This window comes from Ruegeria sp. CI5 (assembly GCF_056536885.1).
The window spans coordinates 1-106,680 of record NZ_JBQFQN010000007.1; the positions used below are offsets into that span (position 1 = coordinate 1).

128 protein-coding genes and 1 tRNA gene (1 of these 129 only partly in view) are annotated in these 106,680 nt (G+C 62.2%); 62 read left to right on the plus strand and 67 right to left on the minus strand.

From position 1 onward, the window contains the following. Positions 1-244: 244 nt before the first annotated feature. The 14 genes from ACR0BA_RS16790 to ACR0BA_RS16855 form a co-directional block, all read right to left on the minus strand. Positions 245-940, minus strand: a complete 696-nt coding sequence (locus ACR0BA_RS16790) for an RraA family protein (RefSeq protein WP_222458545.1) — start codon at positions 938-940, stop codon at positions 245-247. Then, positions 937-1,632 carry an alpha/beta fold hydrolase gene (locus ACR0BA_RS16795; protein WP_222458544.1) on the minus strand — a complete coding sequence of 232 codons (696 nt, stop codon included), beginning with the start codon at positions 1,630-1,632 and terminating at the stop codon, positions 937-939. The genes ACR0BA_RS16790 and ACR0BA_RS16795 overlap by 4 nt, the downstream gene beginning before the upstream one ends. Continuing rightward, the gene (locus ACR0BA_RS16800; protein ID WP_480729092.1) at positions 1,629-2,756 is read right to left on the minus strand and encodes a cobalamin-independent methionine synthase II family protein; all 1,128 of its coding nucleotides are present in this window, start codon (positions 2,754-2,756) and stop codon (positions 1,629-1,631) included. Before ACR0BA_RS16800 ends, ACR0BA_RS16795 begins: the two co-directional genes overlap by 4 nt. 17 nt (positions 2,757-2,773) lie before the next feature. Further along, positions 2,774-3,742: a cupin domain-containing protein gene (locus tag ACR0BA_RS16805; RefSeq protein WP_170439777.1), complete on the minus strand. Its 969-nt coding sequence runs from the start codon at positions 3,740-3,742 to the stop codon at positions 2,774-2,776. 179 nt (positions 3,743-3,921) lie between these two features. Further along, positions 3,922-4,911, minus strand: coding sequence for a nuclear transport factor 2 family protein (locus ACR0BA_RS16810; protein WP_480729094.1), 990 nt, complete (start codon positions 4,909-4,911; stop codon positions 3,922-3,924). Further along, positions 4,908-5,951, minus strand: coding sequence for a LacI family DNA-binding transcriptional regulator (locus ACR0BA_RS16815; protein ID WP_480729096.1), 1,044 nt, complete (start codon positions 5,949-5,951; stop codon positions 4,908-4,910). Before ACR0BA_RS16815 ends, ACR0BA_RS16810 begins: the two co-directional genes overlap by 4 nt. Further along, positions 5,951-6,715, minus strand: a complete 765-nt coding sequence (locus ACR0BA_RS16820; protein WP_480729098.1) for an SDR family NAD(P)-dependent oxidoreductase — start codon at positions 6,713-6,715, stop codon at positions 5,951-5,953. Before ACR0BA_RS16820 ends, ACR0BA_RS16815 begins: the two co-directional genes overlap by 1 nt. Further along, on the minus strand, positions 6,715-7,767 hold the full coding sequence (locus ACR0BA_RS16825; RefSeq protein WP_480729099.1) for an ester cyclase: 1,053 nt from the start codon (positions 7,765-7,767) through the stop codon (positions 6,715-6,717). Before ACR0BA_RS16825 ends, ACR0BA_RS16820 begins: the two co-directional genes overlap by 1 nt. Continuing rightward, entirely contained in the window at positions 7,764-9,092 is a 1,329-nt protein-coding gene (gene hisD / locus ACR0BA_RS16830; RefSeq protein ID WP_480729101.1) for a histidinol dehydrogenase, read from the minus strand. The genes ACR0BA_RS16825 and hisD overlap by 4 nt, the downstream gene beginning before the upstream one ends. An 11-nt stretch (positions 9,093-9,103) precedes the next feature. Continuing rightward, complete coding sequence (locus tag ACR0BA_RS16835) at positions 9,104-9,634, minus strand: ester cyclase (RefSeq protein WP_480729103.1); 531 nt, start codon at positions 9,632-9,634, stop codon at positions 9,104-9,106. Between the two features lie 130 nt (positions 9,635-9,764). Further along, positions 9,765-10,919: a carbohydrate ABC transporter permease gene (locus tag ACR0BA_RS16840; RefSeq protein WP_170361381.1), complete on the minus strand. Its 1,155-nt coding sequence runs from the start codon at positions 10,917-10,919 to the stop codon at positions 9,765-9,767. Between the two features lies 1 nt (position 10,920). Beyond that, positions 10,921-11,943: a carbohydrate ABC transporter permease gene (locus ACR0BA_RS16845; protein WP_170366152.1), complete on the minus strand. Its 1,023-nt coding sequence runs from the start codon at positions 11,941-11,943 to the stop codon at positions 10,921-10,923. A gap of 67 nt (positions 11,944-12,010) precedes the next feature. Further along, positions 12,011-13,222, minus strand: coding sequence for an ABC transporter substrate-binding protein (locus ACR0BA_RS16850; RefSeq protein WP_170361384.1), 1,212 nt, complete (start codon positions 13,220-13,222; stop codon positions 12,011-12,013). A gap of 75 nt (positions 13,223-13,297) precedes the next feature. Further along, the gene (locus tag ACR0BA_RS16855; protein ID WP_170445776.1) at positions 13,298-14,347 is read right to left on the minus strand and encodes an ABC transporter ATP-binding protein; all 1,050 of its coding nucleotides are present in this window, start codon (positions 14,345-14,347) and stop codon (positions 13,298-13,300) included. A 165-nt stretch (positions 14,348-14,512) separates the two neighbouring features. Here ACR0BA_RS16855 and ACR0BA_RS16860 point away from each other — a divergent pair, with 165 nt between their 5' ends. Further along, positions 14,513-15,520 carry an ester cyclase gene (locus ACR0BA_RS16860; protein WP_480729106.1) on the plus strand — a complete coding sequence of 336 codons (1,008 nt, stop codon included), beginning with the start codon at positions 14,513-14,515 and terminating at the stop codon, positions 15,518-15,520. A gap of 36 nt (positions 15,521-15,556) precedes the next feature. On the opposite strand, the gene ACR0BA_RS16865 is transcribed toward ACR0BA_RS16860, so the two are convergent. Together ACR0BA_RS16865 and ACR0BA_RS16870 are read right to left on the minus strand one after the other, a co-directional pair. Beyond that, positions 15,557-15,632: transfer RNA gene (locus tag ACR0BA_RS16865), tRNA-Ala, on the minus strand. 134 nt (positions 15,633-15,766) lie between these two features. Further along, positions 15,767-16,087, minus strand: a complete 321-nt coding sequence (locus tag ACR0BA_RS16870; RefSeq protein WP_170342794.1) for a TIGR02300 family protein — start codon at positions 16,085-16,087, stop codon at positions 15,767-15,769. A 100-nt stretch (positions 16,088-16,187) separates the two neighbouring features. Between ACR0BA_RS16870 and ACR0BA_RS16875 the strand changes: the two genes are divergently transcribed. The 3 genes from ACR0BA_RS16875 to ACR0BA_RS16885 all read left to right on the plus strand — a co-directional run bounded on the left by ACR0BA_RS16875 (position 16,188) and on the right by ACR0BA_RS16885 (position 18,813). Next, entirely contained in the window at positions 16,188-16,883 is a 696-nt protein-coding gene (locus tag ACR0BA_RS16875; protein ID WP_254437155.1) for a M48 family metallopeptidase, read from the plus strand. A gap of 30 nt (positions 16,884-16,913) precedes the next feature. Next, positions 16,914-17,561: a GntR family transcriptional regulator gene (locus ACR0BA_RS16880; protein ID WP_093965127.1), complete on the plus strand. Its 648-nt coding sequence runs from the start codon at positions 16,914-16,916 to the stop codon at positions 17,559-17,561. Between the two features lie 112 nt (positions 17,562-17,673). Then, the gene (locus ACR0BA_RS16885) at positions 17,674-18,813 is read left to right on the plus strand and encodes a lytic murein transglycosylase (RefSeq protein WP_170361404.1); all 1,140 of its coding nucleotides are present in this window, start codon (positions 17,674-17,676) and stop codon (positions 18,811-18,813) included. Positions 18,814-18,817: 4 nt separating this feature from the next. Here ACR0BA_RS16885 and ACR0BA_RS16890 read toward each other — a convergent pair whose 3' ends face one another. Together ACR0BA_RS16890 and ACR0BA_RS16895 are read right to left on the minus strand one after the other, a co-directional pair. Then, positions 18,818-19,780, minus strand: coding sequence for an acetyl-CoA carboxylase carboxyltransferase subunit alpha (locus ACR0BA_RS16890; RefSeq protein ID WP_170361406.1), 963 nt, complete (start codon positions 19,778-19,780; stop codon positions 18,818-18,820). Positions 19,781-19,900: 120 nt separating this feature from the next. Continuing rightward, on the minus strand, positions 19,901-20,497 hold the full coding sequence (locus tag ACR0BA_RS16895; protein ID WP_480729108.1) for a LysE family translocator: 597 nt from the start codon (positions 20,495-20,497) through the stop codon (positions 19,901-19,903). 72 nt (positions 20,498-20,569) lie between these two features. Here ACR0BA_RS16895 and ACR0BA_RS16900 point away from each other — a divergent pair, with 72 nt between their 5' ends. Then, positions 20,570-21,022 carry an Lrp/AsnC family transcriptional regulator gene (locus ACR0BA_RS16900; RefSeq protein WP_480729110.1) on the plus strand — a complete coding sequence of 151 codons (453 nt, stop codon included), beginning with the start codon at positions 20,570-20,572 and terminating at the stop codon, positions 21,020-21,022. A gap of 119 nt (positions 21,023-21,141) precedes the next feature. Then, positions 21,142-21,717, plus strand: a complete 576-nt coding sequence (locus ACR0BA_RS16905) for a PA14 domain-containing protein (protein ID WP_170366169.1) — start codon at positions 21,142-21,144, stop codon at positions 21,715-21,717. A 58-nt stretch (positions 21,718-21,775) separates the two neighbouring features. On the opposite strand, the gene ACR0BA_RS16910 is transcribed toward ACR0BA_RS16905, so the two are convergent. Next, a complete protein-coding gene (locus ACR0BA_RS16910) occupies positions 21,776-22,738 on the minus strand; it encodes an L-malyl-CoA/beta-methylmalyl-CoA lyase (protein ID WP_480729111.1) in 963 nt (320 codons plus the stop codon). Positions 22,739-23,031: 293 nt separating this feature from the next. On the opposite strand from ACR0BA_RS16910, the gene dgcN reads away from it, so the two are divergent. The 3 genes from dgcN to ACR0BA_RS16925 all read left to right on the plus strand — a co-directional run bounded on the left by dgcN (position 23,032) and on the right by ACR0BA_RS16925 (position 25,943). Further along, a complete protein-coding gene (gene dgcN / locus ACR0BA_RS16915; RefSeq protein WP_170366173.1) occupies positions 23,032-24,033 on the plus strand; it encodes an N-acetyltransferase DgcN in 1,002 nt (333 codons plus the stop codon). A gap of 72 nt (positions 24,034-24,105) precedes the next feature. Next, positions 24,106-25,071, plus strand: coding sequence for an N-acetyl-D-Glu racemase DgcA (gene dgcA, locus ACR0BA_RS16920; protein ID WP_480729113.1), 966 nt, complete (start codon positions 24,106-24,108; stop codon positions 25,069-25,071). An 11-nt stretch (positions 25,072-25,082) separates the two neighbouring features. Then, complete coding sequence (locus tag ACR0BA_RS16925; RefSeq protein ID WP_170407872.1) at positions 25,083-25,943, plus strand: D-amino-acid transaminase; 861 nt, start codon at positions 25,083-25,085, stop codon at positions 25,941-25,943. 42 nt (positions 25,944-25,985) lie between these two features. On the opposite strand, the gene ACR0BA_RS16930 is transcribed toward ACR0BA_RS16925, so the two are convergent. The 3 genes from ACR0BA_RS16930 to ACR0BA_RS16940 form a co-directional block, all read right to left on the minus strand. After that, a complete protein-coding gene (locus ACR0BA_RS16930; protein ID WP_480729114.1) occupies positions 25,986-26,300 on the minus strand; it encodes a DUF1244 domain-containing protein in 315 nt (104 codons plus the stop codon). A gap of 71 nt (positions 26,301-26,371) precedes the next feature. Next, on the minus strand, positions 26,372-26,611 hold the full coding sequence (locus ACR0BA_RS16935) for a DUF6868 family protein (protein ID WP_005981131.1): 240 nt from the start codon (positions 26,609-26,611) through the stop codon (positions 26,372-26,374). Between the two features lie 86 nt (positions 26,612-26,697). After that, positions 26,698-27,435, minus strand: a complete 738-nt coding sequence (locus tag ACR0BA_RS16940) for an N-formylglutamate amidohydrolase (RefSeq protein WP_480729116.1) — start codon at positions 27,433-27,435, stop codon at positions 26,698-26,700. A 117-nt stretch (positions 27,436-27,552) separates the two neighbouring features. Here ACR0BA_RS16940 and pyk point away from each other — a divergent pair, with 117 nt between their 5' ends. After that, positions 27,553-28,998 carry a pyruvate kinase gene (gene pyk / locus ACR0BA_RS16945; RefSeq protein WP_170342769.1) on the plus strand — a complete coding sequence of 482 codons (1,446 nt, stop codon included), beginning with the start codon at positions 27,553-27,555 and terminating at the stop codon, positions 28,996-28,998. A gap of 2 nt (positions 28,999-29,000) precedes the next feature. Here the strand turns inward: pyk and ACR0BA_RS16950 are convergent, their stop codons facing one another. After that, complete coding sequence (locus tag ACR0BA_RS16950; RefSeq protein WP_093965149.1) at positions 29,001-29,486, minus strand: Lrp/AsnC family transcriptional regulator; 486 nt, start codon at positions 29,484-29,486, stop codon at positions 29,001-29,003. 189 nt (positions 29,487-29,675) lie between these two features. On the opposite strand from ACR0BA_RS16950, the gene ACR0BA_RS16955 reads away from it, so the two are divergent. The 6 genes from ACR0BA_RS16955 to ACR0BA_RS16980 all read left to right on the plus strand — a co-directional run bounded on the left by ACR0BA_RS16955 (position 29,676) and on the right by ACR0BA_RS16980 (position 34,331). After that, positions 29,676-30,113 (plus strand): universal stress protein, encoded by a 438-nt coding sequence (locus ACR0BA_RS16955; RefSeq protein WP_093965150.1) that lies wholly within the window; start codon positions 29,676-29,678, stop codon positions 30,111-30,113. A 14-nt stretch (positions 30,114-30,127) separates the two neighbouring features. After that, a complete protein-coding gene (locus ACR0BA_RS16960; RefSeq protein ID WP_480729118.1) occupies positions 30,128-31,681 on the plus strand; it encodes an alanine/glycine:cation symporter family protein in 1,554 nt (517 codons plus the stop codon). A gap of 181 nt (positions 31,682-31,862) precedes the next feature. Next, complete coding sequence (gene rpmI / locus ACR0BA_RS16965) at positions 31,863-32,063, plus strand: 50S ribosomal protein L35 (RefSeq protein ID WP_039523697.1); 201 nt, start codon at positions 31,863-31,865, stop codon at positions 32,061-32,063. A 14-nt stretch (positions 32,064-32,077) separates the two neighbouring features. Continuing rightward, positions 32,078-32,443, plus strand: a complete 366-nt coding sequence (gene rplT, locus ACR0BA_RS16970; protein WP_093965154.1) for a 50S ribosomal protein L20 — start codon at positions 32,078-32,080, stop codon at positions 32,441-32,443. A gap of 244 nt (positions 32,444-32,687) precedes the next feature. Next, positions 32,688-33,329 (plus strand): hypothetical protein, encoded by a 642-nt coding sequence (locus tag ACR0BA_RS16975; RefSeq protein WP_480729120.1) that lies wholly within the window; start codon positions 32,688-32,690, stop codon positions 33,327-33,329. A gap of 198 nt (positions 33,330-33,527) precedes the next feature. Next, entirely contained in the window at positions 33,528-34,331 is an 804-nt protein-coding gene (locus tag ACR0BA_RS16980; RefSeq protein WP_480729122.1) for a methyltransferase domain-containing protein, read from the plus strand. 123 nt (positions 34,332-34,454) lie between these two features. On the opposite strand, the gene ACR0BA_RS16985 is transcribed toward ACR0BA_RS16980, so the two are convergent. Further along, the gene (locus tag ACR0BA_RS16985) at positions 34,455-35,846 is read right to left on the minus strand and encodes an aminotransferase family protein (RefSeq protein ID WP_170361432.1); all 1,392 of its coding nucleotides are present in this window, start codon (positions 35,844-35,846) and stop codon (positions 34,455-34,457) included. 222 nt (positions 35,847-36,068) lie between these two features. On the opposite strand from ACR0BA_RS16985, the gene ACR0BA_RS16990 reads away from it, so the two are divergent. After that, the gene (locus ACR0BA_RS16990; protein WP_480729124.1) at positions 36,069-37,697 is read left to right on the plus strand and encodes an acyl-CoA synthetase; all 1,629 of its coding nucleotides are present in this window, start codon (positions 36,069-36,071) and stop codon (positions 37,695-37,697) included. On the opposite strand, the gene ACR0BA_RS16995 is transcribed toward ACR0BA_RS16990, so the two are convergent. The 7 genes from ACR0BA_RS16995 to hmgA all read right to left on the minus strand — a co-directional run bounded on the left by ACR0BA_RS16995 (position 37,694) and on the right by hmgA (position 44,318). Then, complete coding sequence (locus tag ACR0BA_RS16995; protein ID WP_170361437.1) at positions 37,694-38,035, minus strand: DOPA 4,5-dioxygenase family protein; 342 nt, start codon at positions 38,033-38,035, stop codon at positions 37,694-37,696. The two genes, ACR0BA_RS16990 and ACR0BA_RS16995, sit on opposite strands and share 4 nt — an antisense overlap. A gap of 90 nt (positions 38,036-38,125) precedes the next feature. Continuing rightward, positions 38,126-38,764 carry a maleylacetoacetate isomerase gene (maiA, locus tag ACR0BA_RS17000; RefSeq protein WP_480729125.1) on the minus strand — a complete coding sequence of 213 codons (639 nt, stop codon included), beginning with the start codon at positions 38,762-38,764 and terminating at the stop codon, positions 38,126-38,128. Beyond that, positions 38,761-38,952, minus strand: a complete 192-nt coding sequence (locus ACR0BA_RS17005) for a DUF2783 domain-containing protein (protein WP_149776332.1) — start codon at positions 38,950-38,952, stop codon at positions 38,761-38,763. Before ACR0BA_RS17005 ends, maiA begins: the two co-directional genes overlap by 4 nt. Positions 38,953-38,957: 5 nt before the next feature. Then, a complete protein-coding gene (locus ACR0BA_RS17010; RefSeq protein WP_480729127.1) occupies positions 38,958-40,568 on the minus strand; it encodes an FAD-dependent oxidoreductase in 1,611 nt (536 codons plus the stop codon). A gap of 134 nt (positions 40,569-40,702) precedes the next feature. Further along, entirely contained in the window at positions 40,703-41,653 is a 951-nt protein-coding gene (locus ACR0BA_RS17015) for an MBL fold metallo-hydrolase (protein WP_170366199.1), read from the minus strand. A 10-nt stretch (positions 41,654-41,663) separates the two neighbouring features. Beyond that, complete coding sequence (fahA, locus tag ACR0BA_RS17020) at positions 41,664-42,920, minus strand: fumarylacetoacetase (protein ID WP_480729128.1); 1,257 nt, start codon at positions 42,918-42,920, stop codon at positions 41,664-41,666. Between the two features lie 42 nt (positions 42,921-42,962). Next, positions 42,963-44,318 carry a homogentisate 1,2-dioxygenase gene (hmgA, locus tag ACR0BA_RS17025; protein WP_149776335.1) on the minus strand — a complete coding sequence of 452 codons (1,356 nt, stop codon included), beginning with the start codon at positions 44,316-44,318 and terminating at the stop codon, positions 42,963-42,965. A 56-nt stretch (positions 44,319-44,374) separates the two neighbouring features. Here hmgA and ACR0BA_RS17030 point away from each other — a divergent pair, with 56 nt between their 5' ends. Both ACR0BA_RS17030 and ACR0BA_RS17035 read left to right on the plus strand, forming a co-directional pair. Beyond that, positions 44,375-44,827 (plus strand): MarR family winged helix-turn-helix transcriptional regulator, encoded by a 453-nt coding sequence (locus tag ACR0BA_RS17030; protein ID WP_480729130.1) that lies wholly within the window; start codon positions 44,375-44,377, stop codon positions 44,825-44,827. 59 nt (positions 44,828-44,886) lie between these two features. Next, on the plus strand, positions 44,887-46,119 hold the full coding sequence (locus ACR0BA_RS17035; protein WP_480729132.1) for an adenylate/guanylate cyclase domain-containing protein: 1,233 nt from the start codon (positions 44,887-44,889) through the stop codon (positions 46,117-46,119). Here the strand turns inward: ACR0BA_RS17035 and ACR0BA_RS17040 are convergent. Beyond that, positions 46,116-46,925 (minus strand): division plane positioning ATPase MipZ, encoded by an 810-nt coding sequence (locus ACR0BA_RS17040; RefSeq protein ID WP_093965175.1) that lies wholly within the window; start codon positions 46,923-46,925, stop codon positions 46,116-46,118. The genes ACR0BA_RS17035 and ACR0BA_RS17040 overlap by 4 nt on opposite strands. Before the next feature lie 218 nt (positions 46,926-47,143). Here ACR0BA_RS17040 and ACR0BA_RS17045 point away from each other — a divergent pair, with 218 nt between their 5' ends. Together ACR0BA_RS17045 and ACR0BA_RS17050 are read left to right on the plus strand one after the other, a co-directional pair. Beyond that, positions 47,144-48,031 (plus strand): AEC family transporter, encoded by an 888-nt coding sequence (locus tag ACR0BA_RS17045; RefSeq protein WP_475142717.1) that lies wholly within the window; start codon positions 47,144-47,146, stop codon positions 48,029-48,031. 25 nt (positions 48,032-48,056) lie between these two features. Next, positions 48,057-48,377 (plus strand): Dabb family protein, encoded by a 321-nt coding sequence (locus ACR0BA_RS17050; RefSeq protein ID WP_480729133.1) that lies wholly within the window; start codon positions 48,057-48,059, stop codon positions 48,375-48,377. 64 nt (positions 48,378-48,441) lie between these two features. Here ACR0BA_RS17050 and rpmE read toward each other — a convergent pair whose 3' ends face one another. After that, complete coding sequence (gene rpmE, locus ACR0BA_RS17055; protein ID WP_093965180.1) at positions 48,442-48,663, minus strand: 50S ribosomal protein L31; 222 nt, start codon at positions 48,661-48,663, stop codon at positions 48,442-48,444. A gap of 11 nt (positions 48,664-48,674) precedes the next feature. Next, positions 48,675-49,058, minus strand: a complete 384-nt coding sequence (gene rplS, locus ACR0BA_RS17060; RefSeq protein WP_480729134.1) for a 50S ribosomal protein L19 — start codon at positions 49,056-49,058, stop codon at positions 48,675-48,677. Positions 49,059-49,453: 395 nt separating this feature from the next. Here rplS and ACR0BA_RS17065 point away from each other — a divergent pair, with 395 nt between their 5' ends. Beyond that, a complete protein-coding gene (locus ACR0BA_RS17065) occupies positions 49,454-50,257 on the plus strand; it encodes a glycoside hydrolase family 25 protein (RefSeq protein ID WP_170367885.1) in 804 nt (267 codons plus the stop codon). On the opposite strand, the gene trmD is transcribed toward ACR0BA_RS17065, so the two are convergent. From trmD to ffh, 10 genes are read right to left on the minus strand one after another with little or no spacing between them, the layout of a single operon-like run. Then, positions 50,254-51,063 carry a tRNA (guanosine(37)-N1)-methyltransferase TrmD gene (trmD, locus tag ACR0BA_RS17070; RefSeq protein WP_480729135.1) on the minus strand — a complete coding sequence of 270 codons (810 nt, stop codon included), beginning with the start codon at positions 51,061-51,063 and terminating at the stop codon, positions 50,254-50,256. The two genes, ACR0BA_RS17065 and trmD, sit on opposite strands and share 4 nt — an antisense overlap. Further along, positions 51,060-51,878 (minus strand): hypothetical protein, encoded by an 819-nt coding sequence (locus ACR0BA_RS17075; protein WP_170342742.1) that lies wholly within the window; start codon positions 51,876-51,878, stop codon positions 51,060-51,062. The genes trmD and ACR0BA_RS17075 overlap by 4 nt, the downstream gene beginning before the upstream one ends. Continuing rightward, entirely contained in the window at positions 51,875-52,378 is a 504-nt protein-coding gene (gene rimM, locus ACR0BA_RS17080; RefSeq protein ID WP_170583171.1) for a ribosome maturation factor RimM, read from the minus strand. Before rimM ends, ACR0BA_RS17075 begins: the two co-directional genes overlap by 4 nt. Next, positions 52,371-52,520 (minus strand): hypothetical protein, encoded by a 150-nt coding sequence (locus ACR0BA_RS17085; RefSeq protein ID WP_170342739.1) that lies wholly within the window; start codon positions 52,518-52,520, stop codon positions 52,371-52,373. Before ACR0BA_RS17085 ends, rimM begins: the two co-directional genes overlap by 8 nt. Before the next feature lie 6 nt (positions 52,521-52,526). Continuing rightward, positions 52,527-53,162 (minus strand): 5,6-dimethylbenzimidazole synthase, encoded by a 636-nt coding sequence (gene bluB, locus ACR0BA_RS17090; RefSeq protein ID WP_480729137.1) that lies wholly within the window; start codon positions 53,160-53,162, stop codon positions 52,527-52,529. 12 nt (positions 53,163-53,174) lie between these two features. After that, positions 53,175-53,573, minus strand: coding sequence for a 30S ribosomal protein S16 (gene rpsP, locus ACR0BA_RS17095; RefSeq protein WP_480729139.1), 399 nt, complete (start codon positions 53,571-53,573; stop codon positions 53,175-53,177). A gap of 41 nt (positions 53,574-53,614) precedes the next feature. Beyond that, complete coding sequence (locus tag ACR0BA_RS17100; protein ID WP_170342735.1) at positions 53,615-53,911, minus strand: chorismate mutase; 297 nt, start codon at positions 53,909-53,911, stop codon at positions 53,615-53,617. Beyond that, positions 53,908-54,459 (minus strand): GNAT family N-acetyltransferase, encoded by a 552-nt coding sequence (locus tag ACR0BA_RS17105; protein WP_480729141.1) that lies wholly within the window; start codon positions 54,457-54,459, stop codon positions 53,908-53,910. The genes ACR0BA_RS17100 and ACR0BA_RS17105 overlap by 4 nt, the downstream gene beginning before the upstream one ends. Next, on the minus strand, positions 54,456-55,064 hold the full coding sequence (locus ACR0BA_RS17110; protein ID WP_480729142.1) for a GNAT family N-acetyltransferase: 609 nt from the start codon (positions 55,062-55,064) through the stop codon (positions 54,456-54,458). The genes ACR0BA_RS17105 and ACR0BA_RS17110 overlap by 4 nt, the downstream gene beginning before the upstream one ends. Then, entirely contained in the window at positions 55,065-56,573 is a 1,509-nt protein-coding gene (gene ffh, locus ACR0BA_RS17115) for a signal recognition particle protein (RefSeq protein WP_480729144.1), read from the minus strand. A 258-nt stretch (positions 56,574-56,831) separates the two neighbouring features. Between ffh and ACR0BA_RS17120 the strand changes: the two genes are divergently transcribed. Continuing rightward, a complete protein-coding gene (locus tag ACR0BA_RS17120) occupies positions 56,832-57,362 on the plus strand; it encodes a prolyl-tRNA synthetase associated domain-containing protein (RefSeq protein WP_170392258.1) in 531 nt (176 codons plus the stop codon). Here ACR0BA_RS17120 and ACR0BA_RS17125 read toward each other — a convergent pair whose 3' ends face one another. Together ACR0BA_RS17125 and ACR0BA_RS17130 are read right to left on the minus strand one after the other, a co-directional pair. After that, positions 57,363-58,103: an aspartate/glutamate racemase family protein gene (locus ACR0BA_RS17125; protein ID WP_480729146.1), complete on the minus strand. Its 741-nt coding sequence runs from the start codon at positions 58,101-58,103 to the stop codon at positions 57,363-57,365. Positions 58,104-58,176: 73 nt separating this feature from the next. After that, a complete protein-coding gene (locus ACR0BA_RS17130; RefSeq protein ID WP_170530314.1) occupies positions 58,177-58,758 on the minus strand; it encodes an FMN-dependent NADH-azoreductase in 582 nt (193 codons plus the stop codon). Between the two features lie 121 nt (positions 58,759-58,879). Between ACR0BA_RS17130 and ACR0BA_RS17135 the strand changes: the two genes are divergently transcribed. From ACR0BA_RS17135 to ACR0BA_RS17150, 4 genes are all read left to right on the plus strand, one after another. Beyond that, the gene (locus tag ACR0BA_RS17135) at positions 58,880-59,758 is read left to right on the plus strand and encodes a LysR family transcriptional regulator (RefSeq protein ID WP_170367906.1); all 879 of its coding nucleotides are present in this window, start codon (positions 58,880-58,882) and stop codon (positions 59,756-59,758) included. Beyond that, a complete protein-coding gene (locus tag ACR0BA_RS17140) occupies positions 59,755-60,669 on the plus strand; it encodes a DMT family transporter (protein ID WP_480729147.1) in 915 nt (304 codons plus the stop codon). The genes ACR0BA_RS17135 and ACR0BA_RS17140 overlap by 4 nt, the downstream gene beginning before the upstream one ends. Positions 60,670-60,727: 58 nt before the next feature. Then, positions 60,728-60,997 carry a hypothetical protein gene (locus tag ACR0BA_RS17145; protein WP_141138530.1) on the plus strand — a complete coding sequence of 90 codons (270 nt, stop codon included), beginning with the start codon at positions 60,728-60,730 and terminating at the stop codon, positions 60,995-60,997. Positions 60,998-61,071: 74 nt separating this feature from the next. Continuing rightward, positions 61,072-61,485 carry a universal stress protein gene (locus ACR0BA_RS17150; RefSeq protein ID WP_480729148.1) on the plus strand — a complete coding sequence of 138 codons (414 nt, stop codon included), beginning with the start codon at positions 61,072-61,074 and terminating at the stop codon, positions 61,483-61,485. On the opposite strand, the gene ACR0BA_RS17155 is transcribed toward ACR0BA_RS17150, so the two are convergent. Continuing rightward, positions 61,482-61,817 (minus strand): ArsR/SmtB family transcription factor, encoded by a 336-nt coding sequence (locus ACR0BA_RS17155; protein ID WP_170361571.1) that lies wholly within the window; start codon positions 61,815-61,817, stop codon positions 61,482-61,484. The genes ACR0BA_RS17150 and ACR0BA_RS17155 overlap by 4 nt on opposite strands. A gap of 231 nt (positions 61,818-62,048) precedes the next feature. Between ACR0BA_RS17155 and ACR0BA_RS17160 the strand changes: the two genes are divergently transcribed. The 8 genes from ACR0BA_RS17160 (at position 62,049) to ACR0BA_RS17195 (ending at position 67,532) form a co-directional block, all read left to right on the plus strand. Beyond that, the gene (locus ACR0BA_RS17160) at positions 62,049-62,381 is read left to right on the plus strand and encodes an AtpZ/AtpI family protein (protein WP_093965213.1); all 333 of its coding nucleotides are present in this window, start codon (positions 62,049-62,051) and stop codon (positions 62,379-62,381) included. A 2-nt stretch (positions 62,382-62,383) separates the two neighbouring features. Beyond that, the gene (locus ACR0BA_RS17165; RefSeq protein WP_093965215.1) at positions 62,384-63,139 is read left to right on the plus strand and encodes a F0F1 ATP synthase subunit A; all 756 of its coding nucleotides are present in this window, start codon (positions 62,384-62,386) and stop codon (positions 63,137-63,139) included. A 69-nt stretch (positions 63,140-63,208) separates the two neighbouring features. Next, the gene (locus ACR0BA_RS17170; protein WP_005981269.1) at positions 63,209-63,433 is read left to right on the plus strand and encodes a F0F1 ATP synthase subunit C; all 225 of its coding nucleotides are present in this window, start codon (positions 63,209-63,211) and stop codon (positions 63,431-63,433) included. An 86-nt stretch (positions 63,434-63,519) separates the two neighbouring features. Then, positions 63,520-64,071, plus strand: coding sequence for a F0F1 ATP synthase subunit B' (locus ACR0BA_RS17175; protein ID WP_170367912.1), 552 nt, complete (start codon positions 63,520-63,522; stop codon positions 64,069-64,071). Between the two features lie 5 nt (positions 64,072-64,076). After that, the gene (locus tag ACR0BA_RS17180) at positions 64,077-64,637 is read left to right on the plus strand and encodes a F0F1 ATP synthase subunit B (protein WP_093965218.1); all 561 of its coding nucleotides are present in this window, start codon (positions 64,077-64,079) and stop codon (positions 64,635-64,637) included. 255 nt (positions 64,638-64,892) lie between these two features. Then, entirely contained in the window at positions 64,893-65,714 is an 822-nt protein-coding gene (locus ACR0BA_RS17185; protein WP_480729151.1) for a hypothetical protein, read from the plus strand. Continuing rightward, positions 65,711-66,154, plus strand: coding sequence for a hypothetical protein (locus ACR0BA_RS17190; protein ID WP_480729153.1), 444 nt, complete (start codon positions 65,711-65,713; stop codon positions 66,152-66,154). The genes ACR0BA_RS17185 and ACR0BA_RS17190 overlap by 4 nt, the downstream gene beginning before the upstream one ends. Positions 66,155-66,302: 148 nt before the next feature. Next, a complete protein-coding gene (locus ACR0BA_RS17195; RefSeq protein ID WP_480729155.1) occupies positions 66,303-67,532 on the plus strand; it encodes a glycosyltransferase in 1,230 nt (409 codons plus the stop codon). A gap of 18 nt (positions 67,533-67,550) precedes the next feature. Here ACR0BA_RS17195 and ACR0BA_RS17200 read toward each other — a convergent pair whose 3' ends face one another. Then, positions 67,551-68,321, minus strand: coding sequence for a FadR/GntR family transcriptional regulator (locus ACR0BA_RS17200; RefSeq protein WP_480729157.1), 771 nt, complete (start codon positions 68,319-68,321; stop codon positions 67,551-67,553). A 159-nt stretch (positions 68,322-68,480) separates the two neighbouring features. Between ACR0BA_RS17200 and ACR0BA_RS17205 the strand changes: the two genes are divergently transcribed. The 5 genes from ACR0BA_RS17205 to ACR0BA_RS17225 all read left to right on the plus strand — a co-directional run bounded on the left by ACR0BA_RS17205 (position 68,481) and on the right by ACR0BA_RS17225 (position 74,676). Further along, positions 68,481-69,674: an aminotransferase-like domain-containing protein gene (locus ACR0BA_RS17205; protein WP_480729158.1), complete on the plus strand. Its 1,194-nt coding sequence runs from the start codon at positions 68,481-68,483 to the stop codon at positions 69,672-69,674. 44 nt (positions 69,675-69,718) lie between these two features. Next, entirely contained in the window at positions 69,719-70,123 is a 405-nt protein-coding gene (locus ACR0BA_RS17210; protein ID WP_093965228.1) for a hypothetical protein, read from the plus strand. Between the two features lie 137 nt (positions 70,124-70,260). Further along, positions 70,261-73,716: a chromosome segregation SMC family protein gene (locus ACR0BA_RS17215; RefSeq protein WP_480729161.1), complete on the plus strand. Its 3,456-nt coding sequence runs from the start codon at positions 70,261-70,263 to the stop codon at positions 73,714-73,716. 54 nt (positions 73,717-73,770) lie between these two features. Then, on the plus strand, positions 73,771-74,133 hold the full coding sequence (locus ACR0BA_RS17220) for a hypothetical protein (RefSeq protein ID WP_480729162.1): 363 nt from the start codon (positions 73,771-73,773) through the stop codon (positions 74,131-74,133). Positions 74,134-74,178: 45 nt separating this feature from the next. Beyond that, the gene (locus ACR0BA_RS17225) at positions 74,179-74,676 is read left to right on the plus strand and encodes a P-loop nucleotide/nucleoside kinase family protein (RefSeq protein WP_480729164.1); all 498 of its coding nucleotides are present in this window, start codon (positions 74,179-74,181) and stop codon (positions 74,674-74,676) included. A gap of 4 nt (positions 74,677-74,680) precedes the next feature. Here the strand turns inward: ACR0BA_RS17225 and ACR0BA_RS17230 are convergent, their stop codons facing one another. Genes ACR0BA_RS17230 through cobD form a run of 3 tightly spaced genes read right to left on the minus strand, consistent with a single transcriptional unit; the run spans position 74,681 to position 77,741 of the window. Beyond that, positions 74,681-75,844 (minus strand): lytic murein transglycosylase, encoded by a 1,164-nt coding sequence (locus ACR0BA_RS17230; RefSeq protein ID WP_170372704.1) that lies wholly within the window; start codon positions 75,842-75,844, stop codon positions 74,681-74,683. A gap of 14 nt (positions 75,845-75,858) precedes the next feature. Next, complete coding sequence (gene cbiB / locus ACR0BA_RS17235) at positions 75,859-76,779, minus strand: adenosylcobinamide-phosphate synthase CbiB (protein WP_480729167.1); 921 nt, start codon at positions 76,777-76,779, stop codon at positions 75,859-75,861. Continuing rightward, entirely contained in the window at positions 76,776-77,741 is a 966-nt protein-coding gene (gene cobD / locus ACR0BA_RS17240) for a threonine-phosphate decarboxylase CobD (protein ID WP_480729168.1), read from the minus strand. Before cobD ends, cbiB begins: the two co-directional genes overlap by 4 nt. 182 nt (positions 77,742-77,923) lie before the next feature. Here cobD and ACR0BA_RS17245 point away from each other — a divergent pair, with 182 nt between their 5' ends. After that, entirely contained in the window at positions 77,924-78,286 is a 363-nt protein-coding gene (locus ACR0BA_RS17245; RefSeq protein WP_093965237.1) for a response regulator transcription factor, read from the plus strand. Here ACR0BA_RS17245 and ACR0BA_RS17250 read toward each other — a convergent pair. Continuing rightward, the gene (locus tag ACR0BA_RS17250) at positions 78,268-79,257 is read right to left on the minus strand and encodes a glutathione S-transferase family protein (protein ID WP_480729170.1); all 990 of its coding nucleotides are present in this window, start codon (positions 79,255-79,257) and stop codon (positions 78,268-78,270) included. The two genes, ACR0BA_RS17245 and ACR0BA_RS17250, sit on opposite strands and share 19 nt — an antisense overlap. Before the next feature lie 214 nt (positions 79,258-79,471). On the opposite strand from ACR0BA_RS17250, the gene ACR0BA_RS17255 reads away from it, so the two are divergent. Further along, the gene (locus ACR0BA_RS17255) at positions 79,472-79,825 is read left to right on the plus strand and encodes a hypothetical protein (protein ID WP_093965240.1); all 354 of its coding nucleotides are present in this window, start codon (positions 79,472-79,474) and stop codon (positions 79,823-79,825) included. A 20-nt stretch (positions 79,826-79,845) separates the two neighbouring features. On the opposite strand, the gene ACR0BA_RS17260 is transcribed toward ACR0BA_RS17255, so the two are convergent. Then, complete coding sequence (locus tag ACR0BA_RS17260) at positions 79,846-81,018, minus strand: MalY/PatB family protein (protein ID WP_480729172.1); 1,173 nt, start codon at positions 81,016-81,018, stop codon at positions 79,846-79,848. Positions 81,019-81,112: 94 nt separating this feature from the next. Here ACR0BA_RS17260 and def (ACR0BA_RS17265) point away from each other — a divergent pair, with 94 nt between their 5' ends. Genes def (ACR0BA_RS17265) through ACR0BA_RS17290 form a run of 6 tightly spaced genes read left to right on the plus strand, consistent with a single transcriptional unit; the run spans position 81,113 to position 84,141 of the window. Next, entirely contained in the window at positions 81,113-81,631 is a 519-nt protein-coding gene (def, locus tag ACR0BA_RS17265) for a peptide deformylase (protein ID WP_480729173.1), read from the plus strand. Continuing rightward, the gene (gene def / locus ACR0BA_RS17270; protein ID WP_170454026.1) at positions 81,628-82,122 is read left to right on the plus strand and encodes a peptide deformylase; all 495 of its coding nucleotides are present in this window, start codon (positions 81,628-81,630) and stop codon (positions 82,120-82,122) included. Before def (ACR0BA_RS17265) ends, def (ACR0BA_RS17270) begins: the two co-directional genes overlap by 4 nt. Positions 82,123-82,128: 6 nt before the next feature. After that, positions 82,129-83,049, plus strand: a complete 921-nt coding sequence (gene fmt, locus ACR0BA_RS17275) for a methionyl-tRNA formyltransferase (RefSeq protein ID WP_480729175.1) — start codon at positions 82,129-82,131, stop codon at positions 83,047-83,049. Then, positions 83,049-83,285 (plus strand): hypothetical protein, encoded by a 237-nt coding sequence (locus tag ACR0BA_RS17280; RefSeq protein WP_005981317.1) that lies wholly within the window; start codon positions 83,049-83,051, stop codon positions 83,283-83,285. The genes fmt and ACR0BA_RS17280 overlap by 1 nt, the downstream gene beginning before the upstream one ends. A gap of 1 nt (position 83,286) precedes the next feature. Next, entirely contained in the window at positions 83,287-83,523 is a 237-nt protein-coding gene (locus ACR0BA_RS17285) for a GlsB/YeaQ/YmgE family stress response membrane protein (RefSeq protein WP_093965248.1), read from the plus strand. A 57-nt stretch (positions 83,524-83,580) separates the two neighbouring features. After that, positions 83,581-84,141, plus strand: coding sequence for a DinB family protein (locus ACR0BA_RS17290; RefSeq protein ID WP_480729177.1), 561 nt, complete (start codon positions 83,581-83,583; stop codon positions 84,139-84,141). Here the strand turns inward: ACR0BA_RS17290 and ACR0BA_RS17295 are convergent. From ACR0BA_RS17295 to ACR0BA_RS17320, 6 genes are all read right to left on the minus strand, one after another. Beyond that, positions 84,138-84,761, minus strand: a complete 624-nt coding sequence (locus ACR0BA_RS17295; RefSeq protein WP_170370058.1) for a trimeric intracellular cation channel family protein — start codon at positions 84,759-84,761, stop codon at positions 84,138-84,140. The two genes, ACR0BA_RS17290 and ACR0BA_RS17295, sit on opposite strands and share 4 nt — an antisense overlap. Next, entirely contained in the window at positions 84,758-85,225 is a 468-nt protein-coding gene (rnhA, locus tag ACR0BA_RS17300) for a ribonuclease HI (RefSeq protein WP_170373287.1), read from the minus strand. Before rnhA ends, ACR0BA_RS17295 begins: the two co-directional genes overlap by 4 nt. Next, the gene (locus ACR0BA_RS17305) at positions 85,218-85,802 is read right to left on the minus strand and encodes a methyltransferase domain-containing protein (RefSeq protein ID WP_480729179.1); all 585 of its coding nucleotides are present in this window, start codon (positions 85,800-85,802) and stop codon (positions 85,218-85,220) included. The genes rnhA and ACR0BA_RS17305 overlap by 8 nt, the downstream gene beginning before the upstream one ends. Next, positions 85,799-86,251, minus strand: a complete 453-nt coding sequence (locus ACR0BA_RS17310; protein WP_170361528.1) for a DUF3429 domain-containing protein — start codon at positions 86,249-86,251, stop codon at positions 85,799-85,801. The genes ACR0BA_RS17305 and ACR0BA_RS17310 overlap by 4 nt, the downstream gene beginning before the upstream one ends. Further along, positions 86,248-87,198 carry a 4-hydroxy-3-methylbut-2-enyl diphosphate reductase gene (ispH, locus tag ACR0BA_RS17315; protein WP_170434837.1) on the minus strand — a complete coding sequence of 317 codons (951 nt, stop codon included), beginning with the start codon at positions 87,196-87,198 and terminating at the stop codon, positions 86,248-86,250. The genes ACR0BA_RS17310 and ispH overlap by 4 nt, the downstream gene beginning before the upstream one ends. 200 nt (positions 87,199-87,398) lie before the next feature. Further along, positions 87,399-87,971, minus strand: a complete 573-nt coding sequence (locus ACR0BA_RS17320) for a LabA-like NYN domain-containing protein (RefSeq protein WP_093965260.1) — start codon at positions 87,969-87,971, stop codon at positions 87,399-87,401. Positions 87,972-88,107: 136 nt separating this feature from the next. Between ACR0BA_RS17320 and folK the strand changes: the two genes are divergently transcribed. The 9 genes from folK to rnc all read left to right on the plus strand — a co-directional run bounded on the left by folK (position 88,108) and on the right by rnc (position 95,211). Then, positions 88,108-88,677: a 2-amino-4-hydroxy-6-hydroxymethyldihydropteridine diphosphokinase gene (gene folK / locus ACR0BA_RS17325; protein WP_480729180.1), complete on the plus strand. Its 570-nt coding sequence runs from the start codon at positions 88,108-88,110 to the stop codon at positions 88,675-88,677. 94 nt (positions 88,678-88,771) lie between these two features. Next, positions 88,772-89,125, plus strand: coding sequence for a DNA-directed RNA polymerase subunit omega (gene rpoZ, locus ACR0BA_RS17330; protein ID WP_170343419.1), 354 nt, complete (start codon positions 88,772-88,774; stop codon positions 89,123-89,125). Between the two features lie 26 nt (positions 89,126-89,151). After that, positions 89,152-91,284: a RelA/SpoT family protein gene (locus ACR0BA_RS17335; RefSeq protein ID WP_170343420.1), complete on the plus strand. Its 2,133-nt coding sequence runs from the start codon at positions 89,152-89,154 to the stop codon at positions 91,282-91,284. Between the two features lie 16 nt (positions 91,285-91,300). Beyond that, a complete protein-coding gene (locus ACR0BA_RS17340) occupies positions 91,301-91,999 on the plus strand; it encodes a DUF2062 domain-containing protein (RefSeq protein WP_170421750.1) in 699 nt (232 codons plus the stop codon). Next, positions 91,992-92,738, plus strand: a complete 747-nt coding sequence (locus ACR0BA_RS17345) for a pyridoxine 5'-phosphate synthase (RefSeq protein ID WP_170407973.1) — start codon at positions 91,992-91,994, stop codon at positions 92,736-92,738. The genes ACR0BA_RS17340 and ACR0BA_RS17345 overlap by 8 nt, the downstream gene beginning before the upstream one ends. Before the next feature lie 37 nt (positions 92,739-92,775). After that, positions 92,776-93,222, plus strand: a complete 447-nt coding sequence (locus tag ACR0BA_RS17350; protein ID WP_170361536.1) for an ABZJ_00895 family protein — start codon at positions 92,776-92,778, stop codon at positions 93,220-93,222. Continuing rightward, complete coding sequence (gene acpS / locus ACR0BA_RS17355; RefSeq protein ID WP_093965271.1) at positions 93,219-93,665, plus strand: holo-ACP synthase; 447 nt, start codon at positions 93,219-93,221, stop codon at positions 93,663-93,665. The genes ACR0BA_RS17350 and acpS overlap by 4 nt, the downstream gene beginning before the upstream one ends. A gap of 32 nt (positions 93,666-93,697) precedes the next feature. Then, entirely contained in the window at positions 93,698-94,534 is an 837-nt protein-coding gene (lepB, locus tag ACR0BA_RS17360; protein WP_170342658.1) for a signal peptidase I, read from the plus strand. Then, complete coding sequence (gene rnc, locus ACR0BA_RS17365; protein WP_480729182.1) at positions 94,531-95,211, plus strand: ribonuclease III; 681 nt, start codon at positions 94,531-94,533, stop codon at positions 95,209-95,211. The genes lepB and rnc overlap by 4 nt, the downstream gene beginning before the upstream one ends. Before the next feature lie 102 nt (positions 95,212-95,313). Here rnc and ACR0BA_RS17370 read toward each other — a convergent pair whose 3' ends face one another. Continuing rightward, positions 95,314-96,696: a multicopper oxidase family protein gene (locus ACR0BA_RS17370; protein ID WP_480729183.1), complete on the minus strand. Its 1,383-nt coding sequence runs from the start codon at positions 96,694-96,696 to the stop codon at positions 95,314-95,316. Between the two features lie 160 nt (positions 96,697-96,856). On the opposite strand from ACR0BA_RS17370, the gene era reads away from it, so the two are divergent. Further along, entirely contained in the window at positions 96,857-97,765 is a 909-nt protein-coding gene (gene era, locus ACR0BA_RS17375; RefSeq protein WP_170343427.1) for a GTPase Era, read from the plus strand. After that, the gene (locus ACR0BA_RS17380) at positions 97,762-98,091 is read left to right on the plus strand and encodes a DUF1491 family protein (protein ID WP_149776390.1); all 330 of its coding nucleotides are present in this window, start codon (positions 97,762-97,764) and stop codon (positions 98,089-98,091) included. Before era ends, ACR0BA_RS17380 begins: the two co-directional genes overlap by 4 nt. 7 nt (positions 98,092-98,098) lie before the next feature. Here the strand turns inward: ACR0BA_RS17380 and trhA are convergent, their stop codons facing one another. Then, positions 98,099-98,746, minus strand: coding sequence for a PAQR family membrane homeostasis protein TrhA (trhA, locus tag ACR0BA_RS17385; RefSeq protein WP_480729186.1), 648 nt, complete (start codon positions 98,744-98,746; stop codon positions 98,099-98,101). Between the two features lie 159 nt (positions 98,747-98,905). Here trhA and recO point away from each other — a divergent pair, with 159 nt between their 5' ends. Beyond that, positions 98,906-99,631 carry a DNA repair protein RecO gene (gene recO / locus ACR0BA_RS17390; protein ID WP_170367964.1) on the plus strand — a complete coding sequence of 242 codons (726 nt, stop codon included), beginning with the start codon at positions 98,906-98,908 and terminating at the stop codon, positions 99,629-99,631. Here the strand turns inward: recO and ACR0BA_RS17395 are convergent. From ACR0BA_RS17395 to ACR0BA_RS17405, 3 genes are all read right to left on the minus strand, one after another. Further along, positions 99,615-100,007, minus strand: coding sequence for an META domain-containing protein (locus tag ACR0BA_RS17395; protein ID WP_480729188.1), 393 nt, complete (start codon positions 100,005-100,007; stop codon positions 99,615-99,617). The genes recO and ACR0BA_RS17395 overlap by 17 nt on opposite strands. Before the next feature lie 25 nt (positions 100,008-100,032). Further along, positions 100,033-100,560, minus strand: a complete 528-nt coding sequence (locus ACR0BA_RS17400; protein ID WP_480729189.1) for a hypothetical protein — start codon at positions 100,558-100,560, stop codon at positions 100,033-100,035. A gap of 246 nt (positions 100,561-100,806) precedes the next feature. Further along, a complete protein-coding gene (locus tag ACR0BA_RS17405; protein ID WP_480729191.1) occupies positions 100,807-102,498 on the minus strand; it encodes an acyl-CoA dehydrogenase family protein in 1,692 nt (563 codons plus the stop codon). 144 nt (positions 102,499-102,642) lie between these two features. Here ACR0BA_RS17405 and ACR0BA_RS17410 point away from each other — a divergent pair, with 144 nt between their 5' ends. Further along, entirely contained in the window at positions 102,643-103,407 is a 765-nt protein-coding gene (locus ACR0BA_RS17410; protein WP_480632526.1) for a sulfite exporter TauE/SafE family protein, read from the plus strand. A 4-nt stretch (positions 103,408-103,411) separates the two neighbouring features. Here ACR0BA_RS17410 and ACR0BA_RS17415 read toward each other — a convergent pair whose 3' ends face one another. The 3 genes from ACR0BA_RS17415 to ACR0BA_RS17425 all read right to left on the minus strand — a co-directional run bounded on the left by ACR0BA_RS17415 (position 103,412) and on the right by ACR0BA_RS17425 (position 106,251). Next, entirely contained in the window at positions 103,412-103,954 is a 543-nt protein-coding gene (locus ACR0BA_RS17415) for a hypothetical protein (protein WP_254430024.1), read from the minus strand. Positions 103,955-103,986: 32 nt separating this feature from the next. After that, entirely contained in the window at positions 103,987-104,277 is a 291-nt protein-coding gene (locus tag ACR0BA_RS17420) for a hypothetical protein (protein ID WP_093965332.1), read from the minus strand. Positions 104,278-104,652: 375 nt separating this feature from the next. Further along, positions 104,653-106,251: a phosphoenolpyruvate carboxykinase gene (locus ACR0BA_RS17425; RefSeq protein ID WP_480729194.1), complete on the minus strand. Its 1,599-nt coding sequence runs from the start codon at positions 106,249-106,251 to the stop codon at positions 104,653-104,655. Between the two features lie 346 nt (positions 106,252-106,597). On the opposite strand from ACR0BA_RS17425, the gene ACR0BA_RS17430 reads away from it, so the two are divergent. Beyond that, positions 106,598-106,680, plus strand: the 5' portion of a protein-coding gene (locus tag ACR0BA_RS17430) for a response regulator transcription factor (protein WP_170343436.1). 622 nt of this gene lie beyond the right edge of the window; the window shows 83 of its 705 coding nt (coding positions 1-83); the start codon lies at positions 106,598-106,600; its stop codon lies beyond the right edge, outside the window.

Consider the following 106,680-nt stretch of genomic DNA (forward strand, 5'->3'; position numbering starts at 1 on the left):
AATCCTGCTCCCGCAACCAAATCCACAAAATCAAAACACCGAACGAGCCGCCCAAGGGCGGCTTTGCTCGTTCTCCACCGCACACTTGGCACCAACCCAACAATCGCCGACTAACTAAAGAAATGAAACGCGCAATATGCGCAATCGAAGTTCCCAAGACTTAGGCGAAGTTCCCAAGACTTAGGCTACGACCGACCAACCAACCGCTGACCCAGGTCAGCGATCGGTCAGACTAAGTGCACCCTTAAACGCGCGCTTTTTCAAATGCGGCCCAAGCGACTTCAAACTTCTCGTAGCAGAAGCCGGGTTCAGAAGCAGCGCTCAGAATTATTCGTTCGGTTTCAAAGAGTTTCAGAATGGCGTGTTCGAGCTGATCGATCAGATCGGCGGGCACGACAACAGCACCATGCCGGTCCGCATGGATGAGATCCGATGGATTGACTGTCAGGCCGAAGATCGAAACAGGCGTGTCGATTTCTCGGACGTGAACGAAACCATGGCTGGGTCCGATAGAACCGGCGATGACCGGGAATCCTTGCGGCATGTCACCAAGGTCCCGCATGACCCCGTTGGTGAGCGCGCCGGCCATTCCGAACCCTTTGTGCACGGACGTATTGATTTCGCCCCAATAGGCGCCGATGCAGGAGGGAAAATCGACATCCTCAACCACTGCAGCTGAGGGCGTCGGCGCCTCGGCCATATATCTGTAATAGTCCATTCGCCGCTGCCTGATGACTTCCGGCGCTTCGGAGGGCGGTTGCACCGCAGCGATCTTGGCCGTACGGGCAAATCCGACGATTGCGCCCTCGGACGGGGCCGAGCAGAACATCGTGCCACGCGTGAACTGATCAAACCCGCGCTTGCCTTGGGCCATCTCGATGGCGTTGCAGACTGTGGGTGTGTCGACCTTGCGCAGCAAGGCAAGTAGGGACGGTGTCATGGAACCTCCAACCAACGGCGCAACGCCGCTGTGGTTTCCTGGGGTCGCTCGAGGGTGGGTAGGTGCCCCGCACCGATTACGACCTCCAGCGTGCTGTTTCCGAGAAGCTTGTGCATTAGTTCGTGCCGCTCCAACGGACATAGTCTGTCATCCTCGCCGCATAGAACGAGGCTTGGACCTTGATAAGCGGACAAGGTGTCCGTTTGATCCGGGCGGCCCATGAGCGCGATGGACTGGCGAAGAAAAACCTCGGGGCCCAGATCGGTTGCCATGGCCATACACAGGTCCAAAATTGCGCCCTGCCGAGGGCCATCGGCCAGATAGTTCGGCTTCAACTCGTCACGCATGACCTGCCGCAGTCCACCTTGGCGCACGGCCTCCATTTGCGGACCGCGCCGGGTTTTGACCTCGTCTGCTTCGGCCAGCGGGTTCGTGTCCAGGAGTGCCAGCCGTTCAACACGTTCTGGCGCTTGGCGCAGGACCTCCATGGCAACGATCCCGCCCATGGAAAGTCCCGCAAGGGCAAACATCGGCGGCGCGTGGCTCAGTACATCGGCAGCCATTGCCTCGACGCTGTCCTGGGCGCTCAGCGGGTGGGTCATCAACGGCACCCGTCCGGACAGGGCTTCGATTTGCGGCCCGAACAGTCGGGCATCGCACATCATTCCGGGAAGAAGAACCAGGGGCGTCATGCCGATGCCAATCTGGCACCTTCGGCCAGGGAGGCCAGTTTGGCATAGGCGATGTCGGGGTCGACCGCACCGAAGCCGGCAAAAGTGCCAAACCCGCAGTCACTCCCGGCGATGACCCGATCCGGCCCGACGATGTTGGTGAACCGGTCGATGCGTTGCCGCACCAGCTCGGGGTGTTCGATGAAATTCGTTGTCGTGTCTACGACGCCGGGCACAAGGATCTTGTCGTCCGGGATTTCGCTCTTGCGATCCCGGAAGACGGTCCACTCATGGGCGTGGCGCGGGTTCGACGTTTCGAACAGAACATAGCGGGATTTGGTTTCCATCAGGGTCGTGAACACCTGATCCATCGCAATGTCGCAGCAATGCGGGCCTTCGTAGTTCCCCCAGCAGATATGCACCCGGACCCGATCCTGCGGGACATTCTGCAGCGCGTGGTTCAGGGCTTCGACATGCATCTCGGCGATCGCGATGAATTCGGCATCGGAAAGGTCAGCGAACAGCATGTGCCGGGAAAGGGCCAGATCGGGGCAGTCCAACTGAAGATCCAGTCCCGCTGCGACGATCGTTTCATATTCCTGCTTCATCGCATCCGCGAGCGCGGCCAAATAGGCTTCACGGCTGGGGTAGTGGGCGTTCTGCAGAAACAGAGAAATCACCCCGGGCGAGGCGGCGTTCATGAAGCCACGATCGACTCCGTGCTCAGCCATTGCCTGCTTGAGATTGCGGATATCCTTGTTCAGTTCGTCCTGGCCTTTCGAGCGAACGTCGCCCGTGCATTGCGGCCGGGCGTATTGGGGTGTGCCCCCTTCGTTGGCAAGACGTTGCAAAAAACTGGGAAACATCTTCAGGTCCGCGGGGGCATTCCGTGGACTGTCCCCCGAGAAACCTGTGTAGCGGTCCTTTACGTATGTCGCGTACGAGATTTTTGAGGTCTCTCCGTCGCTGACGATGTCCACACCGGCCTCGACCTGACGCCGAACCGTTTCAGACACGGCCTTGGTCATGCAACTGTCGAACGCATCGGCGTCATAGGGCTCGTGCCGCTCGCGCGTAAAGATGAAGTCGACAACTTCCTGGGATCGGGGCAGAGACCCCACATGGGTGGTAAGTATCTTTGTCATGCGGGGTCCTTTCTTGATCAGTTGCCGGTCCAGGTTGCGCCAGCAGGATCGTCGGTCGCGGTGATGCGGTACAACCCGGCCGTTCCGGTCATGGATGGAGTGATGGTATAGGCTTCGCCGGGCAGCACCAGCACAGTATCCCCGCCCGAAATCGTGGTTTCGACATCCTCGACGGTGACCCGCCAATGGCCGCTTGCCGGCATCAGCACGACGGGCTTGGCCGATTTGGTGGGGTCTTGAACACCAGAGCCACGGGTCAGGAAGTCGACCTCAAAGCCGGGCTTGTCCTTGATCAGACCGTTTTCACCGATCACCTTGGCGGGTTTGTCGGCCGCCAGCGCCATCAGGTCCCAGTAGCGGGCCACGTATTTGCCGATCACGGCCTCGACCGGCACTTCGGGATAGGATTTCAGCTGCTCCTCGGTCAGCAGGGGCATGGGCCGGACGTTGTGCGGGAGGTCCTGGCCCTTCTTGCTATCGTAGAGCACGCCGTTGTCACCCAGCATCAACCCATGCGCCCGGGCGTCTTCAATGACCTGAGGTGCCCAGGTTACGCCGCCGCCGGCATCGTCACCGCCCAGAATGGACATGATCATCCCGTAGTCGTCGCCCACGTTCTCGAACCCGCGGAAAATGCCGGTAGGAATGTTGAAGATGTCACCTTCCTCGGCAATGAACTCGCCCGCCGTGCCGTAGCGACCCCAGAAAAACCGCCAGCGGCCCTTGGCGACAAAAAAGACCTCGGCCGTCGTATGGCTGTGCAGCGAGTTGCGGCATTTGGGCGGCTGGCCGGCGGCCCCGATATTGAAGCCGATCTTGTCGGTAATATGAACGTGCTGATCCGGCGACTCCGAAACACCGCCGCCGATGATGGTAAAGTTCTCTTTCTGATCGCTGCCCGGCGTGTGGGCATCAATGAAGGCCGTCTTGCACGGCTTGAGCTCTCCATAACGGACGATGCGTGATGCGATGGTTGATTGTGTCATGGTACTGGTTCCGGATTATGCGTTTGAGGGAATGGTCGGCAGATGCTCGATCACGTTCCCGGAGGCCGCAAATTCAGGCGGCGCGCTCGAAGGCTTTGCCGGAATAGGTGAAAGCGCCGGCTTGCACCGGTCTCGCGCAGGCCACAGGCCAGAACACGATATTCGACCGGAGCGAGCATTCAGACCTCTGTGCCCTGCAGAAGGATCTGCTTCCAGACCGAGGTTTCATCAAACAGGGTGTATTCGCGGCGCAGCTTGGGCTGGCCACTGATCAGTTCACCGAATTCGGCATGGCTGATGCCCAGAACATAGACCTGCGCTCCGGTGGGGGCTCCAAACACCCCCCAGCCGTCATGCTTGCCCCACAGGCTCCAGCGCAGTGCGGCACGGGGTGGCATGTTGGGATCGTCGCGGCCGATCTGGTGCTCGATGCGGAACTCGGCGTTGGGGAAGCTGGCCCGCAATCCCATCCAGAACCGGTCGACCGGGTCCCAACCGTGTCCGGTGACCCCGCCGACATATTCCGACTGCACCGCACGGTCGTATTCAGCCCCGATCGCGCCCATGTCGGCGTTCATGATCCGGGTCAGAATATCGGCATAGCGCTGGCCCCATTCATTGTCGTTGCCTCGACCCTTGTAAGGGCCGGGCTGGTCGATCTCGGGCGCCAGAGGTTTCACGCAGTTTTCCGGCCCGCCCTCGCGAGCGATCAGATCGGCTGCGTATTCCTTGGGGTCCCAGCCCATCTGGCGCACGATAGCCCCCTGATCGCGGATCAGCCATTCATCGTTGATCTGATTGTCGACCGCATGGCAATCGGCCAGAATCCGGTACCGCAGCTTGGTTCCGGTTGGTTTGCCATAGACACCTTCGGCAAGGTGCGTGGCGGTCGAGATAATGCGGTGGGAACTCAGCATCCCCTCTTCGGGCGTGCCCGACCAGATCACGTCTTCGCCCAGAAGCTGCCGGTCGGGAAACTCGGCGAGGGTCGCCATCGTCGCGCCAATGACGTTTTGATTGCCCAGCACGACCGAACCCGGTGAACGGACAACGATGTCGTCGCTGTAATATTCATGCAGCGTGGCGATCCCGCGATCTTCCCAGATTTCCTTGGTGATGCCGATGATATAGTCGGGAAAATCCCGGAATTTGGGGTCAAATCCCTTCATGTGTTAGTCCTTTTCGGGTTCCATCCCTTGGGCAACCGGGCCGAGGTTCGTACGATCAGCGGTCCGTCAATTGCCACCTTGCGGGGTTCAGAAGTCTTGGGCTCTTCGATGTGATCCAGCAGCGCGGCAACCGTTTCCGCGACCATCAGGTTCGCCCGCTGCCGAATCGTCGTCAGATTGTATGCGGGCCATCCGGCAGGGGGCACATCGTCATACCCCACGACCGAGACATCTTCGGGGATGCGCAGGCCCAGCTCAAAGCGTAGAACATCCATGACCGCCAAAGCCATGTGATCGTTGGCGACGAAAACCGCGTCAGGTCGGCGCTCCGGTGCCACGTCGAACATGGTTCGGGCCGCCGCACGGGCATTTTCGGTGTGAAACTCGCCGATCCCATGTGCAAAAAGATCGCTTCCGGCATCGTGCAGTGCGGCAAGGAAACCAGCCTCGCGGTCGCGCTGGGTCGAGGCGCCCTGCCAGCCTGCGATGTAGCCGATGCGCTGGTGCCCGCCCGCCAGCAAAAACTCGGCTACCTTGCGGCCGCCGGCATAGTTGTCCGAGGTTACTGTGGTAATGCCCTCGATATCCTGACTGCGGTTGAACAGCACCACCGGAACGCCCGCCTGCTGGCAGCGCGTGGCGATGTCCGACGACATCGGCACCGAGGCCAGAATGACCCCGTCCACTTGATAGTCGAGGATTTCCTCCATCACGTCGTCGATATTTCCGGCCGAGCGCGAGGCCATGAAGATCAGCACGTGATAGCCATGCTCCTGCAGGCGGTTGGACAGTTTCTCCAACGCCTCGGGATAGAAGTAGTTGTCCAGGTAGCCGACAACCAGGCCGATGATCCGGCTTTTGCCCGACACCATCGCCCGCGCCAGCACGTTGGGACGATAGCCCAGTTCGGCCGCCGCCTTGCGCACCTTTTCCTCGGTCTTCTTGCTGACCGAAGCGCCGGGCGTGAACACCCGGCTGACCGCCGACTGGCTGACGCCGGCCAGTTGCGCAACCTGAAGCGATGTGACCTTGTCCGCCATCAGTCCGCCGTCCATCCGCCGTCGATCAGCATCGACGTGCCGGTGACCAGCCCCGAGGCTTCGGAGGCAAGATAGAGAACCGCGCCCATGATGTCCTCGACCTCGCCCACGCGGTTCAGCTTGATCTTGTCCATGATCCAGGCCGCGCGTTCGGGGTTGTCGAAGGTCGATTGCGTCAGCGGGGTTCGGATGAAGGTCGGGCAGACCGTGTTGATGCGCACGCCCTGCTTGCCCCATTCGATCGCCATCGCCTTGACCATGCCTTCCAGCCCGTGCTTGGTCGCACAATACAGCGCCCTGTCGATGCCGCCGACATGGCCCATCTGGCTGGAAATGTGGATGATCGAACCGGGACGCCCGGCCGCCATCAGCGCCTTGGCCGCGTAGGCCGACAGGAAATAGGCCGAGCGCAGGTTGACACTCGTGACCGCGTCGAAATCCTCGGGCGTGGTTTCGACCGCTGGCCCGTGCCGCGCGGTCCCGGCCGAGTTCACCACCACGTCAAAGGCTTGCGCGTCGAACAGCGCCTGCAAAGCGGTCAGGTCGCCCTGATCCAGCACCCGCCCCTCGGCCGACCAGCCCTGCGCCTGCAGGGCGGACACCGCTTCGTTCAGCCGCTCGGCCCCGCGCGCGGCGCAGACCACATGCGCCCCGGCCTCAGCCAGGGCGACAGCGCAACCCAATCCGATGCCGGAAGATGCGCCGGTGACCAATGCGGTCTTGCCGCTCAGCGAGAACGAAGGGGTGCGGGGCAGTTGGGTCATCAGCTCATTCCATCCGGGGTTCCAATGCGGCCCAGGTTCCGGGCCTTGTTGAATTCCCGCAGGCGGGCAAAAACGTCAACGCCAAGCTGCGCATAGGCGTCCAGAAGATCGACCAGAACCCAGTTTTCGCGGATCCGTCCGTTCTCCAGCCGCCAGAAATCGAGGCTGCGCATGGTGATCCGCTTGCCCGAGGGCGCAATGCCCATCCACCCGTCATGGGTGACGGTCTGGATCATGTTGGGCCAGCCGGTCACTGCCGCGTAATCGCCATCGCCGAAGAAATGATAGGTGATGTCATCGACATATTGCCCGCGATCCGGCATCCCGTTCAGGAACGGGATCTGGTGCCAGTTGCGGAACCCGGCATAGCCGCGCCCGGTGCCGATGCCCGAAGGCCCGTACCAGTTCATGCGCGGATGCCAGAACCGCTCCATCTCCATCACTTCGGGGCCGCCCTGCGAAGGGTGCTTTTTCAGATGTTCCAGCATGTCGATGATGTGCTGGCAGGTGGCGCGGCCCTTGTCGGCGTCATAGGGCCCCGGCACCAGACCGTCCTGCGTGGCCGGGCCGGGCACATGCCATTCGCGGCCCAGGCTAGGCGCCATCGGCCAGGCACGGGCCTGCATCATCACTTCGGGGATGTCCCACAGGGCCTGCATTTCAACGATCCGGCCGTTCTCGAACCGGTAGAACTCGTGAAACCGCATGGTGACCTGATGACCGGTCGGCGGGATGTCCAGCCACGGACCGGTGAAAGTGCCGGTGTAGTAGCCGCCGCAGCCGACCCAGTCGGCGCCGAACTCGTCCGGTCCGGCCATTACGATATAGTCGCGCCGTTCTAGGTCCGGCCAGGCATCCAGCAGGCCCTTGTAGGCCAGATCGTAGAACGCCTCGCTGCCGGTGCTGTCACCGAAGGGATGGCACAGGCGGAACAGGGCGTCGGGCGCGGTCACCTGGGCCAGTGCGTCCCGCACGGCGGATTCGTCGAAATCATACATCGCCGCCCGAAGCGGCGCGATCAGCGCTTTGTGCTGCGTATGCCTGTCACTCATTCGGCGGCATCCCGGTATGGGGCCGGTGCGCCATAGGGCACGTTGATGCCGCCATAGCGGCGCACCCGCACGTTGCATTGTTCGGCATGGCCCACGAACCCTTCCAGCAGACACAGGCGCGAGCCGTACTCGCCGATCAGGGTTGCCGCCTCGTCGGTCAGGATCTTCTGATAGCTGTGGGTCTTCAGGAATTTGCCCACCCACAAACCGCCGGTATAACGCCCGGCCTTCTTGGTGGGCAGCGTGTGGTTGGTGCCGATCACCTTGTCACCGTTCGATACGTTGGTGCGCGGCCCCAGGAACAGCGCGCCATAGCAGGTCATGTTGTCCAGAAACCAATCATCGCGGTCGGTCATGACCTGAACATGCTCCGAGGCGATCTCGTCGGCGACCTGCAGCATCTCGTCATAGCTGTCGCACAGGATCACCTCGCCATAATCCTGCCAGCTGACCCGCGCGGTGTCGGCCGTCGGCAGGATGCCAAGCAGGCGATCAATCTCGGACAGGGTCTCCTCGGCCAGCTTGCGCGAATTGGTGACCAGAACCGCGGGCGAGTTGTAGCCGTGTTCGGCCTGCCCCAGCAGGTCAGTGGCGCAGATCTCGGCGTCGACGGTTTCGTCGGCGATCACCATGGTCTCGGTCGGGCCGGCGAACAGGTCGATGCCGACGCGGCCGAACAGCTGGCGCTTGGCCTCGGCCACGAAGGCATTGCCGGGGCCGACCAGCATGTGCACCGGGTCGATCGTTTCGGTCCCCAGAGCCATGGCGCCGATGGCTTGGATGCCACCCATGACATAGATCTCATGCGCGCCGCCCAGATGCATGGCGGCGATCACCGCCGGATTCGGCTTGCCCTGGAACGGAGGGGTGCAGGCGATGATGCGCGGCACACCCGCAACGCTGGCCGTGGCCACGGACATGTGGGCCGAGGCCACCATCGGGAACTTGCCGCCGGGCACATAGCAGCCCACCGACTGCACGGGGATGTTCTTGTGGCCCAGGATCACGCCCGGCAGGGTCTCGACCTCGATATCGGTCACCGAGGCACGTTGCGCGCGGGCAAAGTTCATCACCTGCTCCTGCGCGAACTTGATGTCGGCCAGTTCGCGGTCTGACATCTGTGCGATCAGGTCGTCGATCTCCTGTTGCGACAGGCGGAACGAGGCGGGCGAATAGTTGTCGAACTTCTCGCTCAGCTCGCGCACCGCGGTGTCGCCACGGGTTTCGATATCCTTCAGGGTCGCCTCGACCACGGCGCGGGTCTTGGCGTCATCCTCGGCCCGGTCTGCGTCGGACTTGCCGCGTTTGAGATACTCGATTGCCATTGTCTTGATCCTCAGTTGTCGGGGCGGGGCGGAGTTTTCTCTCCCCGGTCATATGCTTCCCAGCCGTGGCCCTGGAACAGGTCGACGCCCAGCTGCGCGGCGACATGGGCGAAATCAACGTTCACCCAGTTGTCGACGATCTTGCCGTCGACCACTTTCCAGAAATCCATGTAGCGGATCTCGACCCGCTTGCCGGTGGGCGGGATGCCCAGGAATTCGCCCGAATGGGTCGCCTCCTGCCGGCCGAAGGCCGCGGCCCATTCACCCATGTAAAGCCGCGCCTCGTCGATGCAGACCTTGTCGGAAAACGCGGCCTGGAAGGGGCGCTGCCAGTTGTCCTGAAACTCTTGCAGACCGTTCTTCGTGCCGCATCCCTGGTTGCCCATCCAGCGGAATCCTTCGGCGAAGAACTCGCCGATGTCGTTGATGCGGTGGTCATTCAGGCCGTCGACCATGGATTCGATCACGCGGCGCGTGTCTTCGGTCTTGGTCAGGTCAGTGTCGCGGGTCAGAATCGCTTGTTCAGGTCGGGAACCTTTCATCGTCTTGTCCTTGTCAGGTTGTCAGGGATTGGGGATCGGGGGGACATGCCCCCAAATCCGGGAAAATCCCTGGGCAACCTGTTCAGCGCCGGATGGCGCGTCAGGGCGTTATGGCGGAACCGGCGGCTCATCAGCCTTTGACCGCGCCGGCGGTCAGGCCGCTGACGATCTGGCGCTGGAAGATCATGACCAGGAAGAACAGCGGCGCGGTGATCGACACGGCGGCGGCCACGGCGACGACCTGGTCGGTGGTGGTGGTTTCGCGGTTGAACATGCCGGCGATGGCCGGAACCATGGTCTGGTTCTGCGCGTCCAGCAGCAGCGAGGTCACCAGAAAGTCGTTGTAGGCCAGCAGGAAGCTGAACAGACCGGTGGTGATGACGCCCGGCCACATCACGGGCATGATCACCCGACGGAAGGCCTGGAAGTGGTTGCAGCCATCCACGCGCGCGGCTTCGTCCAGCTCGGCCGGGATGTTTTGGAAGAACGACCGCAGCATCCAGATGGTAAAGGGCTGGTTGATCGCCACCAGAACCGCGATCACGGCAAAGGGCTTGCCGTACAGCGTGGGCGCGTTTTCCCCCAGGATCGGGCGCAGCCATTCGGCCGAGTTGATGAAGACGGGCAGATAGCCCGCCACCAGAACCGAGTGCGGCAGCGCGCGAAACACCAACGCGACAATCAGGATCCAGAACGCTAGCGTCGAGCCCGACCGCGCCAGCCCATAACCCGCCAGCGTGCCCACGGTCAGCGACACGGTCACGACGCCCGCGGTAACGATCAGCGAGTTCTTGAAGTTGTTGGAAAAGCCGCGGTCGATCCAGACGGTCTTGTAGTGCTCGGTCGTCAGACCAACCACGTCCCGCCCCAGCGGGCCGAACAGTGGGTTCAACACGTTCAGAACGGCCGGCAAGATCACGAAAAACACCAACAGAAAACCCATCACCAAGGCCAAACCGCCGATGATCCAGCCGAACCAGGCCTGACCCGGCTTGGTGTAGGTCCTGACCATCGAGGGCAGTGTCTTGGTCGTCGCAATCACTGCGACCCAGATGGTGACGATGCCGAGGATGATGTCGAGGATGGAAAGGCCTTCCCCGGTCGCAAGAGTCGCTGGACCGAAGATCACGTTCAGCGCGTTGCTGTCGAATGCGTCCACGGGTGATTTGAAGCTCATCACCGCGATCCAGAAGATCGGGAAGGCCGCCACCAGGCACCAGAACGCCAGAAACAGGTTCGACGACAGGCGCAGGCCGAGCGGTTGGCGAAGGGCGCGCGAGGACATATCAGTGACCTCCTTTGTGGTCGCGCCATGTCCGGCGCAGCGGTGCGATGAGAAGGATGACGATGCCGACCATGGTCAGCATGGCGCTGGCCGAAGCCCGACTGATCGAACGGTTGCCCGCCTGATCCGGCACGAGGAAGTCATAGGTCAGCCATTGCAGCGAGATGACGTAGCCCTGGCTTGAGAAGCCGACGATTTCTTCGAACACCCGGTAGGAGTCCATCAGATGGATCATCGACACGAAGATGATCAGAGGCATCAGGTGCGGGATGACGATGTATTTCAGGCGCTGCCAGCGGCTTGCGCCGTCGATCACCGCGCTTTCAAGGCTGTCCTGGTTCACGGTCTGAAGACCGGCGTAGAACACGATCGCGGCAAAAGGTGCGACATGCCAGACGCGGTACAGCATCATCAGCAACTCGATCGTCCAGGCCTGCGCGAACAGCGCGATGTCGCGGTTCAGCCACCATTCCAGCAGGGCCGTGAGGATACCGTCGCCGCGAAACAGCCAGTTGATCGAAAGGGCCCCGATGACCGGCGTGATGATGAAGGGCAGGAGCGACACAAAGATCACCGGACCACGTATTGCCGATGCAGCATTGTTGATCACGATGGCGATCAGCAGCCCGGTACCGATCACCAAGGGCAAAGTGATCAAGGTAAAGGTCAACGTAAAGCGCAGCGCCTTCCAGAAATTGATCGTGGACAGCACGCTCCAGCTGCCTTCGCTGATCGCGCGCCAGGCGCGTTCGGGCTCCAGCACGTTGCGATAGCTTTCCAGCCCGACAAACTGGGTCTGCGTGATGATCTCGCCCTCTTCGTCCAGCCTCGGAATGGACTTTTCCTCGGTCACGCAGGTCTGGGTCAGGAAGCCCGGCGTGCAGGTCTCGACCTCGACCGTCTCATAGATGGGCTGGGTGACGTAGAAACTCTGCTTGAACACGCTGACCAGCGGGAAAGCGATAAAGAGAAGCATCATAAAGACAGAGGGGCCGACAAAGGCGGCAAATGTCCGGAAATTCATGGCTCTGCCTTTCTCATGGTTCTCGTTGGATTGGGTGCGGGAGGGTCGAGGCCCTCCCGCGGCAGGATCAGTTGTTGACCAGTCCGGCCTCTTTCGCGGCAGTCAGATAGTCCGCCTCGATGTCTGCCAGCGTGGTCTGTGCGTCCTTGGCGCCAGTCAGGTAATCGGCCAGGCCATTGCCAAGCGCGGTGTGCATGATCCCCATCGGGCCAGATGCGGGATAGGCTTTGGCGCCGGCTTCTGCCGAAGCGGCTGCACCTGCGGCCAGATCACCGGGCTTGTAGGCAGGGTTCAGCCAGACGGCGGCGTTGTTGTTGGCCTCGACCATTTCTGCGTCCATGCCTTCCAGCGCCACGCGGAATGCGGCATCGGCTTCCTCGTCGCTCATGTTTGAGGCAAGAACGATACCGTCCCACCAGATCGTGGTTGCCGGAGCGGCCGAGCCCATCGGAGCGGCCGCCATGACGACCTTGCCGACGACCTGGCTTTCGGCCTCATCGTTCATTGCGGCCGCGCGGCTGGCCCACAGGTTGGCCATGGCGATCTTGCCTTGTTGGAACTGCTGCTGAACGTATGTGGAATCCGACACCAGATACTCGGGGTCCATGTATTCGGTCATGGCCTTGAGCGTCTCCAGAGCCTTCACGCCCTGATCGTTGTTGATCGCAGGCATGTTGCCGTCAGCAAAGAACTCACCGCCTTCGCCCAGATACATGTTCACGAATTCCTGACCCAGGTTCCAGCCGGTCTTGAAGGTGCCGCCGATGGGGTAATCCATGACGCCGGCCTCTTTGATCTTGGCTGCAGCGGCCAGAACATCATCATAGGTCTTGGGCTCGTCGATCCCCAGATCGGCCAGAACGTCGCTGCGGTACATCAGGTGCTGGGCGTTCACCATCATGGCGATGGCCATGGTTTGGCCGTCCACCTTGATCAGCTGGTTCGGCAGCAGGTCCTGGCCATATTTCGCGACCAGATCATCAAGCGGACGAATGGTGCCCGCGTTCAGCAGCGGCACCAGCGTTGCATTCGACACGCCGCCGATCTGGTACAGAGCCGGATCCGCCGCAAAGGCTTCGGGCTGCTTCTCGCGGAACTCCTGGTCCAGCGATGCGCCGAAATTGCCGCACTCGGCCATCGCGTCGGTGACGGCCTTCCAGGCTTCGAACCCGGCGGACAATGATTTGAGCGGAACGGTGTTCTCGAACGAACACGCCGCCCATGCAGTGCTGGTCACCATGGTCATGGCGCCTGCCATCAGAATTGTCTTGAGTTTCATGCGTTTCTCCCTGTCAGGATCGGTCCGTCGTCGACGTCCGGACCGTTGGTTGGCCCTTTCGGGCTTTGGTTGGGGTCAGCCCCCGATCCGCGCACCGCTCTCTGCTTCGAACAGGTGACAGATTTCTTTCGGCACTGAGAACGAGACCATCTCGCCTATTTCGGCGCGGAATGCTTTGTCGGCTTTGACCGAGACCAGTGCACCGCCGACCCGGACCGAAATCATGGTGGCGTCACCCAGCAGCTCGAGCGTGTAGATCGGGGCAGTGATCTGGCCCTGACCTTCGGCCAGTGTCGCATCCTCGGCGCGGAACCCCAAGGTCAGCGGGCCATCAGCAACATCCAGTCCCGGGATTTCGACACCCTTGGTCCGGAAAACGCCGCCCTCGACGTGACCATCCATCAGGTTCATGGCGGGCGAGCCGATGAAGCTGGCGACGAAAGTGTTGGCCGGGCGGTCGTAGATCTCGGTCGGGCTGCCGACCTGTTGCACGATGCCCTTTTTCATCACCACCACGCGGTCGGCCAGCGTCATGGCCTCGATCTGGTCATGGGTGACATAGATCGTGGTGACGGCCAGTTCGTGGCTGAGATTCTTGATCTGCGCGCGGGTGGATACACGCAGCTTGGCATCCAGGTTGGACAGAGGCTCATCCATCAGGAACACGTTCGGTTCGCGCACGATCGCGCGGGCCAGGGCGACCCGCTGGCGCTGACCGCCTGACAGTTCAGCCGGCTTGCGATGCAGAAAATCGTCCAGCTCGACCATGGCGCTGGCGCGGCGCACCTTCTCGTCATGGGTCGCGGGGTCGATCCCGCGGACCTTCAGCGGGAAGCGGATGTTTTCATAGACGTTCATGTTGGGGTAGAGGGCATAGCTCTGGAACACCATCGCCACGTCGCGGTCCTTGGGTTCAAGATCGTTGACCACCTTGCCGTCGATCAGGATGTCGCCCTCGGTCACGTCCTCAAGCCCCGCGATCATGCGCATTGTCGTGGTCTTGCCGCAGCCGGACGGGCCAAGCAGAACCAGAAACTCGCGATCGGCAATCGTCAGATCGAAGTTGTGAACCCCAACAAACGATCCCCATCGCTTGCCGACATTGCGCAGTTGAATTTCCGCCATGAAGCCCCCCGGGAAGGAATCGTTTTGCATACGTTTGCAAAAGGGTATTCTTGGCTTACCAATTCTGGCAAGACATTTTTGCATACGTATGCAAATATGCCGGAAATCAGTGATTCACCCCTAGGCAATAACAGGCGCAAGATGCTGCAAAACAATGAAAAACAGATGAGCTTTCAAAAAGAGAAAGATCTGGTGAAGGCGTTCTATGAGGACCTGCAGTTGGCCACCAACGACAAACTGTCAGATGTCATGGGGCGATTCTGTGCGCCGAATCTGCTGTGGCGCGGCTTTCATCCGTTCGGTCAGATTTCGGGGGTCCACGACGTAGCGGAAAACTTCTGGGGCCCGCTGCGAACCAGCCTCAAACGCATGCAGCGGCGTCAGGACATATTCTTCGCGGGGTGCAACTCGCTGACCGACGAGCGCGAGGTCTGGGTGGTTTCCATGGGCCATCTGATGGGTCTGTTCGACCACTCCTGGTTGGGTATTCGACCGACAGGCAAAATGGCATTCCTGCGCTATTGCGAGTTCAACAAGGTGCAAGACGGCAAGATCGTTGAGACCGCGATGTATTTCGATATCCCGCATCTGATGGTGCAGGCTAGTCAGAACCCGTTTCCGCCCCAAACCGCAGCCCATCTTGTACAGCCCGGGCCCCAGACACACGACGGTATCCTTGGCACGGATCAACCCGCCGAAGAAGGGGAGCAGACTCTGGCGCTGATCAACGCCATGATTTCCGACCTGGGCCAGTGGAAAAGTGGCCTGACCCTGAGCGAAGAGCTAAGCCGCACCTGGCATGACGACATGATCTGGTGGGGGCCCGAGGGAATTGGCGCCACCTACACGATTGAACGGTATGGCAAGCAACACGCCGGTCCCTTCCGCGCGGCATTCGCCGAGCGGTCAAAGACCAAACATGTCTGCCGGCTGGCCGAAGGTCACTACGGCGGGTTTTTCGGCTGGCCGAACTTCACGGCTGTTCCGACCGGAGGGTTCATGGGCATGCCCGCGACCCAAACGCCCGGTGAGTTTCGGGTTATCGACATCTACCGCCGCGCAGGCGAGAAACTGGCCGAGAACTGGATTTTCATCGACCTTTTGCATTTCTGGAAACAGCAGGGCGTGGACATACTGGAAAGAACCACGGGCATCGGAACGGCGCAGATTTAGCCCGGGGGGGCGATCTGGATGCGATTGAAGGGGATTTGGTGGAGCCTAGGGGAGTCGAACCCCTGACCTCTTGCATGCCATGCAAGCGCTCTCCCAACTGAGCTAAGGCCCCTTTCCGGTACCGCCTGTGCGGTGGACGGACGTTTATGAAACGACGTGCGCGAGTGCAAGACCAAAAAATCGGATTCGGTGAAAAAAGATGCGCGGCGCACGGGGCGCGGGGCAGCCTGCGCCGCCCCGGCCGGATCACGAGTCTTCGTCTTCCGACGCGACGTCGGTGATGTCGTCCAACGAGACGTTGTCTTCGTCGTCGTCCTCAAGCAGATCATCGTCCAGATCGACATCGACTGCGTCATCATCGTCCAGCAGTTCGTCATCGGACGAGGCTTCGCGCGCCTTGACCGACGCTGCATCTTCGGCGTCGGCTGCGATCATCCGGCTTTTGCCGGTTTCCAATTCCACGATCTCGCCGGTGTAGGGGCTGATGATCGGGTCCTTGTTCAGGTCGTAAAACCGTTTGCCAGTGGTCGGACAAACGCGCTTTACGCCCCATTCTTCCTTGGGCATGTCAATTCCCCTTGATATCAGGTGAGTCGTATCAACGATTCAGGTCACCTGCCACATGCGGCGGGTACTGTCAAAGCCTTTGCGCCAAGGAGATCGCACCATGGGGCGACATTCATTGCCCGGACAGCCTCCCGTTGCGCTGACCTTGCGCAAATCGGCGCGGGCACGCCGCATAAGCTTGCGGATTTCCCAGTTGGATGGCCGGGTTACGTTGACTTATCCGCAGGCTGTGTCCGAATCCGAGGCGATCGGCTTTGCGCGCTCAAAGGAGGACTGGATCCGCCAGCATCTGGGCGCGCGGCCCGTTCCGGCGTCGGTCGGCTTCGGGGAAACCCTGCCGGTCGAAGGTGTGCCAAGGCGAATCGTGCCGGCGGAGGGGCGCCGGGTCAGTTTGCACGCCGATCAGGTTGCGGTGCCCGAAGGGGCCGAAGCGCGGCGCCTCGCCCGCTTTTTGAAAGAGCTGGCGCGTGATCGCTTGACCGAAGCCTGCGACGACTATGCGGCCATGCTGGGGCGGGGCTACTCCAGTCTGACGATGCGCGATACACGGTCGCGGTGGGGGTCGTGCAGTGTAGCGGGAGGGTTGATGTTTTCGTGGCGGCTGATTCTGGCGCCCCCCGAAATCCTGCACTATGTCGCGGCTCATGAGGTCGCGCATCTGGCCGAGATGAACCATTCGGCGGCGTTCTGGGCGCAGGTCGAGCGGCTTTTTGGGCCGTACAAAGCGGCCCGGCACTGGCTGCGCGACAATGGGGCCGAACTGCACCGTTACAGGTTCGATGCGCCCGCCGGTTGACGTCACGGGGATTTGTGATCACATGAGGGGATGTTGACCACCCGCAGCTCCGACTCTCAGATCGCGACCCATGATCAGGTATACCGCGCCCTGCGGTCTCGAATCATGCATGGAGAAATCCCGCCCGGTCAGGCGCTGACGCTGCGCGGCATCGGCAAGGAGTTCGGCGTGTCCATGACGCCGGCGCGCGAAGCCGTTCGCCGTCTGGCCGCCGAAGGGGCGCTGTTTCTGTCCAACTCGGGTCGGGTTTCCACGCCCGAACTCAGCAACGACCGGATCGAAGAATTGGCCGCGCTGCGGGCCCTGCTGGAGGTCGAGCTGGCCAGCCGTGCGCTGCCTCGGGCGCATATGGCTCTGATCGACCGGTTGCAGAGCATCAACATGACCGTGGCCGAAATGGTGACCAAGCGCGATGCGGTCGGCTACATCCGAACGAACCTCGAGTTTCACCGCACGCTTTATCTGCGGGCGCAGGCTCCGGCCATGCTTGCGATGGCCGAAACAGTCTGGCTGCAGCTTGGTCCGACCATGCGGGCTCTTTATGGCCGCCTGCGACGGACCGAGCCGCCGCATTACCACAAGCTGATCATCGCCGCTCTGAAGGCGGGGGACGAACCGGGTTTGCGGTTGGCGGTGCGATCGGATGTGACCCAGGGTCTGCGCTTGCTGGTCAGCTGAGCGGGCCTTTGCTCAAAGTGTGAAATCCAAACGGGCGGCGGTTGCGAAGCTAGCCTCAAGCCATTTGCTGCGCTACGCTGCTGCCAACAACAAACAAGAGCAGATTTCAGCCATGATCAATCGACGGACATTCTCACTGGGCCTCGGTGCAGGTTTCCTGAGCGCCTGCGCGGGCGGGTCCGCGCCTACCGGAACAACCGCGTCGCGAATGCGGGCAGTGCCCAATGCCGGCTGGGATTCTTGGGTTGCAAGTTTCAAGGCGCGCGCGGCAGGGCAGGGTATTTCGCAAGCGACGATCGACCGGGCATTTCAGGGGGCCGGTTACCTGCCAGATGTGATCGAACGCGACCGCAACCAGGTCGAATTCAAGCGCTCGCTCGAAGACTATCTGGCCATTGCCGCGTCAGACGAGCGGATCAGTACCGGCAAGCAGATGCTGCAACGCCACAACGCCACCCTCACGCAGATTGAGTCGCGCTATGGCGTGGACAAAGAGGTTGTGGTGGCGGTCTGGGGGCTGGAAAGCCGCTATGGGCAGCGGCGGGGCGATGTGCCCGTGATTTCGGCCCTTTCCACGCTGGCCTATGACGGGCGTCGCGGGGCGTTCTTCGAAAGCCAGCTGATTGCGGCGTTGAAGATCCTTCAGAACGGTGACACGTCGCCGGCGAACATGACCGGTAGCTGGGCCGGCGCCATGGGGCATACGCAATTCATCCCGACCTCGTATCTGGCCTACGCAGTGGATTTCACCGGAGACGGCCGACGCGACATCTGGTCCGACGATCCGACAGACTCGTTGGCTTCGACAGCTGCCTACCTGTCACGGGCGGGTTGGGTGCGAGGGCAGCCTTGGGGAGGTGAGGTCGGATCTGCAGCGGCAAATTCGGGCACACCGGTTGCAATTCTGCAGCCGCAGAAACCCGGGCCGCGCATAGCGGTGTTCCGCAATTTTCAGGTGATCAAACGCTACAACAACTCGGACAGCTACGCGATCGGGGTCGGGCACCTGTCCGATCGGATCGCCGGTGGTGCACCCTTTCAGGCGTCATTCGGGCCCGATGAAACCGGCCTGACGCTGGAAGATCGCAAAGAGTTGCAGCGGCGTCTGACTGCTGCCGGGTATGACACGCAAGGGGCTGATGGGGTGATCGGCAAGAACACCACCGCGGCCATCACCGCGTATCAGCAAGCCAAGGGCCTGCCCGTTACGGGCGTACCCTCGGTCAGCTTGTTGCGCTCTTTGGGTGGTTGACGGATCAGGCCGCCAGTCCCTTGGATCCGAGCTCCAGGAACTTCTGACGCCGGTCCTTGATCAGCGCGGCGGCATCCTTGCCGTTCAGATCCTTCAGCATCTTGGCGATCGCCTTGCCTACGGATTCGATCGTGGCCGGGCGGTCGCGATGCGCGCCACCTTTGGGTTCGGGGATGATCAGGTCGCAGACGCCCAGCTTTTGAAGGTCCTGCGCGGTCAGGCGCAGCGCCTCGGCGGCCTCACGCATTTTTTCGGCATCTTTCCACAGGATCGACGCGCAGCCCTCGGGCGAAATAACCGAGTAGATCGAGTGCTCCAGCATCGCTACCCGGTTGGCCGTGGCAAAAGCCACCGCGCCGCCCGAGCCGCCTTCGCCGATGATGACAGACACCAGCGGCACACCGATTTTCAGGCACATCTCGGTTGAACGGGCGATCGCTTCGGATTGCCCGCGTTCTTCGGCGCCCTTGCCCGGATACGCGCCGGCAGTATCCACCAAGGTGATCACCGGCAGACCAAACCGACCAGCCATTTCCATAAGGCGCACGGCTTTGCGATAGCCTTCGGGGCGGGCCATGCCGAAGTTGCGCTCGATCCGCGATTTGGTGTCCGAGCCTTTTTCATGGCCGATCACCATCACCGGCTGATCGTTGAACCGTGCCAGGCCGCCGATGACCGCCAGATCGTCGGCAAAATTGCGGTCACCAGCCAGCGGGGTGAATTCGGTGAACAGGGCCTCGACATAATCCTTGCAGTGCGGACGTTGGGGATGGCGGGCCACCTGGCATTTCCGCCAGGGCGTCAGGTCCTTGTACAACTCGTCCAGCAGCTTGGCCGCCTTGGCGTCCAGCGCGGCGGCTTCGTCCGCTACGTCCATCTCTTCGTTGGCGCGGGCCAGGGCGCGCAGCTCTTCGGCTTTGCCTTCAATCTCGGCCAGCGGTTTTTCGAAATCCAGATACTGGGTCATGACGCCTCTCAACGCGAAAGTTCTCCGCTATATGACCCGAGGTCGCCCCGGATGCAACTCGGCACCGCATGTCGGGGTGCGTTTCCCGCGTGGGACGAAAAGGTACGCGGGCCGGCGACTTCAGCCCGGCCACAGCACCGGGTACAACGAAATCAGCAGAAGAACCGCCATCGACCAGTTGAACACGGTCAGACGTCGCCGGTTTGTCAGCACGCGCGCCATCTGCTCGCCCAGAACCGTCCAGGTGCTGACAGATGGCAGATTCACGCAGCCGAATACAAGGGCAACCAGCGCAATGGCTTGCAGGGTCTGGCCCGGGGCATAGGCCGTCGTTGCCGTCAGCGCCATGGCCCAGGCTTTGGGGTTCACCCACTGAAACGCTGCTGCCTGCAGAAACGTCATGGGTCGGCCGGCGTGCCCCGGGCCCGTGGCAGGAGCCGCATTGGCAATTCGCCACGCGAGGAATAGCAGATAGGCCACCGACGCGATTTTGAGGATCACGTGGCTGACGGGATAGGCTTCGAACACCTGCACCAACCCGGCGCCGACCAACAAAACCATCAGCATGAAACCCAGGCCGATACCCAGCATATGGGGGATTGTCCGCCGGAACCCGAAATTCGCCCCTGAGGCCATGAGCATCAGATTGTTCGGCCCCGGGGTGATGGACGAGACAAAGGCAAAGGCGACCAGCGCGAGTAGAATATCGTAAGTCATGGCGCAAAGATCGCCCAAGTATGGTCAAATGAAATTGCGATTTCGCGCTCGATTACATAAAGCTTGCAACAAATGGCGAATATTGACCTCAAGAATCAGCAAATATTGCAAGAGCTGGCCCGGAATGGCCGGATCAGCAACCTTGAACTGGCGGACCGTGTCGGGCTTTCGCCGTCAGCCTGTCTGCGCCGGGTTCAAGAGCTTGAGCGGTCGGGCGTCATCAGCGGGTATCGCGCCGTTTTGAACCCTGCGGCGATGGGCGTCGGTTTCGTCGCCTATATCGGCGTCGGACTGGGTGAGCATACAAAGGCCGCCCAGGAAGGTTTTGAAAAAGCGGTGCAATTGGCGCCCGAAGTGGTCGAATGCCACAACATCACCGGTACGATCGAATACTTGCTGCGGGTGGAATGCGCCGACCTCTCGGCCTACAAGACCTTCCATACCGACGTATTGGGCACCTTGCCCCATGTCACCTCGATCACGTCCTACGTGGTCATGGGATCCCCGAAAGACCTGAGGGTCTGAGCTTTAGCCCACTGCCGCAAGGACCTTGCAGGCATATGTATCCCGGAATATCGTCAGCCTGAAAGCGCCAGAAACTCGGCATCAGATCGAACAGGGCGCGATGTCAGGGAGACACGATCATGAGTTTTGTTCGGACAGGCGTATTGGCGGCCGTGATGGCGATTGTCGCCGGTGCCGCATTTGCCGCGCCTTTGAAATTGCAGCCCGCCAACCCGCAGCCCAATCCCAAGGCGGGGTTGAACGTGAAATATGTTGGGCAGGGTACTCAGAGAAAGATCCGCGATCTGAGCCAGGCCAAAAGCGTGTTGTCCAAGGCCAAGCCGGGCAAGCCACTGCGCGGGTTGGACTATGCCGACACCAACAAGGGCGAGCCGGTTTTGACATTCACGGACCCCTACAATGTTGCCGCTGAAATCACCGGGTACATGCGCTTTGATTCTCCGGGCATTTACGAGCTTGAAACCTGGTCCAATGACGGGATCGAGGCCTATGTCGGTGGCCAGCAGATCGGCCGGGTCACTGGGATCCAGGGGTGTGAAGCCAACCAGCGCACCGAGGTCGAAGTTCCAAAGGCGGGCTGGTACCCTCTGAAGATCATCTATTTCCAGAAGCTGGGAACGTCCTGCCTGATGATGAAATCCGGCAAGCAGGGTGAAAAGTTTACCTGGACCCCAAACAACGTGTTCGGCCGCTGAGGCCAACCGAAGTCAGGAAAAGGCGCTCGAAACGAGCGCCTTTTTTCTGAAGCCCCCATCAGCCGTTTGCAGCGATCAGTTCGGCTTGCGCCACGATTACCTCGGCCTGCTTGATCGAGGCGATGTCGACCAACCGCCCCTTGTAGACCGTGGCGCCTTCGCCATTGGCCTTGGCCTGCTCCATCGCGGCCAGGATCTCGCGCGCTTCGGCCACCGCCTCGTCCGACGGGGTGAAGACCTGATTGGCCAGCGCGATCTGCTTGGGGTGGATCGCCCATTTGCCGACCATGCCCAGCGTCGCCGAACGGCGCGCCTGCGCGATATAGCCTTCGTCGTCCGAGAAGTCGCCGAACGGACCGTCGACCGGCAGCACCCCATGGGTGCGGCAGGCGGCCACAATGGCAGCCTGTGCCCAGTGCCACGGGTCCGACCAGTATTTCTGGGCCTCGCGCAGCATGTAGTAGTTTTCCTGCGTGCCGCCGATTCCCGTGGTCTGCATCCCCATCGAGGCGGCGAAATCGGCCGCGCCCAGGCTCATAGCCTGCAGGCGTGGAGAGGAGGCCGCGATGTCCTCGACATGGGCGATGCCGGCTGCGGATTCGATGATGACTTCAAAGCTGATGGGCTTGGTGCGGCCCTTCGCGCGTTCGATCGCAGTGACCAGAGCGTCAACCGCATAGACATCCTCGGCGCAGCCCACCTTGGGGATCATGATCTGATCCAGCCGGTCGCTGGCCTGTTCCAGCAGGTCAACGACATCGCGGTACCAATAGGGCGTATCCAACCCGTTGATCCGCACCGACATGTACTTGTTGCCCCAATCCACGGTGTTCAGCGCCTCGATCACGTTGGCGCGGGCGGTGTCCTTGTCGGACGGGGCCACCGAATCTTCGAGGTCGAGGTTGATCACGTCCGCGGCCGAGGCGGCCATCTTGGGGAACAGCTTGGTGTTTGATCCGGGGCCGAACAGCTGACAGCGGTTTGGTCGCGCCGGGGCGGCGGGTTGGATACGAAAGCTCATCGGCACCTCGCTGAGTAATGAAATTGCGATTTCGGTTGGCAATTGGGTATTAAATTGCGCGACCCTGCGCAAGCCTGATTGTGCGGTTGCGGCAATGCTGTTGCAGAAAGCTGTGCGCAACCCCCGGAATGCGGCGGTCAAAGTTTCATCGTTTTGAAAATTTCGAAGCTTTTTGCGCCGCGCGGGGGAATCTTGCAAAATTCTCCGGCCGAGGTGCGGGAGGTCGGAGGAAAACGAGAAACGCTCGTTGACGGCCTTCAATAGGTTGGGGCGGAAGAAAAGGAGAGCGCGCGATGATCGAGACACCGTATCTGCTGTTTTTGGGCGATGCCCCCGACCAACTGGCCGCCAAGGTCGCGATCGGCATTCGGGATTGGCGCCCGGAAAACGCCGTGGGTCAGCTGCGGATGGAGGGCTGCAAGGCCGATCTGGGCCTGACCGACATGACCCTGGCCGAAGGCAAGGCCGCCGGCGCCAAGACGCTGGTGATCGGTGTCGCGAACCGCGGAGGCGTCATCAGCCAGGCCTGGAAAGAGGTCCTGATCGCCGCGCTGGAAATGGGTTATGACCTGGCCTCGGGCCTGCACAACCTGCTGCGCGACGAAGGCGATCTGGTGGCCGCGGCCCAGACCCATGGATGCACCCTGCATGACGTTCGCGTGCCTACGGTGGGCTATCCGATCGCCAACGGGCGCAAGCGCAGCGGCAAGCGCTGTCTGGCGGTGGGCACCGATTGTTCGGCGGGCAAGATGTACACGGCCATGTCGATGGATGCCGAGATGCGCAAGCGCGGCATGAAATCGACCTTCCGCGCAACCGGCCAGACCGGCATTCTGATCACCGGGCAGGGCGTTCCGCTTGACGCCGTGGTGGCCGATTTCATGGCCGGTTCCGTCGAATACCTGACGCCCGAGAACGATCCCGATCACTGGGATCACATCGAGGGGCAGGGATCGCTGTTCCATGTCTCGTATTCCGGCGTGACCATGGCGCTGATCCATGGCGGTCAGCCGGATGCTCTGGTCCTGTGCCACGAGCCGACCCGCACCCACATGCGCGGTCTGCCGGAATACTCCTTGCCGACACTGGAGCAGCTGCGTGACACGGCCCTGCCTTTGGCGCGCGTCGCCAACCCCGCCTGCCAGGTTGCGGGTGTGTCAATCAACACCCAGCATCTGAGCGAGGAGGACGCGAAAGCCTACATCGCCAAGGTCGAGGCCGAGATGGGCCTGCCGACCACGGATCCGTACCGGTTCGGCGCGGGCAAGCTGGTGGACGCGCTGGCCGCGATGTGATCCAACCGGGGCGCCGATGGCGGGGAAACCTGCCTCCGGCGCTGGAAACTGCAAGGACAGAGGAGTGGGCGCGTGCAGATCGACGTCTCTCGTGATGTGTTCCGACTGGCGCAGGTGTTCACCATCTCGCGCGGGTCGCGGACCGAGGCCAAGGTACTGACGGTGCGCCTGACGGATGGGGCGCATCAGGGTTGGGGTGAATGTGTGCCCTATGCCCGGTATGACGAATCGCTGGAATCGGTCGAAGCCGAGATCCGCGGCCTGCCCGACGCGTTCACGCGCCAGTCGCTGATGGACCTGCTGCCCGCCGGTGCCGCGCGCAATGCGGTGGATTGCGCCCTGTGGGACCTTGAGGTCAAGCGGGCGGGCAAGCGCGCCTGGGAACTGGCCGGCCTGCCCGCGCCCAAGCCCGAGATCACCGCCTATACCTTGTCGCTGGACACGCCCGACGCCATGCGGGCGCAGGCGGCGAAGAACGCGCATCGTCCGCTGTTGAAGATCAAGCTGGGCACGCCCGACGACATGCCGCGGCTCGAGGCGGTGCGGGCCGGGGCGCCCGACGCCAGAATCATCGTGGATGCCAACGAGGGCTGGTCGGCCGAGGTCTATGCCGATCTGGCGCCGCATCTGGTGCGGTTGGGCGTCGCGCTGGTCGAACAGCCGCTGCCCGCCGGAGATGACGAGGCGCTGATCGGACTCGATCGTCCGGTGCCGGTCTGCGCCGACGAGAGCTGCCACGATCGCGCCAGCCTGCCCGGTCTGAAGGGCAAATATGACGTGATCAACATCAAGCTGGACAAGACCGGCGGTCTGACCGAGGCGCTGGAGCTGCGCCGCGCGGCGCAGGCCGAGGGCTATGGCATCATGGTGGGCTGCATGGTCGGCAGCTCTTTGGCGATGGCGCCTGCGACACTGGTGGCGCAGGGTGCGCTGGTGACAGACCTTGACGGCCCGCTTCTGTTGGCCGAAGACCGCGACACCCCGCTGATTTTTGACGATGCCGGAGTACACCCGCCCGAGGCGGAACTCTGGGGCTGATGGAGACGAACATGACCCGTACCGTTTACGTGAACGGCGAATACCTGCCCGAGACCGAAGCCAAGGTCTCGATCTTCGATCGAGGCTTTCTGATGGCGGATGCCGTCTATGAGGTGACAAGCGTGCTGGACGGCAAGCTGATTGATTTCGAGGGTCACGCGGTGCGCCTGAAGCGGTCGCTGGACGAATTGCAGATGGCCGAACCCTGCAGCAAGGACGAGCTGCTTGAAATCCACCGCAAGCTGGTCGAGCTGAACGGCATCACCGAGGGGCTGGTCTATCTGCAGGTCACCCGCGGCAGCGACGGCGACCGCGATTTCGTCTTCCCCTCGGCCGACACCAAGCCGACGCTGGTTCTGTTCACTCAGAACAAGCCCGGTCTGGCTGACAATCCGGCGGCGAAGAAAGGGGCCAAGATCATCTCGATCGAGGATATCCGCTGGGGCCGCCGCGACATCAAGACGGTGCAACTTCTGTACCCGTCCATGGGCAAGATGATGGCCAAGGCCGCTGGGTGCGACGATGCTTGGATGATTGAAGACGGGTATGTCACCGAAGGCACCAGCAACAACGCCTATATCGTCAAGAACGGCAAGATCGTTACCCGCCCGCTGTCGAACGACATCCTGCACGGGATCACCCGCAAGGCGGTGTTGCGCATGGCGGCCGAGGCGCAGATGGAAGTCGAGGAGCGCCTGTTCACCATCGACGAAGCAAAGGAGGCCGACGAGGCCTTTACCACTTCGGCCAGCGCTTTCGTAATGCCTGTGGTCGAGATCGACGGCGTAGCGCTGGGCGACGGCACACCCGGCCCGATCGCCACGCGCCTGCGCGAGATCTATCTGGACGAAAGCCTAAAGGCAGCGATCTGAATGAAAAGGCCCGCCGATCTGGCGGGCCTTTTTGTTTTGGCGTCAGTCTTTTTTGCCGACGTTCTCCTCGAACGCGACCTTGAATTCCGCCTGTTTCTCGGGGCTGGCCTCGGTCTGGTATCTGGATTTCCACTCATCCATGGTCATGCCATAGAAAATCTCGCGGGCTTCGTCCTTGCCCATTTCGATGCCTTTTTCATTGGCGGCCTCCTGATACCACCGTGCCAGGCAGTTTCGGCAGAACCCGGCGAGGTTCATCATGTCGATGTTCTGAACGTCGGTGCGGTCCTGCATCAGGTGTTTCTGCAGACGGCGGAAAGCGGCGGCCTGAAGTTCGATCTCGGTCTGGGGGTCCATGGTCGGGCTCCGGTTCGTGGGATTTGATCCAGACCTAGCAAGCCCGAGGCCATTGCACAACGCGCGCCGGTTCAGACCAGCTTGAGGGCAATCCAGGGCATCAGGCAGAAGATCAGGGTCAGGATCTTGTAGTTCGCAAGATACTTGAAATAGGCCTTTCTGACCTCGGCCTTTTCCATCTGGAACATGCGGCCGTGAATGGCAGCGATGCGGTCCTGCAGGGCCACCACCATCAGGGTCGACAGCAGCAGGACCGCAAAGTTCAAAACGGTCATCCAGCCGAAAAAGGCTGTCAGGGTTTCAGGTGTCATGACGGCCTCCTTTCACTCCGAAAAATGGGGGCCGCCCGCGCGCCGCGCAAGAGGACAGGCGTCGTTTGGTCGCGGATTTTCCAGCGTTACAGCCCGCTTGCGGCCAGCGCGTCCTGCAGGATCGGCGCCAGCCGCTCGGCCCAGGCGCGTTGCCCGGAATGATCGGCGATCAGGTCGTTGCGCAGCTCGATCAGTGCGTTGGGACGGCCAAAAGCGGTGGCGTGCCGGTCGATCGCATCCCCCGGCAACACGCCGGTGTAGGGTTCGTTGACGCCGACGCACAGATCCCCTTCGGCGCGCAGCCGGTCGATCAGAGGGGCCGAGAACCGTTCGTCCGCGGTGTGCAGGATGCCGACATGCCAGGGGCGCGGCGGGCGGCCCCGCAACTGGCGGGTGAAAGAATGCATCGACACGATCACGGCATGGGGCAGGGCGGCCATTTTGGCCAGCGCCTCGTGATAGGGGCGATAGCACAAGTTCAGGCGCCGTTCGCGCTCGGCGGCGTCGGCATGACGGTTGGCCGGAATGATCGACCCGTCATACAGCTTCATCAGCAGCGTCGGGTCGTCCTCGCCCCGGTTCGGGTCGATCACCAGCCGCGAGAAATTCGCCGCGATCACCGGCGCGTTCAGGATCTCGCCCAGATGTTTCGACACCTCGTAGGCGCCCACGTCATAGGCGATGTGGCGCTCCATGTCCTCGCGCGGGAGGCCAAGGTCGCCGCAATTGATCTGCGGCGGTACGGTGTTGGTGGCATGGTCGCACGTGATCAGCCAGCGGGACGGGCGATCCGCCCCGTGCACGTAAAACGGAGTGTATGTCATGAGCCTGTCATCTAGTTTGCCGCAGGTGTAGGACAGTTGCCTCGGAAAGGGAATTGCGCAATAAGCAAACCGACCATTGTTTGCGGTAACATTCGACCATCAAGGAGAGCAAGATCGATGCGACGCCTGAGAAATGTGAAAATCGTGGCGACGCTGGGCCCCGCGTCCAACGACTATGATATGATCCGTGCTCTGCACGAGGCCGGTGCCGATGTTTTCCGCCTGAACATGAGCCATGGCAGCCACGACGAAATCCGTGAACGCCACCGGATCATCCGTCAGATCGAAAAGGATCTCGACAGCCCGATCGCAATTCTGGCGGACCTTCAGGGCCCGAAGCTGCGGGTCGGTGTGTTTGCGAATGATGCAGAAGACCTGGTCGAAGGTGCCGCGTTCCGCCTGGATCTGGATGAAACTCCGGGCGATGTCAGCCGGGTCTGCCTGCCGCATCCCGAGATTTTTCAGGCGTTGGAAGCGGGGGCGCATCTGCTGGTCAACGACGGCAAGATCCGGCTTGTGGTTGAGAAATGCGGCCCCGATTTCGCAGATTGCAAAGTTGAAATCGGCGGGACCATCTCGAACCGCAAAGGTGTAAACGTGCCCGACGTGGTGCTGCCGCTGGCAGCCCTGTCGGAGAAGGACCGGGACGATCTGGAGTTCGTTTGCCAGCTGGGTGTCGACTGGCTTGCGCTGAGCTTCGTGCAGCGGGCCAAGGACGTGTACGAAGCGCGCGCCCTGGCCGACGGCCGCGCCGCCATTCTGTCCAAGATTGAAAAACCCGCCGCAGTCGAGGCGTTCGACGAAATTCTCGACGCATCGGACGGCATCATGGTCGCGCGTGGCGATCTGGGGGTCGAACTCCCGGTATCGGCCGTGCCTCCGATTCAAAAGCGACTGGTCCGCAAGTGCCGCGCCGCCGCCAAGCCGGTGATCGTTGCCACCCAGATGCTGGAAAGCATGATCGAAAGCCCGATGCCCACCCGCGCCGAAGTGTCGGACGTCGCCACCGCCATATATGAGGGAACCGACGCCATCATGCTGAGCGCCGAGTCGGCCGCGGGCTCGTATCCGATCGAGGCCGTTCAGACCATGAACAAGGTCGCGATCGAGGTCGAAGCCGACCCAACCTACAAACAGATCATCGACGCCTCGCGCCAGACCAAGGGAACGACCGTTGCCGACGGCATCGTGGCCGCGGCCCGTGAAATCGCCGAAAAGACCGACATCAAGGCGATCTGCTGCTTTACCCAAAGCGGCACCACCGCACTGCTCACCGCCCGCGAGCGTCCCGGTGTCCCGATAATCGCCATGACTTCGCTGCGGGGCACCGCGCGGCGTCTGTGTCTCAGCTGGGGCTGTCACTGCGTGATGACGCCCGAGCTCGAGCGGTTCAAAAGCGCCGTGGTCAATGCGGCGCGCGCGGCGCGTGCCAGCGGGTTTGCCGGCGCCTCGGATCAGATCGTGGTGACCGCCGGTGTCCCGTTCAACGTGCCAGGCTCGACCAACATCCTGCGCGTCGCCCCTTGCGACGAGCGACTGATCTACTCGACGGATCCCGAATAGGATCAGCCACCCGGTCCGCCGGGCCTTGCTTTGGCGCCGACAGGCTCTTTTACGGTCTCCATCACCGTGAACGAGCTTGTCTGGTGTATCCCCGGAAGCTTGTTGATCTTGTCGCCCAAAACCGTTCGGAAATGCGCGATGTCGCGTGTCCGAACGGTCAGCATGTAGTCGAATGATCCGGCGACCATCAGGCAGGTTTCGATTTCAGGTACCCGTCGCACGGCTTCGTTGAAACGGTCCAGCGAGTGTTCGGCTGTGGCCGTCAGCGAAACCTGCACCACCGTCAAGTGCCCCAGCCCCAGCCTCTCTTTGTCGATCACCGCGCTGTAGCCGGTGATGTACCCGCTCTTTTCCAGCCGTTTCACCCGCTCGGAACACGGCGTGTTGGTCAGGTTTACTCGGGCCGCCAGTTCGACTATTGGCAGGCGTCCATTGGCCTCGAGCTCGGCCAATATCCGTTGATCGATCTTATCCAAATCCCTGTCCATCAGGCAATTTCCCTGCGTTTTTGAGGTCTGGCGGCATATTTTCCTGAAAATAGACCGAAAAAATCTCCTTTTCCTAGTGATTTTTCCTGATACTTGACCGAAGGGCAGTCTTGTAAAACGAGTTCCAGGTTCCGGCTGCCCTGCCGGGGGCACGGGCCCCGGCCAAATCAACAAAAACGGAGGAACGAGATGACAACGAAAATTGTCATAGGACTGGACGGGACAGAGACCGGAGATCGCGCGGTCGGCTTTGCCAAGGATCTGGCAAGTCGGATTGGATCGTGTGAACTGCTGGTTGCCTATGTCATCGAATGGTCGCCCTATACTTTCCAAACTCCCGAGGAAAACGCCCTGCGGCACAAGCGGCGCGAAGAGGAGATCGCGCTTGCCACCAGCCGCGTGGTGGAACCCGCCGTCGAGGCCTTGAAGGCCGCAGGCTTCAGCGCCCGCGGTATTGTCCGCCATGGCGATGTGGCCGAAACGCTGAACGCGATCACGGTCGAAAACGGCGGATCGCAGATCGTCGTGGGACGATCCTCGGCTGACGGCATCAAAAAGCGAATCTTCGGCAGTTCGACCCAGAATCTGGTCATGCACGCCGACGTTCCGGTCACAGTCGTGAACTGACGGGAGGAGCAGACATGAAATCGATCAAAACCCTGGGCCTGTCCGGTGCGGCCGCGGCCCTGCTGGCCAACCCCGCACTTGCGCAGGAGGCCCCCGGTCTGGATGAAAAGATCAACCAGACCTTCGCGAATCTGACGGGCCCCTTCGTCAGCTTCATCTTCGCACCTTTTCCGGGAACGAGCTTTCCCTGGATCGTGATGTGGCTGGTCGTGGCCGCAACGGTGTTCACGCTGTATTTCGCCTTTGTGCAGATGCGGTTCTTCAGCCATGCGATCAGCTTGGTGAAAGGTGACTATTCCGACCCCAACGATGCGGGCGAGGTCAGTCACTTCCAGGCGCTGGCAACGGCGCTGTCCGGCACGGTCGGCCTGGGCAACATCGCGGGCGTCGCGGTGGCAGTCGGCATCGGCGGCCCCGGTGCGACCTTCTGGATGATCCTCGCCGGCCTTCTGGGCATGGCGTCGAAATTCACCGAATGTACGCTGGGTGTGAAGTACCGCAACGAGTACGAAGACGGCACCGTTTCGGGCGGCCCGATGTACTACATGTCCAAGGGCTTTGCCGAGCTGGGTCTGCCCGGCGGCAAGATCCTGGCGGTCCTGTTCTCGATCTTCTGTATCCTTGGCGCGCTGGGCGGGGGCAACATGTTCCAGGCCAACCAGGCGCACCAGCAGATCGCGGGTATCGTTGGTGACTATCCCGGTTGGATCACCGGCCTGGTCTTCGCGGCCGTGGTGTTCATGGTCATCGTGGGCGGCCTGAAGTCGATCGCCCGCGTGACCGAGAAGGTCGTGCCGTTCATGGGCATCCTGTACGTCGCCACTGCGCTGGTCATCATCATCATGAACGCTGACATGATCGGCTGGGCCTTCGGTCAGATCTTCGCTGGTGCCTTCACCGGTCTGGGCGTGGCCGGCGGCATGGTCGGTGCTCTGATCCAGGGCTTCAAACGCGCCGCCTTCTCGAACGAGGCAGGCGTGGGTTCGGCGGCCATTGCACACTCGGCCGTCCGCACCAAAGAGCCGATCACCGAGGGCTTTGTTTCACTGCTCGAGCCGTTCATCGACACCGTGGTGATCTGCACCATGACCGCGCTGGTGATCATCATCACCCAGCAGCTGGTGATCGACCCGGCAACCGGCCTGTACGTGCTGAACGAAGCGGGCACCGCGATCGCAACCGTCGATGGCAACACCGGTGTCAGCCTGACTTCGGCCGCCTTCGGCAGCGCCTTCAGCTGGTTCCCCTACATCCTAGCCATCGCGGTGATCCTGTTCGCCTTCTCGACCATGATCAGCTGGTCCTATTACGGCCTCAAGGCCTGGACCTATCTGTTCGGCGAGGGCCACACCAAGGAACTGGTGTTCAAGCTGATCTTCTGCGTTTTCGTGGTGATCGGGGCTGCGGCCAACCTGGGTCCGGTCATCGACTTCTCGGACGCGGCGATCTTTGCCATGGCCGTGGTCAACGTCTTTGCGCTCTACTTCCTGATGAAAGTGGTGCGTCAGGAACTGGCCTCGTACAGCGCGCGACTGAAAAGCGGCGAAATCCGCAAGTTCGCCGACTGATGACACCAACCGGGGCGGCACCGCTGCCCCGGTTCCCGACCCCGGTGCAAAAAGCACCCGAACGGGTCAAAAACCCCTTGCCAGCATGACCGAACTTGCGTAAACGGCGCATCTGATCGCGCGACCGGCCGATGTGGCATGCCGAGTCGCGTTTCGGACCGAACCCTGAAAGGAGACGGAAATGCCCAAGATGAAGACCAAATCGAGCGCCAAGAAGCGCTTCAAGGTGACCGCGACCGGTAAGGTCATGTCAGCTCAGGCCGGCAAGCGGCACGGCATGATCAAGCGGACCAAAAAGTTCATCCGCGACGCCCGTGGCACCACCACCCTGTCCGCCCCCGACGCCAAGATCGTCAAGGGCTACATGCCCTACGACCGCTAAGAGGAGATACCGATATGTCCCGCGTTAAAGGTGGAACCGTAACTCACGCCCGTCACAAGAAGGTCATCAAGGCCGCCAAAGGTTACTATGGCCGCCGCAAGAACACCTTCAAGGTTGCCCGTCAGGCCGTCGACAAGGCCAACCAGTACGCAACCCGCGACCGCAAGAACCGCAAGCGCAACTTCCGCGCCCTGTGGATCCAGCGCATCAACGCCGCTGTCCGTTCGCATGACGAAGCACTGACCTATTCCCGCTTCATCAACGGCCTGAACCTGGCCGGCATCGAAGTGGACCGCAAAGTTCTGGCCGACCTGGCCGTGCACGAACCGGAAGCGTTCGGCGCGATCGTCGCCAAAGCTCAGGCTGCTCTGGCTGCCTGATCCTCTTTCGAGAGACAGTGAAAGAAAGGCCGTCCCGTTCGGGGCGGCTTTTTTCTTTGGATCGACCAGATTGGATTTCGCATAAACCAAGTATGGGATTCCGTCATGGCCACTACACGCATTTGATGTAATCATCTACTGAGTTTCACTGATGAATTGAATGCGGAATACTGAAATGCCTATTTGCCAAAGACTTACACAAGCCCTTCTTGTCTTGACGGCAGTGGCGATCTGCCACCCGACAGTGGCAAGATCACAGGACACGATCACCGAACCTGACCTCCCTGACGTATTGGTTGAAACCTTTGATGGCGACGACTCGACGCTCATGCTGGGCGGGCAGATCGACTTTCAATCGGCCAAGCCGCCCTGGGCTGTTTATGTGGCCGATGGAAAATTCGTCATGGAGAACAGACAGGATGCGCGTAGCCTTCAGTTCAACGATGTGGCGTGGGTGAAGTTTCCCGGCTCGGATTCGTTGGAGAGCACGCAGGACATGATAATCTCTGCCGTGGTGGACGGAGAGTTCAGCGGCAAAAGCGGTGTGGGCATTCTGGTTGGCAGCGGAAAGTCCGGCAAGTATGTGGCGTTCACTGTGGACGACAAAGGGCGCTATCACGTACTGCAAAAGGACGGTCGCCAATTGCGGCTGGTACACGCGGACAGACATGACGCGATACGTGTCGGCGCCCCGAACAAGCTGACCTTCCAGGTCCGAGGGGCGCATGTGGTTTTCTTTGCCAACGGAACCAAGGTCGTTCAAACGCTGTTCTCAAAGCGAACGTCCACGAACTCCAGCCAGGGCGCTCGTGCGGGGATAGGCCTGGCAGCCTTTGGAACTGGCCGTTTCGAATTTGATGAAGTCGAAATCAAAAGGGCGAACTGACGCACAAAAACGCAGGTTGCACGAACTGGAGCTGCTTGGTGGGATGGTTTCTAGGGTACTTGCCCCTCTGGCCTCCTCATTCAGTAAACAGTGAAAGAAAGGCCGCGCCACAAGGGGCGGCTTTTTTGATGCCTGAGTGCCGCCTTTTTGCGTAGGCAGACAATTAGACCAAAAACCGCTAGGCTTGCACGTGCTGAATTGACCAACATTGGTTTTGCGAGCGCCATGCTTGAATTTGATGCAGCAACAACGCGTCTACTCGACAGCGTGTATCAAGGTGCCGATGTCACCCGGCGGCGGCGAGGGTCTTTTGACGCGTTGCGACCAGCCGCGGGTGATACCATTGCGGACGTTGGATGCGGCAACGGTCTTTTGACAGCAGAGCTCGCGCGGGCGGTTGGTCCGACCGGGCGTGTTTTGGGGATCGATCCAAGTGAGGCGATGCGGAGTTCCGCCAAAAACCGCTGCCATGAATATGACTGGGTCCAGATCATGGAGGGTGAGGCAGGCCAACTTCCGGTCGAGGATGCGTCACTCGACAAGGCGGTATCGGTTCAGGTTTACGAGTATTTAGACGACATTGCCGCCGCGGTGGCGGAGGCCCATCGATGTCTCAGGACGGGTGGTCTGCTTGTTGTGGGCGACATCCATTTCGACAGCCTGGTTTGGTACAGTGATGATCCGGCAAGAATGGATCGAATGATAAAAGCCTGGGACAAGCACTTTGTCGGGAGAGACGTGCCCGCACGACTGCCACTGATTTTGAGAGACCAGGGTTTCACAGTGGAAAGCGTCGCGCCGATTACGATTTGCGATAACGAACTCCGGCCAGACGGGCTGGCCAATATGATGATCACCCTGATGAAAAGGTTCGCCGAGTCCAACAAGCTCGTTCCGGATCAGGAAGCCAAGGAATGGGCGGATGAGCAGAGATCGTTGGCCGCGAGGGGGCGGTTTTTCTTTTCGCTAACCCATTTTGTCATCAGCGGGCGCAAATCCTAAAGTTTTGGTCTGGATGCGCTGATTGAAACAAACAAAGGCTATTGCCTGAGCGAATGGAGCTCAAAAAAAGAAACCGGCGCGAAGAACGCCGGTTTCACTTGGTTTTTTTATCCTGCGCTGGGTTTACCCGAACACACGCCCCAGTGCGCCATCAACCGCATCGGTGATTTGGTCGATGTCGTCCGCCGTGGCGATCAAAGCCGGAGAGAAGCACAGCGTGTTGTTGCGCCCGGGGACCGAGCGGTTGGTCACGCCAATGATTACCCCTTGCGCCATGCAATCGGCCACGACCGCTTGGGCCAGCTTTTCGTCCACCGGTTCTTTGGACGCGCGATCCGCGACCAGTTCGGCACCCAGGAACAGGCCCTTGCCGCGCACGTCGCCGATGACCTTGTGCTTGTCCATCAGTGCCTGCAGGTTGCCCATCATGCGATCCCCCATCGCGGCGCAATTGCCCAGCAGGTTCTCGTCTTCGATGATGCGCATGTTCTCGATCGCCGCGGCCGGCCCGGCAGTGCAGCCGCCAAAGGTCGAGATGTCGCGGAAATAGTTCATCGGGTCCGCGGCATCGTCTTTGAACATGTCAAAGACTTCCTCGGTGGTCACCATGCAGGCAATCGCGGCATAGCCCGAGGCCACGCCTTTGGCCATGGTCACGAAATCGGGTTTCACGCCATATTGCTGGTACCCGAACCAGGTGCCGGTGCGACCCACGCCGCAGACGACCTCGTCGATATGCAGCAGGATGTCGTACTTCTTGCAGATCTCCTGCACGCGCTGCCAGTAGCCCTCGGGCGCTTCGATCACGCCGCCGCCGGCGGTCACCGGCTCAAGGCACAACGCGCCTACGGTGTCGGGACCTTCGCGCAGGATCACGGCTTCGATCTGATCGGCGGCCCATTCGCCAAAGTTCTCGTCGGGCGCGCCGTCCAGTTCGTGCTTGCGGTATTCCATGCAGTGCGGAACGCGCACGAAATCCGGCGCAAAGGGGCCGTATTGCGCGTTGCGCTCATCCTGACCGCCCGCCGACATCGCCGCCAGGGTCGAGCCGTGATAATCGCGGTCGCGATACAGGATCTTGGTCTTCTTGCCGCCGTATTTCTTGTGGGCGATCTGGCGGACCATCTTGAAAGCTTTCTCGTTCGCCTCGCTCCCCGAGTTGGTGTAGTAGACCCGGCTCATGCCCGGCATCTTCTCGATCAGCTTTTCGGCAAACAGCGCCCCGGGGATCGAGCCCGCCGAGTTCGCAAAATAGCACAGCTTCATCAGCTGGTCGTAGACGGCCTTGCAGATGGATTCGCGGCCATAGCCCACGTTCACCGTCCATACGCCGCCCGAGACGGCATCCAGGTGTTCCTTGCCCTTTTGATCCCAGACGCGCATGCCCTTGCCTTCGACGATGATGCGCGGATCGTTCGTCTCAAACGGCTTGTGCTGGATCAGATGGTGCCAGATATGGGCGCGGTCGGCCTCGACCACGCGGGAAAGATCGTTTTCGTTGAACGTGCCGTCCATGACATGTCCTTTCAGTAAGACGCGACGCGCGGGAATCACGATGCCCGGCAGGCGCGGATGAACCAGATACCGCAGATCAGCCCGAAAGCCCGGTACGCAGTAGGGCCAGATTACCTGATCGCGTAGCTCCAGTATATTCGCCTCGCGTATTTTTACGGGTTTGTTTTGCGGCAACCTTTGTGCTCAATACGAAAAATCCGACGAATTGGGGAGGAGAGGCGGATGGCGACCCACAGCATTTATCAGCGCGATCTGGACAAAGGCCTGGCCAATTTCACGGCCCTGTCCCCGCTTAGTTATATCGAGCGGACGGCGGCCGTTTACCCTGACTATCCGGCCGTGGTCTATGGCGGCCGGCGCCATAGCTGGGCGCAGACCTATGCGCGCTGCCGCCGGTTGGCCAGCGCTTTGGCTGCGTGTGGAGTGGGCACGGGCGATACGGTGTCGATCGTCGCCGCCAACATCCCCGAAATGTACGAGGCGCATTTCGGCGTGCCCATGGCAGGCGCGGTGTTGAACACCATCAACACAAGGCTGGACGCGCCAATCATCGCCTTCATCCTGAACCACGCCGAATCCAAGGTGCTGCTGGTCGATCCCGAATTCTCGGGCGTGGTGAAGCAGGCGCTGGAGCAGGTGGATCACGACATTCTGGTGATCGACATCGAGGACCCGAGTTTCGATGGTGGCGAGAAGCTGGGCGCGCAGACCTATGACGACCTGCTGGCCGAGGGCGACCCGGAATTCGACTGGTCTCTGCCCGCCGATGAATGGGACGCGATCACGCTGAACTATACCTCGGGCACCACGGGCAATCCCAAGGGGGTGGTCTATCACCACCGTGGCGCGGCGCTGAACGCCACGTCGAACATCCTGACATGGGGCATGCCGCAGCATTCGGTCTATCTGTGGACGCTGCCGATGTTCCACTGCAACGGCTGGTGTTTCCCCTGGACCATGGCCGCGAACGCGGGTACGTCGGTCTGCCTGCGCGCGGTGCGGGACGAGCCGATCTACAAGGCGTTCCGGGATGAGAAGGTCACCCATTTCTGCGGTGCGCCCATCGTTCTGAACATGCTGGCCAACGCGCCCGATCATCTCAAGGATTTCGACCATGAAATCAAGGTGATGACCGCAGGCGCCCCGCCGCCTGCCGCGGTGATCGCTGCGATGGAGGGGATGGGGATCGAGGTCACTCATGTCTATGGCCTGACCGAAACCTACGGTCCGTCGGTCGTGTGCGCGTGGAAAGACGAATGGAACGACAAGCCCGCCGAGGAACGCGCCGCGCTCAAGGTCCGGCAGGGGGTGAAATACGTTGCCCTGTCGGGGCTGATGGTGGCTGATCCCGAAACGCTTGAACCGGTTCCGGCCGATGGCGAGACCATGGGCGAGATCTTTATGCAGGGCAACATCGTGATGAAAGGGTATCTCAAGAACCCCGAGGCCACGCAGAAAGCCTTTCGCGGCGGCTGGTTCGCCTCGGGCGATCTGGGGGTGATGCATCCCGACGGCTATATCGCGCTGAAGGACCGGTCAAAGGACATCATCATTTCGGGGGGCGAGAACATCTCGTCGGTCGAGGTCGAGGATATCCTCTACAAGCACCCGGCGGTGATGGAGGCCGCCGTGGTCGCCAAACCGGACGAGAAATGGGGCGAGACGCCCTGCGCCTTTGTCGAGCTGAAGTCGGGCGCCGAGGCGACCGAGGCCGATCTGATCGCGTTCTGCCGCGATCACATGGCCCATTTCAAGGCACCAAGAACGGTCGTTTTCGGGCCATTGCCCAAGACTTCGACGGGCAAAATCCAGAAATTCAAGCTCAGAGATCAGGCCCGGGCGCTGGGCTAGGCGCCCAGCCGGTCAAAGATCGACAGGTCCAATTCCAGCATCTCGCCCATCCAGATCGCCCGGTCGCGGTGGTCGGGCAGGTGCTCGCCGGTTTCGGGGTGGGTGAACACAGTCAGTCCCTGCCGGTTCAGCATCAGCCATGGGATCACCTTGTCGAAGGCATCGGCGGCAAAGCTCAGCTGGCAGCTCCAGCGCGGGTGGGGGCCGACATTACGGCTGTGCATGTGGCCCATCTGGACGGGGAACAGGCGGGCAGCCTCTTCGCAGACACGGCGGGCGGTCTCCTGCGTTTCGGCGTCGAAATAGACATGGGCGTGATAGCCGGTGATCTGTGGCATCGGGGGCCTCGTGCGGTGATTTCCGGCACAAGGCTAGGCCCGATCGGCGCCGGTGCACAGACGCATCGGCACACAGACCCTGTGCGCGGCTCAGCCCGGCGCGTGGGTGTCCGGGTGGGCCGCTGCAAAAGCAGGGTGGTCGGCGCAGGCCGCCTCGACCGCCAGAATGCGCGGCATGTCCGACAGATCGACCTGCCAGCGCCGGGCGTTGTACATCTGTGGGATCAGGCACAGATCGGCCAAACCAGGCGCCGATCCCGTGCAATACGGGGCTTGCTCGAACCCTTCCAGCATTGCCTCGAAGGCCAGCAGACCGGGGCGGATGAAATGGCGCATCCAGTCGCCGGGCATGTCGCCCTTTCCGCCGCTCAACTGCGTGGCGTGGCGGGCGACCTTCAGGTTGCAGACCGGGTGCAGATCCACCGCGATGGCATGGGCCAGCGCTTGCGCCCTGGCCCGCGCAAGCGGCTCGTCCGGCAGCAGGTTCAGCCCTCGCGTCCGGTCGAGATAGTCCAGAATGGCCAGCGACTGTGTCAGTTGCACGCCGTCGATCTCGAGCACCGGAACAAAGCCCTGCGGGTTGCGCGCCAGATGCGCGGGCGCGGTCTGCTCGCCCTTGACCAGATCGACGGTCTGCGCGCGATAGGCGATCCCGGCCAGGTTCAGCGCGATGCGCACCCGATAGCTGGCCGAGGATCGCCAATAGTCATACAGGACGACGTCGCTCATCGGGCTTTGGCCGCGTCGATCGCCTGTTTCAGGATGGTCCGGTCGCCGATGTGGTTGGCCAGCACCAGCACCAGCCGCGCATTCAGCGCATCGCTTTCGGCCTTGTCCAGACCGTCGTGCGCGGCCAGCAGATCGGCATAGAAATCATCCGCGCCGTCGATATTCGGGGTGAGGATCAGTTCATCCATTGTGCCTACTCCTTGCCGATGGCCCGGCGGATCGCATGCCGGAACGCGTTATCTTCATAGCTGTCGCGCCGCGCCGCCACGTGCTGGTCGGGCCGGATCAGATAGACCGCACCTTCCGCGTCGCCCAGATACCGCCGCTTCAGCGCCAGCGTGCGGTCATCCTTGACCGACAGCGCCAGTCGCTCGACCGTCACGCCCTCTTCCTCGATCGTTTCCGGGGCGTCGGCGTCGATGGTCAGCAGGGTGAACTTGCCTGCCAGCTTGGGCAACAGGAATTCATCCCCCAGCGGCGCATCGGGGCAGGGCGAACCGGGGCGCGTTTCGGCCGGGCCATCCAGCGCATCCGCCGAATTCAGCGGCGAGCCGTCATAGGTGCAGGGCACGCTCAGCCGTCCGGAATTCACCAGCGGGCGGGCGAACTCATAGGGTTCGCTTAGGTCCAGAACCGCGTCGCGCAGGATGCGCGACATTTCCGATTTCGGCGTGATGAAATCGGTCGAGCGGGTCGAGTTCAGGATGTTCTCGTCTGCGCCGTGGATGCGCTCGACATCATAGCTGTCCAGCAGGCTGTCGGGCGCGGTGCCGTCAAGGACCATCTTCAGCTTCCAGCACAGGTTGTCGGTGTCCTGCAGGCCCGAATTGGCCCCCCGCGCGCCGAAGGGGCTGACCTGATGGGCGCTGTCGCCGGCAAACAGGACGCGGCCGTGGCGAAATTTCTCCATCCGGCGGCACTGGAAGGTATAGATGCTGACCCATTCCAGCTCGAACTGGACATCCGCGCCCAGCATCGCCTTGAGGCGCGGGATCACGTTTTCGGGGCGCTTTTCGCGTTCCTTGTCGATGTCCCAGCCCAGTTGCAGGTCGATGCGCCAGACATTGTCGGGCTGTTTGTGCAGCAGGGCAGACTGTCCGCGGTTGAAGGGCGGGTCGAACCAGAACCAGCGCTCGGACGGGAAATCGGCCTCCATGATCACGTCGGCGATCAGGAAGTTGTCCTCGAACACGCGGCCCACGAAATCCAGCCCCAGCATCCGACGGGTGGGCGAATTGGCCCCGTCGCAGGCGATCAGCCAGTCGACCTCGACGGTGTACGACCCCTCGGGCGTTTCAACCTCGAGCTTGACGTGGTCGTCATGGGTACCGATCGCCTCGACTTTGTTGCGGCCACGGATCTCGATCGGCGCGCCCTGGGCCTGCAACGCGCGGACCCGTTCGACCATGAACTGCTCAAAGTAGTATTGCTGAAGGTTGATGAAGGCCGGATGGGCATAGCCCTCATCGGGCTGCAGGTTGAATTCATAGACTTTGCGGTCGTCGAAGAACACTTTGCCGGTGTTCCACAGCACGCCCGTGTCCACCATCGGCCGGGCACATCCCAGCCGGTCGGCGATTTCCAGCGTGCGCTGGGCGAAACAGATGGCGCGGCTGCCGAAACTGACCTTGTCGTTGTCGTCCAGCACCACCACTTCGACGCCTTGCTGGGCCAGGTCGATGGCGGCGGCCAGCCCGACCGGGCCCGCACCGATCACGATCACCTGATGCCGCACCGGGGCGGGGGCATCCTGATCGGGGCTGCGGGCATAGGCATAGAGCGGCTGTTCAAAAATCTTGTTCATGGGCTCTCTCCCCAAGTTCTGTGCGCCGGGCGCACATTCCCTGCCCACCGGCGCGGGGCGCCGATGGCTCTCCTCCATGGTCGCATCGTTTTCAGGCCGGCAACACGATCTGGATCAAGTCGCCGGGCCGTTTCTCAGCCCTGCAGGGCCTCCCACATCTCCAGATCGCGCTGGGCGGTCCAGATGCGCGGGGTGTCGATGCCGCGCGCCTCGTCATAGGCGCGGGCCACGTTGAAGGGCAGGCAGTGTTCATAGATGGCGTAGTCCGAGAATTTCGGATCGCACTCCGCACGCACCGCGTCCCAGGCCTCTTTCAGGCTGCCGCCGCGTGCCGCCACCTTGGCCGCCGGGCGATAGGTGCTTTCGACGAAATCGCGGGTGTTCTCGATGGCGGCGTTCACCATTTCCTTGCCGACAAGTGCATCGCCGCGCCCCGGCGCGATGGCGTCGACGTCGAACCACTGGATCTGATCCAGCGTGTCGCCCCAGTCGCTGAAATGCCCGTCGCCGCAATAGCAGGCCGAGTGATATTCGACGATGTCGCCGGTGAACATCACGTTCTGGTCGGGCACGTGGATGACGATGTCACCAGCCGTATGGGCCCGGCCCAGATGCATTAGATCGATCCGGCGGTTGCCCAGATAGACCGTCATCGTGTCGTTGAAGGTGGTGGTGGGCCAGGTCAGGCCGGGGATGCTCTCATGCCCTTCGAACAGGCGCGGAAAGCGCTGGAACTCGCTGTCCCAGTCCTCTTTCCCGCGTTCGACGACCATGGCGCGGGCCATGTCCGACATGATGATCTGTTGCGCACCGAAGGCGCTGGCGCCCAGCACGCGGACCGCGTGGTAATGGGTCAGCGCCACATGGGTGATCGGCTTGTCGGTCACCGAACGGATGCAGTCGATCACCTTCTGCGCCAGGCGCGGCGTGGCTTGGGCCTCGACCACCATCACGCTGTCATCGCCGATGATCACGCCCGAGTTCGGGTCGCCTTCGGCAGTGAAGGCATAAAGCCCTTCGCCCACCTCGGTGAACGAGATCTTCTTTTCGGTCATGTCCCCCTGGGACGCGAATGCCTTGGCCATTTGGCGCTCCTTATCGTGCGTATGGGTCTTCAAGGGCAGGCAGCACCGTGCCGGTGCAGTCGCCGAACCCGATCGTGTAGCCGTCGCCCCGGGCGGCGCCCTTGAGGGTCAGCGTGTCGCCGTCTTCGATGAAGCTGCGGGTTTCGCCGGTCTCCAGCGTGATCGGTTCCTTGCCGCCCCAGCTGAGTTCCAGAAGCGAGCCGCGGCTGTCCTTCGTCGGCCCCGAGATCGTGCCCGAGCCGAGCAGATCGCCTACGTTCATCGGGCAGCCCGAGGTGGTGTGATGCGCCAGTTGCTGCGCCGAGGAATAATACATTTCCTTGTAGTTGGTGCGCGCGATGGTGGACGCCGGTTTGCCTTCGGGCGCCATCGTTACCTCAAGCTCGATGTCATAGAGCATCGGGCCGCAGTCCTTGAGGTGGTCCAGCAACTCGACCTCACGCGGGGGCGTGTCGCAGCGGAACGGGTCCAGCGCGGCCTTGGTCACGATCCAGGGCGAAATCGAGGTGGCGGTGGCCTTGGCCTGAAACGGGCCCAGCGGCTGGTATTCCCAGGCCTGAATGTCGCGCGCCGACCAGTCGTTCAGCAGGACATAGCCAAAGATGTGGTCGTCGGCCTCCTGCACGGTGATCGGGCCGTCGGACGGGGTGCCGACGATGGCGCCCATCTCCAGCTCGATGTCGAAGCGGCGGCTGGGCAGGAAGGCGGGTCGGTCATGGTCGGGCGATTTCAACTGCCCCCACGGGCGGCGGATATCGGTGCCCGAAACCACCACCGACGAGGCGCGGCCGTTGTAGCCGATGGGGATGTGCAGCCAGTTGGGTGGCAGCGCGTTTTCCGGGCCGCGGAACATGGTGCCCACATTGGTGGCATGGTGCTTGCCCGCGTAGAAATCGGTGAATTCGCTGACGGCGAAGGGCATGTGCAGCTGGGCCTCGGCCTGCGGAACCAGCAGCGGTTCGATCTTGTCCTGTTCTTTCGACCCTTTCGCCAGCAGGGCGGTCAGCCGCTCGCGCAGCGCGGCCCAGACCGCCGGTCCCTGCTCCATCAGCGGGTTCCAGAAGGGCAGGTCGAACAGCGGCTCGTCGCCCAGCGTGATCAGCCCTTCGGCCTCGGCGGCGGACACGTCAAGGATCATGTCCCCGATGGCCACGCCGCAGCGGGGTTCGGTGCCTTCGGTCGAAAAGACGCCATAAGGCAGGTTGTTCAGCGGAAACGGGTGGTTCGCGTCATTGGCCGAGGCCACCCAGGATTTCATCACAGACATTGCGTTTCCTTGTGCGGTGCGGTGGCCGTGGGGCCACCGGTGTCATTTCTTGCCGGGCGTGCCGTCGAATTTCTTCTCCAGATCCGTCCAGCAATCGATGTAGTCATCCTGCAGCGGCGCCTCGTTCGCGGCAAAGGCGGTCAGGTGCTGCGGAAAGCGGGTCTCGAACATGAAGGACATGGTGTTGTCCAGCTTGTCCGGCCCCAGATTGGCGTTGGACGCCTTTTCAAAGGCTTCCTTGTCCGGGCCATGCGGGATCATCATGTTGTGCAGGCTCATGCCGCCCGGCACGAAGCCCTGCGGCTTGGCGTCATACTGGCCGTAGATATTGCCCATCAGCTCGGACATGATGTTCTTGTGGTACCACGGCGGGCGGAAGGTGTCCTCCATCACCATCCAGCGTTCGCGGAACAGGACGAAGTCGATATTGGCCGTGCCCGGCACGCCCGAAGGTGCGGTCAGCACGGTAAAGATCGACGGATCGGGGTGGTCGAACAGGATCGCCCCGACCGGGCAATAAGTGCGCAGGTCGTATTTGTAGGGCGCGTAGTTGCCGTGCCAGGCCACCACGTCCAGCGGGCTGTGGCCGATCTTGGTGGTGTGGAACTGGCCGCACCACTTGATCGTCACGGTCGAGGGCACTTCGCGATCTTCGAACGCGGCCACGGGCGCCTTGAAGTCGCGCGGGTTGGCCATGCAGTTGGCGCCGATCGGGCCGCGGCCCGGCAGCTCGAATTTCTGGCCGTAGTTCTCGCAGACGAAGCCGCGGCAGGGGCCTTCCAGAACCTCGACGCGGTAGACCAGCCCGCGCGGGATGATGGCGATTTCCTTGGGTTCCAGGTCGATGATGCCCAGCTCGGTCGCAAAGCGCAGGCGGCCTTCCTGTGGCACCACCAGCAGCTCGGAATCGGCCGAGAAGAAATAGTCGTCCACCATCGATTCGGTGACCAGATAGATGTGGCTGGCCATGCCGACCTGGGTGTTCACGTCGCCGGCGGTGGTCATGGTGCGCATGCCGGTCAGCCAGGTCAGCGGCTGGTCGGAATGGGGCACCGCGTCCCAGCGGTACTGGCCCAGGCTGATCACGTCCGGATCGACATTCGGGGCGCTTTTCCAATAGGGCAGGTCGATCTTTTCATAGCGGTGCGAATGCTTGACTGACGGCCGGATGCGATAGCACCAGGTGCGCTCGGGCGGGTTGGCGGTGAAGGCGGTGCCGCTAAGCTGTTCGCCATATAGGCCATAGTTGCATTTCTGCGGGCTGTTCATGCCCTGCGGCAGCGCGCCGGGCAGCGCCTCGGTTTCAAAGTCATTGCCAAAGCCGGGCATATAGCCTGCATGGGTGCCAACGGGCGTGCTGGCTTGGGTCAGAGCGTGCGGGTCAGTCGGACGATTCATCGGGGTTCCTCCGTTTGCTGCTTGTCGGATAATAGTTGATTTTGTAACTAACAACCATGACACAGCCAGATTCCGCCGAAAAAGATGACTTCGACCTGCGAAATTTCCTGCCTTTCCTGCTCAACCAGGCAGCCGAGGAAAGCTCGTTGGATTTTCAAAAGGTCTACAAGAACCGCTATGGGATGCTGCGCACCGAATGGCGCGTGTTGTTCCATCTGGGCAATTACGGAGAGATGACCGCCAAGCAGATCGGGGAACGTGCCAAGATGCACAAGACCAAGATCAGCCGCGCGGTGCACAAGCTGGAACAGCGCCGATACCTGCGGCGCACCCGCGACGAAAACGACCGCCGGATGGAGCGGCTGACCCTGACCCCCGCCGGTCTGACGGTGTACCGCGAATTGCGCGACATCGCCCGCGACTATGACGCCCGGCTGGCGGGCATGTTCACCACAGGCGAGGCGGCCCTGTTGCAGATGATGCTGCGGCGGCTGGCCGGGATGGACTGACCTCTGGTAATCTGGCCCCGCAACCCCCAAGTGGGGTGCAGACCAGACGGAGCCCCAAGATGCCATCCACCGACCCCAAAGCCTACGCCGAAAACCTGATCGGATGGTTGCTGGATCGGGGGCTGGAGGGGGCCGAACAGTCGGAAATACTCGAAGGCTATTGCCTGCGGCTTGTGGATGCGGGCGTTCCCCTGATGCGGTTTCACGCCGCCCAGAGCGCCTATCACCCCACTTACGGCGGCACCGGCTTCAATTGGTACCGGGACGAAGGGGGCAGCGTCGAGAATTACGAGCACCGCGAGGAATTGCCCGATCAGTGGGTGTCCAGCCCGCTCTACGCGATGCTGCAGTCCGGCGCGAAGGAGCTGCGTGAAAGGTTGAAAGACCAGAACGAACCCAGCCGATTTCCGTTTCTGAACGAGCTGCACCAGAAAGGTGCCACCGATTATTTTGCATCCGGTCTGGTTCTGCAGAAAGTCGAGCCCGAAAACCGGATCGCCCTGGACCAGATGCCCGAGGGGGTGCTGATGTCGTGGACGACGGACCATGCCGAGGGGTTTGACGACATTCACCTGGATCTGATCCGATATGCCCTGCCGCATCTGGGGCTGGCCTTGAAATCGGCCTCGAACCGGAAAATGGCGCAGGATCTGCTGCGCGTCTATCTGGGGCGGGATGCGGGTCGGCGCGTGTTGTCGGGGGAAATCCGGCGCGGATCGTTGCAGCAGATCGACGCCGTGATCTGGAACTTCGACCTCGAGGGCTTTACCGGCCTGGCCGAACGCCTTCCCGGGTCGGACATCATCGCCATGCTGAACGACTATCTGGCCGTGGCGGTCGAGGTCGTTCAGGGTTGTGGCGGCAATATCCTGAAATTCATGGGCGACGGTCTGATGGCCATGTTCGACGTGGGCGAGATCGACGAGGACGCCCGCGCCGCGCTGGCCGCCGTTGGTGTTCTGCAGACGCGTATGGCCGAGCTCAACGCGGTACGGGCCGCCGCCGGCCTGCCGGTCGCCAATTTCACCCTTGCTCTGCATTCGGGCGAAATCCTGTATGGCAATATCGGTGCTGAAAGCCGGCTGGATTTCACCGTGATCGGTCCGGCGGTGAACCAGGCTGCGCGTATTGCAGGCATGCACCGGTCGCTGGACCGGCGTATCTTGATCTCGGATGACGTGGCCCGCGCCGCTCAGCCCTGCGAACAGGACCTGATCTCGGTCGGGCGCTATATGCTGCGCGGCGTGCCCGAACCCAAAGAGCTGTTCACGATCTACGCGCCGACGGCTTAGAAGTCGATCTCGACCCCGGGCAGGTTCAGTTCACGCATCATGTCGCGCAACTCCTGACGAGCAGCGATGTTCGAAATGTTGAGCTGCTTCACCCCGATATCCTTGAGGTCCAGCAGCGTCAGCCCGCGCGGGAACAGTTCGCGAAAGATCACACGCTCGGAAAAGCCCGATGCAACGCGGAAGCCGATGCGCTGCGACAGCATCTCGATGGCGCGCTGCATCTTTTCCTTGTTGACCATGCGCTGGGTGCCCACGCGGTTGCGCACCACCACCCAGTCGATCGGTTTCAGCCCGGCCTGCGCCCGCAATTGCCGCGCGTTCCAGACCATCTCGGAATAGACCGAGGGCCCGAGGATCTTTTCGCCCTTCGAGTCGATCCGGGCCAGCAGGTCGAAATCGATGAAACTGTCGTTCAGCGGCGTGATCAGCGTGTCGGCCAGCGAATGGGCCACCTGGCTCAGCCTTGTGTGTGAGCCGGGGCAGTCGATCAGGATGAAATCGCTGTCGCTCTCCAACTCGGCCACGGCGGCGGACAGACGGTGGTCATAGATGTTCTCGCCGGGTTTAAGCTTGCTTGCGTCGATCTCGGGCAGGTCATGGTGACGCGGGCTGGGCAGCTCCAGCTTTTCCGTGGAAAGGAAATTGCGGCGGTTCTCGAAATAGCGGCCCAGGCTGCGCTGCCGCAGGTCCAGATCCAGGGTGCTGACCTTGTTGCCCAAACGCGCAAGCGCGGTTGCAACATGCATGGAAACCGTCGACTTGCCTGCGCCGCCCTTTTCGTTCCCCACAACGATGATATGTGCCATACCTGTATTCCCAAGTCGCGCCGTGTTTGCCTACACGTTGTTTGAACCCACTATATGTTGTGTGATCCGCGAAGAAAAGCGGTCCTGTAGGGTCTGCGGGACAATATCAGTGTCTAAATTGGATTTTTTCGCGATACCCGCAGCTTGACGCTTGGTTGTTGCCAAACGGGGCGTGCGCCGCCACAGTCTGCAAACTGACTTGGACGCAAGGACCCGGCTTGGAGCACGTATTCCTGAACGTATTGAACATCGTTCTGCCGGTGCTGATCTGTGCCGGTGTGGGGTACGGTCTGGCGGTCGCGCGCGCACCGTTCGACAACAAGGTGATCGGCGGGATTGTCTCGAAGGTGGGATATCCGACACTGATCATCTCTCATCTGTCCGCCACCAAGATCCAGATTGCCACGTTTCTGGACATGATGGCGGCTGCTGCCCTCGCCATTGCGGCATTCGGCGTGCTCGGGTTTTTGGCGTTGCGGCTGTTGCGTTGGCCGGTGCGGGCGTTTCTGACCCCGCTGATGCATGGCAATGTGGGCAATATCGGATTGCCGGTCACTCTGCTGGCGCTGGGCGATGCGGGCATGGCCTATACGATGGCTTTTGTCGTCGTAGTGTTGGTGAGCATTTTCACTGTCGGCATGTGGATCCCGGCCGGAGAGTTCTCGGCGCGCAAGCTTGCAACATCTCCGATCATCTATGCGGTTGTCATCGCGCTGACGCTAATGGCTACGGGTTCTGCCCTGCCGCAACCGATCGCCAAATCCTTTGACATTCTGGGGGGGCTGTCGATCCCGCTGATGTTGCTGACACTGGGTCACACGCTGGCCACGCTCCGGACGGGCAGCCTTGGCCGGGCGGTCGTTCTGACAGGTCTGCATCTCGTTCTGGCCGTCGGGATCGCCACCACGCTTGTCTGGCTGTTCGGCTTTACCGGGGTCGAACGCGGAGCGTTGATCCTGTGCTGCCTGATGCCGTCTTCGGTGGCGACATACCTGTTCATCGACCAACATGTTCCGGAATATGGCCCGGAAGTGGCCGGGTACATCATGGTCTCAACCCTGACGACGATCCTGGTTCTGCCGCTCGCCTTGGCCTACTGGATCTGACTTTGCCCAACCAGGAACCGACATCATGATATTGCACTGCGTGTTCTTCACTTTCCGATCAGATGCACCGCAGGACGCGCGCCGCGCCGTTCTGACCGGCTTGGCCGAGCTATGCGCTGATCTGGACGGGGCCTTGGCCTTTGAAAGCGGCCCCAATCTCGATTTCGAAGGAAAGTCGCAGGACTATCGCGATGGGTTCGTGATCCGCTTTGCGGATCGAACCGCCGTGCAGGCTTACGCCGAACACCCGACACACCGCCGGCTGGGCGGTCAGCTGTGTGATCTGTGTCAGAATGGTGCCGACGGGATCATCGTCTTTGACCTAGACGTGCCGGACGCGCAATAGAAGCGGCCAACGAAAAAGGCCGCCCCCTGGGGGACGGCCTTGGAATTTCCGCAAAGGCGCTGGTTCAGAAACCCAGGCCTTCGTACTTCTTCTTGAACTTCGACACGCGACCGCCGGCGTCCATCAGACGCGACGAGCCACCGGTCCACGCAGGATGCGAGGAGGGGTCGATTTCCAGGGCCAGCTGATCGCCTTCGGCACCCCAGGTCGATTTCATCTGGATCACGGTGCCGTCGGTCAGTTTGACGTCGATCATGTGGTAGTCGGGATGGATGTCTTTTTTCATCTTTCCGCTCCTTACGCCTCGGCGCCAGCCTTGGGCTTGTAGTTGGTGACTTCTGCGATACGGGCGGATTTACCGCGACGGGTACGCAGATAGTACAGTTTGGCGCGACGGACGCGGCCACGACGGACAACGGTGATGCTGTCGATGTTGGTCGAATACAGCGGGAACACACGCTCCACGCCTTCGCCAAACGAAATCTTGCGAACGGTGAACGAACCGGCGATGCCGCTGCCACCTTTGCGCGCAATGCAGACGCCTTCGTAGTTCTGCACACGGGTACGCGACCCTTCGGTCACTTTAAAGCCGACACGGATGGTGTCACCGGCTTTGAAATCGGGGATGTCTTTCCCCAGGGCGGCAATCTGTTCCGCCTCAAGCTGTGCGATCAGGTCCATCGCAGTTACTCCTATCTGCTCGTGGTTGGTCCACGAAGTTGGGCACGATCTGAGAGCTCTTGGTCTTCTCCGGGTCCCGCGATCTGCAGCCCGCCAGAGGTCAGGTCGAATGTTCCTTTTGGTCCGGGTTATTCCACAGCTTCCCTGATCCGAAGAAGGGCAGGTGCGTTCCTGCGATCAACCCAAAACACCGGAGTCGCCCCAAAGGCGGCACCGGATTGCGCCCGTTTAGGGAAGTCGGACGAGCATATCAAGCCCAAATCGCCGGTTTTCGGGCCAAATCGCGGTGGATTTGGTGGGAATCCGCCGTCACACGTACCGCGGCGTTGCCTTGTGCCGGGGATCGGGCATTCTGGGTCATAATTTGAGGGCAGGTTTAGAGGCAGAGCAACACGATGAGCAAAGCGATTTTCTGCGTGGTTCTTGCGCTGGCACTGATGTCTTGCGGGCGTCGTGCGCCGGCGCCCCAAATCTTAGACCAACCGGTGGTCGCGGGACTTTCCGGACCTTCGGTTCTGTACCCAGCCTTTGCGGATGCCGACCCGCATGACTGGGAGCGGCGGCGGCCCGAGCACTATCCCGTGCATGGGCTCGACGTCTCGCGTTGGCAGGGACCGATCGACTGGCGTCAGGCCAAGGCCTCGGGGGTCAGTTTCGTGTTCATAAAGGCGACCGAAGGGGGCGACGTGGCCGATCCGATGTTCCAGGATCACAGTCAGGGCGCCCGGGCCGCGGGGGTTCCGTGGGGTGCATATCACTATTACTACTTCTGCCGCCCCGCGGCCGAACAGGCCCGTTGGTTCATTCGCAACGTTCCCCGAGGGGCCGACCTGCCGCATGTGCTAGACATGGAATGGACCCCCCATTCCAAGACCTGCACCCTGCGCCCCGATGGCAAAACGGTGCGGGCCGAGGCGGAAAGGTTCCTCGACATATTGGAGCGACATTACGGCCGCCGGCCGATCGTCTACACCACGGTCGATTTCTACGAGGACACAGGTATCGGACGTCTGCCAAAGACCGAGTTCTGGCTGCGCTCGGTCGCGGGGCATCCGCGCAATGTCTATCCCAAGGCAGTCTGGCGGTTCTGGCAGTACACGGGCACCGGTTTGGTTCCCGGCGTGCAGGGGCGGGTGGACATCAACGCCTTCAACGGCTCACCTGATATTTGGGCGCGTTGGAAGGCGGGCGCACCCTAGTCTTCGGCTTCCCCGCGCGCCTTCAGGTAGGCATCCCACAGGTCCGGGCGCCGCGCGCGGGTAATCTCTTCCGCCATCTGGTGACGCCATTCGGCGATGCGACCATGATGTCCGGACATCAGGATCGGTGGGATTTCGCGCCCGTTCCACTCGGCTGGCCGAGTGTATTGTGGATGTTCCAGCAAGCCGGACGAAAAGCTCTCTTCCTCGGTCGAGGCCTGGTTTCCCAGAACCCCGGGCAGCAGTCGCACGGTGGCGTCGATCAGCGCCTGCGCGGCAATTTCGCCTCCGGTCATGACGAAATCGCCCAGCGAGACTTCCTGGATGCCGTAGCGCTCCAAAACCCGTTCATCAACGCCTTCAAAGCGGCCACACAACAGGGTTATGCCATCGCAACGGGCCAAGTTCTGCATCATGCGCTGATCCATCCGGCGCCCGCGCGGGCTGAGGTAGATCAGCGGCCAGTTGCCCTGTACCCCATCCATCGTGTGATCGATCGCGGCCCCCAGCACATCCGGCCGCAACACCATGCCGGCACCGCCGCCTGCGGGCGTGTCGTCGACATTGCGATGCTTGCCGACTCCGAACTGCCGCAGATCGACCGTTTCCAGTTGCCACAGCCCCTCCTGCAGCGCCTTGCCGGTCAGGCTTTCGCCCAAGACGCCGGGAAAGGCAGATGGGAACAGCGTGATCACCTTGGCCTTCCACACGCCATGCAGGTCCGGCGTGGGCGTCAGCAGCTCACGCGGTTTCAGCGTGGGGCGAATAGCCTTGCGGCCATATGACTTTGCAGGTTTGTTCGTCATGTGTTCGTGGTCAGGCTGTTTTGGGCGCGTTCGACGATGCGCGCTTTCTGTCTGACCAGCGCCGCCTCGTCCAGCCCCGATCGGTTCAACTCGAGCATTTCGGATAGCGCTTCTCGCGGCAATGCCGGGTTTGACCGAGTGGGCTTGACCAGCAGGGCGGCCTTTTCGGGCGGCAGATCCAGGAACTCGGCAAAAGGTGTTCCGGGGCCAAAGCTGCGCTCACGTAGGTCTTCCAGCCATTCGGTCTGCACTCGAACCGAGGGCAGCCGATCACGAACGGCGTCCGCAGTCTGCTGCAGCGAAGGGAGCTCTTCGAGCCTCTCGCGGAACGTGTCAAAATCCTGCACAAGCCGCGTGCGCTGAAGATCATGGGCCCAGAGGCTGCGGATCCAACTACCGCGCTGGCGCAACGAGAGATAGACGGTGATGTCCAGTTCCGACCCGACAAGCCGGTTGCGCAGCGTATCGACCACGCAGGCGGCCAGATCAGGGGCTTCGGCGTATCCCACAACCAAATTGCGGCTGGGGCGAAGCCCCGAGAAGTTCTCCTCGCTCAGGATCAGGCCGCGCTTTTCCCCGAAATCCAGCGTCGCCAGAAGTTCGCGCCAGCGATTGCCGAATTCGGACAGCGTACCGAATGTCCCATACAGCGAATGGCGCGTGGCGGCTTCGGATAACCCGGATTTGCGGGTGACATATGGCAGAACCAATGCGTGGCGCGGCCAGATAAGCGCCCGGTTCTCGAACAGAAAGGATTGCGCGGCGGTCGTGCCGGTTTTGTGAAGGCCCAGATGCAGCAGGATGCGCCGCGTCACAGCAAGCCCTCGGGAGGGTCGGCGACGATACGCCCGGCCTCAAGGTCAACTGTGGGTACGGCGGCCTTGGTGAATGGCAGGAATACAGTCGATTTCAGCCCCGGCCCGTGCAGTTCGAGCAGGTCGTCGGCGCCGTGGTTCTGCACCGATTTGACCCGCCCCAACAGGGTTCCGCCGGTGTCATAAACCTCAAGCCCCAAAAGGTCGGCGTGATAGAATTCGTCATCCGGAAGCGATGGCAACTGCTCGCGCCGGGCATAAAGGCGCAGCCCCTTAAGGGCGTCCGCCTGTTCCTTGGTTTCGACCCCGCCCAGACGCGCGGCAAACCCGTTCTTGATTGCGCGGGTGATGATCAGTGGATAGCGCTGGGCGCCACTCTCGTCAGTCAGGGGGGAGTAGGTCTCGATATCCTCGGGTGCCGCACAATAGCTTTTTAGGCGGACCTCGCCGCGTACGCCAAAGGACCCGGCGATGCTGCCGACACAGATCAGATCAGTCATTGGGCATTTCCGTTGTCACGCATATTCCACTTTCCCAGACACCGATTTCGCCGCAGGCTTCGCGTTGATTGTTGCGTTCAAAGAACACGCCCACAATAAAGGCGATCAGCAGCAGGATGGGAAGGCGTATCAATCCAAACATGCCACCCTACCGCGTTTCCACCGGCAGGCTGCCGCGGCGGCACTCCCAGCCATGGGTTTCCAGTTCGGGCGTGTCCGAGCAGTCCTCGGGCCAGCCCACGCAGAAATAACCGATCAGCCGCCAGCCTTCGGGCACCGACAGGTCGCGGGCCAGCCGGTCGGGATCGAGGATCGAAACCCAGCCCAGCCCCAGGCCATGCGCGCGCAGCGCCAGCCAGAACAAAGTGACGGCCGAGACCACCGAATAGCGGCGCATCTCGGGCATGGTGCCTGCGCCCAGCCCCTGGCCCTTGTCGCTGGCGTCATCGCAGAACACCGCTAGCTGCACCGGCGCCTCCTGCATGCCCGACAGTTTCAGCTGGCTGTACAGCTGCGCCCGGTCACCGGAATAACCCGCCAGCGCCGCGTCATTGGCCACCATGAAATTCTCCAGCGCCGCGGTCCGGGCCGCTGGGCTTTCGACGCGGATCAAGCGCCACGGTTCGCTCAGCCCCACCGAAGGGGCCAGCTGAAACGCGTCGAGGCAGCGCGTCAGCACTGCCTCGTTCACCGCTTCGGTGCGGAACCGGCGTACATCGCGCCGGAGCCGCATCAACAGATCAAACTGCGTGCGGAAATCTTCGGTGAAAGCCTGATCCTGCACGCGCCCGCCTGTTTACTCTTCTGCAGCAGCAGCAGCTTCTTCTTCGGCCGGAGCGGCAGCAGCCTCTGCGGCTTCAGCAGCCTTGGCGGCTTTCTCTTCGGCGCGCTCCTGGGCCTTCTTGCCCGGGGTGCCCTTCTGAGGGTTGTTGCGCTCGGCTTTTTCCTTGGCGCCGGCGGCTTCCAGCATGCGGGCGATCCGGTCGGTCGGCTGCGCGCCCTGGTCCAGCCAGTACTGGATGCGCTCCATGTTCATCTTCACGCGCTCTTCGCTGTCTTTCGGCAGCAGCGGGTTGTAGGTGCCCAGCTTCTCGATGAAGCGGCCGTCACGCGGCATGCGGCTGTCCGCTGCAACGATGCGGTAGAAGGGGCGCTTTTTCGAGCCGCCACGGGCCAGACGAATTTTCATTGCCATTGTGGTATCTCCTTTGGATGGCGTTGGCCGGAATGTTCCGGCTATTTCTGGTGTTTCTTGTGGTGTCGGATGACTTCCTGAATGATGAAATTCAGGAAAGCCTTGGCAAAATCGGGGTCCAGATCCGCCTCTTTCGCCAGGTCTTCGAGTCGTGCGATCTGCGCGGCCTCGCGCGAGGGATCGGACGGGGGAAGTTCGTGTTCGGCCTTGAGCTTGCCAACGGCCTGCGTGTGCTTGAACCGCTCGGCCAGCGTATAGACCAGGATCGCATCCAGCCGGTCGATACTTTCGCGGTGGTCTTTCAGCAAGGCCGCGGCCCGCGTCACGGGATTGTTCATTGGCCGGTCCTTTCGGTGGTCAGATCGGTCGTTGACGTGTCGAGTTTCGGATGCCGCCAGATCTGTGCGAACTTGCCCAGCACTTCGCCCTCGCGCTCGTAGGTCGCGCCGAGACGCTGTGCCAGAGCGCGCGAGCGGTCATTGGCGTGGGCGATATAGCTGATGACGCCATTCAGCCCCTGATGGCGCGCCGCATGGTCGCGGGCGGCCTGCGCGGCCTCGAAGCCCAGGCCCTTGCCCTCGGCCTGTTCCATCAGGGTCCAGCCCAGCTCGGGCTCGTCCCAGCCCGGCACATAGATCATGCCGGTCCAGCCCACGAAAGCACCGCTGGCCTTTTCGGTCAGGTGCCACAGGCCATAGCCACGCAGCGCCCAGTGGCCAAGCCGGTTCGCCAGTCCGTTCCAGCAGCCCGCCGCATCCCTAGGGCCGCCCACCATGTGGCTGCGCTCGGTCGCATAGAAGGCGGTCATGGCCGGCAGGTCGTCCGGATGCGGCGCCCGAAGGATCAGTCGCTCGGTCTCAAGGGTCGGGATGGCGAAGGTCGTCATGCGTAGGCCTCCATCCCGCCATCGCCGTCACAGGGCAGGTGGCGATAGACCAGAACCGGCTCGTCGAACCCGGCCTCGGCCTGCAGGTCGCGCTGGGCGCCAAGGCGCTCGGCCACGCTGGCCGAGGCTGCGTTGTCGGGGTCCACATAGCTGACCAGCGACGGCAGGGCCTGCGGACCCAGCGCAAAGTCGCGGGCGGCTTCGGCTGCCTCGGTTGCAATGCCACGCCCTTCGGCGGCTTCGGTCAGCAGATAGCCCAGTTCGTGTTCGCGGTCGCCGAATTCCATGCCACCCGTCACGAAGCCCAGAACCTGACCGCCCGCGCGGTCCTCGATGGCCCACATTCCCGCCCCGCGCAGCAGCCAGCCCGCGACGTATTGCGAGAAATCCAGCCAGGCCGCCTGCCGGTCAAACGGGCCGTCCATGTGTTTGGCACGGTCCGACATCAGGATGTCGGCATAGGTGTCGAAATCCCCTATCCGCGGCGCGCGCAGCACCAGCCGCGCGGTCTCCAGCCGCGGCAAGTCCGCAGCCAGCCGCGCCGACAGCGCGGCGGCGGGGCCGGTGGCCGGAGCCTCCCAGGGATATGCGACGGGCGCAGTCACTTACTTTTTCTTTCCAAATCCGCTCAGGCCGGGGGGCAGGGCCATGCCGCCGCCCATGCCGGGCATGCCGCCGGGCATCTTGCCGCCCATCGCCTTGGCCGCGGCTTCCAGCGCCTTGGGGTCCATGCCCGCGGCCATTTCTTCGGGCGAGGGGCCGCCTTTGCCGAACATGCCTTTCATGGCCTGTTTCAGCATCTTGCCTTTGCCCATCTTGCCCATCTTCTTCATCATGTCCGACATCTGCCGGTGCATCTTGAGCAGCTTGTTGATGTCGCTGACTTCCATGCCCGACCCGGCCGCGATGCGTTTCTTGCGGCTGGCCTGCAGCAACGCGGGGTTGGCGCGTTCTTTCTTGGTCATCGACTGGATCATGGCGATCTGCTGGCGCAGGATCCGGTCGTCCAGCCCGGCCTGATCCATCTGCTTGGCCATCTTGCCCATGCCCGGCATCATGCCCATCATGCCCTGCATGCCGCCCATCTGGATCATCTGTTCCAGCTGCATCTTCAGGTCGTTCATGTTGAACTGACCCTTCATCATGCGCTTCATCATGCGCTCGGTCTGCTCGAGCTCCATGGTCTCCTGGGCTTTTTCGACCAGTGAGACGATGTCGCCCATGCCCAGGATCCGGCCCGCGATGCGGTCGGGCTCGAAGGTTTCCAGCGCATCCATCTTCTCGCCCAGACCGACGAAGCGGATGGGCTTGCCGGTCACTGCGCGCATCGACAGCGCCGCGCCGCCGCGGCCGTCACCGTCCATCCGGGTCAGGACCACGCCCGTGATGCCGACCTTGGCGTCGAACTCCTCGGCCACCTCGACGGCGACCTGACCGGTCAGGCCGTCGACCACCAGCAGGGTCTCGCGCGGGTCGACCACGTTGCGGACCTGCTCGACCTCGTCCATCAGGACCTCGTCGATATGCAGACGGCCCGCGGTATCCAGCATGTAGACGTCATAGCCGCCCAGCGTGGCCTGCTGTTTGGCGCGCTTGGCGATGTCCACCGGTTTCTGGCCCGGCACGATCGGCAGGGTGTCCACTCCGATCTGGGTGCCCAGCACCGCCAGCTGGTCCATTGCCGCCGGGCGATAGACGTCAAGCGAGGCCATCAGGACCTTCTTGCCCTCTTTCTCTTTCAGACGTTTCGCCAGCTTGCCGGTGGTTGTGGTCTTGCCCGAGCCCTGCAGGCCGACCATCAGGATCGGCGCGGGCGGGTTGTCGATCTTCAGCTTGCCGGGGTCTTCCTCGCCGCGCAGGGTATCGACCAGCGCGTCATGCACGATTTTGACGACCTGCTGGCCCGGCGTGATCGACTTGGTCACCGCCTGACCGGTCGCCTGTTCCTGCACCTTCTTGACGAACGCACGCGCCACTGGCAGCGACACGTCGGCCTCGAGCAGCGCCACGCGTACTTCGCGCAGGGCGGTTTTAACGTCTTCCTCGGACAGGGCGCCCTGTTTGGTCAGCCGGTCAAAGACGCCAGAGAGGCGTTCGGATAGATTTTCAAACATGCCTTCGGCCTCCTTCGCCGGTTGTCGGTTGGCGCCCCATAGATAGGGGCGGACGGGTCAATGCACAAACGCCCCCACGGGCGAAACTCGCTGGTGGGGGGCGATCCCTGAACGACTCAAGGGACCGGAAGAACAGACGCTTCCGGATGTTGCCTTGGCGTTTAGGCCCATTGGCTGCCTGAGTCAACCATCGGCGCCCGCCGGGTTGCATCGTGCGGCCCGGTCGGCCATCACTGGCGCGATATTCGGGAGAAGACCATGGACGCCTCATCCGCCTTTCAGGACTCGTTGCCGCTCAGTTCGGACGCCTTGCTGGCGCAGTTGGACGATTGGGGGCTGCCCTATCGTCTGCACAGCCACGTCCCGCTGCGGACGGTCGAAGAGTCGAAGGCGGTCGAAGATCAGTTCATGGTGCCGGGCGAAAACGCGTTGCGGCTCAAGAACCTGTATCTGCGCGACAAGAAAAAGCGGAACTACCTGGTGACGCTGGAACAAAGCCGCGAGATCGACCTCAAGGCGCTGGGCGCCGAACTGGGTGTAGGCAACCTGTCCTTCGGGTCGGCGGATCGGCTGATGCAGAACCTCGGCATCCGTCCCGGCGCGGTCAGCCCGCTGGCCATGATAAACGGCGTTGGCAACGGTGTACGGTTCTTCATGGACCACGCGGCGCAGCGCGCGGACGTGATCTATATGCATCCATTGGTCAACGACCGGACGGTGGCCATGGCGCGCGACGACCTGATGGCCTTCTTCGACCGGATCGGGTGCGAGGTCACCTGGCTGCCGTGATCATTCGCTCAGCGCCTCTTTCAACGCGGCGGCGACATGGGCGGCCGAGGGATTGACGAACAGGTGCCCGTCGGCCTCAAAAACCGGGTCATCAAGATGTTGGGGAAAGGCCAGCGGCAATTCCGTGCAGGCCAGCAGGATCGCGGTTCCGGGGGCGGCGTGCCGATTGCAGAATGCCAGCAGACGGCCGCGGGCATTGGCCGAGGCACCGCCGTAGAACTCGGTGTCGATCATGGCCTGCATTTCCGCGATCTGGTCTTCGGGAAGTCGGTCATTGGCTGTGATGCCTTCAGCCGCCAGCCGTTCCGCATAGTGGCGCGCTTGCATCGTGACCGAGGTTCCCAGCACCAGCGCGCTTTTGGCACCAGTCGTTTTGGTGGCCACGGCAGTTGCATCAAAGATACTCAGGATCGGCATGGTCACGCCCTGCCGGATCGCATGCAAACGGGCGTGAGGTGTGTTCGAGGCAATGATGCCGAAATCACATCCCGCCTGCTCAAGCGTCAGCAGTGCATCGCGGAAAACGGCATCGAACGCGGCCCAGCTTGCTTCGTCGCCGGCGGTTCCGCGCAGCGCGCGGGTTTTGGCCTGGGTGACGGACTCGATGGTCATCGGAGGAACAGGCAGCGGCGATCCGTGCCCACGGTCTGCAAAATGGCGCCCCGCGCCCTCGGCGATGGCGCGGTAGTAGTCCACCGTCGACGCCCAGCCGACCCCGCCCAGAATTCCGATCTTCTTCATGACAACCGTCCAATCTGCCGATCTTGTTCGGGTGCAGATTGGACGGTTTGACCGGGGAAGGCCAGTGGCCGGATCAGGCGGCCAGTTCGGCCACGGCTTTCTGCGCGTTGCTCAGCGTTGCTTCCGGGTCCAGCGCCATGCGATCGGCGGCCACAACATCCACGTCATGGATGCCGATGAAGCCCAGAACATGACGGGCGTATCCGGTTGCAAAGTCGATCTCGGACCCCACTGCGGTACCGCCCGAAGCGATGGCGAGGATGGCGCGCTTGCCTTCCAGCAGGCCCTTGGGGCCATTCTCGGTATACGAGAACGTCAGGCCTGCACGGGCGACCAGATCGATCCAGGCCTTGAAGGCGGCCGGGACCGAGAAATTGTAGATCGGCAGCCCGATCACCACCGTGTCGGCCTGCTGCAGTTCCTTGACCAACTCGTCCGACAGGGCCAGCAGGTCGCGCTGGGTGGCGTCGCGTTGATCGGCGGGGGTGAAGTTGGCGGTGATCCAGTCCTCGGTCAGCAGGGGCAGGGGTGTGGCCAGGTCGCGGCGGATGATGCGGCCGGCGCCCAGGTGCTGGACGATGCGGGCCGACAGGTCGCGGGTGGCCGAGCCGGTTCGGCGGGCTGAGGCGTCGATATGCAGGATGGTCTTTGTCATGGCATGGCTCCTTCTCAGGGTTCGGATTTTGCGTCTGAGCCCAATATGAGTATTGCGTGAGCGAACGAAACTGGGATAAATCAACAGGCATTGTTGGAAATTGCACAGAATTGGTTTTGTCATGGACAATTGGGACGAGGTCCGCACCGCCTATCAGGTAGCGCGCATGGGCACGGTCAGCGGCGCTGCCGAGGTTCTGGGGGTGCACCATGCCACGGTGATCCGCCATATCGACGCGATCGAGGCCCGACTGAAGGTCAAGCTGTTCCAGCGCCACGCGCGCGGCTACACCCCGACCGAGGCGGGCGAGGATCTGCTGCGCGTGGCCCAGGCCACAGAGGATCAGTTCAACCAGCTGGTCGGGCGGCTGAAGGGGCGCGGAGACGATGTCTCGGGCGAGCTGGTGGTGACGTCGCTGGCCTCGCTGGCGCCGCTGGTGGTGCCCACGCTGACCGCGTTCCAGCAGGACCATCCCGACCTGATCGTGCGCTATTTGACCGGCGACCGCCTGTTCCGCCTAGAATATGGCGAGGCGCATGTGGCCATCCGTGCCGGTGCGGCCCCCGACCAGCCGGACAACGTGGTGCAGCCCTTCATGACGCAAGAGGTCGGGCTTTATGCCAGTCAGGACTACATCGCGCGGCGCGGCCTGCCTGCGGGCGTCGAGGATTTCCCCAACCACGCCTTCGTCGGGGCGGATGATGAAAACAGCCGCGCGCCTTTTTCACGTTGGCTGCGCGCCAATGTCCCGGCCGAGGCGATCACCTTCCGCTGCTCCAACAACTTCACCGTGGCCGAGGCGGTTCTGGCCGGGGCGGGGATCGGCTTCATGGCCCGGTGGGAGGCCGCCCGCCATCCGCAGTTGCAGGAGGTGATGGAGCCTCTGCCGGAATGGGCCGGCAACCTGTGGCTGGTGACCCATGTGGATCTGCACCGCACCAACAAGGTGCAGACCTTTCTGAAATTCCTCAAGGAGCAGGCAAAGGACTGGCTGCCATGAGCCCGCAGGCGCGTGGCCATCTGGCCATGCTGGTGTTCTCGGCGCTGGTGGCGGGCAGTTTCTCGCTGGGTTCGATGATCGCCAACGAGATCGCACCGGCGGCGTTGAACGCCGCGCGGTTCGCAATTGCCGGCGTCGTAATCGGCATAGCGGCGCTGATGACGACTGGCCTGCCGCGCAGCGCGGCGCGCGCGCCGTGGCGCTATCTGGTGTTGGGCGGGCTGTTCTCGGCCTATTTCGTGTTGATGTTCTACGGGCTGAAGACCGCGCCGCCGGTCAGCGCGGCGGCGGTGTTTACTCTGACGCCGATCCTGTCGGCGGTGGCGGGTTGGGTCCTGCTGCGCCAGATCACCACCCCGCACATGGCCCTTGCATTGAGCGTGGGCGCGGTTGGCGCGCTTTGGGTGGTGTTCCGCGCCGATTGGCTGGCCTTTCGCGCCTTTGAGATCGGGCAGGGCGAGATCATCTATTTCTGGGGCTGCGTGGCCCATGCGATCTATACGCCCATGGTGCGCAAGCTGAACCGGGGCGAGCCGCCGGTCGTGTTCACCTTTGGCACGCTGGTGGCCGGATGCGCGGTGCTGACGGTGTTCGGCTGGTCCGACATCCGCGCGACCGACTGGGCCAACCTGCCGGCGATCGTCTGGATCGGCCTGTTCTACGTCGCCATCTGCGCCAGCGCGGCCACCTTCGTTCTGTTGCAATACGCCACGCTGCTGCTGCCATCGGCCAAGGTCATGGCCTATACCTACCTGACGCCCAGCTGGGTGATCATCTGGCAGAACGCGCTGGGCCAGCCGGCGCCGGGCCTTCTGGTTCTAGTGGGGATCGGGCTGACGATCCTTGCCCTTGTGCTGCTGCTGAAAGGGGATGACCTGGGGATGGCTCGGCAACAAACCGCGCCGGACTGACCTTTGCCAAAGCGCCCGTTCGTGGCAGGGTGGGGGCAAACTCCGAAAGGACCGGAACATGCACAGACTGATTGCCTCGGCCACGCTAATGCTGGTTTTTGGGTGTACGCAGGACACCGCCGACAATTCAACCCTTCAAGCCAGCTGCGAGGCATTGGTGGCTGCTGAGGCCAACCGGAGCCCCGCGGATGTCCAGGCTCTGTCGACAACTGCCGAGCCGGCGGGGACCGTCACACAGGTCGCAGTGGCCGGCGCTCAGGCCCCATGGCTGTGCCGCGCCGATCCCAGCGGTGTGGTCACAGGGGTCGAGTACAGCCAGCAAGGCTGATCCTCTTGGATTGAGCCACATCAAGGGCCGGTTATGTCAAACCCGCTAAGCTGTCGGCGCGAAAGGAGCGACTGATGTTCAAACACATAATGTTTCCCGTCGATCTGCATCTGCCACCTGAAGTGCGCAAGGCGGCCGAAGTTGCGGCACAGGTCGCCCGGTGGCAGGGCGCGCAGATAACCATCGTCAGCGTGACAAGCAATCAGCCCGGCGACCCCACGCAAACGGAAGCCGCGATCAAGGACCATCTGTCCGATCTGGCGGACGAGTTGTCCCAGGCCAGCGGAGCGCAAGTTGATTCCCGCAACATTCATTCGGTGGATGTGGCGGTCGAGGTGGATGGTGACCTGGCCCGCACCGCTGAAGAGATCGGTGCCGACCTGATCGTGGTGGGCACCCATGCGCCGCGGATTACCGACTTTATACTGTCCAGTCATGCCGGATATCTGGCCAAACATGCCAGCATGTCGGTCTTCGTAGTGCGCTAGACCTCGTCCCCCGCGGAAAGCTGGTTTTCCAGGAACCGCTCGAACGCGTCCAGATTCACGGGTTCGAACTGCCCGAACCCTTGCATCCAGACCGAGGCCGCGCGCAACGCGTCGGGTTCCAGCTTGCACCATTTCACCCGGCCGCGCTTTTCCTGGCTGATCAGCCCGGCCCGGGTCAGGATCGTCAAGTGTTTTGAGATCGCCGCCAGCGACATCTCGAACGGCTCGGCCACGTCGGTGACGGCCATGTCATCCTCAAGCAGCATCGCCAGAATCGCGCGCCGCGTGGGGTCGGCCAGGGCCGCAAAGACGGTATCGAGGTCATCGGACATGATCCCGCTGAACCACAGCCGGAAAGTTTGGTCAACCATTTGGTTGAATATGCGGAATCCGGTGCTTCCAGCGGAATGGATTGCCAGTGACCCGATCGGCAGACAACGTGCTCCCTTAATATGCATTAGAAAACAAACGTTTAAGCTGCGTCAATTGGAGCCATCAACAGCGTTGACTCTGCGCGCGAGGCCGCATAGCAACTGCGCCAAGACTGTGCGAGGGAAACGCCCGTGACCGATGACGACCCAAAGCAGCGCCTGACGCAGCTTGAGGCCAAGATCGACGCGGCAAAAAAGGCCAAAGCGCCGAAACCTCGTGCGGACGCTGACATATCCGGGGGCGAACTGGCCTGGCGGATGGTCATCGAGATGGTTTCCGGTCTGGGGATCGGATTTGGCATCGGGTACGGGCTGGACAGCCTGTTCGGGACGATCCCGATCTTCCTGGTGCTGTTCACATTGCTGGGCCTTGTCGCGGGCGTGAAGGTCATGCTCCGCAGCGCGCAAGAAGCTCAAGAGAAACAAGCGGCCTCGACACAGGCCGAGAAGGACGAGAGGGACTGAACGTGGCGACCGAGACCACCGCAGCAGAAGGCAGCAGCCTGGTTTTCCATCCGATGGACCAGTTCATCGTCAAGCCGCTTTTCGGCGGTGAGATGGCTTGGTACACGCCCACCAACGTGACCCTGTGGCTGTTCTTCGCGGTTCTGGCCATCATCGGCCTGCTGGTGTTGAGCACCTCGAAGCGCGCGATCGTCCCGACCCGCATGCAGTCGATCGCCGAGCTGGCCTACGGCTTCATCTACAAGATGCTGGAAGACATCTGTGGCAAGGAAGGCGTCAAATACTTCCCGTATGTCATGACCCTGTTCATGTTCATCGTTACTGCGAACTTCCTCGGCTTGATCCCGACCTCGTTTACCACGACATCGCATTTCGCGGTCACCATTCCGCTGGCGCTGGCCGTGTTTCTGACCGTGACCGTTCTGGGCTTTGTCAAGAACGGTGCTGGGTTCCTCAGCCTGTTCTGGGTGTCCAGCGCGCCGCTGGCGCTGCGCCCGATCCTGGCGATCATCGAGCTGATCTCGTACTTCGTGCGCCCGGTCAGCCACTCCATTCGTCTTGCAGGTAACGTCATGGCCGGCCACGCCGTGATCAAGGTTTTCGCCGGCTTCGCCGCGGTCGCCGTGATCTCGCCCGTATCGGTTCTGGCGATCACCGCAATGTACGGCCTCGAGGTCCTGGTGGCCTTCATTCAGGCCTACGTATTCACCATTCTGACCTGTGTTTATCTGAAGGACGCTCTGCATCCGCATCACTGATCAGGGGCGACCCTGAGCACAGGAACGATAACCCAAAATCGAAACTTCCAATTCGTAAGGAGATACATCATGGAAGGCGATCTCGCACACATCGGCGCAGGCCTGGCAGCAATCGGTTCCGGCGCGGCCGCAATCGGGGTGGGCAACGTGGCCGGCAACTTCCTGGCCGGCGCTCTGCGCAACCCTTCGGCGGCTGCTTCGCAGACCGCAACCCTGTTCATCGGTATCGCATTCGCAGAAGCCCTGGGGATCTTCGCATTCCTGGTCTCGCTGCTGCTGATGTTCGCCGTATAATCTGCGGAACCTGATCCTTACGCGCAGGTGGGCCCAAGCCATAGCGGCCCACCTGTTGTAAAGACAACGTTCCGACGGAGGACATCATGGCGACAGAACCCATAGCTGCAGAAGCAGTCGGCAAATGCGTCGATTCCCATGGCTCGGCCATCGGGATGCCGCAGCTCTGCTTCGATTGGTTCCCCAACCAGATCTTCTGGCTGGTCATTACGCTGGTCGTCATCTTTCTGGTCCTGTCCCGCGTGGCCCTGCCGCGCATCGCGGCGATCCTGGCCGAGCGTCAGGGGACCATTACAAATGACCTGGCTGCGGCCGAAGACCTGAAGGCCAAGGCGGTCGAGGCCGAAGAGGCCTACAACAAGGCGCTGGCCGATGCCCGTGCCGAGGCTCAGCGGATCGCAGCCGAAGCGCGCGCCGAAATCCAGGCGGATCTGGATGACGCGATTGCCAAGGCAGATGCGGAAATCGCGGCCAAGGCGGCAGAATCGGAGAAGGCAATTGCCGAAATCCGTGCCGGAGCGCTGGAAAGCATTCAACAGGTTGCCAACGATACGGCGGCCGAACTGGTGACTGCGCTGGGCGGCGAGGCGGATGTCAAAACCATCAGCAGTGCCGTCAGCGCCCAGATGAAAGGATAAGTGACATGCGGAATACACTTGCTCTTATCCTGACCGCAGGCTTCGCCAGCCCGGCGCTGGCCGCAAGCGGGCCGTTCTTCTCGCTGGCGAACACCGACTTCGTTGTGACGCTGGGCTTCATCGTCTTTATCGCGGTCCTGTTCTATTTCAAGGTTCCGTCGATGATCGGCGGGGCGTTGGACAACCGCGCCGAAGGCATCAAGGCCGAGCTGGACGAGGCCCGTGCCCTGCATGAAGAAGCGCGCAGCCTGCTGGCCTCATACGAGCGCAAGCAGCGTGAAGTGCAGACTCAGGCCGAAGCCATTGTGGCCGCGGCGAAGGAAGATTCGGTTCTGGCTGCCGAACAGGCAAAGGCGGATCTGGAGAAATCCATCGCGCGTCGTCTGGCTGCCGCACAGGATCAAATCGCATCGGCCGAGGCCTCGGCGGTGAAGGAAGTGCGCGACCAGGCTGTTACTGCGGCCGTTGCGGCGGCCAAGTCCGTGCTGGCCAAGCAGATGACTGCGGCGCAAGCCAACAAGCTGATTGACTCGGCGATCTCCGAGGTCGGTGACAAGCTGCACTGAGCTGTTCGGCGTGAGCCAATCTCAATTTCCAAAACCCGAAAGCTACCTGCTTTCGGGTTTTTTGCTTGTAGCCCGTGTCATTGTCTGTTGATTCAGGGCAGTCAGCTTGTGGCGTTTCGGTGAGGTACGATGACATCCGGACATACCAAGATTTTTGATCCCGCCCCTGTGTGCGTGTTCGCGTTCAACCGACCCGAACACACGCGGCGGACGTTGGATGCCCTGGCCCAATCGCCCTTGGCCGCGTTGACATCCTTGACCGTATTCATCGACGGCCCCCGCAATGATGCCGAGAAGCCGATTGTCGACGCTGTTGCGCAGGTCGCCGAAACGCAGCAGGGCTTCGCCAGTATCGAGCTGCGCCGACGTGACCAAAATGCAGGACTGGCGGTCTCGATCGAGGAGGGTGTTTCGCAGATGATGGCCGAGCATGGCCGCGCGATCATTCTCGAGGATGATATACTCACGTCGCCAGCCTTTCTGCATTATATGAACCTTGCGCTTGAGCACTACAAGGATACTCCCGATGTCTGGCACATTGCCGGCTACAACGAAGAGGTGCCTGCCTTTCGCCAAGTGCAGGGCGCATATCTGTGGCGTTTCATGAGCTGCTGGGGATGGGGAACCTGGGCGGACCGCTGGGCGCATTACAGCCGCGACCCTGACGCGCTGGTGGATGAGTTTTCAGACGCGGACATCGCCCGCTTCAACCTCGACGGGGCTCAGGACTATTGGTCACAAGTTCTGGCGAACCAGACCGGCGAGCTGAACACATGGGCGGTTTTCTGGTACGCGACCATTTTCCGGAATCGCGGATTGTGCCTGTCGCCATATTTTTCCTATGTCGAGAACATCGGTTTTGATGGATCCGGCAGTCACGGCGTGGTGAACAAATCCTACGCGCGCCTCCGCCTGAACACCGACCTTTCGCCAAGCCTACCTGCCCAGATCTCGGAAAATACCGATGCGGTGGAGCAGGTGAAACTGTATTACCTGACCAAACCTGGCAAACTTGAAAAGCTCGGGCGCAAGCTCAACAGGTTTGTCGGCAGGCTCATGTCCAAGAGGGAAAGATGATAAAGCGCGTAAGAAACTGGCTTCGCGAAAAGCGCTACAAGCGGCACAGGCTGCATTCGGTTCGGGCCAGGCGCGGTTTGCGCCTCGTCACACTCGGCTCTGACTATGGTGGCTGGACTTTCCACGAGGACGAGAGTCTGCAGGGCTGCACGATCGTCAGCACTGGTCTTGGAGAGGACGCGTCTTTCGACGTCGAGTTTGCGAACCGCTTCAACGCAAGGGTCGTGATCATCGATCCGACACCTCGGACCGTGGTCCATATTGGCGCGATAAAAAAGCGTTTCGGCCAAGGGGGTGAAACGGGCTACGTTCCAGGTGGTTCACAGCCCGTTGAAGCCTACGACCTGAGCACCTGCAGTGAAGACAACCTGATAATGGTCGATCGCGCCCTTTGGTGCCGCGGACAAGGCACTGAGAGCGGCAGGGTCCGTCTGAGCTAGCAGAAATGGTAGTGCCGACCGACTGCTTTTGTTCGAGCCGCCGGCAATCCGTTTCTGTTCCACAGGCTGTCGCCTTGTCGAATAAGTGGATAGGCTGGAGCAAAATCTCGGAACAAATCGCCATTGAATTCGGCCTTACGGAGGTGCCGTGCTGAACGTAAACCATATCAGCTACAGTTGCTCGGGCGGGGGGGCCGCAATTGCCGCGCGTCGGTTGCATGACGCCCTTTTGTCCGTCGGCGCGGCCTCGTACATGACGATCGTTGATGGACCCGAAAATGAGCGGATCACAAAATTCACACCAAAAAGGACGCTGACCCGGTTTTGCCAACGCGAATTCGCGCGGCATTTGCGAAGGAAATACGCCAAGAAACAGGTCGAGGGGTTGGCTTCTCTTGGCCTTGCCAAGTCGGGTCTGGGCGCGCATCTGAATCGCCAATCTCGGCAGATATTGAACTTGCATTGGGTCAATTCTGATATGATTTCGATCGCCGAGATCGGAAAGCTGAAACACCCCATAGTCTGGACCTTTCACGATATGTGGCCGTTTTCCGGGGCCGAGCATGTTAGCGAGCTGGACAGATGGCGCAACGGCTATGCATCACCGACGCAAAGAGGATTCGATTTGAATCGATGGGTTTGGAAGAGAAAAGCCGCAAGTTGGAAGAAAAAGTTTCAAATCGTGTGCCCAAGCAACTGGCTGGCTGAATGCGTGCGGCAAAGTGCGTTGATGCGCGACTGGCCTGTGACCGTAATTCCGAACCCCATCGACACCGAGCTTTGGGCCACTGTCGGCAAAGCTCGGGCTCGCTCCGAACTATCGCTGCCACAAGGCACTCCGCTGGTATTGTTCGGCGCTGTTCAAGCGACCGAAGATCCCAACAAGGGATTTTCCCTTCTCGCGGAAGCAATGCGCCGTGTGCATTCCGTCCTTCCCGACGTAGAAGCGGTTGTGTTTGGGAGCGACAAAACCGACACAGATTTTCCGTATCCGGTGCACTTCATGGGTAGAATAAGCGACGAAAGCCTGCTGAAACGTATCTATTCAGCTGCCGATGTTTTTGTATTGCCTTCGCGACGGGAAGTATTGGGATATACCGGAATTGAGGCCATGAGTTGCGGCGTCCCGGTTGTTGCCTTTAATGTGAGCGGCTTGACGGATTTGGTTCCCAATGAGCGTTTGGGATATTTGGCGCAGCCATTCGAGCCGGACGACCTTGCGAATGGGATAGTTTCGATCCTACAAAACCGCGAAAGCGATAGTGGTAAGGAAATGTCCAGAGCTGTTAGACAACACGCTGTGAACAGTTTTGGACAAGCGGTAGTCGCACGGCAATATGCTGCGCTCTACGAGAAGATCAGCCAGACACAGCCATAGCCCGGCCTTGCGCGTTCGTCAGGATACGCCCGTCTCATGTTCCAGCCGCTGCCGCGCGATCAGTTCGTTGCGCTGGGCCTTCTGCTGGTCTTCCATGCAGCGTTCGACGAAGCTCAGGTGCTGTTCCACCGTCTGCCGGGCGGCTTCGGGGTCGCGGGCCTGAAGCGCTTCGTTGATTGCCTTGTGCTGGTTCAGGATCGCGTCGCGCGTCGTGCGCTGGTGGAACATGATCTGGCGGTTATAGAACACGCCCTGCCGCAACAGATCGAACATCGACCGCATCATGTGCAGCATCACTACGTTGTGGCTGGCCTCGATGATCGCCATGTGGAACTGCGCGTCCAGATGGGCCTCGTCATCGGCCGCGTTGCGGGCATGGGCGGCCTCCATCTTGTCGAAGATCGCCTGGATCACCTTCAGGTCGCTGTCCGAGCCCAGTCGCGCAGCGCGTTCGGCTGCCAGCCCTTCCATGTCGCGCCGGAACGACAGGTAATCGAACACGGCCTCGTCATGGCTGCTGAACAGACGGATCAGCGCTGGCGAAAAGGCCGAGCCCAGAACCTCGGCCACATAGATGCCTGATCCGGCCTTGGCGGTCAGCAGGCCCTGCTCCTGCAGTTGCGAGATCGCCTCGCGCAGCGACGGGCGCGACACGCCCAGTCGGTCGGCCAACTCGCGCTCGGACGGCAGGCGTTCACCGGGGCGCAGGATCCCGCGCAGGATCAGCAACTCGATCTGTTTGACGACGGCCAGGGACAGTTTCTCGGTCTGGACTTTCTGAAAGGGCATCGGATCATCGCTGAAAATTGGTCAAATCATATGACCACACATGCCCGGCCCGCGCAAGAACGGGCCGCGATCACATTGGCTGAAACACTAGGTCAGTATTATTGACTTTAAGCGCAGAGGTCATAGCGTCGGTCCGACCCAGCGGAGGAGGCTCGGCACATGCACCAGCTATTTGCAACGCGCGCCGCGCGAATGAAGGCGTCTGAAATCCGCGAATTGCTGAAACTGCTGGATCAACCCGGCATCATTTCCTTTGCCGGCGGTATCCCCGACCCGGCGCTTTTTCCGACCGAGGCGTTTTCTCAGGCATTCCAACAGGCACTTGGGGCTGGCGGCGGCGCGCAGGCGCTGCAGTATTCCGTGTCCGAAGGTTACATGCCGCTGCGGGAATGGATCGCCGGCCACATGCGCCAGATCGGCATCGACTGCGGCCCCGACGACGTTCTGATCACCTCGGGCTCGCAGCAGGCGCTCGACTATCTGGGTAAACTGTTTCTGTCGCCCGGCGACACGGCGCTGGTCGGATGGCCGACCTACCTGGGCGCCTTGGCGGCCTTCAACGCCTATGAACCACGCTTTGACCGGTTGCGCGAAGGCGGCAATGCGGGCGCGGCGCAATACCGGGCCGCGGCGGGGCCGGGGACGGTCAAATACGCCTATCTGTCTCCCGATTTTGCAAACCCGACCGGTGAGACCGTCGATCGGCAGGGGCGCGAGGCCCTTCTGGATCTGGCCGAGGAGTTGAACTGCGCCCTGATCGAGGACGGCGCTTATCAGGCCCTGCGTTATGACGGGCAAGCGATACCGCCGATCCTCGCGCTGGAACTGGAGCGGAAAGGCGATCTCCAAGCTTGCCGGACCATCTATTGCGGCAGTTTTTCCAAGACCCTGTCGCCCGGATTGCGGGTGGGTTGGGTCGTGGCGGCGCGGCCAGTCATCGCGCAGCTTGTGCTAATGAAACAGGCCGCCGACCTGCATTCGGCCACCATCAACCAGATGGCCGTGCACCAAGTGGCCCAAACTTGTTTCGACAGCCACATCCCGAAAGTGCGCGCAACCTACGGTGCGCGCCGCGACGCGATGCTGGCGGCGCTGGATCGGCACATGCCCGAAGGCGTGCAATGGACCCGGCCCGAGGGCGGCATGTTCATCTGGCTGACCCTGCCGCCCGGATCGGATGGCGCGCAGCTGCTGGCCCGCGCGCTTGAGACGGTCAAGGTCGCCTTTGTGCCCGGCCAAGCCTTTCACCCCGATGGCAGCGGCGCCAACACGATCCGGCTGAGTTTCTCCAACTCGGACGAGGCCACGATTGCCGAGGGTATTGCCCGGCTGGGCACGGTCCTGGGCGGCTGAGCGCGGGAAAGCTTTCGTTAACCATTTTGCCGCAAAGCTGCGGCATGATCCGGTTCCTCGCCTTGCTGTTGCTGGCCGGTTGCTCGGCCGGCACGCCCCATTTCCGCGACGTGCCCGCGACCCGCGTGGCCGTGAACGGCAGCGTGTTCGACGTGCGCCTGCGCGGTGACCTGGCCGAGGCGGTCCGCGTCAACAGCCAATATGCCCCGCGGCTGGGGCCGGTCCGAGATCGGGCCGCATTGGCCATGGCGCAGGTCTCGGGCTGTCCGGTCGCCGATGTATTGGGCGACGCGGCGGTGACCGTGGGCATCCTCGCCTGCGACCGCAGGGCGTCGGACCGGCTGTTGCTGGCTGCGGTCACGCCGACCAATTATGAATGCATCGACTTCGGAACCTATGACAGCGGGTCGGACACCGGATACCAGGTGTTCGAGTGTTCGCCTTATTGACTCCGCGCAATTCCGCCCAAATTAGCAAGATATTGTGGATAACTCGGCCCAATATCCCATATCCTGCGCAACTTCGTTGACTCGCGGGCATTCCCTTGTCCAGACTTTCAGGGAACGGGAATCATGGAAATCGGCCTTTGCGCTTTACCAAACTCAAACTCACCGGCTTCAAAAGCTTCGTCGACCCGACCGATCTGATCATCGCGGACGGGTTGACCGGTGTGGTGGGGCCTAACGGCTGCGGCAAGTCCAACCTGCTCGAGGCGCTGCGCTGGGTGATGGGCGAAAACCGCCCCAAATCGATGCGCGGCGGTGCGATGGAGGACGTGATCTTTGCCGGTGCCGCCACCCGTCCGGCGCGCAACTTCGCCGAGGTCGTCCTGACCATGGACAACTCGGAACGTTTGGCCCCGGCCGGGTTCAATGACAGCGACCAGATCGAGATCGTGCGCCGCATCACCCGCGACGTGGGCAGCGCCTACAAGGCCAACGGCAAAGACGTGCGTGCCCGCGACGTGCAGATGCTGTTCGCCGACGCCTCGACCGGCGCGCATTCACCCGCGCTGGTGGGGCAGAACCGGATCGCCGAGCTGATCAACGCCAAACCCCGCGCCCGCCGCCGCATTCTGGAAGAGGCCGCCGGCATCTCGGGTCTGTACCAGCGCCGGCATGAGGCCGAACTGAAGCTCAAGGGCACCGAGGCCAACCTGACCCGCGTCGATGACGTGCTGGAACAGTTGGGCACCCAGTTGGCGCAGCTGGCGCGCCAGGCCCGTCAGGCCGCGCGGTATCGTGAGATCGGCGAGCAATTGCGCCAGGCCGAGGGCATGTTGCTGTATCGCCGCTGGAAAGAGGCCGACATGGCCCGCCAGCAGGCCGAAGAGCGTCTGCGCGACCGCACCACCGAAGCCGCGCGCGCCGAGGCCGAGGCCCGCGCCGCAAGCGCGAAACGCGCCGAGATCGAAGAAACCCTGCCGCCGCTGCGCGAGGAGGAGGCCATCGCCGCCGCCGTCCTGCAGCGCCAGCAGGTGCAGCGCGATCAGCTGTCCGATCAGGAAACCCGCGCGCGCCAGACCATCGAAACCCTGACCGCCCGCATCCAGCAACTGGGCCGAGACATCGAGCGTGAAACCGGTTTGAACCGCGACGCCGGCGAGATGATCGAGCGGCTGGAATGGGAAGCCCGCGAACTGGCCAAGGCCGCCGAAGGCCATGACGACAAGCTGGCCGAAGCCGCCGAAATCGCCCGCGAAGCCGCCGCGGTTCTGCAGGAGCGCGAGGATCTGCTGGCGCAGGAGACCGAGGACACCGCCCGCCTGGTCGCGCGTCACCAATCGGCGCAGCGCCTGGTCGAGGACAGCCGCAAGACGCTGGCACGCTCCGAGGCCGAAGAGGAAAAGGCCCGCGCGGCCGTTGCCGAGGCCCGCGCCGCGCTGACCCGCGCCGACGAAACGTTTGAGGCCGCGCAAGCCGCCGAGGAAGAGGCGCGCGAGGCCGCCGATGCCGCCGAAGAAGCGCTGGCCGCCGCCGACGAGCTGCGCGGTGAAACGCAGGCGCGCGAGGCCGAGGCCCGCGCCCAACGCTCCGAGGCCGAGGGCGAGCTTGGGGCGATCCGGGCCGAGACCACCGCGCTGGCCAAGCTGGTCGAGCGCGACACCGCTGAGGGCGGGCAGGTGCTGGACCTGCTGCGGGTCGAGCCGGGCTTTGAAAAGGCGCTGGGGGCCGCGCTGGCGGATGACCTCCGCGCCCCGCTGGTCGAAGGCGATGGCCCGTCGGGCTGGGTGCAGGTGCCGGGCTATGATGCCGATCAGCCGTTGCCGGACGGGGCCGAGCCGCTGGCGCTGCACGTCTCGGGGCCAGACCGCCTCAGCCGTCGCATCGCGCAGATCGGGTTGATCGACGCGGATCAGGGCGCGCGGCTGCAACCCTTGTTGAAACCCGGCCAGCGGTTGGTGTCACGCTCGGGCGATCTGTGGCGCTGGGACGGGTTCCGCGCCTGGGCAGAGGATGCCCCCAGCGCCGCGGCGTTGCGGCTCGAGCAGCTCAACAAGCTTGAGGCGCTGAAACAGCAGCTGGCGCAGGTCGAAGCGCAGGCCGATGGCGCCCGCGCCGCGCACGAGGCCCTGTCGCGGCAACTGGCCGAGGTGACCGAGGCCGACCGCCGCGCCCGCGAGGCCCGCCGCGCCGCCGATCAGCGCATGGCCGAAGCGGCCCGCGCGCTCAGCCGGGCCGAGGCCGACCGCAACCTGGCGCAGGGCAAGCTGGAGAACCTGACGCTTGCGGTCGACCGCCACAAGCAGGATGCGATGGCGGCCCGCGCCCAGCTGCGCGAGGCCGAGGCCGCGCTGGCCGAGCTGGGCGATCTGGACACCGCCCGTGCCCGGGTCGAGGACATCAAGCAGACGGTCGAGGCCGCGCGGATCACCATGCTGACGCACCGTTCGACCCATGACGAGCTGCGCCGCGAGGGCGAGGCCCGCACCCGCCGCGCACAGGAGGTGGCCAAGGACCTGAGCGGCTGGAAACACCGTCTGGAAACAGCCGAGAAGCGCATCGCCGAATTGGCCGAGCGCAAAGCCAGTTCCGAGGAAGAGCTGACCGAAGCGATGGCCGCGCCCGCCGAGATCGCCGAGGCACGCGAAGAGCTGAACGAGATGATCGAGGCCGCCGAGGCCCGCCGCGCCGAAGCCGCCGACAAGCTGACCCAGGCCGAAGCGCTGCAACGCGAGGCCGTGCTTGCCGAGCGCGAGGCCGAGCGCAAGGCCTCGGAGGCGCGCGAAGCCCGCGCCGCGGCTGAGGCGCGGTTCGAGGCGGCCAAGGAAAGTGTCGCCGCCGCTGCCGAGCGCATCGCCGAGGATCAGCAACTGACCCCGAACCAGTTGTTGAACCAATTGGACGTGAACCCTGACGACATGCCCGCCGCCGATGCCCTGGAAGCTGAGGTGAACCGCCACAAGCGCCAGCGCGACGCGATGGGTGCGGTGAACCTGCGGGCCGAGGAAGACGCCAAGGAGGTTCAGGAGGAGTTCGACACGCTCAACAGCGAGAAATCCGATCTGGAAGAGGCGATCAAGGCGCTGCGCAGCGGCATCGCCAGCCTCAACCGTGAGGGCCGCGAGCGCCTGCTGACTGCATTCGAACAGGTCAACGCGAACTTCGCCATGCTGTTCAAGCATCTGTTCGGCGGTGGCGAGGCCAACCTGGTGATGGTCGAGAGCGACGACCCGCTGGATGCGGGGCTCGAGATCATGTGCCAGCCGCCGGGCAAGAAGCTGTCGACCCTCAGCCTGTTGTCGGGCGGGGAACAAACCCTGACTGCCACCGCGCTGATCTTCGGCGTGTTCCTGGCCAACCCCGCGCCGATCTGCGTGCTGGACGAGGTTGATGCGCCGCTGGACGATGCCAACGTGACCCGGTTCTGCGATCTGCTGGACGAGATGTGCCGCCAGACCGACACGCGGTTCCTGATCATCACCCACCACGCGGTGACCATGGCCCGGATGGACCGTCTGTTCGGCGTGACCATGCAGGAACAGGGCGTCAGCCAGCTGGTCTCGGTCGATCTGAAAAAGGCCGAGCAGATGGTCGCCTGACCGCTCACCGCAACGTTATTCCGTGATCGGGCCGGGCCGGGCTAGGCTGGCCGCATGAAACACCTGATGTTGATCGCCGCGGCCTGCGCCGCATCGCCGCTCTGGGCTGCCGAATGGGCCACCCGCCCCGGCGATATCCCCCTGAGCCCCGCTGAACTGAACGCGTTGGCCGGGCGAACGCTGACTTTCTATGACGACGGGCAGTCGAAATACTCGGCCGGTGGGGCCTATTCCTATACTTATTCGGCGGTCAATGGCGGCGGAACGGCTTTCGGAACCTATAGCATCGCCGCTGATGGCAGCATCTGTGTGCAGTATCGCAACGGGTTCGACCGCTGCGATCTGTACGTGCGTAACAATGGCCGGTTGATCCTGATCACCGAAAAAGGTGAACGTTACCCGGTGCGACCCGAGTGATCGGGGTCTGCCCTTCACCCGCCCTGTCCAACCAGGAACCGACCGATGACCCGACCCGCTCCGACCCTGCACATGCTTTGCGGCAAGATCGCCGCAGGAAAATCGACGCTTGCCGCCCAGCTCGCGAGGCAGCCCGGCACGGTTCTGATTTCCGAGGACGCCTGGCTGAAGCCGCTTTTTGCCGATCAGATGGTGACAGGTGCCGACTATCTGCGCTGTTCCACGCGTCTGCGGGCGGGGATGGGTCCGCATGTCACGACTCTGCTTGAGGCGGGCATATCGATTGTTCTGGATTTCCCGGCCAACACGGTCGAAACACGTGCTTGGATGCGCGAAATTCTGGATCAGACCGATGCCGCGCATCAGATGCATGTGCTGACCACGCCCGACGCCGTTTGTCTGGCCCGACTGCAAGCACGTAACGCAGCGGGCGACCACGCCTTTGCCGCGACCGAAGAACAGTTCCGCCGGTTTTCCAGGCATTACGCCGAACCGACGCCTGAGGAAGGATTCACGCTGGTGTTCCACGACCCAACGGATTGAGCGGCTAGAGCCGGTTCAGCAAGTCAACCGTCGGCCATGCGTCCGCAGGCAGGCCCAGCCGGGCCTGTTCAGCCTGTACTGCAGCGCGCGTTCCGGCCCCCAAGATGCCGTCGATCTTGCCCACGTCGTGGCCGCGCGCCTGCAGTTTCGCCTGCAGCTGTTTCATCTGGGCACCGGTCAGGCCTGGATCGGGGTTGCCCGCAGAATAGACTTGTGCGCCTTCGAGACGCGTTCCGAAATAGGCAGCGGTCAGGACATAGACAAAGCTTTGGTTCCACTCGAAATAGACATCGAAATTCGGATAGGCCAGAAAGGCTGGCCCCTTGCGCCCCTGCGGCAGGATCAGCGAAGCCGGCAGGTTGGCCAATGTCCCGCTGCGCGCCTGCACGCCCATCGCCTGCCAGTCTGACACCGGGCGCGGTTTGCCCGGCCCGCTCAGCGACCAGTCCATCTGTGCGGGCACGGTGACCTCCTGCAGCCAGGGCTGACCGGGCTGCCAGCCCAGATGAGACAGCATCTTGCCACCCGACATCAGCGCATCGGGGGCCGAGGTTTTCAGCCGCACATGCCCGTCGCCATCACCGTCCACGCCGTTTTCCAGAATGTCGCGGGGCAGCATCTGCACCATGCCGATCTCGCCCGCCCATGCGCCCGTGGTGCGGTTCGGGTCGAAATCGCCGTTCCGGAACAGCTCGATCGCGGCGAAGATCTGCGGCCGGAACAGCTCGGGGCGGCGGCAATCATGGGCCAACGTCACCAACGCATTGCGGGTGTTGAAATCGCCTTGGAACGCGCCGTAATCTGTCTCGAACGCCCAGAAGGCCAACAGGACCCCGCGCGACACGCCGTATTCGGCCTCGATCCGGTCGAACACGGCATCGTATTTCTGTGCCATCGCCTGGCCGCGCCTGATCCGATCCTGCGAGATCAGGCGGCGCGAGAATTCGATGAACGGTTTCTGGAATACGCCCTGCGCGCGGTCGGCCTTCAGCACCTTGGGGTCCTGTTGCGCACCGTTGAAGAACGCATCGACCGTGGCCGTATCGAACCCCTGCTGTGCCGCTTCGGCCTTCAGTCCGCGAACGAAGGCGTTGAAGCCGCCGCCGCATTGGGCAAGGGCCGGGGCAGCGAACAGGCAAGCGGCCACAAGGCCCGAGACAAAGCGCATGACGAAAACCATCCTCAGAAAACCGTGTTCAGACCAACCCACACCGTCAGCCCCGCCAACGCAAGCCCCCAAACCTGCCAAAGCATTCCGCATGCGCGGAAAACCTCCGTTGCGCCGATCGTGCGCCGGGCTTCACCATTGACCCAGGCCAGATCGCGCAACTGCCCGTCATAGCTGCGGGGCCCGGCCAGTGCCACGTCCAGCGCGCGGGCCATGGCGGCCTCGGGCCAGCCGGCATTGGGCGAGATGTGGCGCTGCGCGTCTGCGACGATGGCCCGCCATTGGCGCCACTGCCCCGACAGGGCCAGGATCATCAGTCCAGTCAGCCGCGCCGGGATCAAGTTCAGCAGATCGTCCAGCCGGGCGGCGGCCCAGCCGAAGTCTCGGTACGTTTCGTTGCGATACCCGATCATGCTGTCGGCGGTGTTCACCGCCTTGTAGACCAGCAGCCCCGGCAAGCCACCCAGCAGGAACCAGAAGGCCGGGGCGATCACCCCGTCGCTGAGGTTCTCGGCGGCGCTCTCGATGGCCGACCGCGCCACCTGTGCCTCGGCCATCTGCGAGGTGTCGCGAGACACGATCATCGCCACCGCCGTGCGGCCCTCGGGCAGGGACTGCCGCAGCGCAATGCCCACGGCGCGGACATGCGCCACCAGAGAGTTCTGTGCCAACAGGATCGCGCAGACTACGACCTCGACCGCCCAACCAAGCGACGCCAGCGCCGCACCGACCACCCAGCCGCCCAAGACCAGCAGAAGGGCGACGAACACGCCCTTGGCCCGTCGATGCATGCCGTGATTCAGGCGGCGGTCCAGCCAGCCGATGGCGTTGCCCATCAGCACCGCCGGGTGCCGCAGGCGCGACCACAGCCAGTCGGGCTCGCCCAATGCGGCGTCCAGCAGCATCGCCAGGCCCAGCGTCAGCGCGGTGCTCACAGCGCCGCCTCGAGCCGTGACCAGCCATGCTCGGGCGGCAGGCCCAGCCGCAGGAACCGATCGGAATAGGGGAAGATGCGGCTCCAGATGCGGGCCTTTGCCAGCCGGTCCTGCCAGGCGGCGGCATCGTCCACGTCATACAGGCGGAACAGCGTGGTTCCGCCGACCAAATGCGCGCCCTTGCCGGTCATCAGCGTATCCAGCCGTTCCGTATCACGGGCCAGTCGGGCGCGTGTGGCCTCGGCCCAGGCCGTGTCATTCAGGGCCTGCGCGCCGATGCGCAAGGCCGGCCCGGACACCGCCCAGGGGCCGGTCAGATCGTTCAGTCGCGCGATCAGGTCGGGATGCCCGATGGCAAAGCCCAGCCGCAGACCTGCAAGTCCCCAGAACTTGCCAAAGCTTTTCAGAACGATCACGCCGGAGCGCTCGGACAGGCGGATCAATGATGCTTGGGGCGTCACGTCGCAAAAGCTTTCGTCGATCACGGTCAGCGGCGCATCGGCGTCCTCGGCCTGCCAGATCCGGCCGTCGGGATTGTTGGGATGCACGATCACCCGCGCCTGCGTCGGGCCGCCGGGCTGCACCGTCCAGCCCTGCGCGGCAAAGGCGGCGGCATGTTCGTTGTAGGTGGGCGTGGTGATCTGGACCGCACCAACGGGGGCCAGCGCCGGGATCCGCGCGATCAGGGCCGAAGCGCCCGGCGCGGGAAGAATCGCCGCGCCGTCCGGCACACCCCAGAACCGGCGGGCCGCATCGCTCAGCCGGGCAAAGGCCCCGTGGTCGGGCAGGGCGGTCCAGTCTTCGGACGTGAGGTCCGCCACCGGGTAGGGGTGCGGGTTGATCCCGGTCGACAGGTCGATCCATTCCGCTCGCGCGCCGCCGTGGCGGGCAATGGCGCCGTCCAACCCACCACCGTGGTCACGCTTGCCGCGTGGGTTCAAGTCGTCAGTGCGGTCAGTCATGCCGGAATCGTCCAAAACGCCGAATTTACCCCGCTTCAAGCGGATTTACGCCGTTTTTACAAGCAAATCCGGTTCATAGAGGAGGGCTGGAGCGGCCGTTAACCCTTTGTTAACGAAATAACGTGATCACAGCTTATGGGGGTCGGCACCACTCACCTTATCAAGTGCCGAGGTTGTTGCAAATGAAAGTTCTGATTGTTGAGAGTAACCCCGATCTGGGTCGGGTCTGGCAGCGGCACCTGGAACGGCAGGGGGCCGAGGTTACTCTGGTCGAAAGCCAGGAGGCAGCGATCCTTGCTCTTTATGGCACGCCCTTCGACATCATAATCCTGGACTTGGTTCTGGATTCAGGCAGCGCGTTGGCTGTCGCGGATTTCGCCAGCTATCGCCGCCCGGATGCCCGGGTGATCTTCGTCACCAACACCACGTTCTTTTCCGACGGGTCGATCTTTGCGCACAGCCCCAACGCCTGCGCCTATGTCCAGAGCGGAACGCCGCCCGAGGATCTGGCGGCGATGGTCGAGCATTACGCTGCGGGGCGCTGATCGCGTCCGTGCGGCTCCCAATAGTCCAGGATGGGGTTGATCGGGATGATCCGGTGCGGATTGATGCTGTCGTGACTGTAGTGATAGTGCCGCACGACATGGTGCAGGTTCACCGTGCCCGCCACGCCCGGCCATTGATACAGTTCGCGCGTGTAGGCCCACAGGTTGGGATAGTCGATCAGCCGCCTGCGGTTGCACTTGAAATGCAGGTGGTAGACCGGGTCGAACCGGATCAGGGTCGTGAACAGGCGCCAGTCGGCCTCGGTCAGGCGATCACCCATCAGGTATCGGTTCGTGGACAGCCGGTCTTCCAGCCAGTCCAGCGTGTCGAACAGGGGGTGCACGGCCGCGTCATAGGCCTCCTGCGTGGTGGCAAAGCCGGATTTGTAGACGCCGTTGTTCACGTTTGAATAGACCCGCGCATTGACCTCTTCGATCGCGTCGCGCATCTCGGCGGGCCAGTAGTCGTCGGTGTTGCCGGTGATTTCGTCGAAGGCCGAATTGAACATGCGGATGATTTCCGAGCTTTCGTTCGACACGATGGTCTCTTGCACCTTGTCCCACAGGATGGGTACCGTCACCCGGCCCGAGTAGTTCGGGTCGGCGCGTGTGTAGACCTGATAGGCATAGTCCAGCCCATACAAAGCATCGCCGGTGGCGCCGTGATCGTCGGTCTGGAAAGTCCAACCGCGGTCCAGCATGTCCGGATGAACCACCGAGACGGTGATCAGGTCCTGAAGTTCCTTGATCTGGCGGAAGATCAACGTCCGGTGTGCCCAAGGGCAGGCCAGGCTGACATACAGGTGATATCGCCCGGCTTCGGCCTTGAAACCGTCCTTGCCCGAGGGACCTGCATTGCCATCGGCCGTTATCCAGTTTCGAAACTGGGCAGCCGAACGTTTGAACGCTCCCCCGGTGGATTTCGTGTCATACCAGGTGTCGTGCCAGGTGCCGTCGACCAACAGGCCCATCTTGGATCCTCCGTTTCCGTCTCCGGACCAAGCTTAGTGCGACAGCGCCGCAGTTCACATCGCCGACGGCGCGCAGCATCTCTGCGCAGTCGCACAGTGCCGCCCGGGATGACTGTGCAACAAATCGCCCACAGGTCCGCGTCAACGGTCGGGCTTCACTGGATTTTTACGAAGATACCCCCACAATAGATGGCATAGCTTGGGGGAAATTTTGATGAGTACTTATGTTTCCAAAGAAATTAGCGCCGAATTGGATGCGGCCCGAATCGCATCGCTCAAGAAGTCCAGCCGCCTGCGGGTGGAAATGGGCGACAATACCTACAGAATCCTCAAATTGTGGAAGGATGGTTTCGCCGTCGAGGCCGAGACAACACCGCGTCTGCGTGGACTGGTCGATATTTTTGACGGCGCCAACCACCTGTATCAATGCCTGATCGTCGCTGACGAGGAAGACGGCGGCCAGATGCGATATGAGTTCAAGCGCAGCACCGTCGCGGCGGACAAGGCGCCACTGGATTTCTATCGCGCGCCGGATGCCCCAATCGCCCTTCTCGGCAAAGACGACTAGGGCAGACCGTTCGCGCGGCCTTATTGAAGGTCAGAAAAAGCAAGTTTCAAACGGGCGCACGCGTCCTCGACCCGCGCCCGCTGAGTGGCAAGATTGAACCGTTCGAAGGTCTCGCCTCCCGTTCCAAACCCCGGACCGGATGACGTTGCGATCCGCGCGTCATCGCGCATACGACGCACGAATTCGGCGTGGTCCATTCCGGTGCCCGAGAAATCCACCCAGGCCAAGTAGGTCGCCTGCAGGGGCATCGACCACAGGCCGGGGATCTCGGAAATAGCAGCATCGAACAGCGCGCGATTGCCGTTCAGGTGGTCGATCTGGGCATCCACCCATTCGGCGCCCTCGGGTGAGTAGGCTGCGGTGATTATCGCCACGCCCAATGCGCTGGGGTCGTAGTCCAGCGTGTTCAGCCGGTGGCGCATTTGCGCCCGCAGCTTGTCGTCGGGAATGATCATGTTGCCGGTGCGCTGGCCGGCGATGTTGAAGGTCTTGGACGGTGCGGTCAGCGTCACCGTCCAGGGCCGTGCATCCGGCGCGGCAACGTCCATCGGTACGAATGTATGCCCGGGATAGACCAGATCGTGATGCACTTCGTCCGAGATCAGGATCAACCCATTGCGTTCGGCAAAGGCCGCCACCGCGCGCAGCTCGTTCGGCGTCCAGACCCGCCCGGACGGGTTCTGTGGTGAGCACCACAGCAACAGCTTTTCCGACCCGTCCAGCCGCGACTGAGCGTCATCCAGGTCGATCTCATAGGTGTCGCCGGCCCGCACAAGCGGGCATTCCACCACCCGGCGGCCGGTCTTGTTCACCTTGTGCGCAAACTCGTGATAGACCGGCGTGAAGATCACAACCCCGTCACCCGGTTCGCTCCACACATCGAGGCTCAGCGCGATGGCGTTGCCCAGACCCTGTGTGGTCAGAACCCAATCGGTGTCGATCGCCCAGTCGTGGCGGTTCTGCATCCACCACTGCACCGCCTGCAGATAGGCCGGGTGCTGCCAGGAATAGCCGAACACCCCGTGATCCGCCGCGCGGCGCACCGCCTCAATCACGCAGGGCGCGGTGGCATAGTCGGAATCGGCGGTCCACATGGCGAGCCCGTCCTCGGGCGAGACACCATAGAGTTTCTCCATCTTGTCCCATTTCGAGCTGAAGGTGCCCCGGCGGTCGATCAGGTCGTTGAAAGTCATGTCTGCTCCATTCGTTGGCCCGAAAGCTATCGGGAAATTCGCCCGGCGCAAGGGGGGCGTTGCGGCCACGCGCGCGATGACCTAAATCAGCCCCATGAAACGCAACATCCTGATCCATCCCGATCCCCGCCTGAAAAAGGTCTGTGCGCCCGTGGACGACCTGTCAGACGAGCTGTGCACGCTGGCTGACGACATGCTGGAAACCATGTATGACGCGCCGGGCATCGGGCTGGCCGCGCCCCAGATCGGCGTGCTGGAGCGGCTGATCGTGCTGGATTGCGTCAAAGAGGAAGGCGCCACCCCCCGCCCGTTGGTGATGTTCAACCCCGAGATCATCTCGGCCTCGGATGAGACCAGTGTCTACGAGGAAGGCTGCCTGTCGATCCCCGATCAATTCGCCGAGGTCACCCGCCCGGCCGAGGTCGAGGTCGCCTGGATGGACCAGGATGGCAAGGCGCAGCGCGAAACCTTCGACGGGCTCTGGGCCACTTGTGTGCAGCACGAGATCGACCACCTGAACGGCAAGCTGTTCATCGACTATCTCAAGCCGCTGAAACGGCAGATGATCACGCGCAAGATGGTCAAGCTCAAGCGCGAGCTGGCCCGCGCATGACCGTCCGTCCCTGCCTGCCGTGGCCCGACAAGCGCCTGCGCACTAAGGCCGAGCCGGTGACCGAGATCACCGATGAGATCCGCGCCATCTGGGACGACATGATCGACACGATGGAGGCGATGCCCGGCGTCGGCCTGGCGGCGCCCCAGATCGGCGTGATGCTGCGGCTGGCGGTCGTGGACGGCTCGACCGAGCGTGGCCGCGCGGTGCGTCTGGCCAACCCCGAAATCCTGCACAGCTCGATCGAGCTGCGCGAGCATGACGAGGCCAGCCCGAACCTGCCGGGCGTGTCAGCCAAGATCAAACGTCCGCGTGCGGTGACGGTCCGATTTCTCAATGAAAAAGGCGAGATCGACCGGCGCGATTTCGTCGGCATCGAAGCCACCAGCGTGCAGCACCAGATCGACCATCTGAACGGCCGGATGTATTTCGACCGTCTCAGCAAGGTCAAACGCGACATGCTGCTGCGCAAGGCGAAAAAGGCGGGGTAGGGCGGCATGCGTGTCATCTTCATGGGAACACCCGAGTTCTCGGTACCGGTGCTGGATGCGCTGGTGCAGTCCGGGCACGAGATCGCCGCCGTCTATTGCCAGCCCCCGCGCCCGGCCGGTCGCGGCAAGAAGGACCGGCCCACGCCGGTGCATGCCCGCGCCGAGGCGCTAGGCCTGCCAGTGCGCCATCCCAACTCGCTGAAATCGCCCGAAGAACAGGAAGCCTTTGCCGAGCTGAAAGCTGATGTGGCCGTGGTCGTGGCCTATGGGCTGATCCTGCCGCAGCCGATTCTGGACGCGCCCCGGCATGGCTGCCTGAACATCCACGCCAGCCTGCTGCCGCGCTGGCGCGGGGCCGCGCCGATCCACCGGGCGATCATGGCGGGCGATGCCGAGACCGGCATCTGCATCATGCAGATGGAGGCCGGTCTGGACACCGGCCCCGTCCTGCTGCGTCAGGCCACCCCGATCGGACCCGAGGAAACCACCGCCCAGCTGCATGACCGCCTGTCGGCGATGGGCGCCGATCTGATCGTGCAGGTACTGGACCGCCTGCCCGAGCTGACCCCCGAACCGCAGCCCGAGGTCGGCGTGACCTATGCCGCCAAGATCGACAAGGCCGAGGCCCGCGTGGACTGGTCGCGCCCCGCCGTCGATGTCGATCGCCAGATTCGTGGCCTGTCGCCCTTTCCCGGCGCCTGGACTCAGATCGAGGGCGAGCGCGTCAAGCTGCTCGCCTCGCGCCTGTCGGACGGGCAGGGTGTGCCGGGCGAGGTGCTGGACGACGCGCTGCGCGTGGCCTGCGGCACCGGCGCGGTCGAGCTGCTGCGCTTGCAACGGGCGGGCAAGGCGGCGCAGGATAGGGAAACTTTTCTGCGGGGCTGGCCGATCCCGGCCGGAACCCGCCTCGACTCGGAGACGTCCTGATGTTCATGGTGATGATGGGCACCGTAGTGATTGCCGGCATCGTCGGCTATCTGTCCGAGGTGACGGGCTTTACCCACAACGGTTATCTGCAATCCATCATCATCTGCGTGGGTGGGGCGTTCCTGTTCTATTTCATCCGCATCATGTTCGGTATCAGCTTTGGACCGCCGGGGCTGGATGCGGTGATCTCGTCGGTGGGGGCCTTGATCATCGTGCCCACGCATTGGAGGAAATGAGATGCCCGTCCTTGCCTTGATCGTCATCGGCGCCGCGGCCGGATTTCTGGCCACCCGCCTGATGCGGATCGAGGCGGACATCCCCACCACCCTGCTGATCGGCATCGCCGGGGCCGTGGTGGGCGGGCTGATCATGCGCGCCTTGCTGACGGTCATGGGCTGGATGCCCGGATTCGTCGGCGCGGTGCTGGGCGCGCTGCTGCTGATCTGGCTCTGGAAGACCTATTTCCGGCGTTAATGCGGCAGGTCGCAGGCCACGCTAGACAGTGCTTTGGCAATCAACTAGGCATCGGAAATGAAAAACTATTTCTTGCCACAAGCTTATAACAACGCATGGGCCAACCACCGAATTCTGGAGGCTTGCGCGCAGGTGCCCCCCGAGGAACTGGCGAAGCACCGTACTGGTTTCTTCCCGTCCATCATCGAGACTCTCAATCACATTTACACGGTTGATCTATTCTACGTCACCGCACTGGAAGGCCGGCCAATGGGATTGAACGCCTTCGACCCGGAAACTCCCTATCCCGAATTGCCCGAGCTTTCGGCGCACCAGCGCGCCATCGACCAACGTTTTGTGGATGTTTGCCGCGATGAGAAGGTTTTGGATGAAACTGCACGCGTCAGGATTCCACGTGGGGACGTGGTCCAAGTCGAGCGGTACGACCGCACGATCCTGCACTTGCTGCAGCACCAGATTCATCATCGGGGACAAGTCCATTCGATGCTTTCGGGCACTATGATCGCTCCGCCGCAACTGGATGAGTTCTTCATGGAGTGGGAGGCTGACAGATCGCTGCGGGCCGAGGATTTCACATCTCTGAACCTGACCGAGGAAGAGGTCTGGCGCGGCCTCTAGCTCCGCGGCGGGCGCGCCTTGTAGACCGGTAACTGCCAGCCGAACAGCAGCGATCCGGCCCGCAGCGCCCAGCAGGACAGCGCGCACAGGCCCAGCGCCAGCAGCGTCTCCAGCCCCAGACGGGTGGCCACCACGGCCACAAGCGCCCCGGTGAAGGCGCATGAGACATAGAGCTCGCCCTGTTTCAGCACCAGCGGCACCTCGTTGCAGACCACGTCGCGCATCAGCCCGCCCAGGCAACCGGTGGTCACACCCATCAACACCACGATCACGCCCGACTGACCCAGCGCCAGCGCCGCGCCAGTTCCCGCGGCCGCGGCGATCGACAGCGCGAAACTGTCCAGCCAGACCAACCAGTTGTAGCGGCTTTCGACCAGATGCGCGGTGAAAAACACGACCACCGCCGCCGCCACCGCGATCAGGATATAGTCAGGTTGGCCCACCCAGAATACGGGGTGCCGATCCAGCAGCAGATCACGCACCGTACCACCGCCCACCGCCGTCAGACAGGCGATGAAGGCAAATCCCACAAGGTCCAGCTGCGCCCGGCTGGCCACCAGCGCCCCGGTCAGCGCAAAGACCAGAACCGAGGCATAGTCCAGCAGGGCCAGACCGCTCATGTGCGGGCCTTTTTCGGCTTGAACGGGGCCATGCCTGCGCGGGCCAGCTCATCTGCGCGTTCGTTTTCGGGGTGGCCGGCATGGCCCTTGACCCATTCCCAGGTCACGTCATGGCGCTGTTGGGCTTGGTCCAACCGCTGCCACAGGTCCACGTTCTTGACGGGCTTCTTGCTTGCGGTCTTCCAGCCGTTGCGCTTCCACCCGTGGATCCAGCCCGTCACCCCGTTTTTCACATAGGCGCTGTCGGTCACGATGGTGATTTTCGAGGGCCGCTCCAACGTCTCGAGCGCGCTGATCGCGGCCAGAAGCTCCATCCGGTTGTTGGTGGTCTCGGCCTCGCCGCCATTCAACTCGCGCTCTTTCAGGACGGTTTCTCCATCCATGGCCCGCAGCAGCACGCCCCAGCCCCCCGGGCCGGGATTGCCGGAACAGGCACCATCGGTATAGGCAAACAGATCAGGCATGGGCCAGCACCAGAATGAAACCGTCATAAGAACCGGCCAGCCCCTTTCCCATACCGGTGGTGACACGGTGAATGACGAACCTGGCCTCGACCAACGCGGTCTCGATCTCGGGGCGCGTGAAATAGGTGTAGTAGCGGTCCAGTTCGTCGCGATGCTCTCCGGTGCCCAGTTTGAGGCCCAGAAAGAACACGCCGCCCGGCTTCAGGGCCCGGTGGATGGCGGCCAGGTGTCGCGGGAATTCGGCGCGCGGGGCGTGCAGCAGGGAAAAGCTGGCATAGACCCCATCGTATTCGGCCGTTTCGGTCACGTCGTCGAACGTGCCCAAATGCGCGTCCACGCCATTTGCGCGGGCGTGTTCGACAAAGGCAGGTGTGGCGTCCAGCGCCCGAACCCGCAGCCCCTGGCGCAGAAAGAAACCGCTGTCCGAACCCGAACCCGACCCCAGATCCAGCACCAGCCCGTCGCCGACCGCCTGCGCAAATGCTGCGCGCGCCTCGATCTGTTCGGGCGGCAGCGGCACTTTCAGATAGTCGTCCACACGGGTTGTGTAGGCGTCGATGGTTCGTTTGTCGCTCACAGGACTACTCCGACGGCCAGGCAAGTCAGCACGACGGCGCTCAGCAGCAGCCGCAGTTTCATCCACCAGCGCGGGGTCAGGCCCCAGGACCAGAACAGCGCGTCCAGCACCAGCAGCCCGGCAAAGCCGATCATCAGGTTGGTGCCCGCGTCGACCGGCCCGCCGCCGGTGGTGAAGAACGCCCACAGCGCCGGCAGTACCGACAACCCATAGCACAGCGCCGCCCGGCTGCCCGAGGTCTTCGTGGCAAAACCCCAAAGAACGCCGGACATGAAGCTGAGGATCACAGCGCCATAAAACAGCTGCACATAGGGCCCCACGAACCGGGGACCCAGCGCGCGGCTGCCCCAGTCGTTCAGGTCTCCGCTCAGGTAGGTCAGCGCGCCCCAGACAAAGGGGATCAGACCAGCCAGGCCCAGAACCAACGGTGCGCGGGGGATGCCGCTCATGCGGGCACGCGCAGAATGCGGGGCACCTTGAACTCGACATTCTCGGTGGCGGTTTCGACGGTTTCGACGGTCACGTCATAGCGGTCGCGGAAGGCGTCGATCACCTCGTTTACCAGAACTTCGGGGGCCGAGGCACCGGCGGTGATGGCGATGCTGGAAATCCCTTCGAGCGCGCGCCAGTCGATGTCGGTGGCGCGCTGCACCAGCTGGGCATAGGTGCAGCCCGCCTTAGACGCCACCTCGACCAGGCGGCGCGAATTCGAGGAGTTGGGCGCACCCACCACCAGCAGCGCATCCGACCTGGGTGCGACGGTCTTCACCGCTTCCTGGCGGTTGGTGGTGGCATAGCAGATGTCTTCCTTGTGCGGGCCGACGATGGCCGGGAACCGGTCCTGCAGCGCGGCCACGATGTCGTGCGTGTCGTCCACCGACAGGGTGGTCTGGGTGACAAAGGCCAGTTTTTCGGGGTCGCGGACCTGCACCCCGGCCACATCGTCAACCGTTTCCACCAGCAGAACCTCGCCCTCGGGCAGCTGGCCCATGGTGCCGACGGTTTCAGGGTGGCCCTTGTGGCCGATCATGATCATCTGCAACCCGGCCTCGGCATGGCGCTGGGCCTCGATATGGACCTTGGACACCAGCGGGCAGGTGGCGTCGACATAGATCATCTCGCGTGCGGCTGCGGCGGCGGGCACCGACTTGGGCACGCCGTGGGCGGAAAAGATCACCGGCCGGTCATCGGGGCATTCGTCCAGTTCTTCTACAAAGACGGCACCCTTGGCGCGCAGCCCGTCCACGACGAACTTGTTGTGCACGATCTCATGCCGGACATAGACCGGGGCGCCCCATTTCTGCAGGGCCATTTCCACGATCTTGATCGCGCGGTCCACGCCAGCGCAGAACCCGCGCGGGGCGGCCAGATACAGGGTCAGGGGGGGCTTGGTCATGCGTCTGTCTCCTTGAAAGGGACAGGTAAGGCTTTTCCACCTGTTGGTCCAGTCAGGACAGCCTTGTCATCATGCTGACATGAAGTCCTGTTAGCCAATACCCGTTTGAGTACGGGTTTTTGATTAAAGAAGCGCGGCCAGGACACGAAGTCCTGACCGCGCGATTGCTCCACATGTGTGAGTGGTGGATGGCGGAGTTCTTATTTCCCTGCGACGGCTACCGTGCGCGGTTCATCGGACACGTCCCGCGGAGGGCGTCCGATCACGTCGCGCAGATCGTCAAGCTCGATGAAATTGTCGGCCTGACGACGCAGCTCGTCCGAAATCATCGGCGGCTGGCTACGGATGGTCGAAACCACCGAAACGCGCACGCCCTGACGTTGCAGGCTGGCAATCAGCGGGCGGAAATCCCCATCGCCCGAAAACAGCACGATATGATCCACGCGCGGCGCAAGCTCCATGGCATCGACAGTCAGTTCGATGTCCATGTTCCCCTTGACCTTACGGCGCCCCATGCTGTCGGTGTATTCCTTGGCCGGCTTGGTCACCATGGTGAAGCCATTGTAATGCAGCCAATCGACAAGCGGACGGATCGGTGAGTATTCGTCGTTTTCTAGCAGCGCTGTATAGTAGAAGGCTCTGAGAAGCTTGCCTCGACGCATGAATTCCTGGCGAAGCAACTTGTAATCGATGTCAAACCCCAGTGCTTTTGCGGCGGCGTACAGATTCGAGCCGTCGATGAACAGCGCAAGCCGTTCGTCCTTGTAAAACATTAATTTGTCCTTCCGGTATCGCTCAACGCGCGGAGGTGTCTGTGAGTGAAAAAAATAAATTCGCGCATTGATGCCTTTAAAATAGGCTATTTGACCTGTATCGCAAGTATTCTCTGAACGGAATACGGGGATAAAAGTGGTCAAATCCATGTCAAAAGTGGTCGTGGCGTTGGGGGCAAATCTCACCTTGAGAGGAAACGGGCCCAAGGTGACACTCGCGCAGGCTCTCGAGGTCATGGAGGCCAAGGGGCTGGTGATTCGGGCCAAAAGCCGGCTGTTTTCGACCCCCTGCTTCCCTGCGGGCGCCGGCCCGGACTATGTGAACGCAGCCGCTTTGATCGAGACGGAACTGGACCCGCGCGGTGTTCTGGACCTGCTGCACGAGGTCGAGGCCGAGTTCGGCCGCGCCAGGGTTCAGCGTTGGGGTATGCGCACACTTGATCTTGATCTTGTCTGCTGGGACGACCGCGTTCTGCCGGACCTGGACGGATACCGCCGCTGGTTGGATTTGCCGATGGAGCAGCAGGTGCGATCCGCGCCCGAACAACTGATCGTGCCGCACCCTCGTCTGCAGGATCGGGCATTCGTGCTGGTTCCAATGGCTGACGTCGCGCCCGATTGGCGCCATCCGGTGCTGGATTTGACCGTCCGGGAAATGATCGGACAGCTGCCTGTGGACGAGGTTGCCGCCGTAACCCCCCTCTGAGCCGTCAATGCTAGGCATTTCCCGCTTGTCAAGGCAGAGAATCGCGCTTAGATAAACCCCTTCCTGACACGGATTCATTTGTGGAGAGCGCCTCATGGCCCGCGTGACGGTCGAAGACTGCGTAGACAAGGTACCGAACCGGTTCGAACTGGTGATGCTTGCCGCCCATCGTGCGCGCGAGATTTCCACTGGCGGATCGATCACCGTTGACCGCGACAACGACAAGAACCCCGTCGTGGCTCTGCGCGAGATTGCCGAAGAAACCCAGACGGCGGACGAGCTGCGTGAACGTCTGATCGAGGCCAACCAGACACAGATCGAGGTCGACGAGCCCGAAGAAGATCAGATGGCGCTGTTGATGGGTGCAGAGTCGGACAAGCCGGCAGATGACGACATGTCCGAAGAGAAACTCCTGCGTGCCCTGATGGAGGCCCAGGGGCAGGGGTAAGCCCTGCAAGCGAAGGTGCGGACCGGATGATTTCTGTTGAAGACCTGATTGCGCTGGTCCGCAACTACAACCCCAAGACAAATGCCGATCGCATCGCCCGGGCCTACGAGTTCGGAATGCAGATGCATGAAGGGCAGTTCCGGCATTCGGGCGAGCCCTATTTTTCGCATCCCGTCGCAGTTGCCGCCATTCTGACCGAGCAGCGCCTGGACGATGCCACGATCATCACCGCGCTGCTGCACGACACGATCGAGGACACCAAGGCAAGCTATTCCAAGATCGCCGAACTGTTCGGTGACGAGGTGGCGATGCTGGTCGACGGTGTCACCAAGCTGACCAACCTGCAGCTTTCCAGTCGCGAAACCAAGCAGGCCGAGAACTTCCGCAAACTGTTCATGGCCATGTCCAAGGACCTGCGGGTGATCCTGGTCAAGCTGGCCGACCGCCTGCACAATATGCGCACGATCAAGGCAATGCGCCCTGAAAAGCAGGTGCAGAAAGCGCGCGAAACGATGGACATCTACGCGCCGCTGGCCGGCCGGATGGGCATGCAGTGGATGCGCGAAGAGCTTGAGGACCTGGCGTTCCGCGTCCTCAATCCCGAAGGCCGCCAGTCGATCATCCGCCGCTTCATCACGCTGCAGCGCGAAACCGGCGACGTGATTCACCGGATCACCGGCGACATGCGGCACGAGCTTGAGAAAGCGGGGATCGAGGCCGAAGTCTTTGGTCGCGCCAAGAAACCCTACTCGATCTGGCGCAAGATGCAGGAAAAGGATCAGGGCTTTTCGCGCCTGTCCGACATCTATGGCTTCCGCATCATTACCCAGACCGAAGAAGACTGCTATCGCACCCTTGGGGCCATACACCAGCGCTGGCGCGCGGTGCCGGGGCGGTTCAAGGACTATATCAGCCAGCCGAAATCGAACGGTTACCGCTCGATCCATACGACGGTCTCGGGCCGTGACGGCAAGCGGGTCGAGGTGCAGATCCGTACCCGTCAGATGCATGACGTCGCCGAGACAGGTGTGGCCGCGCACTGGTCCTATCGTGACGGTGTGCGGACGGAAAACCCCTTTGCGGTCGATCCGGCCAAGTGGATCGCCAACCTGACCGAGCAGTTCGATACCGAGGAAGACCACGAAGATTTCCTCGAGGCGGTGAAGCTCGAGATGTATTCGGACCAGGTCTTCTGCTTCACCCCCAAGGGCGACGTGGTGAAACTGCCGCGCGGGGCGACCCCGATCGATTTCGCCTACGCCATTCATACGCGCATCGGCCATGCCTGTGTCGGAGCCAAGGTGGACGGTATCCGTGTGCCGCTGTGGACGCGGCTCAAGAATGGCCAATCGGTCGACATCATCACCGCCGACGGCCAGACCCCGCAGGTGACCTGGCTTGAGATTGCCGTGACCGGCAAGGCCCGCACCGCCATCCGCCGCGCCCTGCGCGAGGTTGACCGTGAACGGTTCATCAAACTGGGACGCGAACTGGTCCGCGCGGGGTTCGAACATGTTGGCCGCAAGGCGACCGACAAGGCATTGGAAACCGCCGCCAAACACCTGCGCATCAAGAACAGCGATGAGTTGCTGGCCCGCGTCGGCAGTGCCGAACTGACCGCCCATGATGTAGTGGCCGCGGTCTATCCCGACCTGACCCGCGACGAGGGCGAAGCAATCCCCTTGCGTCGCGCCGTGATCGGGCTTGAGCCGGGGCAGGGGTTTGAACGCGCGCCGTGCTGCCAGCCTTTGCCGGGCGAACGCATCGTGGGCATCACGTCTCGGGGCAAGGGCGTGGTGGTGCATTCCATCGATTGCGATCGCCTTGCCGAGTTCGAGGATCAGCCGCAACGGTGGGTGAACCTTCACTGGCATACCGGCACGCACCCGGCCGCTTATGGCGCCACGTTGGAACTGACCATCGGCAACGACGCCGGCGTGCTGGGACGTATTTGCACATTGATCGGCGAGAAAAAGGCCAATATCTCGAACCTGGAATTCGTGGACCGGAAGCCAGATTTCTATCGTCTGCTGATCAGTATCGAGGTGCGGGATCTTGAACAGCTGCATTCGCTGATGCTGATGCTCGAGGCGGAAAGTGACGTGGCTGCGGTCGAACGGTATCGGGACATGACAAGCGCTGCGGTCGCAGCTGGCTGAGAAGGGGTGATCAGGAGTGGTTTTCAAGCGCCGTGATCGCCGCTCGGTACTCCAGGTCCTGTCCGAGTTGGTCTATCCTCGCGGCGGTTGGACCCGCGCCTTCCACTATGTCAAACACCGCGTCCGCCGTTTGCCAGACTCGCCCGAGCGCATTGCCCGTGGGGTAGGGGCCGGGGTGTTCGCGTCCTTCACCCCTTTCTACGGCCTTCATTTTCTGGTTGCCGCGGTCTTGGCCCGGCTGCTGAACGGCAACATCCTTGCCGCGTTGAGCGGCACGTTCTTCGGCAACCCGCTGACCTACGTTCCGATCGGCGTGGTCTGCCTGCAAACTGGGCATTTCCTGCTGGGCACCGAATACGAAGAGGGCGACACCAAGGGGCTGATGGGCAAATTTGCCAGTGCGATGGGGGACCTCAAGGATAACTTCCTGGCGATGTTTTCCGATCGGGTCGCTGACTGGCACGGGCTGTCGCAATTTTATGACGACGTGTTCTTTCCCTACATGATCGGCGGCATCATTCCCGGCATCGTGGCCGGCGTGATCTGTACCTATATCAGCCTGCCGGTGATCCGAACCTATCAGATGCGCCGCCGCGCAAAGATCAAGGCGAAGTTCGAAGAAATCAAACGCTTGGCCGAAGCAAGCTCTGCCGTTCCCCGACCAAACCCGATAGGCTCGGGCGACGCGAACAAAAAGGATTCGAAGGATGTCTGACACCCCTCTGCGCCTGGGCGTGAATATCGACCATGTCGCCACCGTGCGCAACGCCCGTGGCGGCGCCTATCCCGACCCGCTTCGCGCCGCAAAGCTTGCCGAAGAGGCCGGGGCCGACGGGATCACCGCGCACCTGCGCGAAGACCGGCGGCATATCTCGGATGCCGATATCGACGGGCTGATGGAAGTTCTGTCGGTTCCGCTGAACTTTGAAATGGCGGCTACGGATGAGATGCAGAAGATCGCTCTGCGCCACAAGCCGCACGCGGTCTGCATCGTCCCCGAAAAGCGCGAGGAACGTACCACCGAAGGTGGCCTGGAAGTCGCGCGCGAGGAAAACCGTCTGGCGCATTTCATCGCGCCGCTTCGTGACGTCGGTTGCCGGGTGTCGATCTTCATCGCCGCAGACCCCAAGCAGATTGAGGCCGCCCACCGCATCGGCGCCGAAGTGATCGAGCTGCACACTGGTGCCTATTGCGACGCCCATGCCGAGGGTCGGGTGGACGACGCGGAACGCGAACTGGAGGCGCTGCGCAAGATGTCCACCTTTGCCCATTCGCTGGGCCTCGAAGTGCATGCCGGCCATGGCCTGTCCTATGACACGGTCCAGCCCGTTGCCGCCTTTCCCGAAGTGCGCGAGTTGAACATTGGTCATTTCCTGATCGGCGAGTCCATCTTCCGGGGCCTCACCCCAGCCATTCAGGAAATGCGCCGCCTGATGGATGAGGCGCGCCAATGATCCGCTGCCTTGAAGCCTCCTTCTTCTGGATCTCCCGATGCGCTTGAACATTCCCAGGTTTCTTGTCGTCTTCGTAATCACATCGATTGCGGTCCCGGCTGTTTTGTTTGGCGTTTCGGCGGTGTTCGGAATTGACTTGTCCAGCAGTTTCCTGCCGTTCATCCCCTTTTTGGCCGCCGCGACTTTCGAAGGACACCGACAGGTTCAGACGCACCAGACCATGCCGGGCAGCGGCGACATGTGGAGCGCCGCACTATGGATGGGCATCGTCGGCATGTTGGCTAACCTGGTCATGGCTGGGCTGTTCTTTCTTGTCGTTCCAGGCATGTCCGAGGGATTGGCCGGTATCCCGGTGAACTTTTTGGTGATCGGTTTCACGATCACCTTTGTCGTGGCGTTCCTCATTTCGCGACTATTCCTGTGGGTGGGCGCCCGGTCTGCGTTCAAGGCTCTTGAAAGGGCAAAGAAAGAGACGCACTCATGATACTCGGCATTGGTACGGATCTTGCGAATATCGAGCGCATTCAGGGCACGCTCGATCGGTTCGGTGACCGGTTCCGCAACCGTGTCTTCACCGAGACCGAGCAGCGCAAGGCCGAGCGCCGGCGGGATACGGCCGGAACCTACGCCAAGCGCTGGGCCGCAAAAGAGGCGTGCTCCAAGGCGCTGGGCACGGGGCTGCGTATGGGCATCGCCTGGAAGGACATGGCAGTTACCAATCTGCGCACAGGTCAGCCCGTGATGCATGTGACCGGCTGGGCCGCCGAACGGCTGAAGGAAATGACGCCCGAAGGGCACGAGGCGATCATCCACGTCACCTTGACCGACGATCATCCATGGGCGCAGGCCTTCGTGGTGATCGAGGCGCGCCCGCTTGGTGATCCCGACGCAGCGGCCTTGACACCCCCGCGACCGCGCCGCATGTAACCCCCCGAGCCGAGCAAGGACTGGAGAGCAGTATGGCCGAGCAAGCCAAATCCGGAAACGCCATCTGGGAGACGATCAAGACCATCGTCTATGCCCTGCTGATCGCGGGCGTTTTCCGCACTCTGTTCTTTCAGCCGTTCTGGATTCCATCGGGGTCGATGAAACCCACGCTGCTGATCGGTGATTTCCTGTTCGTCAACAAGATGGCCTATGGCTATTCCTACGCGTCCTGCCCCAGTCTGATCATCCCCAGCGTCGGCCTCGATGTCGATGCCGAGGACATCTGCGGCTGGATGGGGGGCGACAATACCCGACTGCTGGGCGGCGAGCCCGAGCGGGGCGACGTCATCGTGTTCCGCCATCCGGTTTCGGGGCGCGACTACATCAAGCGCCTGATCGGCCTGCCCGGAGACAAGATCCAGATCAAGGATGGCGTGGTCTACATCAACGGTACCGAAGCCAAGCAGACCCCGGATGGCACTTTTACCGAAATCGCCGAGCCGCAAGGGCCTCAGCGCCTTCGGCCGCGCTGTGAAAATGGCCCGGTCGGCGTTGGCGGCACCTGTGAAAAGACCCGGATGATCGAAACGCTGCCGGGCGGCGTGTCACACGAAATCCTGAATATCGGCAACCAGAGTACCGACAACACGGGTGTCTACACCGTGCCGGAAGGGCACTATTTCTTCATGGGCGACAACCGTGACAATTCCAGTGACAGCCGCGTGCCGCAGGTCGCAGGCGGCGTCGGCTACGTTCCTTATGAAAACCTGATCGGTCGAGCTGACCGCATCATGTTCTCGTCCGCCGGGCGTTCGATGCTGTTCTTCTGGACCTGGCGCGGTGACCGGTTCTTCAAGGCGGTCAATTGAAGCTGTCGACCGACATGAAGGCGTTCGAAAAACGCCTTGGACACAGGTTCGCCAATCCCGAACTACTGGTTCGGGCGCTGACCCACGGGTCGGTCTCGTCTTCGACACGTCCGGACAACCAGCGGCTCGAGTTTCTGGGTGACCGTGTGCTGGGGCTTGTGATGGCCACCGCTTTGCTCGAGGCCGATCAGAAGGCCACCGAAGGCCAACTGGCCCCCCGATTCAACGCACTGGTGCGCAAGGAAACCTGTGCCGACGTTGCCCGCCAGATCGATATCGGCGCGGTTCTGAAGCTGGGCCGGTCAGAGATGCTGTCGGGCGGGCGCCGCAAGCAGGCGCTTTTGGGCGACGCCATGGAGGCAGTTATAGCCGCGGTCTATCGCGATGCCGGTTTTGAGGCGGCGCAGAAAGTGATCCTGTCGCTGTGGGGCGACCGGATCCACACGGTCGAAGCGGATGCGCGCGATGCCAAGACATCGCTTCAGGAATGGGCGCAGGCGCGCGGGCAGAAACCGCCCGCCTATGTCGAGATTTCACGCAGCGGTCCGGATCACGCCCCCGTTTTCACCATCGCGGCCCGGCTTCAGGACGGATCCGAGGCCCAAGCAACCGCCGGCTCCAAACGTCAGGCGGAACAGGCGGCCGCGCAGGCTCTGCTGGATCGTATGACAAGCTGATCTCTTCGATCGCGGCATTACCTGCTCTTGATCTGTCCGGGAATGTCCGCGAGGGCTGTCCACCTATCACGAACCACGTCTGCAACGGCTAGACCTTGCCGCTCAAGCGACCCGCAAGAACCCGGTCAGCCCGGTCTTCTGGTGTTCAATCACATGGCAGTGAAAGGCCCAGTCGCCCGGATTGTCTGCAACCAGCCCGATTTCAACGACCTCGTCTTTCAACAACAGCATGGTGTCCGTCACCAGCGGCGGCAATTCTCGCAGGTTTGATCGCAACGGCACAAAGACCAGCCCGTGCAGATGGATCGGATGCAGGTTCGGAGATTCATTGCGCAGCCTCAAGACATAGCTTTTGCCCAGTTTCAGCGTCGCCAGTGGCCCGACGTCCGAGGCAGCATCTCCGGGCCAGGGAACCCGGTTGATCGACCAGAAATTGTATCCAAGAGACCCGCAGAACCCATTGTCCGGCAGTTCACCTTCTGGCGTCCAGCCGAAGACGAATTCGTGCACCTGAGCGTTGCCGAGATCGGGCAGGGCGACCGGGTTCTTCGGCAAAGGCTTCAGTTCTCTCAGGTCCCGGTGCGCGGATTGCCCGACCGATCGCAGGCTGGCCATCGTCCTCAAGGGCTGACCGGGCAGTTTGGCCACAAGGTCGACCTGTGCCCCTTCGCCGTCTGGCATCGCAACGGCAAAATCCACACGCTGACCGGGGCCTACCAGCAAGGGATCATTTGCACTCGGCATCGGCAGTTCGGCGGGGACCGGGTGACCGTCCCACGCGATGATCTGCGCGTTTCCGCCTGTCAGGTGCAATTTGTAGATCCGGGTCGTGTCCGAATTGAGCAGTCGCAGTCGCACGAGGCTGCCGGCGGAGTGGTCATAGATTGGGTGCTGGTGCCAGTTCGCGGTCTGCACATTGCCGAAAGTTCCGGCTCTGGCCGCGCCCCGCTGGGTGTAGGCGGGCAGAAATGCCCCCGTCTCGTCCAGGCGAAAGTCCCGCAGGTTGATCACTTGCTCGCTGTCGAACCCGACGTCTTCAGGCTCGGCGATAACCATCACTCCGGTCAGGCCGTGCGCCATCTGCTCCATCGTCATGCAGTGCGGGTGATACCAGTAGGTTCCGGCGTCTGGGGGTGTGAACTCGTAGGTGAAGCTTTCGTTTTGTCCCAGCGGCATCTGGGTCAGATAAGGCACGCCATCCATATCATTGCGGATGCGCATCCCGTGCCAGTGCATCGAGGTATAGTCGGGCAGAGTGTTTTTGACCGTCAGTCTCATCGCTTTACCCTGACGTCCAATAAGGACGGGCGGAGGAGCGTCGGGGCTCAGGCTGACCATTCCATGCGTAGGCTGGTCCCGAAACATGTAGCTGGCGCTTTGAACCACCAGCTCCGGATCGGAGCTATTGGACGCGAATGCAAGTCTACTCAAGCCCGCGGCCCCCATTGCGGCGCCGCCCGATAAAAGAAACTCCCGTCGTTTCATGCCTGATCCTCAAGATGCGGGTCGCGGCCTGGCTGGGATCGGCTTGGCCTGCGCGCCTGTCCTGCCACTCCTGTACCGGCCCGGCAATGCGACAAATGCCTCTGGCCCGCTGTGCCTTTCTGCGATAGGGATGCGCACTTGAAAACAGGATCTTCACACAATGACGACACGCGCCGGATTCATCGCCCTGATCGGAGAGCCCAACGCAGGCAAATCCACCCTTCTGAACCGCATGGTCGGGGCCAAGGTCTCGATCGTGACGCACAAGGTGCAGACCACGCGCGCCCGCATCCGCGGCGTCGCGATGGAGGGTGATGCGCAACTGGTCTTCGTCGATACGCCGGGCCTGTTCAAGCCCCGCCGCCGGCTTGACCGCGCGATGGTCGCGGCGGCCTGGGGCGGCGCGGCCGATGCCGACATCATCGTGCTGATGGTCGAAGCGCATCGCGGTATCACCGAAGGTGTCGAGCGCATCCTGGATGGCCTGTCCGAGATCGCGCAGGGCCGCAAGGTGGCGCTGGCGATCAACAAGATTGACCGGGTCGAAGCCCCCGCGCTGCTTTCACTTACCCGCGACCTGAATGACCGCTTCCCCTTTGCCGAAACCTTCATGATCTCAGCCGAGAAGGGCCACGGCGTCGAGGACTTGCGTGCCTGGCTGGCACAGCATCTGCCTGAAGGCCCCTGGCTCTACCCCGAGGACCAGATCGCCGATCTGCCGCTGCGCATGATCGCGGCCGAGATCACCCGCGAGAAGCTGACCCTGCGCCTGCATCAGGAACTGCCCTATCAGCTGACGGTCGAGACCGAGAACTGGGAAGAACGCAAGGATGGTTCGGCCAAGATCGACCAGATCATCTATGTCATGCGCGACGGCCATAAGGGCATTGTGCTGGGCAAGCGCGGCGAGACGATCAAGGCCGTCAGCCAGGCCGCCCGGGCCGAGTTGGAGGAATTCCTTGATCGCAAGGTCCACCTGTTCCTGCAGGTGAAGGTCCGGCCCAACTGGCTGGAAGAGGCCGAGCGCTACTCGGAAATGGGGCTGGACTTCAAAGACGGCAACGCATGACCCGCCTGACGGCCGAGTTCTGGGTCCACGCCTATCTGGCCCGGCTGCGCCTGCACGAGATCCCCGCCTTTGTCGTAGCCCATGGCGACGACACAGCCGGCGCGGTTCTGGTCAAGCTCAACACGCTTGACGGCAATGCCACCGCCTTTCAGCGCAGCTTCGACCTGCTCAGCGGCGCACGCAAATGGATCGAACTGGCCAAAGGTCCCGAGGCCGAGGTGGACGAGGCCATCGCCCGTCAGCGCAGCTTTGACCCCGATCTTTGGGTGATCGAGGTCGAAGACCGGCAAGGCCGCCATCTGCTGAACGAAGAGGGGCTGGACTAGGCCTGCCTTACCACAAAGGCGATAGCGCCAGCCAGACGCCCGCGAACATGGAGATCCCGCCCAGGTTCACCCAGATGTGCCAGATCGCATAGCGGTAGGGCAGCGTCTTGCGGGCGTAGAACGCGGTTCCGATCACATAGCAACCCGACCCGGCCAGGATGCACCACAACGTCGCCGCCGGTACGCCCCGCAGATCGGGCAGGGCCAGCAGCCCCAGCGCGCCCAACCCCAGGTAGGATGCCGTCGACCAGCGAGATTTCACTGTCTCGTTGGTGATCTTGTTCCAGACCGCCACCGCCGTCAGAACCCAGCACACGACCAGAAGGCCCAAGGTCCAAGGCGTGCCAGACAGAACGAAGAACGGTGTGAAGGTGCCTGTTATGCTGGGGTAGATCGCCGCGTGATCAATGCGCCGCAGCAGTGTGCGCCGCTCGTGCAGCGGTAGAAAGTGATAGGCCCAGGACGCCAGGTTCGACGCCAGCGCACACAAGACGTAAACCACGACGGCAGCAACCAGCGGACCTTGCAGATGGGTTGCCGCCTTTGCCACCAGCAGGCCGCCCGCAATCAAGATCAACGTCAGGCCCACCGCATGCACCGTCATGTCCGCGCGGCGGAAAGCGGGGGAAATGCTAGGAAAGGTCGCGTCGGTCATGTTTGGTCTCGTGTCTGCCCGTTCTGGGTAATATCGCCCCGGGCTCAAGTCCACAATTCCGGCACGTCAGCCGGCGTCTTCCGATTGAATTTGCTTCTTTCCGCGCCGCGCTCTACCGTCGCGGTCCGACGCGACCTCAAGGCAACCCAAGGGCCCCGCATGGACTGGCGCGACCATGGCATTCTTCTGACCGCCCGCCGCCACGGCGAAACCGCGGCCATCATCGAGGTGTTCACAGAAACCCATGGCCGCCATGCGGGCGTGGTGCGCGGGGGTGCCAGCCGCAAGATCGCGCCCATCCTGCAGCCCGGCGCGCAGTTAGACGTGCTGTGGCGGGCGCGGCTGCAGGAACATATCGGCACTTTCCAGGTCGAACCGCTGCGCTCGCGCGCGGCGGCGGCGTTTTCGGGGCGGCTGGCGCTGTCGGGGCTGAACGCGGTCGTGGCGCTGCTATCCTTCTGCCTGCCCGAACGCGAACCACACCCCGCAATCTATCGACAGACGGAACAGCTGATGGATCTGCTGGGCCAGGACGAGATCTGGCCGCTGGCTTACCTGCGCTGGGAACTGGCCCTGCTTGAAGAGCTGGGTTTTGGGCTGGACCTGACCCGCTGTGCCGTGACCGGCACTACCGAGGGGCTGGCCTATGTCTCGCCCAAGACCGGCCGGGCGGTCAGTGCCGAAGGCGCCGGGGATTGGGCCGACCGCCTGCTGCCTCTGCCGCCGGTGCTGCGCGGGCAGGGGGCCGCCCCGGATGACGAGATCGCCGCCGGGCTGCGCACGACCGGCTATTTCCTGGCGCATCGCGTGGCGCCATCGCTGGGTCACACGCCGCTGCCCGAGGCCCGCGCCCGCTTTGTCGATCAGTTCACTCGGCGGCTTTGAACACCATCTCGTGCCCGTCCTCGTTACGCAGGATCAGCACGTCGCCCGACACCTCGGACTGCGTCATCGCCAGCAGCGCGGCGAAATAGAACCCTTCGGCCTCAAGCCCGGCGCAGGCGGCGCGGGTGGCGGTCAGGTCGGTGATTTCGAACCACGGATAGGGCGCGTTCAATGTGCCCGAGTAGCTGTTGCAGGGCGCGTTTCCGGCAATCCTGCCGTCTTCGGGAAAGCGTAGCAGGGCGCTGGCTTCAAAGGGCTGGCCGTTCACCTCCTGCAGCACCCAGGTGCGGTCGGCCGCGCCATAGGCGGCGACGCTTTCGTCGCGGTCGCATTGCAGCAGGGCAAGGGCGGGCAGGATCAGGCTCAGGCGCAGCATGAGGGTTTTCTACCGCGACTAAGCGTCATTGCGCCAGCAGTTCGGCGCGCACCTCCATCCGGGGGCGCCAGTTGTAGCGCGTGTCCTCGCGTACCGGCGCCCAGAACAGGTCACCCCCGTTGCGCCAGCCGTCCAGCACGATCGCGTCATAGGGCCCGTCGCCCTTGGCACTGATCGCGGCCGAGTGGTGGATGATCCGGAACGGGGTCGGCGGCGAGGTGATCCAGTGCAGGTCCAGCGTGCGGAAGTTTTCCTGCCGCAGCCGCTTGAGCATGTCCTCGGCCCAGTCATTGCACAGCCCGCGCTCGCGAAAACCGTTGATGACCTTGGCGTTGTGGATGATCGCCGGATCGGAGACCCGGTATTCGGCCCTCAGCTGCAGCGCATAGTCATGGGCGATCTGCGCCGCGCGGGCGGCTTCCTGCGGATCGACACCGGGGCCGAGGTTCTGAATGGCGCGGGTCAGACCGGCAACGTCGCCCGAGGGTGTGCCGGACGGCGTGCTGCAGCCCGTGATCAACAGGCCAAGAACAAGGATCAGTAGGCGCGCCATGGTCACTCCGCAAAGATCGGTTCGGCATCTGCGTAGCCGCGGCGCAGCATGATGCGGTTCGACCGCTACTTAGCCGAAACCTGTGCCGGGACCCAAGGGGGAATTTTCCCGGCCTATGTGTCCGGCGGGTCCGGTTGGGTGAAATGAACAGGGCAGATCTGGTCACTCGGCGCTTTTGGCTTGCCAGAAAAGAAAAGACCCGGCGCTGGGCCGGGTCAAGTTGGGGAAACCGCGACGGGCGGGCGCTCAGGCCAGCAGACGCCGCGCGATGACGTGCGCCTGAATCTCGGCGGCACCTTCAAAGATGTTCAGGATGCGGGCATCACAAAGAACGCGGCTGATCTTGTATTCCAGCGCGAAACCGTTGCCGCCGTGAATCTGCAACCCGTTGTCGGCCGCAGCCCAGGCGACGCGCGCGCCCAGCAGCTTGGCCATCCCGGCCTCGAGGTCGCAGCGGTGGCCGTTGTCCTTCTCCCAGGCGCTGAAATAGGTCAGCTGACGGGCGACCATGATCTCGACCGCCATCATCGCCAGCTTGCCGGACACGCGCGGGAAATTGATCAAGGCCTTGCCGAATTGCCTGCGCTCCTGCGCGTATTGCATGGCGATGTCCAGCGCGCTTTGGGCCACGCCAATGGCGCGGGCGGCGGTCTGGATACGCGCGGATTCGAAGGTTTCCATGAGCTGCTTGAAGCCCTTGCCTTCCTGGCCGCCCAGCAGGTTCTCGCCTTTGACGTGGAAGCCGTCGAAGGCCAGCTCGTATTCCTTCATGCCGCGATAGCCCAGCACCTCGATCTCGCCGCCGGTCATGCCGGGGGTCGGGAAGGGGTTGTCGTCGGTGCCGGGCGTCTTTTCGGCCAGGAACATCGACAAGCCGCGATGGTCGGTGGTTTCGGGATCGGTACGCGCCAGCAACGTCATCACATGGGTGCGCGCGGCATGGGTGATCCAGGTCTTGTTGCCGGTGACTTTGTAGTCACCGTTTTCGTCCTTGACCGCGCGGGTGCGCAGGCTGCCAAGGTCCGACCCGGTATTGGGCTCGGTGAACACGGCGGTGGGCAGGATCTCGGCGCTGGCGATCTTGGGCAGCCAATGGGCCTTTTGGTCGTCGGTGCCGCCCGCGATGATCAACTCGGCCGCGATCTCGGACCGGGTGCCAAGACTGCCGACGCCGATATACCCGCGCGACAGTTCTTCGGAGACGACGCACATCGACGCCTTGGACAGGCCGAACCCGCCATATTCCTCGGGGATGGTCAGGCCAAAGACGCCCATCTCGGCCAGTTCCTCGATGATTTCCATCGGGATCAGCTCGTCCTTGAGGTGCCATTCATGGGCGTTTGGCTCGACCCGATCCAGCGCATAGCGGCGGAACTGCTCGCGGATCATCTCAAGCTCTTCATCCAGCCCCGAGGCGCCGAACATGGTGGCCCCGGATTGCTCTTGCATCAGCTGAACCAAACGGCTGCGCGCGGCCTGGCTGTTGGCCTGTGCCATCAGAGTTTGCACTTCGGCGCATTGGAAGCCCGACAGCGCGTCCCAGCCCAGCCCCAGATCCTGCAGGCGCACGACCTCGCCCTGGTTCATCGGGATGCCGCCGGCGACCTGGTGCAGGTATTCGCCAAAGGCGATCTGGTGCAGCAGGTGCTCCATCTCGCCGAACCTGCCTTGAGCGTCCAGCGCCTCGGCCCATTTCTGCATCTGCTGCAGCGACTGATTGTAGGTGGCCAACCAGGCCAGCCCATGCGCGGCGGTCTGGTTCGCCTCGACCAAAGCGCCCGAGACGCGACCTTCGGCCGAGACCATCTCGCGCACCGCATCGCGCGCCCGCTCAAAGACGGACTGAACCGCCGGCAGCGCGGCCCCCGTCAGGGTCAGAAGATCAGGCAGAACCGGCTGAGAAGTCATGTTCGTCATATCTTGTCCGTCATGGGCCATGAATCACGTCCTTTGCTGGGTTATCTGGTCATATCATGCTGCAACTGCAGCGCAACAAAAATTCACAAAATGCGTCGAAAAGGTCCAAAAATTACGCAACGAATTTTGCGGTGCAGAGAAAATCTGCGGTGATATGTAGGGTTAATGGATCTTTTTTCTTTGATGTCCCTGCCCGAGCTCTGCCTTGCGTTCGCGGTCGCCTTTCTGGCCGGAGCGGTAAAAGGCATGGTCGGTTTCGCCATGCCGATGGTCCTGATTTCGGGGCTCAGCATGATGCTGCCGCCCCAGCTTGCGCTGGCCGGGCTGATCCTGCCAACCGTTGTGACGAACGGGATCCAGGCCTTGAGAGAAGGACGCGCGGCAGCGATGTCTTCGATCCGGCAGTTCCGGGTCTTTCTTTCCGTCGGGCTGGTTTTTTTGTTGGCGAGCGCTCAGCTGATCAGCCTGGTTCCATCGCAGGCTTTCCTTCTGATGATCGGAATTCCCGTCACGTTCTTTGCCACGATCCAACTGCTGGGCGTGAAACTGAGCCTGTCTGAACAATCGCCGAAGATCGAGGCCGCAGTCGGTGCGGTTACCGGGTTCATTGGCGGCATATCAGGCGTTTGGGGACCTCCGACCGTTGCCTATCTGACTGCGCTGAATACCCCCAAATCCGAACAATTGCGCATTCAGGGCGTAATCTATGGCTTGGGAGCCTTGGCTCTGGTCGTGGCGCATATTGGATCAGGCGTGTTGCGGGCTGAAACCGTGCCGTTCTCGGCTGCGCTGACCCTTCCGGCTTTGGCCGGCATGTGGCTGGGATTGCAGATGCATGATCGGATTGATCAGGCCACGTTCCGCAAGGCGACTTTGTTGGTTCTGATGATCGCAGGTGCGAACTTGCTGCGCAGGGGGGTGTTCGGTTGAACGCTCAACCCTTACGTTCAAAATAGCGGAAGGCAAAAAACAGTCCGAACATCAGGAACAGCAGTCCCGAAAGATCGCCGATCAAAAAGGCAAAATACTCGGCCGTCGCGCTGCCAAAAGCCAGGTTGGTCAGGCCGGACACCAGGATTGACGTGATGACTCCGACCCCCATGATGCAGGCCCAGCAGGGCGCCCGATCAGCGGCGGGAAACAGATCCCATCCTAGCCATTTCAACAAATAGAATACGGCCGGCGCCGTCGTGACCGCAATCAAGATGGCCAGCAGGCGGCTGGTCAGAAAAACGTCCGAGCCACCGAGTGTCGCGAAAACCAGAAAGACACCGGGCAGCATGGCCAGTATCGCACGCCACCCCAAGAGCCACGCCGCAAGGACCCGCACGCCGTGCGGAAGAAACAACAGGCTGGCGCGGCTGGGGTACTCTGGAAAGAACACGTTCTGCATGGGCATCAAAACCCAAAAGGTCAGAAACGATGCGCCGATATAGGCCAACGAAGCATAAAACGTGTCAGAGGCCCACGATCGCATCACGTCATGCTTCTTTCAGGATTGCTCAGCGGTCAACGCGGGGCGTTGACGACATACCGTCCCCGGTTGGCGTTTCCGCTTTGGGACAAGTAGCCCTTCTGTACCAGCGACTTGAGGGCGCGGAAGAAGGTAGGGCGCGAAACGCTTTGTACCAAAGTGTGCTCGATCAGGCCATAGGTCCGGACTTCGCGCGTGTCTTTCGACAATTCTTCGGCCGCGTAATAAATGTCACGCTCTACCGGAGAAAGCTCTTCGAGCCCCAACGTGCGTTCCATGCTCTGCATCAACTTGCGCAGTTCCGCCAGTTTCGAGATCTCGGTCATTTCCATTCCTGATTTTACCAGTGCCACCAGTTGATATCCGCTTGGTCAAATGACCCATGATAGTCGCCTATCACGCGGCATATCTCATGTTGACACTCATCCCCTTGATAATACACTACCGCCTTGATTAGGCTGCTCATCTTGCGAGTGTGAGTGTCCGCGCGCGAGCTGCCCAAAGGTTTTTTCAGTCTCGGCCCGGTGCATTTTGCGCCGGGCTATTTCCTTGTAATGGGTCCTTGATTTACTGCATGATTTTTAGGCGGGCAACGAATTTGTTCATGCCAATGCCACATTACAACTGCAGGAAGAACAAATAACTGCAAGGACCCGTTATTGTGCGCGCAGGGGCCCGCAACCGCGCCCCTGCATGTCGGTTCAGCCGATTGCGACGGCTTTGATGTCTTCGTCGATGAACGGCAAATACTGTTCAAAGTTCTCGGCGAACATCTGCACCAGCTTTTCGGCTTGCCGGTCGAATGCGGCCTGATCGTCCCATGTGCGGCGCGGATCCAGCAGAACTTCGGGCACACCAGGGACCGTCACCGGAACGTCGAAGCCGAAATTGGCGTCCTTGCGATACTCGGCATCGGCCAGCGACCCGTCCAATGCGGCCGTCAGCAGGGCACGCGTGGCTTTGATCGGCATCCGGCTGCCAACGCCGTATGCGCCGCCGGTCCAGCCGGTATTGACCAGCCAGCATGTCGCGCCGTGCTGGGCGATCTTGTCGCGCAGCAGCTTGCCGTATTCCTCGGGGCGGCGCGGCATGAACGGGGCGCCGAAGCAGGTCGAGAAGGTCGGCTGCGGCTCGGTCACGCCGCGTTCGGTTCCGGCAACCTTCGAGGTGAAGCCCGACAGGAAGTGGTACATCGCCTGCGCCGGGGTCAGCCGGGCGATCGGAGGCAGGACGCCAAAGGCATCACAGGTCAGCATAATGATGTTTTTCGGGTGCCCGCCCAGCGCCGTCTTGGAGGCGTTCGAAATGTATTCCAGCGGGTAGGCGCACCGCATGTTCGCAGTCAGGCTGTCATCGTTGAAATCCAGTTCCAGGGTCTCGGGATTGAAGACCATGTTCTCGATCACCGTGCCGAACTTTGACGTGGTCGCGTAGATCTCGGGTTCCGCTTCGGCGCTCAGATTGATGGTCTTGGCATAGCATCCGCCTTCGAAGTTGAAGGTCCCGCGATCCGACCAGCCGTGCTCGTCGTCGCCGATCAGAACACGCGCCGGATCAGCCGAAAGCGTGGTCTTTCCTGTGCCGGACAGGCCGAAGAACACGGCGGTGTCGACCGGGTTGCCCACCGCATGGTTGGCCGAGCAGTGCATCGGCATCACGCCTTTTTCAGGCAGCAGGTAGTTCAGAAGCGTGAACACGGACTTTTTGTTCTCGCCCGCGTATTCGGTGCCGCCGATGAGAATCAGTTTGCGGTCAAAGTTCAGCGAAATCACCGTTTCGCTGCGGCAATCGTGCTTTTTCGGGTCCGCCTGGAAACTGGGGCAGTTGATGATGGTGTAATCTGCGATGAATTCGTCCAGGTCCTCGCGGTCCGGGCGACGCAGCAGGTGCCGGATGAACAGGTTGTGCCAGGCCAGTTCCGTAACCATGCGCACATTGATCGCATAGGCAGGATCAGCGCCGCCAACCAGATCCTGAACGAAGTAGTCCTTGCCTTTCATATGGGCCAGCATGTCGGCGTACAGCGCGTCAAAGCCATCGGGGCTCATTTCCGCGTTGTTTTCCCACCAGATGCTGTCCGCCACGCTTTCGGTCCGGACGACGTGCTTGTCCTTGGGTGACCGGCCCGTGAACTTGCCGGTGGACACCAGAAACGCTCCGCCATTGCCCAGCGTGCCTTCATTCCGCTTGAGCGCCTTCTGAATCAGCGCCGGCTCCATCAAGTTGTAATAGACATTGCCCAGCCCCTCGATGCCTTGATCTTCGAGGCGGAACTGCGGGTTTACCCGTCCAAATGTCATTCGTGTCTTCTCCTGTGGCGGCGCTGCGGCGGTTGGGGCCGTCTGCGCTCATGAGGCGTAGTGCCGGTTAGTCCGGCGGATAAGGGCCTCATATCACGGCCGTTTAGGGCATGAACAGGACGGTTTGGCACAGTTAGCGCAACCAAGGCCGGGTTTAGCGCAACCAAGATTTTCCGGTCGGAAAACCCGGGCACTTTCGGAAGCGCAGGACGACCTTTTTGTCGCAGGATCGTGAACAATGTGGCGCGATTCGTACATCCGGATTGATTCGCGGCCTTAAAAAAGCCAAGAATGCCCTACAAAAAGCAAAAATATATCGTGAGTGAGCAGGTAAAGGGGCAGCCCTATGTCTAAGATTGCACTGGTGGATGACGATCGGAACATTCTGACGTCCGTATCCATGACGCTCGAGGCCGAAGGGTTCGAGGT

Bases quoted from the DNA above. Each gene is read 5' to 3' on its own strand.
- ACR0BA_RS17100 (WP_170342735.1), bottom strand. From the start codon at position 53,911: ATGAACAATCCCGTGACGCGGGCCGCGGCCTTGCTGAAAGACCACCGC.
- ACR0BA_RS16895 (WP_480729108.1), bottom strand. From the start codon at position 20,497: ATGACTTACGATATTCTACTCGCGCTGGTCGCCTTTGCCTTTGTCTCG.
- ACR0BA_RS16950 (WP_093965149.1), bottom strand. From the start codon at position 29,486: ATGGACAGGGATTTGGATAAGATCGATCAACGGATATTGGCCGAGCTC.
- hisD (WP_480729101.1), bottom strand. From the start codon at position 9,092: ATGGCAATCGAGTATCTCAAACGCGGCAAGTCCGACGCAGACCGGGCC.
- ACR0BA_RS16845 (WP_170366152.1), bottom strand. From the start codon at position 11,943: ATGAATTTCCGGACATTTGCCGCCTTTGTCGGCCCCTCTGTCTTTATG.
- dgcN (WP_170366173.1), top strand. From the start codon at position 23,032: ATGATCGAGACACCGTATCTGCTGTTTTTGGGCGATGCCCCCGACCAA.
- maiA (WP_480729125.1), bottom strand. From the start codon at position 38,764: ATGAGCGACGTCGTCCTGTATGACTATTGGCGATCCTCGGCCAGCTAT.
- ACR0BA_RS17295 (WP_170370058.1), bottom strand. From the start codon at position 84,761: ATGAGCGGTCTGGCCCTGCTGGACTATGCCTCGGTTCTGGTCTTTGCG.
- ACR0BA_RS17145 (WP_141138530.1), top strand. From the start codon at position 60,728: ATGCACAGACTGATTGCCTCGGCCACGCTAATGCTGGTTTTTGGGTGT.
- ACR0BA_RS16840 (WP_170361381.1), bottom strand. From the start codon at position 10,919: ATGTCCTCGCGCGCCCTTCGCCAACCGCTCGGCCTGCGCCTGTCGTCG.
- ACR0BA_RS16940 (WP_480729116.1), bottom strand. From the start codon at position 27,435: ATGACATACACTCCGTTTTACGTGCACGGGGCGGATCGCCCGTCCCGC.
- ACR0BA_RS17230 (WP_170372704.1), bottom strand. From the start codon at position 75,844: ATGCGCTTTGTCTCGGGCCTTGTGGCCGCTTGCCTGTTCGCTGCCCCG.
- ACR0BA_RS17150 (WP_480729148.1), top strand. From the start codon at position 61,072: ATGTTCAAACACATAATGTTTCCCGTCGATCTGCATCTGCCACCTGAA.
- recO (WP_170367964.1), top strand. From the start codon at position 98,906: ATGGACTGGCGCGACCATGGCATTCTTCTGACCGCCCGCCGCCACGGC.
- fmt (WP_480729175.1), top strand. From the start codon at position 82,129: ATGCGTGTCATCTTCATGGGAACACCCGAGTTCTCGGTACCGGTGCTG.
- ACR0BA_RS16930 (WP_480729114.1), bottom strand. From the start codon at position 26,300: ATGGACCCCCAGACCGAGATCGAACTTCAGGCCGCCGCTTTCCGCCGT.
- rpsP (WP_480729139.1), bottom strand. From the start codon at position 53,573: ATGGCAATGAAAATTCGTCTGGCCCGTGGCGGCTCGAAAAAGCGCCCC.
- ACR0BA_RS16900 (WP_480729110.1), top strand. From the start codon at position 20,570: ATGGCGAATATTGACCTCAAGAATCAGCAAATATTGCAAGAGCTGGCC.
- ACR0BA_RS17035 (WP_480729132.1), top strand. From the start codon at position 44,887: ATGCCATCCACCGACCCCAAAGCCTACGCCGAAAACCTGATCGGATGG.
- ACR0BA_RS17245 (WP_093965237.1), top strand. From the start codon at position 77,924: ATGAAAGTTCTGATTGTTGAGAGTAACCCCGATCTGGGTCGGGTCTGG.
- def (WP_170454026.1), top strand. From the start codon at position 81,628: ATGACCGTCCGTCCCTGCCTGCCGTGGCCCGACAAGCGCCTGCGCACT.
- ACR0BA_RS16925 (WP_170407872.1), top strand. From the start codon at position 25,083: ATGACCCGTACCGTTTACGTGAACGGCGAATACCTGCCCGAGACCGAA.
- ispH (WP_170434837.1), bottom strand. From the start codon at position 87,198: ATGACCAAGCCCCCCCTGACCCTGTATCTGGCCGCCCCGCGCGGGTTC.
- ACR0BA_RS17030 (WP_480729130.1), top strand. From the start codon at position 44,375: ATGACACAGCCAGATTCCGCCGAAAAAGATGACTTCGACCTGCGAAAT.
- ACR0BA_RS17425 (WP_480729194.1), bottom strand. From the start codon at position 106,251: ATGACATTTGGACGGGTAAACCCGCAGTTCCGCCTCGAAGATCAAGGC.
- ffh (WP_480729144.1), bottom strand. From the start codon at position 56,573: ATGTTTGAAAATCTATCCGAACGCCTCTCTGGCGTCTTTGACCGGCTG.
- ACR0BA_RS17380 (WP_149776390.1), top strand. From the start codon at position 97,762: ATGACCCGCCTGACGGCCGAGTTCTGGGTCCACGCCTATCTGGCCCGG.
- ACR0BA_RS17420 (WP_093965332.1), bottom strand. From the start codon at position 104,277: ATGACCGAGATCTCGAAACTGGCGGAACTGCGCAAGTTGATGCAGAGC.
- ACR0BA_RS17260 (WP_480729172.1), bottom strand. From the start codon at position 81,018: ATGACTTTCAACGACCTGATCGACCGCCGGGGCACCTTCAGCTCGAAA.
- ACR0BA_RS16960 (WP_480729118.1), top strand. From the start codon at position 30,128: ATGAAATCGATCAAAACCCTGGGCCTGTCCGGTGCGGCCGCGGCCCTG.
- ACR0BA_RS17105 (WP_480729141.1), bottom strand. From the start codon at position 54,459: ATGACGACCTTCGCCATCCCGACCCTTGAGACCGAGCGACTGATCCTT.
- ACR0BA_RS17320 (WP_093965260.1), bottom strand. From the start codon at position 87,971: ATGTTTTACAAGGACGAACGGCTTGCGCTGTTCATCGACGGCTCGAAT.
- ACR0BA_RS17290 (WP_480729177.1), top strand. From the start codon at position 83,581: ATGAAAAACTATTTCTTGCCACAAGCTTATAACAACGCATGGGCCAAC.
- ACR0BA_RS16955 (WP_093965150.1), top strand. From the start codon at position 29,676: ATGACAACGAAAATTGTCATAGGACTGGACGGGACAGAGACCGGAGAT.
- ACR0BA_RS17285 (WP_093965248.1), top strand. From the start codon at position 83,287: ATGCCCGTCCTTGCCTTGATCGTCATCGGCGCCGCGGCCGGATTTCTG.
- ACR0BA_RS16880 (WP_093965127.1), top strand. From the start codon at position 16,914: ATGTTGACCACCCGCAGCTCCGACTCTCAGATCGCGACCCATGATCAG.
- ACR0BA_RS17130 (WP_170530314.1), bottom strand. From the start codon at position 58,758: ATGACAAAGACCATCCTGCATATCGACGCCTCAGCCCGCCGAACCGGC.
- ACR0BA_RS17015 (WP_170366199.1), bottom strand. From the start codon at position 41,653: ATGGCCAAGGCATTCGCGTCCCAGGGGGACATGACCGAAAAGAAGATC.
- ACR0BA_RS16995 (WP_170361437.1), bottom strand. From the start codon at position 38,035: ATGCCACAGATCACCGGCTATCACGCCCATGTCTATTTCGACGCCGAA.
- ACR0BA_RS17220 (WP_480729162.1), top strand. From the start codon at position 73,771: ATGAAACACCTGATGTTGATCGCCGCGGCCTGCGCCGCATCGCCGCTC.
- ACR0BA_RS17335 (WP_170343420.1), top strand. From the start codon at position 89,152: ATGATTTCTGTTGAAGACCTGATTGCGCTGGTCCGCAACTACAACCCC.
- ACR0BA_RS17170 (WP_005981269.1), top strand. From the start codon at position 63,209: ATGGAAGGCGATCTCGCACACATCGGCGCAGGCCTGGCAGCAATCGGT.
- ACR0BA_RS16910 (WP_480729111.1), bottom strand. From the start codon at position 22,738: ATGAGCTTTCGTATCCAACCCGCCGCCCCGGCGCGACCAAACCGCTGT.
- ACR0BA_RS16815 (WP_480729096.1), bottom strand. From the start codon at position 5,951: ATGGCGGACAAGGTCACATCGCTTCAGGTTGCGCAACTGGCCGGCGTC.
- lepB (WP_170342658.1), top strand. From the start codon at position 93,698: ATGGCCGAGCAAGCCAAATCCGGAAACGCCATCTGGGAGACGATCAAG.
- ACR0BA_RS17350 (WP_170361536.1), top strand. From the start codon at position 92,776: ATGCGCTTGAACATTCCCAGGTTTCTTGTCGTCTTCGTAATCACATCG.
- rimM (WP_170583171.1), bottom strand. From the start codon at position 52,378: ATGACTGATCTGATCTGTGTCGGCAGCATCGCCGGGTCCTTTGGCGTA.
- ACR0BA_RS17310 (WP_170361528.1), bottom strand. From the start codon at position 86,251: ATGAGCGGCATCCCCCGCGCACCGTTGGTTCTGGGCCTGGCTGGTCTG.
- ACR0BA_RS16855 (WP_170445776.1), bottom strand. From the start codon at position 14,347: ATGGCGGAAATTCAACTGCGCAATGTCGGCAAGCGATGGGGATCGTTT.
- ACR0BA_RS16935 (WP_005981131.1), bottom strand. From the start codon at position 26,611: ATGACACCTGAAACCCTGACAGCCTTTTTCGGCTGGATGACCGTTTTG.
- ACR0BA_RS17210 (WP_093965228.1), top strand. From the start codon at position 69,719: ATGATCCGGTTCCTCGCCTTGCTGTTGCTGGCCGGTTGCTCGGCCGGC.
- ACR0BA_RS17205 (WP_480729158.1), top strand. From the start codon at position 68,481: ATGCACCAGCTATTTGCAACGCGCGCCGCGCGAATGAAGGCGTCTGAA.
- trhA (WP_480729186.1), bottom strand. From the start codon at position 98,746: ATGACCGACGCGACCTTTCCTAGCATTTCCCCCGCTTTCCGCCGCGCG.
- ACR0BA_RS16820 (WP_480729098.1), bottom strand. From the start codon at position 6,715: ATGACCCAACTGCCCCGCACCCCTTCGTTCTCGCTGAGCGGCAAGACC.
- rplS (WP_480729134.1), bottom strand. From the start codon at position 49,058: ATGGACCTGATCGCACAGCTTGAGGCGGAACAGATTGCCGCCCTGGGG.
- ACR0BA_RS17010 (WP_480729127.1), bottom strand. From the start codon at position 40,568: ATGAACAAGATTTTTGAACAGCCGCTCTATGCCTATGCCCGCAGCCCC.
- ACR0BA_RS16800 (WP_480729092.1), bottom strand. From the start codon at position 2,756: ATGACAAAGATACTTACCACCCATGTGGGGTCTCTGCCCCGATCCCAG.
- ACR0BA_RS17410 (WP_480632526.1), top strand. From the start codon at position 102,643: ATGGATCTTTTTTCTTTGATGTCCCTGCCCGAGCTCTGCCTTGCGTTC.
- ACR0BA_RS16805 (WP_170439777.1), bottom strand. From the start codon at position 3,742: ATGACACAATCAACCATCGCATCACGCATCGTCCGTTATGGAGAGCTC.
- ACR0BA_RS16990 (WP_480729124.1), top strand. From the start codon at position 36,069: ATGGCGACCCACAGCATTTATCAGCGCGATCTGGACAAAGGCCTGGCC.
- ACR0BA_RS17125 (WP_480729146.1), bottom strand. From the start codon at position 58,103: ATGAAGAAGATCGGAATTCTGGGCGGGGTCGGCTGGGCGTCGACGGTG.
- ACR0BA_RS17405 (WP_480729191.1), bottom strand. From the start codon at position 102,498: ATGGCCCATGACGGACAAGATATGACGAACATGACTTCTCAGCCGGTT.
- fahA (WP_480729128.1), bottom strand. From the start codon at position 42,920: ATGTCTGTGATGAAATCCTGGGTGGCCTCGGCCAATGACGCGAACCAC.
- ACR0BA_RS16860 (WP_480729106.1), top strand. From the start codon at position 14,513: ATGAGCTTTCAAAAAGAGAAAGATCTGGTGAAGGCGTTCTATGAGGAC.
- ACR0BA_RS16810 (WP_480729094.1), bottom strand. From the start codon at position 4,911: ATGAAGGGATTTGACCCCAAATTCCGGGATTTTCCCGACTATATCATC.
- ACR0BA_RS16875 (WP_254437155.1), top strand. From the start codon at position 16,188: ATGGGGCGACATTCATTGCCCGGACAGCCTCCCGTTGCGCTGACCTTG.
- ACR0BA_RS17180 (WP_093965218.1), top strand. From the start codon at position 64,077: ATGCGGAATACACTTGCTCTTATCCTGACCGCAGGCTTCGCCAGCCCG.
- era (WP_170343427.1), top strand. From the start codon at position 96,857: ATGACGACACGCGCCGGATTCATCGCCCTGATCGGAGAGCCCAACGCA.
- ACR0BA_RS16870 (WP_170342794.1), bottom strand. From the start codon at position 16,087: ATGCCCAAGGAAGAATGGGGCGTAAAGCGCGTTTGTCCGACCACTGGC.
- ACR0BA_RS16905 (WP_170366169.1), top strand. From the start codon at position 21,142: ATGAGTTTTGTTCGGACAGGCGTATTGGCGGCCGTGATGGCGATTGTC.
- ACR0BA_RS17415 (WP_254430024.1), bottom strand. From the start codon at position 103,954: ATGCGATCGTGGGCCTCTGACACGTTTTATGCTTCGTTGGCCTATATC.
- ACR0BA_RS17135 (WP_170367906.1), top strand. From the start codon at position 58,880: ATGGACAATTGGGACGAGGTCCGCACCGCCTATCAGGTAGCGCGCATG.
- ACR0BA_RS16790 (WP_222458545.1), bottom strand. From the start codon at position 940: ATGACACCGTCCCTACTTGCCTTGCTGCGCAAGGTCGACACACCCACA.
- ACR0BA_RS17400 (WP_480729189.1), bottom strand. From the start codon at position 100,560: ATGGCGCGCCTACTGATCCTTGTTCTTGGCCTGTTGATCACGGGCTGC.
- pyk (WP_170342769.1), top strand. From the start codon at position 27,553: ATGCGACGCCTGAGAAATGTGAAAATCGTGGCGACGCTGGGCCCCGCG.
- hmgA (WP_149776335.1), bottom strand. From the start codon at position 44,318: ATGAATCGTCCGACTGACCCGCACGCTCTGACCCAAGCCAGCACGCCC.
- ACR0BA_RS17345 (WP_170407973.1), top strand. From the start codon at position 91,992: ATGTCTGACACCCCTCTGCGCCTGGGCGTGAATATCGACCATGTCGCC.
- trmD (WP_480729135.1), bottom strand. From the start codon at position 51,063: ATGACGAACAAACCTGCAAAGTCATATGGCCGCAAGGCTATTCGCCCC.
- ACR0BA_RS16985 (WP_170361432.1), bottom strand. From the start codon at position 35,846: ATGGACGGCACGTTCAACGAAAACGATCTTTCCCGCGTGGTCGAGGCC.
- ACR0BA_RS17175 (WP_170367912.1), top strand. From the start codon at position 63,520: ATGGCGACAGAACCCATAGCTGCAGAAGCAGTCGGCAAATGCGTCGAT.
- ACR0BA_RS17225 (WP_480729164.1), top strand. From the start codon at position 74,179: ATGACCCGACCCGCTCCGACCCTGCACATGCTTTGCGGCAAGATCGCC.
- ACR0BA_RS17085 (WP_170342739.1), bottom strand. From the start codon at position 52,520: ATGTTTGGATTGATACGCCTTCCCATCCTGCTGCTGATCGCCTTTATT.
- ACR0BA_RS17120 (WP_170392258.1), top strand. From the start codon at position 56,832: ATGGACGCCTCATCCGCCTTTCAGGACTCGTTGCCGCTCAGTTCGGAC.
- ACR0BA_RS16795 (WP_222458544.1), bottom strand. From the start codon at position 1,632: ATGACGCCCCTGGTTCTTCTTCCCGGAATGATGTGCGATGCCCGACTG.
- cobD (WP_480729168.1), bottom strand. From the start codon at position 77,741: ATGACTGACCGCACTGACGACTTGAACCCACGCGGCAAGCGTGACCAC.
- ACR0BA_RS16885 (WP_170361404.1), top strand. From the start codon at position 17,674: ATGATCAATCGACGGACATTCTCACTGGGCCTCGGTGCAGGTTTCCTG.
- ACR0BA_RS17065 (WP_170367885.1), top strand. From the start codon at position 49,454: ATGAGCAAAGCGATTTTCTGCGTGGTTCTTGCGCTGGCACTGATGTCT.
- ACR0BA_RS17140 (WP_480729147.1), top strand. From the start codon at position 59,755: ATGAGCCCGCAGGCGCGTGGCCATCTGGCCATGCTGGTGTTCTCGGCG.
- ACR0BA_RS17200 (WP_480729157.1), bottom strand. From the start codon at position 68,321: ATGCCCTTTCAGAAAGTCCAGACCGAGAAACTGTCCCTGGCCGTCGTC.
- ACR0BA_RS17255 (WP_093965240.1), top strand. From the start codon at position 79,472: ATGAGTACTTATGTTTCCAAAGAAATTAGCGCCGAATTGGATGCGGCC.
- rpmI (WP_039523697.1), top strand. From the start codon at position 31,863: ATGCCCAAGATGAAGACCAAATCGAGCGCCAAGAAGCGCTTCAAGGTG.
- ACR0BA_RS16850 (WP_170361384.1), bottom strand. From the start codon at position 13,222: ATGAAACTCAAGACAATTCTGATGGCAGGCGCCATGACCATGGTGACC.
- rnhA (WP_170373287.1), bottom strand. From the start codon at position 85,225: ATGCCTGATCTGTTTGCCTATACCGATGGTGCCTGTTCCGGCAATCCC.
- ACR0BA_RS17050 (WP_480729133.1), top strand. From the start codon at position 48,057: ATGATATTGCACTGCGTGTTCTTCACTTTCCGATCAGATGCACCGCAG.
- ACR0BA_RS17280 (WP_005981317.1), top strand. From the start codon at position 83,049: ATGTTCATGGTGATGATGGGCACCGTAGTGATTGCCGGCATCGTCGGC.
- ACR0BA_RS17395 (WP_480729188.1), bottom strand. From the start codon at position 100,007: ATGCTGCGCCTGAGCCTGATCCTGCCCGCCCTTGCCCTGCTGCAATGC.
- ACR0BA_RS16835 (WP_480729103.1), bottom strand. From the start codon at position 9,634: ATGAAAGGTTCCCGACCTGAACAAGCGATTCTGACCCGCGACACTGAC.
- ACR0BA_RS17155 (WP_170361571.1), bottom strand. From the start codon at position 61,817: ATGTCCGATGACCTCGATACCGTCTTTGCGGCCCTGGCCGACCCCACG.
- def (WP_480729173.1), top strand. From the start codon at position 81,113: ATGAAACGCAACATCCTGATCCATCCCGATCCCCGCCTGAAAAAGGTC.
- rpmE (WP_093965180.1), bottom strand. From the start codon at position 48,663: ATGAAAAAAGACATCCATCCCGACTACCACATGATCGACGTCAAACTG.
- ACR0BA_RS16890 (WP_170361406.1), bottom strand. From the start codon at position 19,780: ATGACCCAGTATCTGGATTTCGAAAAACCGCTGGCCGAGATTGAAGGC.
- acpS (WP_093965271.1), top strand. From the start codon at position 93,219: ATGATACTCGGCATTGGTACGGATCTTGCGAATATCGAGCGCATTCAG.
- ACR0BA_RS17005 (WP_149776332.1), bottom strand. From the start codon at position 38,952: ATGGATGAACTGATCCTCACCCCGAATATCGACGGCGCGGATGATTTC.
- ACR0BA_RS17250 (WP_480729170.1), bottom strand. From the start codon at position 79,257: ATGGGCCTGTTGGTCGACGGCACCTGGCACGACACCTGGTATGACACG.
- rplT (WP_093965154.1), top strand. From the start codon at position 32,078: ATGTCCCGCGTTAAAGGTGGAACCGTAACTCACGCCCGTCACAAGAAG.
- ACR0BA_RS16825 (WP_480729099.1), bottom strand. From the start codon at position 7,767: ATGAGTGACAGGCATACGCAGCACAAAGCGCTGATCGCGCCGCTTCGG.
- rpoZ (WP_170343419.1), top strand. From the start codon at position 88,772: ATGGCCCGCGTGACGGTCGAAGACTGCGTAGACAAGGTACCGAACCGG.
- ACR0BA_RS17040 (WP_093965175.1), bottom strand. From the start codon at position 46,925: ATGGCACATATCATCGTTGTGGGGAACGAAAAGGGCGGCGCAGGCAAG.
- ACR0BA_RS17370 (WP_480729183.1), bottom strand. From the start codon at position 96,696: ATGAAACGACGGGAGTTTCTTTTATCGGGCGGCGCCGCAATGGGGGCC.
- ACR0BA_RS17190 (WP_480729153.1), top strand. From the start codon at position 65,711: ATGATAAAGCGCGTAAGAAACTGGCTTCGCGAAAAGCGCTACAAGCGG.